The organism is Arthrobacter ruber (assembly GCF_002954225.1).
In the GTDB taxonomy this organism is placed as follows: Bacteria; Actinomycetota; Actinomycetes; order Actinomycetales; family Micrococcaceae; genus Arthrobacter_D; species Arthrobacter_D ruber.
In genome coordinates this window covers 513,693-627,824 of record NZ_PPTH01000018.1, presented here as the reverse complement: position 1 = coordinate 627,824, position 114,132 = coordinate 513,693, and the positions used below count along the sequence as shown (strand labels likewise).

Here is a 114,132-nt window from a genome sequence, read left to right as displayed (position 1 = left end):
GCGTCCGCCTCGGCCGCCACGCGGTCGCCCTCGGCGACGAGCTTGCGGCGCGCGAGGTCGACGCGCGCCTCGATCTCGCTGGCCTCCGAGGCGCGACGGCGCTCCTCGAGCTTCGCGTCGGCCTGCTGGATGAGGCGGTACTTCTCGGCGTCGGCAGGCTTGCGCACCTCGGTGTCGAGCTCGCGTTCGCGGAGCTCGGCACGGCGCTGGGCCACCTGCTGCTCGCGCATGATGACCTGCTCCTGCTGCTCGGCCTGGGCCAGCGGGCCGGAGGCGTCGGCGCGTGCCTGGCGGGCATCGGCCTCCTCCTTCAGCTCAGCGCGCCGGATGATCAGCTGCTGCTGCGCGAGGGCCACCTGCTCGTCGGACAGGGCACGGGCCTGCTCGGACTCCTGCATGGAGCGGGCCTCGGCGATCTTGGCGTTGCGTTCGGCGAGGGCGGCCTCGGGCCGGCCGAGGTTCTTCAGGTAGCCGGAGTCGTCGTCCACGGACTGGATCTGGAAGGTGTCGATCTCCAGGCCCTGGTTGTGCATGGAATGCTCCGCCTCCTCCTTCACGCTCTTGGCGAAGGTGGCACGGTCCCGGATGATCGACTCGACGGTCAGGGTGCCCACGATGGAGCGCAGCGACCCCGAGAGGGTCTCCTGCGTGTAGTGGTCGATGGCGTCCTGCTGGTTGAGGAAGCGCTGGGCCGCCTTGCGGACGGCGTCGGCGTCGCCGCCCACCTTCACCTGGGCCACGCCCGTCAGGTGGAGCTTGATGCCGTTCTTGGAGATGCCCTCGATGCGCAGGGAGACCTGGCGTGACGCCAGCGACAGCGGGTACGCCCGCTGCGAGAACGGGTTGATGAAGATCCGCCCGAACACGACGCGCTGGCTGTCCGGATCCGGCTGGCCCTTGCTGTCCTTGGACGAGATGATGAGCGCCTGGTCGGGGCTGGCGATGTGCAGCGCCATGCGGGCGAGCACGATGGCGGCGACGATGAGAACGAGGAGAACCACCGCGCCGATGATGAGCGGGATGAACGTGAGATCCACTGCGACCCTTTCAACGGTCTTCGAATTGCCCCCGGCGCACCCTGGGCGCCGGGGATGATCAAGCTACTGCCCTGTGCTGATCCGACCCCCATGTCGTCGAAGTGGACGGCCCGCCTGTCCGGCGGGCGCTGGCTGTCAGGCGGCGCCGGCGAGGAACGCCCGCATGAGGGGGCCGCCGGAGGTGGACCCGAGTTCGCCCTCCTCGACGAAGACGGCGACGGCGAGATCTCCCTGCAGGGCGACCACCCAGGCGTGGGTGCGCGGGGGCGTCTCGCTGCCGAACTCCGCCGTGCCCGTCTTGGCCAGGACGGGTGCGCCGGGGACGTCCCCGAGCAGCTGCGCGCCGCCCTGTGCGACGACGGCGGCCATGAGCGTCTTGAGCGTGGCGGATTCGCCGGCGGTGAAGGCGCTGGGAGCGGACTCCTCGGTCGGTTCGGCGGTCGACGTCGCACCGGTGGGTGCCGCGGTCGCCGCTGCGCTCTCCGATCCGGGATCCAGGTCGGTGGACTCGCCGGGCGCGAGCAGCGTCGGCGTGACGCGTTCGCCCGCGCCGACGGACGCGGCCATGGTGGCGAGCGCGAGGGGCGAGACGAGGACCTCCCCCTGGCCGATCATGGACGCGGCGTGCGCCGTGCCCTCGGCCTCCGGAGGCACGGACCCGAAGAACGCCGGCGTGCCGATGCGCGCTCCGACGCTGATCCCGAGGTCGGCCGCGGCGGCTGCGAGGTCGGCCTGCGTGATGCGGTCCCGCGCCGCGATGAACCCCGTGTTGCAGGACTGGGCGAAGGTCTCGAGGAGCGGGATGGTGCCGAGGAACTGGGCGGGATACGTGCCGGCGTTGTTGAACCTCCGGCCGTCCACCGTCACCTCCTCCGTGCACTCGGTCGGCGAGTCGGGGGTGAAGCCCTTCCGCAGGAGTGCGAGGCTCGTGGCCACCTTGAAGGTGGACCCGGGCGGGTACTGGCCGAGCAGCGCCGTCTGTAGCCCCTCGCTGCCCGGACCGTTGGCCGCCGCGAGGATCTCGCCCGTGCTGGGGCGGAGGGCCACGATGGACGACGCCGAGGGTTCGTCCGCCAGCACCTGCTCGCCGAGGCTCTGGAGGCGGGGATCGAGCGTGGTCGCGAGATCGGTGCCGTCCACGGCGGGCCTGGTGAACAGGCGCTGCGTGGGTGTCGCCGGGTCCTCTACCGACGCCGCGTTGACCTCGAGGCCGGGCGTCCCGGCGAGCTTGGCGTTGTGCTGCAGTTGCAGGCCTCCGAGGCCGGTGACGTCCCCGGCCCGGACGGCGCCGTCGGACTGCTCCACCAGTTCCTCGGTCGCTTCGCCCACACCGCCGAGCAGCTCCCGGGCGAAGGTGCGGGTCGGGGCCAGTTCGAGGGTGTCGGCCTGGCGGAGGGCGCCCGGGACGGCGTCGATCTGGGTGTCGGTCACGGTGCGGGTGGCGTCGTCGCGCAGGACGAGGGCGACGACGAAGGCCTCCGCGCCCGCACTCGTGACCTGCTGCTCGTAGTCGGCGGGGTCCAGCTCGAGCAACGCTGCGAGGGCCCGCGCGGAGGCGGCCTGCTGGTCCTCGGGCACGCGCGTCCTGTCGATGCCGACGCGGAGGACGGGCCGCTGGGTGACGATCACCTCGCCGTCCGCGCCGGTGATGTCCCCGCGGTCGCCGGGCAGGCTGGTGAGCGTCAGCTTCTCCTGCGGCAGCAGGTTCGGGACGAACACCGCCGGGTCCCAGGCGGCCTGCCAGACGTCCTCGACGCGCGTGAGGTCCGCCGTCGTGCTGTAGGTCCAGTCGGAGTCCGTGGCGTCGAGGTCCCACACGTAGTCCAGGGTCGCCCTCGCGGTGTCCTCTCCCGTCTCCTCCACACCGGCCACCGAGACCTTCGGCGCCCCGGGCGCGAAGCCCTCGGTGATCGCGGCGAGCTCCGCGGTGACCGCGGCGGGTTCGCCGGTGGTGAAGGAGGACCGGCCGACGTCGAGCTGCGCCAGGCCCTCGGCGAGAGTGCGGGCCGCGTCCTCGGCGGTCGGCCGGTTGTCCGTGCAGGCCGCGAGGCCGAGGGCGAGGGCGGCGGTGGTCAGGACGGCCGTGGCGCGGTGAAGTTTCCCCATACGGCTCATTATGTCCGAGGCGGCTGCCGCCGCCGGTGTATCACCCCCGTCGGGGCGTCGCGCTGGTGGCAGCCACGGGAATAGGCGGACTCCTGCCAAAGTTGAGTCGAGTACACTCAATGTGACCGCACCACCCGTGCCAGAACGGAAAGGAACCGCGCGTGGACACCAACTTCACCACCAAGAGCCGTGAGGTGCTCTCGGCCGCCTCCATGAACGCCTCCACGGCGGGCAATGCCCAGATCGAGACCCCGCACTTCCTCAAGGCCCTCCTCGACCAGCGCGAGGGCATCGCCGTCGCGCTCCTCCGGGCCGCGGGTGCGGACCCCGATTCCGTGAGCGTGCAGGCGAGCGCTGCGATCAAGGCGCTGCCGTCGTCGTCGGGCTCCTCGGTGGCGCAGCCGCAGTTCTCCCGCGGCGCCCTGCAGGCGGTCAACGCCGCGAAGGAGGAGGCCGAGACCCTGGGCGACCAGTTCGTCTCCACCGAGCACCTCCTGCTGGCACTCGCGGCCGACGGCGGGACGGCCGGCGGCATCCTGCGGTCCGCCGGGCTCACCCGTGAGGCGCTCGCCGCAGCGCTGCCCGGCGTGCGTGGGGACCGGCGCGTGACCACGCCCGACCCGGAGAACACCTTCCAGGCCCTGGAGAAGTTCGGCGTGGACCTCACCGAGGTGGCGCGCAGCGGCAAGCTCGATCCCGTGATCGGACGCGACGCCGAGATCCGCCGCGTGGTGCAGGTGCTCAGCCGCCGCACGAAGAACAACCCCGTGCTGATCGGCGAACCCGGTGTGGGCAAGACCGCCGTGGTCGAGGGCCTGGCCCAGCGCATGGTGGCCGGGGACGTCCCGGAGTCGCTCCGGGGGAAGTCCCTCATCAGCCTCGATCTCGGCTCCATGATCGCGGGCGCCAAGTACCGCGGCGAGTTCGAGGAGCGGCTGAAGGCCGTGCTCGAGGAGATCCGCTCCTCCAACGGCCAGGTGGTCACCTTCATCGACGAGCTCCACACCGTGGTGGGAGCGGGCGCGTCGGAGGGGTCGATGGACGCCGGCAACATGCTCAAGCCCATGCTGGCACGTGGTGAGCTGCGGCTCATCGGCGCGACGACGCTGGACGAGTACCGCGAGAACGTCGAGAAGGACCCTGCGCTGGAGCGCCGGTTCCAGCAGGTGTACGTGGGGGAGCCGTCCGTGACGGACACGATCGGCATCCTGCGCGGCCTCAAGCAGCGGTACGAGGCGCACCACAAGGTGTCCATCGCCGACTCCGCGCTCGTCGCCGCCGCCACGCTGTCCCACCGGTACATCCCGGGCCGGCAGCTCCCGGACAAGGCGATCGACCTCGTCGACGAGGCCGCCTCGCGCCTGCGCATGGAGATCGACTCCGCCCCGGTGGAGATCGACGAGCTGCGCCGGTCCCTCGAACGGATGAACATGGAGGAGATGGCGCTCTCCCGCGAGAAGGACGAGGCGTCCCTGGAACGGCTGCAGGCCCTGCGCGCGGAGATGGCCGACCGGCAGGAGGAGCTCGACGGGCTCAACGCCCGCTGGGAGGCTGAGAAGGCGGGCCTGAACCGCGTGGGTGACCTGAAGGCCTCCCTGGACGACCTGCGCTCCCATGCCGACCGCGCCCAGCGCGAGGGCGACCTCGAGACCGCGTCCCGCATCCTCTACGGAGAGATCCCCCAGGTGGAGCGGGAGCTGCGGGAGGCCCAGGCCGCCGAGGAGCAGACCGCCAGCGGGCCCGAGCTGATGGTGGCGGAGGAGGTCAGCGCGAACGACATCGCCGAGGTCATCTCGGCCTGGACAGGCATCCCCGCCGGGCGCATGCTCCAGGGCGAGAGCGAGAAGCTGCTCTCCATGGAGTCCGTCATCGGCGCGCGCCTGATCGGCCAGCAGGACGCGGTGTCCGCGGTGTCGGACGCCGTGCGCCGCGCCCGCGCCGGTGTCTCGGATCCCAACCGGCCCACGGGCTCCTTCCTGTTCCTCGGCCCCACGGGCGTGGGCAAGACGGAGCTCGCCAAGGCGCTCGCGGACTTCCTGTTCGACGACGAGCGCGCCATGGTGCGGATCGACATGTCCGAGTACTCGGAGAAGCACGCGGTGGCGCGCCTCGTCGGCGCTCCTCCGGGATACGTGGGCTACGAGGAGGGCGGGCAGCTCACCGAGGCGGTGCGGCGCCGCCCCTACAGCGTGGTGCTGTTCGACGAGGTGGAGAAGGCGCACCCCGAGGTCTTCGACCTGCTGCTGCAGGTGCTCGACGACGGGCGCCTCACCGACGGCCAGGGCCGCACGGTGGACTTCCGCAACGTGATCCTCGTGATGACCTCGAACCTCGGCTCGCAGTTCCTCGTGGACCCGTCCCTCGACGACGCCGCCAAGCGCGCGGCCGTGATGGCCGCCGTCAACGCGAACTTCCGGCCGGAGTTCCTGAACCGGCTCGACGACGTCGTGGTGTTCGATCCGCTGAGCCTGGACGAGCTCTCGCGGATCGTGGACCTGCAGGTCCGGGCGCTCGGGGACCGGCTGCACGACCGGCGGCTCGAGCTCGAGGTCAGCGAGGCCGCCAAGGAGTGGCTGGCCCTCACCGGGTTCGACCCGGCGTACGGCGCGCGCCCCCTCCGGCGGCTCGTGCAGCGCGAGATCGGCGACCGGCTGGCCCGGGGCATCCTCGCCGGCGAGATCGTGGACGGCGACACCGTCCTCGTCGACCGCCCGGAGCCGGACGCTCTCGGGAGCGGCGCGGACACGGAGGGCCTGCTGGTGCACGCGGCGAGGTAGCCCCGGCGTGCTCTCAGCGGTCGAGGAGGCTCCTGCTCACGGTGTCCTCGTCCTCCACGACGGCGAAGCAGTCCACCCGGCGGTCGCCGTCGGCCCACGTCTCCGTGGTGGGGGTGGCGCGCAGCAGGGTCACCTGGAGGTCCTCGGGGACGGCGGCCGGGTCGATGGCGGCCGACGCGGCGGCGCACGCTGCCTCGGCCCGGAGGCCCAACTGGTCGCGGCCGGGGAACGCGGCGTCGTCGGGGTAGTTCTCGCTCGCCACGAGCTGCGCGTTGTGGGGCTCGGCGCAGTCCACCAGGACGGCGTCCTCGGTGATGTCGGTGAACCCCGCGAGGCATTCGCCCGCCGCGAGAGACGACGGGTCGACGCGCTGCTCGTCGTCGGAGCCTCCGAAGAGCGAGAGGAGCAGCCAGGCGAGGAGGCCGAGGAGTACGACGGCGCCGGCGATCACCAGCAGGAGGGGCGCGGCGCTGCTCCGGGAGCGGGTCCGCTCCCGGAGGGCGGGGCCGTCCTCGGCGGCCGGATGCCCCTCGGGTGCCTCGGGGACCCAGGCCGGCCGTGCCGCGGTCGCGCCGACCGCCGTGCCCGCGGCGCTTCCTTCGCCACCGGCGGATCCTGTGTCCCCGGGGCCCGGCCCGCTGCCGGTGTCGCCCGTACCTGCGTCACCTCCGCGGTGTCCCGCGCCGTCGGTGCCGATGAAGGTCGGGTCTGTCCCCGGGTACAGGCCGGGGTGCCGCTCCGGATCACCGGCGGGGCCGCCCCGGGGAGGGGACGCGTGCGCGCCGCCGACCGGGCCCGCGGGGTGGGACCCGCCGCGTGCGGGTCCTGTGTCGGAGGAATCGCCTGCCACGCCGCCCGCGGGAGCAGTCCCCTCGGGGGCGGCCTCGGTGACCGGAGCGCCGACGGGCATCGGCCCGGCGACCAGCGTCCCGGTCTCCTCGGCCTCCGCGGCGACGGCACGTGCTTCGGCGGCGGCGTCGGCGAGGGACGCGGCCTCCGCGGTGTCGGTGCTGATCTGCGCCGGTGCGAGCGCCGGCTCCTCGAGATCGAGGGTGTCGGCCGAGACCGACAGGTGCGGCTCGAGGGTCCCTGCGGAGATGGCGGCGTCGTCGAGGACGACGTCGTCGGGGTCCACCACGTCCGGACCCTCGTGGTCACCGGGGAAGTCCGTGCCGGTCACGTCCTCCGACGCGTCGGGCGCGGGGTCGTACCCGGGACCACTCGGTGCGTGCTCCTCGTTGCTCATGGTGGGGCGCTGTCTCCTCGCTCACTGGTGCTCCACGACCGGTACGCTCCGGCGTGGCTTGAACTCTATCCAAGAACGCTGCGGGGAGGGCCACCTGCCGGCGCATACGTTCCGCGGGCCGGACCCGCCATCGCCCGGCTGCCCGCGGGCCGCCGACCGGAACCGGGCTCGGGTGCCGGGGAAAGCATGTAACCTATACTTACGACATTTTGACCAAATACTCCGGGGCCTCGCTGCAGCCTTGGGCCTCGTGCCCCAGTGACCACCTCCGGATCGACGCACAAAGGGGGTCACGCCATGGGGCGCGGCCGTCAAAAGGCAAAAGCTACCAAGCAGGCCCGGGACATGAAGTACTTCAGCCCGGCCACTGATTATTCGGCACTGCAGCGAGAGCTCACAGGCCCGGGTAGTCGTGCTTCCACCCGACGTACCGAACCCGTCGAGCCGGTTGAGCCGGACTACTCGGCGTACGAGGACAAGTACGCCGACGAGGTCGACGACGACGGCGAGGAGACCGGGTCCCGCCGCACCGGCTGACCTTCGATCCGCTGACCTTCAGTGCACTGCACGGCGCATCATCCAGCAGGGACGATGCGCCGTTCCGTGTGCCCGGAAACGGGCGGGAGCTCACGAGGGTGAGGCGAGCAGGGGTCTAAACGCCAGCTCCGCCGCGCCGACCAGCAGGAGCTCCGGACCGAGTGCCGCGCGGCGCACCTCCACGCCGCCCGCGAGCGACGCCGCGTTCACGGCGTCGCCGAGCTGATCGCCGCGGGAGCCGACGAGAGCTCCGAGGAAGCCGCCCAGGACGATCAGCCGCGGGTCGAAGACGTTGGTGAAATCGGTCAGGGCGACGGTCAGCAGGTCCAGCTGGCGTTCCGCCTCGGCCCGGACGGCGGCCCCCGGATCGTCGGACAGTACCCGCTCGAGGGCCTCGACGCCGCCCCCGTCCTCGCCCGCGGCGTCGAGCAGCCGTTCCAGGCGCACCTCGGCGTCGAGGCAGCCGGAGCGGCCGCAGTGGCACGGCGCCCCGCCGGGGCTGACCAGCGTGTGGCCCAGCTCCCCGCCATAGCCGCGGCTGCCCACGAGCTGCATCCCGCCGGTCACGATCCCGCCGCCGATGCCGCTCGCGCTGCCGTTCAGGTACAGGGCGTCGTCCACCCCGAGGGCTGCACCGAAGATGCTCTCCGCGAGGGACCCGAGCGAGGCGTCGTTGGCGGCGGCGCTAGGGAGCTCCAGCGCGCGGCTGAACGCACCGGTGAGGTCGGCGTCGCGCCAGCCGAGGTGGGGCGCCACCAGCACCCTGCCCGTTCCGGTGTTGACGAGACCGGGCAGGGCGATGCCGACGCCGAGCATCCGGTCGAGACCGGACAGGACGGGCTGGAGATCGGCCACGGCGTCACGGGTGAGTGCGACGGCGTCCTCGAGCGAGGGGATGCCGCCGGTCGTGCGGCGGACCCGATGCAGGACACGGCCGCCCAGCCCGACGACACCGACGGTCACCGCGTCGATGTCGGGGTTGACGGCGAGCACGGCCACGCCGGGGTTCGCCTGCACGATGGGACTCGGACGCCCCACCCGGCCCCCGACGGACGGTTCCGTCTCCTGCACGAGGTCCCTCTCCACGAGCACCTGCACGAGGGCGCCGACGGTGGAGCGGTTGAAGCCGCTGCGCCGGGTCAGCTCGGAGCGCGAGAGCGGCCCGTGGCGGTGCACCATGGTCAGGATCTGGGACAGGTTCTGCGCACGAAGGCCTTCGGTGCCGTTCGCGACGCCGGCTGATGACCGCACGGCCCGGGTCCTCCTTCGTGATGCAGGAGCCCTCTGTGCGCCTGGTCGGATTGCCATCGTATCGGGGACGCGGACGGCCTCGACTCAGGCCCGCTGCCCGATCGCGCTGTCGACCCGCGTGACGCCCGACGGTGCGGCGGTGCTCTGGCGCACCACGAGGCTCGTCGCCAGGTCGAGCCGCAGGTTGTCGGGGCGATCCCCGTCGCGCAGTCGCAGGACCATGCGCGTGGCCTCCTCCGCCATCTGGATGAGCGGCTGGTGGACGGTGGTCAGCGCGGGGCTCGACCACTGCGCCACGGGCAGGTCGTCGTAGCCCACGATGGAGAGTTCCTCGGGGACCCGGAGTCCGATCTGGCGGGCGGCGTCGAGCACGCCCAGCGCCTGCAGGTCGCTGCCGGCGAAGATCGCGGTAGGGGGATGGAGGCCGCGCAGCAGGGAGAAGGCGTGGTCGCGTCCGCCGTCCACGTGGAAGTCGCCGAACCTGATGAACGACGGGTCGATGGGCAGGGACGCCATGTTCATGGCCGAGCGGTAGCCGTCGATCCGCGCGAGGGAGCACATCATGTCCTCCGGTCCGCTGATCGCCGCGATGCGCGTGTGGCCGAGGTCGATCAGGTGCCGCGTGGCCATCATCCCGCCCGACCAGTTGGCGGAGCCCACCGAGGGTACGTCGGGGGACGGGTCGCCGGCCGGGTCGATGATCACGAACGGAATGGAACGGGCGTCCAGCTTGGCGCGGAAGTCCTGGGGCAGTTCCGAGAACACGAGGACCACGCCGGCGGGCCGCCGCGACATGACGCCCTCGATCCACGCCGGACCGGGTGCGTGCCGCGAGCCGGTCTCCGTGAGGACGACGCTCAGGCCGTGGTTGCGGGCCACGTTCTCCACCCCACGGATGAGCTCGAGCGCCCAGGCACTCTCCAGTTCGTGGAACACGAGTTCCACGAGTCCTGCCTTGGCGGTGGAGACCTTCCGCCGCCGGTAGCCGTGCTCCTCGAGGAGCTCCTCAACTTTCGCCCGGGTTTTCGGCGACACGTCGGTGCGACCGTTGAGAACCTTGGAGATGGTGGAGAGGGAGACCCCTGCCTTGGTGGCGAGCTGGGCGAGGGTGACGCGCGGTTCGTCCGCCGGAATCGACATGAGCCATAGCTTACCCCCGCGCATCGGCGGGGCACGGGACACCGTTCGTCGCAGAATGTGACCCGTTGCACAGCTGGCCTTGCACTTCCGGAGGAGCGCTACATACACTCGACGCATTACAACACTTTCGATCTTACGATCGAAACTTTCGAGAGGCGTTCAACGATGAACAACCGAACCTGGATGTCCCGCAGTCTCGCGGGCACCGCGGTCATGATGCTCGGCCTGACCCTCGCCGGATGCGGCGGAGGAGGCGGCGACGCATCGAGCCGACCCGAGAACGAACTGCACGTGGCCGTCTACGGTGACGCGAGCAACAAGGTCGAGGAGGCGATGGTCGCCAAGTTCAACGAGACGTCGGACGTGAAGGTCGTGCTCGACACGATCCCCGGTGCCGACTACCAGACCAAGCTGCAGACCATCATCGACACCGATTCCGCCCCCGACGTCTTCTTCAACTGGGGCGGTGGAAGCATCGCGAACTTCGTGAAGGCCGACCTGCTGCTGCCCCTCGACGACTTCATCGAGGAGGACCCGCAGCTCAAGGACGCCTTCCTGCCCTCGGTCTTCGAGACGGCGCAGATCGACGGCAAGAGCTACGGCGTCCCCATGCGCGGCACCCAGCCCGTGATGCTCTTCAACAACTCCGAGGTGCTGAAGCAGGCCGGCATCGACGCGCCTCCCGCCACCTGGGACGAACTGCTGGAGGATGTCGAGAAGCTGAAGGCGGCCGGTGTGACCCCGATCGCGCTCGGCGGCGCCGACCAGTGGCCCACCCAGATGTGGTTCCAGTACGTGTTCGACCGCGTGGCAGGGGAGAGTCTCTTCCAGGCCGCGCTCGACGGCGACACCGAGGTGTGGGATTCCGAGGAGAGCCGCGAGGCGCTCGGCAAGCTGCGCGAACTCATCGACGCCGGCGCCTTCGGCACCAACTTCGACTCCGTCAAGTTCACCGACGGCGGTTCGCCCACCCTGCTCTCCAGCGGCCGGGCGGGCTTCGAACTCATGGGTTCCTGGGCCTACGCGACCCACCTCGATGCCAACCCCGAGTTCGCGGAGAACGTGCTCAGCTACAGCGAGTTCCCGGAGATCGAGGGTGGCAAGGGCGACCCCCACAACCTCGCGGGCAACACGAACAACTTCTACTCGGTCCACAAGGACACCCGGTACCCCGAAGAGGCCGCCGAGTTCCTGAAGCTCATGTACTCCGACGAGTTCGTGCAGGAGCAGATCGCCATCGGCAACCTGCCCACCACCACCAACACGGAGGAGTTCCTCGATGAGGCCTCCAACCCCGAGTACGCGAAGTACCAGTTCGACCTCGTGAAGAACGCGCCCCACTTCCAGCTCTCCTGGGATCAGGCGTACCCCCCGGAGGCGACCGTCACCATCCACACGGCCGTGTCCCAGTTCTTCAGCGGCCAGATCGATGAAGACGGCTTCATCAAGGCCATGCAGAGCCTGTAGGACCACGTCATGACAACGCTTGCAACCCGCAGGCAGGCAGGGCCGGGCGGCTCCACCACGAGCCGCCCGGCCCGCCCGGGCACCTCCTCCGTGGGGCGCCCCGGCTTCGCCTGGGCCCTGCCCGCCACCATCTTCTTCGCGCTCTTCGCGCTCGTGCCGCTGGCCGCTGTCGCCGTCCTGTCCTTCACCTCGTGGAGCGGCCTCGGTGACCCGGAGTTCGTGGGGCTCGAGAACTGGGAGACGCTCATCGCCGACCCCGTGATGCTCAAGAGCCTCTGGCTCAGCCTGCTCTTCATCGTGCTCGGCGTGGTCACGCAGACACCGCTGAGCATCCTGCTCGGCGTCTGGGCTGCCGGCCACCAGCGCAACCGCGCCGTGCTCAGCGCCATCTACTTCATACCGCTGCTGCTGTCCTCGGCCGCCATCTCCGTGCTGTGGCGGGCCCTGCTCGATCCGAACTTCGGCCTCCCGGGGCAGCTGCCCTGGCTCTTCGGTGACGGCAACCTGCTCGGCACGCAGGCCGGGGCGATCGGCGTCCTCATCTTCGTCGGCATGTGGCAGTTCACGCCCTTCCACACCCTCATCTACCAGGGTGCCGCCAAGGGCATCCCGCCCGTGCTGTACCAGGCGGCGTCGATCGACGGCGCGGGCATGATGCGCCAGTTCTTCTCGATCACCCTGCCGCAGCTCCGCAACACCGCCATCACCTCGATCATCCTGATGGTGGTCGGTGGCCTGACGACCTTCGAGACCGTGCTCATCCTGACCAACGGCGGCCCCGGTACCGACACCACCATCACCGCCTTCTACATGTACCAGGAGGCGTTCCAGAGCTTCGACTTCGGCGTCGGCAGCGCGATCGCCCTCGTGCTCGTCGTCGTCGCGACCCTCATCTCCCTCGTGGTGGTCAAGGTGTCCGGCTACGACAAGATGAACAGCTCGCTGGAAGGCCTCTGATGAAGACACGCCCCAACTATTTCGCCGGTATCGGCTCGTTCATCTGGCTGCTGATCGTCGCCATCCCGCTGTACGTGATGCTCTCGGGCACCTTCCAGACACGTGAGGAGTTCGGGGACAACGGTCCGCTGTCCTTCCCGACGAGCTTCACGCTGCAGAACTACGCGGACGCGATCACGAGCGGCTTCGGCCGGTACTTCCTCAATACGGTCGTGGTGACCGTCGGCGTGGTCGCCATCGTCCTCCTGCTCGTGCCGCCGCTCAGCTACGCGATCGTGCGCAGCCGGAGCCGGGCGGCGTCCTTCGTGTTCCGCTTCTTCCTCCTGGGCCTCGCCATCCCCGCGCAGGCCGTGATCGTGCCGGTGTTCTACCTGATCAACGCCGTGGGTCTGTACGACAACCTGCTCGGCATCATCCTGCCCACCGCCGCGTTCGCGCTGCCGATCTGCACCCTGATCCTGAGCGGGACCATGCGCGACATCACCGGCGAGCTGTACGAGGCGATGGCCATGGACGGCGCGAGTCCGGCCCGGGCGTTCTTCCGGCTGGTGCTGCCCCTGTCCAAGGGCGGGATCTCCACGATCGCCGTCTTCTCCGCCCTGCAGGCGTGGAACGGGTTCCTGTTCCCCCTGATCCTCACCCAGTCCGAGAGCACCCGCGTGGTGACCCTCGGCCTGTTCAACTTCCAGACGCAGTACGGCATCAACATCCCGGGGCTGCTCGCCGCGGTGACGCTCTCGATGGTGCCCGTCCTGCTCGTCTACCTCTTCGCGCGACGCGCGCTTGTCCAGGGCCTCATGGGCGCTGGCGGAAAGTGATCATGACTGAGACAACACTGAACGACGCCCCCTGGCGGGACGGCGGGGCCGCACCCGAGGCACGCGTCAACGCGCTGATCGGGGCGATGACCCTCCGCGAGAAGGTCGCCCAGCTGGTCGGCGTGTGGGTGGGTGCCAACACCGAGGGCGGCGAGGTCGCCCCGCACCAGCACGAGATGAACGAGGCCGTCGACCTCGACGAACTCCTGCCCCACGGCCTCGGGCAGCTCACGCGACCCTTCGGCACGGCACCGGTCGATCCGCGGCTGGGCGCCCTGTCGCTGCAGCGTACGCAGGAGCGCATCGCGTCGGCCAACCGCTTCGGGATCCCGGCCCTCGTCCACGAGGAGTGCCTCGCCGGCTTCGCAGCCTGGAAGGCGACCGCATACCCGGTGCCCCTCGCATGGGGTGCCACGTTCAACCCCGACCTCGTGCGGACGATGGCGGGCGCCATCGGCGCGGATCTCCGCTCGGTCGGCGTCCATCAGGGTCTCGCCCCCGTGCTCGACGTCGTCCGCGACGCCCGCTGGGGCCGGGTCGAGGAGACCATCGGCGAGGACCCGTACCTGATCGGGACCGTCGCGACGGCGTACGTGCAGGGCCTCGAGCGGGCGGGGGTGGTCGCGACGCTGAAGCACTTCGTGGGGTACTCGGCCTCGAAGGCAGGGCGCAACCTCGCCCCCGTGTCGATCGGGGAGCGGGAGCGCGCCGACGTGCTCCTGCCGCCGTTCGAGATGGCTGTCCGTGAGTCCGGCGTCCGCTCCGTCATGCACGCCTACACCGACATCGACGGCGTGCCGACCGCGGCCGACGCCTCGCTCCTGACCTCGCTGCTGCGCGACACGTGGGGCTTCGACGGCACGGTCGTCGCGGACTACTTCGGCATCGCCTTCCTCAAGGAGCTCCACCGCGTCGCGGGGACCCTCGGCGAGGCTGCCGCCGCCGCGCTGACCGCCGGCGTCGACGTCGAACTGCCCACCGTGCACACCTTCGGGGACCACCTCGTCGCCGAGATCGAGGGCGGTACCCTCGACGAGGCGCTCGTCGACCGCGCCCTCCGCCGTGTCCTGCGGCAGAAGCTGGACCTCGGACTGCTCGACGCGGACTGGTCGCCCGTACCGTCGGCGCTCGCGGGTGAGGCACCCGTCGACCTCGATTCCGCGGGCAACCGGGACATCGCCCGGCAGCTGGCGGAGCAGTCGATCGTCCTGGTCCGCAACGCCGGAGTGCTCCCGCTGGCGCAGGCCCCGCGCATCGCCCTGATCGGGCCCAATGCCGATACCCACCGCGCCTTTTTGGGCTGCTACTCCTTCCCGGCCCACGTCGGCGAACAGCACCCCGACGTCGACCTGGGACTGAGCATCCCCACCGTCGCCGAGGCTCTCCGCGACGAGTTCCCGGGCAGCGAGATCACGACGGCGGCCGGCTGCACCATCGACGGCACCGCGACCACGGGCTTCGACGAGGCCCTCGCCGTCGCGCGCGGCTCCGACGTCGTCGTCGCCGTCCTCGGTGACCGTGCCGGACTCTTCGGCAGAGGGACCAGCGGTGAGGGCTGCGACGCCGAGTCGCTGGACCTGCCGGGCGTCCAGCAGCAGCTCCTCGAGCATCTGCTCGCCACGGGCAAGCCCGTCGTCGTCGTGCTGCTCACCGGGCGCCCGTATGCGCTCGGGTCCGCGGCGACCGACGCGGCGGCGATCGTCCAGGGTTTCTTCCCCGGCGAGGAGGGTGCGGGTGCCGTCGCCGGAGTGCTCAGCGGACGGCTCAACCCCGCGGGCCGCCTCCCGGTCAGCATCCCGGGGTCGCCGGGCGCACAGCCGTCCACCTACCTCGCGGCGCCCCTGGCGCAGTCCAGCGGGGTGTCGAACATCGACCCGACGGCCGCGTTCCCCTTCGGCCACGGCCTCGGCTACACCCACTTCACGTGGACCGGTGCGTCGTCGACGGCGGATGCCGCCACCACCGACGGCGAAGCCGGCATCGAGGTCATCGTGACGAACGCGGGGGAGCGCGACGGCGTCGAGGTTGTGCAGCTGTACGTGCACGATCCCGTGGCGTCCGTCGTGCGACCCGTGCAGCGGCTGATCGGCTACGCCCGGGTGCAGCTCGCGGCGGGGTCCTCGACGCGCGTGGCCTTCACCGTCCCTGCCGACGTCACGTCCTTCACCGGTCGGGACGGGGCGCGGATCGTCGAGCCCGGTGCGCTCGAGCTGCGACTCGGAGCGTCGAGCGGTGACATCCGGGCGGCGCTGCCGCTGACCCTGACCGGAAGCGTCCGGCGGGTCGACCACACGCGCCGGCTGCACTGCGACGTGCAAGTGGTCGCACTCTGAGGACTCTCTGACCACATCTGCCGGAGGCCCGCAGGGCCATGGCCCACTCCTTCGGGAGCGGGCCATGGCGCGTCCTGGGTGTGTCGGGCGCCGGATGCACGGCGAAGGGCGCGCCGTGTCCGGCGCGCCCTTCGGTCAAGCGGTGTCAGACGATTACCGGGTCAGCGGCTGGTGCCGTCGCCCTCGGTCTCGATGCGCTCCTCGCGTACCTGCTCGGTGACGGTCTGCTGCTCGGTGACCGTCTCCTTGTCCAGGCGCACGCGCTCCACGGGGACGGCCTCCTTCTCGACGACAGGGCGCTCCTCGGTCAGGATGACCTCGTGCTCCTCCTCGCTGATGGCCGGCCCGTCGTAGGCATCGCCGCGGTTCGCGTCCGTGATCGGCTCGCGCTCCACCCGGACCTCCTCGTGGCTCACGGGGACCGTCTGGCTGACGTTCTCCGTCACCACGTGCTTGCGCAGGCGCGCCCTGCCCGTCTCGTGCGTCTGGGTGCCGACGCGGAGCTCTTCCTTGGAGCGCGTCATCGCGTCGTCGGTCGTGGGTCCGGAGGTGTCGTGGCCCACGACTCCACGGCTCTCCGAGCGGTCCACCTTCTCGTCACCGGGCTGGAAGCCGGGAGCCTCACGCCCCTGGTCGGAGGTGGTCGTCGTGGTCGTCGTACCGGAACCCAGGCTGTAGTGCCGATAGAGGCGCTCCTCCTCCTCCGGGCTCAGGTGGCCGTCGCGCTCGACGGACGGGGCATCCTTCACGAGGCTCTTGGCATAGGGGACGCGCAGGTCGTTGCCGTCGGACGAGGCGTCCTGCAGCGGCACGAAGGTCTCCTTCGTGCCGAAGAGTCCGGTGTTGACGGTGACCCAGCTCGGCTGCCCGGTGCTGTCGTCGACGTACATCTCGCCGATCGAACCGAGCTTGTCGCCGTCGTTCGTGTAGACCGTGCCTTTGCCGGTGGTCAGGCGGTCGAGGTCCTTCGAGGTGATCATGTAGTGCTCCTAGCATGTGCAACCGTGATCATGCAGTGGGGGACTGCACTCCCGCCTCACTCTAGGCAAGCCACAAAAGGATAACAAGCCCCCTTACTATCTCTTTGCGGTCGATGTTCAGCCTTCAGGAAGGGTGTGGACCGCTCCAGACACGCATCGGAGCGGAGGGGCGTCGGGTTGTTGCACTGCGGGCAAAACAAAGGACTTGCGAGGAGGGGGGCGGTCGGTCACGGTAGTAAGCAGACTGATGATTCTCCGTCGGCAGCACCAGTGTGGCCACCGCGATCATCCCAACCGAGGAGCACCATCATGGCATCAGACAACACAGCGGGAGCGAGCACCCCGAGGAGCAGACGCAATGACGTCGTCGCTGCGCAGAAGGAACGCTTCGGCGGCATCAAGTTCGGGTCCGCGTTCTTCGGCTGGCTCACGGCCATCGGCCTGACCGTGATCCTCAGCGCCCTGGCGACGGCGATCGGTGCCGGCGTGGGAGCTGCGAACACCAGCGGCGCCTCCGACGCCGCGAACCAGGCGCAGGAGAACGCACAGACCATCGGTATCGTCAGCGGGATCGTCCTGGCGATCATCCTCTTCGTGGCCTACTACTGCGGCGGCTACGTCGCCGGCCGCATGGCCCGCTTCGACGGTGTGAAGCAGGGCGTGGCCGTGTGGCTGTGGGGCATTATCATCGCGATCGTCGTCGCGATCCTCGCCGCTCTCGCCGGTGACCGGTTCAACGTCCTGTCCAGCATCGGCGGCGCCCCGAGCATCCCCGTCGACGGCAGCCTGCTGACCGCCAGCGGTTTGATCGCCCTGGCGATCGCCGTCCTCGTCCCCCTGATCGGCGCGATCCTCGGCGGCAAGGCCGGCATGAGCTTCCACCGCAAGGTCGACCAGGTCGGCATCAACCACCAGGCCGGCATCTGACCGTCACGCTCCACCGAGAAGAGGCGCCACCCCATCGGGGTGGCGCCTCTTTCGTCGTCGGGCTCTGCGTGGTCGGCTCGGCGGCGTCCGAAGCAGTCCGAATGACGTCCCAGGGGCCTCGCCGACGGATGAGGCCCGTCGGGGGTTCGGTCTGTGGACCGGAGATCAGGGCTGTGTGATGACCACCTTGCCACTGCCCTCTTCGGCGAGGGTATGTGCTGTGACGATGTCCACCAGGGACAGCTCATGGTCGACGCGGGGCGTGTAGAGCCCTTCCTGCCCCAGCGCGGCTGCGTACCGCAGGAGGGTCGAATCGTTGCGGGCGTCGATCTTCCTGAGACCGAGGCGCGCAGCTCCCTGGTCGTCGATGACGGTGACGACCCGCGAGGGGTCGCCGACGATGCCCAGCAGGTCCGGCAGCGAGCTGGAGGGGGCGGAATGCAGGGCTGCATCCACACCGCGCGGCGCGAGGATGCCGACGCGCTCGGCCAGCCCCGGACCGTACACCGTGGGGAGAACACCGAGTGCCTCGAGGTACGGGTGATTGCTCTCGCGTCCTGTGCCGATGACGGTGGCTCCGGCGGCGAGGGCGAATGCTGCGGCGGCGCTGCCCACGGCGCCTGAAGCGCCTTCGATGAGGAGCGTCCGGCCGTCGAGGTCACCCAGTGCTTCAAGAGCACCCGCCGCGGTGGCGGACGCGAGCCCTGCTGCGGCAGCCTCGGCCGTCGACCAGCCCGGAGGGACGCTGCTCCAGGCGGTCAGCACTGCGAACTCTGCCGTGGTATCGCTGATCCCGCCCAGGCCGAACACGACGTCACCCACCTGTGTGTCCGTCACATCCGGGCCGACCTCGTCCACGATGCCGACAGCGTCCCGGCCCGGGATGGCGGGCAGGGGCAGCGGCAGGAACTGCACGAGATGGCCGGCGCGCAGGAGGACGTCGATCGGGTTCACGCTCGTGGCATGCACCCTGATCCGGACCGAACCCCCACCCGCATGAGGTTCGGGGGCGTCCTCGACGACGAGAACGTCGGGGGTACCGTACGAGTGGAAACGGACAGCGCGCATGGAGATTCTGCTTTCTGGAGGCACGATGCAGTCAGTACTTGCTGCGGAAAGTAACGCTAGCCCGAAGTCGTTTCCGCGGCAAGTACCAGTACGATGGGATCATGTCTGCAGCAGATCGCCTCCCACCGCAGCAGGACCGGACCTGGTCACTGCTGGTGGGCGTGATGATGTGGCTGCCCGCGGAGCTGGATGCCTACCTGGAGCGATCCGCGGACCTCAGCCACGCCGAGTACGGGGTGCTGCGCTGTCTGTCGCTCAGCGAGGCTCGTGAGATCCACATGAGTCGCCTTGCTGCCACCGCGAGCGTGACGCCGTCACACCTGTCGCGGATCGTCGGCCGGTTGGAGAAACGAGGCCTCCTGACCCGCAGCGCGGATCCCTCGGACGCGCGGAAGACCCTGGCCAGGCTGACGCAGGCGGGGGCGCTTCTTCTGGCCGAGGTGGAGCCCGGCTATGTAGCGGAAGTCCGCGCCCGGGTGTTCGGGCTTCTCGATGACAGGCAGCTCGAGCAGCTGGAGGACCTCGCCGAAGCGATTCTCACACCGCTCCGAGGTGAGTGCGTCAGCCTGCTGCCGCCTCGATCAACCCACTAGGAAGCCCCGGAACCCCCTGGCGGTCGCCGAGGTGGGTCGCGGAGATTCGGTTTTAGGGGTGACGTCGGGTCCGCAGCCCGAGCATGGTGCCCGCGGCGAGCATTCCCATGCCGAGCAGGCCGGCGCCCAGCATGGCTCCGGTGGTCGTGTCGCTGCGGCCGACATCCGAAACACCGGTATCGGCGCCACCGACCGGTAGCTGGGCTACCTGTGGGGTCTCGTAGATGCCGTCCTCCGGTGTCGGATTCACGCCGTAGGTCTGGACGAAGCCGATGTAGCAGGGGTAGCGGCCGTCAGGGAACACGATGCTGCCAGGGTCGTCCGTGCAGAGATCGGCCCCATCGGCGGTGATGACGCCGCCCGGGACGATCGTCACGGTCTTCGGATCGACGACGGTGGCCTGATCGAAAGGCACCAGGACGGGCGGATCGATCGGATAGCGGGAGCCGGGAATCCCGAAATTGGTGAAGCCGGCGAAACAGGGATACGTGCCATCGGGGTAAGCGATGCCATAGGGGTTGATGGCACACAGGTTGGTCCCGTCCGCCGTGAGCAGCCCTCCCTTCCCCGGAGTGACACTGGCGGGGTCCACGATGGTCGCCTGATCGAAGGGGACGAAGTCCGGATTGGGTGCAACCGGCGCCGCTACTGCAGCCGTTGCAGCACCTACGAGTACAGCTGCTGCCAGCGCGCACCCCTTCAGAGCAGATGTCATGTCCACGATCTATGTCCCCCTTCATGCGATCCCCTGCGGACAGCAATGCCCCAAGTCAACCAGATCACCGCCCAGCGGAGTGCGAGACCCTCGCCGGTCCCACCGAATTTGTGAAGTGCACTCAGACCGTCGAGATGCGTTCACCCCCGAGTCATCACATCCCGGGCATCATTCCCCCCGAGGTCGAGGCCTGGAACCGGAGCGATCCCACGGCCGTCCGGTACTGCTCGCGGATGACCGGTCGGTGGTCGACGGCGCGGTCCTCCACGGTCTCCACGGACCAGAGCGGCCTGGAGCCCGTCAGTGCCCAGGCGGCCTGGACGGCTGCACCCCGGGCCACGTACTCGCCGGGCGCTGGGATGCGCACCGGCAGGTCGAACACCTGCGCGGCGACGTCCTGCACCGCCGCGTTCTGCGCGGCACCGCCGATCAGCAGCAGGTGCCGCGGCAGGACTCCGGCCGCGCGCACCGCATCCAGGGCGTCGGCGAGCCCGCAGAGCATCCCCTCGATCGCCGCCCGCGCCAGGTTCTCGCGCGTGCCCGAGGCGATGCTGAGGTTGTGGAAGCTCGCCTTGGCCGTCGGCAGGTTCGGTGTGCGCTCACCCTCGAAGTACGGGACGAGGACGACGCCGCCCGCGCCGGGTGCGGCAGCCCGGGCCAGCTCCGCGAAGCCGTCGTGGTCCACCCCCAGCATGCCCGCCACAGAGGACAGGACACGCGCGGCGTTCAGCGTCGCCACGAGGGGGAGGAACAGTCCGCTCGCGTCGGCGAAGCCCGCCACGGTGCCCGACGCGTCGGCCACGGGGTCGGCGGCGACGGCGAAGACCGTGCCGCTGGTGCCCAGCGACACGACGACGTCGCCCTCCTCCGTGCCGAGGCCCAGTGCCGCCCCGGCGTTGTCGCCGGCGCCGGCGCCGAGGAGGATACGGTGATCCGACGCGAGGAAGGAGGCGTGCACGACGCCGGCGGTGGCGTCCGCCGGCAGCACGCGCGGGAGGACCACCGCCTCCGGATCTCCTCCGCTCACCCCCTGGCCACGCGCCTCCCGGGCTGGACGGCCGAGCATCCGCTCGAAGAGGTCGAGGTCGTACCCGTTACCCGCCGGGCTCCAGTACCCGGTGCCGCTCGCATCCGAGCGGTCGGTGACCAGTTCCTCGAGCACCGGGCCGAGGGGCGACTCGCCCTCGGGCCCGAAGCCGCGCAGCCGCCAGGTCAGCCAGTCGTGGGGGAGTGCGACGGCGGCGATGGCCGGGACGACGTCGGGCTCGGCGTCGCGCACCCATCGCACCTTCGTCCCCGTGAAGGACGCCACGGGGGCGGACCCGGTCCGGGTCACGAGATCGTCGACGCCGAGCTCGGCGATCAGGTCCTGTGCGGCGGCTGCGGACCGGGTGTCGTTCCACAGCAGTGCATCCCGCAGGACGCGGCCGTCGCGGCCCAGCAGCACCATGCCGTGCTGCTGGCCCGCGATCGAGAGGGCGTCGACGTCGTCCCCGAGGCCGTCGCCGGCTTCCAGGGCGCCGAGCAGGGCCTGCCACCACGCCTCCGGGTCCACCTCGGTACCGTTGGGGTGGGAGGCCCGGCCCGTACGCGCCGCGGCGCCGGTCCGGGTGTCGACGACGACGACCTTGCAGCTCTGCGTCGAGGAGTCGACGCCCGTGACCAGGGCCATGGGTCAGCGGGCCCCGAGCAGGTGCTCGATGAAGAGCTGCTGCAACTTCACGAACCCGAAGCCCTTGCCGTTGTAGTAGGCGTCGGCGTCGAAGTCCTCGTAGGAGGAGCGGTCCGCGCGAAGGGCCTCGTAGCCCTCGCCCTCGTTGAGCGTGGGCTCGTTGATCTCGGAGACGCGCGAGGCCTCGAGTGCGTTCTGCACCTCGGGGTCCGCACGGAAGGCGGCTGCGCGCTCCTTGAGCAGGAGGTAGGTCTGCATGTTGGCGGACGCCGAGTCCCATACGCCGTCCATGTCCTCCGTGCGGCTCGGCTTGTAGTCGAAGTGGCGGGGGCCGTCATAGGCCGGGCCTCCGGCCGGGCCGCCGTTCTCCAGGAGGTCGACGAGCGAGAAGGCGTTCTGCAGGTCACCGTGACCGAACACGAGGTCCTGGTCGAACTTGATGCTCCGCTGGCCGTTGAGGTCGATGTGGAACAGCTTGCCCTGGTAGAGGGCCTGCGCGATACCGTGCGTGAAGTTCAGTCCCGCCATCTGCTCGTGTCCGGTCTCCGGATTGATGCCGACCAGTTCGGGGCGCTCGAGCGTCTCGATGAAGGCCATCGCGTGTCCCAGCGTGGGCAGGAGGATGTCGCCGCGGGGCTCGTTGGGCTTCGGCTCGATGGCGAAGCGGATGTCGTAGCCCTTGTCGGTGACGTAGTCGCCGAGCAGGTTCACGGCTTCGCGGTACCGCTCGAGGGCGCCGCGGATGTCCTTGGCGGCGTCGTACTCGCTGCCTTCGCGCCCGCCCCACATGACGAAGGTCTGCGCGCCGAGTTCGGCGGCGAGATCGATGTTGTCCAGCACCTTGCGCAGGGCGAAGCGGCGGACGCCGCGGTCGTTGCTGGTGAAGCCGCCGTCCTTGAAGACGGGGTGGCTGAACAGGTTCGTGGTGACCATCGGGACGATCAGGCCGGTCGATTCGAGGGCGCCCTTCAGCCGGTCGATCTGCGCCTGCCGTTCCGCCGCGGAGCAGCCGAAGGGGAAGAGGTCGTCGTCGTGGAAGGTGAGGCCGTAGGCGCCGAGGTCGCTCAGGCGATTGACGGCCTCGACCACGTCGAGGGGCGCGCGGGTCGCGGAGCCGAACTGGTCCTGGGCCTCCCAGCCCACCGTCCAGAGTCCGAAGGAGAATTTGTCGTCACGGGTGGGCTCGATCGTCATTGAGTGCTCCAGAGGGTGTGTGATCAATATGTTGCCGTTACAAACATATTAGGTTTGCGGGCAGAGTCAAGCCGCAAAATAGTTCTTGCGCCCCCGATGGAAGGAGTGCGGGGAGATCCGCTCAGAGACCCAGGGCCCGGACGCTCGAGCGGGGGACGAGTTTCGTGGAGAGCTCGATGCGCGGACTCTCCACCGCCTCACCGCGCATCAGCCGCACGAGCGTGCGCGCCGCGAGCATCCCCATCTCGGACAGCGGCTGACGCACCGTCGTCAGGGGTGGGGAGGCCCAGGACGCCTCGGGCAGGTCGTCGAAGCCGATCACGCTGAGGTCGTCGGGGATGCGCATGCCCTGCTGGCGCGCCGCCTCGTAGACGCCGAGGGCCATCTGGTCGCTCGCCGCGAAGATCGCACTCGGGCGATCCTCCCGTTCCAGGAGCTGCACGCCCGCGGCGAAGCCGGAGGCGTAGTCGAAGTCGCCGGTGATCACGAGCGCGGGGTCGAAGGGGAGGCCGGCCGCGTCGAGGCCCGCTCGGTAGCCGTCGAGGCGTGCGCGACTGCACCAGAGGCCCGGCCGTCCGGCCACGAAGCCGATGCGCCGGTGGTTCTGCTGGATCAGGTGCTCGGTGGCGGTCACGGCGCCCGTCCAGTTCGTCGCCCCGATGGTGGGCACCTCGAGATCCGGGACGCCGGCGGGGTCGATCACGATCACCGGGAGATGAAGGCGCTGAAGCTCGGCGTGCAGGAAGGAGTCGAGGTCGGTGGTGACCAGGATGGCGCCGTCGCTCGCCCTGTCCGCCAGCGTGTCCAGCCACTTGCGCGTGGAATCGGTGCCACCGCGCCGGTGGATGGCGGACACCACCACGGACAGACCCTCCGCGTTGAGGGCCTCCTCGACCCCCCGGATGATCTCGACCGCCCAGGGGCTGTCGAGATCGTTGAACACGAGGTCCACGAGTCCCGACGGGGCGGGCGCCGCGGTGCCGCGGCGCCGGTAGCCGTACTCGCGCAGCAGCGCCTCCACCCGCTCGCGCGTCGCGGGTGCGACATCGGACCTGCCGTTGAGGACGCGGGACACGGTGGGGACGGACACGCCGGCCGCGGAGGCGATGGCGGAGATCGTCACTGCCGGCTGGGCGCTGTCCTGCACGTCGTCCTCCTCGGGGCACCGACGCTGCAGTACTGCATCCCCGGAGCGGAATTCGCCCCTTGACCTTCCGGGCGCGATGTTCCTAACCTACAGCAACGGCATTTCCGGAAACTTCCGGAAATCCCTGATCGGAGTTTCGGTCTCCGCACCTCAGGTACCTCAAAGGAGAGCTCATGCAGGTTCGTTCATCCCTCGCCGCCGCAGTCCTCGCAACCGCGATGATCCTTCCCGTGGCTGTTCCCGCCCACGCAGCGTCCCAACCGTCCCGCGCCCCGGGGATCGAGAAGGGGATCGACAGGAAGGACACCCTGCGCTGGGTGGCCCCGAGGGACCTCGAGATCGGCACGGCCGTCGCGGGCGGCGGCCATCACGAGACACAGCCCTACCCCGACCCCTTCACCTTCGACCAGGAATACCGGAAGCGTCTCGCTGCCGAGTTCAGCTCCGTCTCACCCGAGAACCAGCTCAAATGGGAATTCGTCCACCCGGAGCAGGGCACCTACCGCTTCGCGGAGATGGACGCGATCGTGGAGTTCGCACGGCAGAACAAGCAGGTGGTCCGCGGACACACCCTGTTCTGGCACAGCCAGAACCCGGCCTGGCTCGAGGAGGGCGACTTCACCAAGGGCGAGCTGCGCGCCATCCTCAAGGACCACATCCAGACCGTGGTGGGCCGCTACGCCGGCAGGATCCAGCAGTGGGACGTCGCCAACGAGATCTTCAACGACAACGGCACGCTGCGCACCACCGACAACATCTGGATCCGCGAACTCGGCCCCGACATCATCGCCGATGCGTTCCGCTGGGCACACGAGGCGGACCCGAAGGCCAAGCTGTTCTTCAACGACTACGGCGTGGAGAGCATCAACGCGAAGAGCAACGCCTACCTCGAACTGATCCCACGGCTGCAGGCCCAGGGAGTGCCGGTGGACGGCTTCGCCATCCAGGGCCACCTCAGCACCCGTTACGGGTTCCCGGGTGACCTGCAGGCCAACCTGCAGCGCTTCGACGACCTCGGTCTCGAGACGGCGATCACCGAGATCGACGTACGCATGGACGTGGCCGCGGGAACGTCGCCCACCGAAGCCCAGCTCGCGACGCAGGCGAGCTACTACCAGCGGGCCCTCGAGGCCTGCGTCGCTGTCGAGGAGTGCAACTCCTTCACCATCTGGGGCTTCACCGACAAGTACTCCTGGGTGCCCGTGTTCTTCAGCGGCGAGGGCGAGGCGACCGTCATGTGGAACGACTTCACCCGCAAGCCCGCCTACTACGCGCTCCAGGACACCCTGGAGCAGGCGTCCCCCGGGCGCGGAAACCGCTGACCCGACGATCGACGACAGAACAGGAAGAACCATGAGACGACGTTGTCTGATCGCGGGCGCCACGGCTTTCGGCCTGGTGGCCGGGGCCGGCGCCCTGGCGCTACCGGCGAACGCCGAGGAGCCAGCAGTGCTCCTCACCGAGGACTTCGAGGACGGCGCCTTCGGGCCGCTGGTCCAGAACGGAGGGGCCACCCTGTCGGTGATCGACGCCGACGGCGACAAGGCCCTGCTGGTGAAGGGCAGGACCAATGACTACGACGGCGTGAAGACGCCGGCCAACCTCCTGCAGGCGGGTGGCACCTATTCGTTCTCCGCGCAGGTGAAGCTGTCCGCCGCCGCCGGCACGACGACGTCGGCACGCTTCGTCGTCGAGCCCGCCTACAGCTGGGTGGGCAACACCACGGTCTCGGCCGACGCGTGGACCACGGTGAGCGGCACGTTCAATGCCCCTGCCGGTGCCGACCCGGCCACGCTGCGCGCCTACCTCGGGACAGGAGACCTCGGTGCCCCCTACGACTACCTCGTGGACGACGTCGTGATCACCGGTACCGCCGGGCCGGGCGACGGCGGGGCCTGGCAGCCCACCCCGGACCCGGCCTTCATCCCCGGCGGGGCCACCGACCCCACCACCACGCCCCTCGCCACGGCCCGCGGCACCGGGAACGTCGTCGCCCTCACCTTCGACGACGGCCCCAACCCCGGCGAGACCGCCGCGGTCCTCGACCTCCTGAAGTCCAGGGGCATCACGGCGACCTTCTGCGTCATCGGGCAGAACGTGCAGGCGGACGGCGGTGCGGACCTGCTCCGGCGCATCGTCGCCGAAGGGCACACGCTGTGCAACCACGGCACGTCCTACGCGGACATGGGCTCGTGGACGCAGGCGCAGGTCGAGGCGGACCTGAAGGAGAACCTCCGCATCATCCGTGCCGCCGCGGGCGATCCCATGCTGCAGGTGCCGTACTTCCGGGCGCCGAACGGCAGCTGGGGCATCACGGGTGAGGTGGCGGCGGCCCTCGGCATGCAGCCGCTGGGCCTCGGCAACGTCATCTTCGACTGGGACGGCAACGACCTCGGCGAGGCCACCCTGACGGAGAACCTCCGCACGGCGTTCACGCCCGGCGCGGTGGTGCTCGCGCACGACGGCGGCGGCGACCGAACCGCCACGGTCAGGGCCGTGACGACGGTGGTGACCGAGAAGCTGGCCGAGGGCTGGACCTTCACGCTCCCGAGCGGTGGTGCAGGCATCGGGCAGACGACCGGGATCACCAGCGGCTTCGAGACCGGCACCGACGGCTGGACGCCCCGGGGTGACGGCGTGCAGGTAGGCGCCGGCAGCGACGCCCGGACCGGGACCGGCAGCCTGCTCGTCACGGGCCGCACCCAGCCCTGGCACGGCGCGGCCCTCGACGTCACCGCCGGACTCCCCGTGGGGTCGGCGATGGAGGTGTCGGTCTGGGCGAAGCTCGCTCCGGGCCAGTCAGCCGCCTCCCTCAAGGTGTCCGTGCAGCGCGACAACGGCGGCGCGAGTGCGTACGAGGGCGTGGCCGGTGCCGCGGCATCCGTCACCGCCGACGGCTGGACGCAGCTGAAGGGCACCTACACCCTCGGGGCGGCGGCCGACAGGGTCCAGGTCTACGTCGAGGGCCCCGTGGGCGTCGACTTCCTCCTCGACGACTTCAGCCTCGCCCCGTTCGGCGAGAAGCCGATCCAGACCGATGTCCCCGGGCTCAAGGACGTCCTCGGGGCGGACGGGATCGAGCACGTCGGCGTTGCCATCGATGCCCGGGAGACGGTGGGCACGGCAGCGGACCTCGTCCGCAAGCACTACAACGCCTTCACCCCCGAGAACGCGGGCAAGCCCGAGAGCGTCCAGCCGGTCGAAGGCCAGTTCTCCTTCGCCCAGCTGGACCAGCTGCTCGACTTCGCCGACGCCAACGGCATCGAGGTGTACGGGCACGTCCTCGCGTGGCACTCGCAGACACCGGCGTGGTTCTTCAAGGACGGCACCCGCGACCTGACGAACAGCCCCGCCGACCAGGCACTGCTGAAGGCGCGCATGGAGGCCCACATCAAGGGCATCGCCGACCACATCGACGCACGCTACCCCGACGGGGACAGCCCCATCTGGGCGTGGGACGTGGTCAACGAGGTCATCGCCGACGGCGACACCGCCAATCCGCACGACATGCGGGACAGCCGGTGGTTCCAGGTGCTCGGCGAGGGATTCGTGGACGAGGCCTTCCGCCTGGCGGACCGCTACTTCCCGGACGCGGCCCTGTTCATCAACGACTACAACACGGAGATGCCGGAGAAGCGGACCGACTACCTCTCGCTGATCAGCGCGCTCGAGGCGCGGAACGTGCCGATCGACGGCGTGGGGCACCAGGCCCACGTCGACGTCGCCCGGCCGGTGGAGTGGCTCGAGGACTCCATCGTGGCGGTGGAGCGCCTGAACCCCGACCTCCTGCAGGCCATCACCGAACTCGACGTGAACGCCTCCACGGAGAACCAGGGCGCCGACGTCAGCGGTGCCCCGCAGGATCCGTACAGCCCTGCCTTCGAGGACGACGAGGACGCGGCGGCCGAGGTGGGCTACTACTACCGGGACCTGTTCGCGATGCTGCGTGAGCACAACGAGTCCGTCGACTCGGTGACGTTCTGGGGCATCAGCAATGCCCGCACCTGGCTGCGGACGTGGCCGATGGCCCGGCCCTGGGAGCAGCCGCTGCCCTTCGACGACGACCTGCAGGTCACCCCGGCCTACTGGGGCATCGTCGACCCGGCCCGGCTGCCCGCCCGGCCGGCCGATGTGCTGGCACCGCGGATCGCCGACCAGTCCGACGTCCGGACCGTCTCCAACGGTGCGAGCGGCGCGAAGGTGAAGTACACGCTGCCGTCGGCCATCGACACCCTCGACGGCGTGGTGCCGCTGACCTGCGACCCTGCACCGGGCTCGCGCTTCGTCATCGGTGTCACGACGGTCACCTGCACAGCGACGGACGAGGCGGGCAACACCCGCACCAGCTCGTTCGACGTCGTCGTGACGCGCAAGCAGCCCGGGAAGCCCTGACCGTTCCCCGGCACGCCGAAGCCCCTGTCCTCCTCGGAGGGCAGGGGCTTCGTCGTACCGGTCAGGCGTAGGCGCCGAGCAGCCGCACCGATCCGCCGTCCACGCCCTTGGCGCCCTGCACGTAGTCGGGTCCGTCGGTGGCCCCGGTGCCCGCGGCCTGTACGCTGCCCATCACCCAGGAGGGCACGCCCGCCGCGGTGAGGCGCGCGAGGGCGGCGTCGGCGCCGGAGGCACCGACGATCGCGACCATGCCCACTCCGAGGTTCAGTGTCCGCTCGAGATCCGGCAGCGGGACGTTCCCGAGCTGCGCCACGAGCGTGAAGACGGGCGGGAGTTCCCAGGTGGAGCGGTCCACGGTGGCCTCGAGCCCGCGGGGCAGCACGCGGGCGAGGTTCGCCGCGAGCCCGCCCCCGGTGACGTGGCTGAAGCCGTGCACCTGGGCGGCGTCGTCGCGGGTCAGCGCGAGGCAGTCCGCGGCGTAGATGCGTGTGGGCTCGAGGAGTTCCTCGCCGAGCGTGCGCCCGAGTTCGGACACCTGCCGGTCCAGCGCCCAGCCGGCCTGGTTGATGACGCGGCGCACCAGGGAGTAGCCGTTGGAGTGGAGGCCCGAGGACGCCATCGCGATCACGACGTCGCCCGCGCGGACGCGCTCGGGGCCGAGCACGCGGTCGGCCTCGACCACGCCCGTGGCGGCGCCGGCGACATCGTACTCGTGCTCGCCGAGCAGGCCCGGGTGCTCCGCCGTCTCCCCGCCCACGAGGGCCGTGCCGGCGGCCGAGCAGCCTGCCGCGATGCCGCGGACGATGTCCGCGATGCGCTCCGGGACCACCTTCCCGCACGCGATGTAGTCCGTCATGAACAGCGGCTCCGCGCCGACCACCACGATGTCGTCGACCACCATGCCCACGAGGTCGAAGCCGATGGTGTCGTGGATGTCCATGGCCTGCGCGATCGCCACCTTGGTGCCCACGCCGTCGGTCGACGTCGCCAGCAGCGGCCGCGTGTAGGTGAGCAGGCGTGAGACGTCGAAGAGCCCGGCGAAGCCGCCCACCCCGCCGATGACCTGCTCGCCGTGCGTCGCGCGCACGGCGTCCTTCATGAGCTCGACGGCGCGGTCACCCGCCTCGACGTCCACTCCTGCGCTGGCGTACGTGATGGGACCGGACACGCTCATACCCGCTCTTTCTTGTCTTCGGCAGTCAGGACGGCTTCGAACTCGGCATCGGGGCCGGGATCGCATCCTGTGGCTCCCGCCTTGTCCGCGGGGTCGAGCCGCTCGAGGAGGTTCTTGCCCAGACGGTCGGTGTCGGGCAGTTCGATGGGGTACTTCCCGGTGAAGCAGGCCGTGCACAGGCGCTCGCGGGGCTGCTGCGTCGCGTCGATCATGCCGTCCTCGGAGATGTACGCGAGGCTGTCGGCGCCGATGGACTTGCTGATCTCGTCGATCGCGGCACCGTTGGCGATCAGCTCCGCGCGGGACGCGAAGTCGATGCCGTAGAAGCAGGGCCAGCGCACCGGCGGCGAGGAGATCTTGACGTGCACCTCGGCGGCCCCGGCCTCACGCAGCATCCGCACGACGGCGCGCTGCGTGTTGCCGCGGACGATGGAGTCGTCGACCACGATGATGCGCTTGCCGCGGATCACTGACTCGAGGGCGTTGAGCTTGAGGCGGATGCCGAGCTGCCGCAGCGTCTGGCTGGGCTGGATGAACGTACGGCCCACGTACGCGTTCTTCACGAAGCCGTGGGCGAAGGGGATGCCGGACTCCTCCGCGAAGCCCACGGCGGCGGGGGTGCCGGACTCCGGGACCGGGATCACGATGTCCGCCGCGGCCGAATTCTCGCGGGCCAGCTGCCGTCCCATCTCCACGCGCGCCTCGTACACGGAGCGCCCGGCGATCGCGGCGTCGGGCCGGGCCAGGTACACGTACTCGAAGACGCAGCCTGCAGGGCTCGGCGGGGCGAAGCGGCTGCTGCGCACGCCGTCCTCGTCGATGGCGATGAACTCGCCGGGCTCGATCTCCCGGATGTAGCTCGCGCCGACCGTGGCGAGGGCCGCCTGCTCCGAGGCGACCACCCACCCGCGCTCGAGGCGGCCGAGGACGAGGGGGCGCACGCCGTAGGGGTCGCGTGCGGCGTAGAGCGTGCCCTCGTCCATGAAGACGAAGCAGAAGGCCCCGCGGATGCTCGGCAGCAGCTCCAGGGCCGTCTGCTCGAGCGAACGGTCGTCGTCACCGCCGAGGAGCGCGGTGACGAGGGCGGTGTCGGTGGTGTTGCCCTGCGCGAGCTCCCCGGCGCGGGGCTTGCCGTGGCGGGCGAGGACCATCTGGTAGAGCTCGGCGGAGTTGGTGAGATTGCCGTTGTGGGCGAGGGCCACGGTGCCGGCGGCGGTGGCGCCGAGCGTGGGCTGGGCGTTGGCCCAGTGCGAGGAGCCGGTGGTGGAGTACCGGCAGTGGCCGACGGCGATATGGCCGGCCAGCGTGTTCAGCGTGGACTCGTCGAAGACCTGGGACACCAGGCCCATGTCCTTGTAGACGTTGATGCGACGGCCGTCGCTCGTGGCGATGCCCGCCGATTCCTGGCCGCGGTGCTGCAGGGCGTACAGACCGTAGTACGCGAGTTTGGCCACCTCCTCGCCGGGCGCCCAGACGCCGAAGACACCGCAGGCATCCTGTGGTCCCTTCTCGCCGGGAAGAAGATCGTGGGAGAGTTGTCCGTCACCGCGCACCATGCGGCCATTCTCTCACGGTGTGCGGGCGCCGCCCGCGCCGGTCCGGAGCCCCGGCCGGGTTGCCATCGGTCAGGCGGACGGGGCGGGCGGGTTGCCTGCGAGCCGCCCGATCAGACGTTCCAGGCGCGCGATGCCCACGAAGCGGCCCGCGTTGTCGGTGACGAGCAGCGGGGCGAACCGGGTGCTCCTGTCCCGCGTGATCGATCGTTGCAGCGCCTCGTCCACGGGGGTGTCCACATTCACCACGAGTCCGGCGGTCACGACCCCCAGGCGTGCCTCCTCCTCGGACAGGACGGCCACGGGCCTGCGATTGTCGAGGAGCACGACGTCGGTGAGGAACGGCTTGGCCGCGAAGAGCGCCGCCGCGGCGCGCGGTGATGCCGCGGTGGCCACCGGTTCGACGACGCCGCGCACGGTGGAGGCCTGCGAGGTGGGGGAGCGGGTCGAGAGGCGCAGCGCGACATCGAGGTCGAGCGCCTGCCAGGGCGGCGCCGGGCGCCCCAGCAGGTAGCCCTGGACGAGCGGGACCCCCAGGGCGGCGAGGGTGTCGAGTTCCTCGACCCTCTCGATGCCCTCCGCGAGGATCCAGGCGTCCACCCTGCTCGCGAACAGCCCGAGCATCTCGATCAGGGCGCGTCTGGCCTCGTCGACGTCGACATCGCGGACCAGCTCACGGTCCAGCTTGATCACGGAGGGCCGCAGCGTGAGCAGGTGCTGCAGGCCGGCGTACCCGGATCCGGCGTCGTCGACCGCGATCAATGCCCCCGCGGCGCGCAGGGCGTGGAGGAACGGCTCCAGTTCGAGGTACGAGTCGATCGGCGTCTGCTCGGTCAGTTCCACGATCACCCCGCCCAGGTGCCCCTGGTCGGCCCAGACGGCCTGCACGACGGGCGACGGAAGCAGGTGGGGGGACACGTTGACGGTGAGGAAGCAGTTCGCGGGCAGGGTCCCGCGGTGGGCGAACGCGCTGCGCAGGGCGGCAGCCTCGAGGTCGGCGGCACGCCCGGCATGCTGCGCGGCCGCGAACCACACCTCCGGGTTCTTCTCCGTGTAGCCGGGGAACCGCGCGAGCGCCTCGTAGCCCACCACGGTGCCGCGTGCCGTGTCGATGATCGGCTGGTACCAGGAGGCCATGCCCTCGCCCGTACAGGCACGGGCCAGCTCCGCGGCCCCGGGTAGGCCGTGGTCCTGGTGCTGGTGCGTGGCCGGCACGGCGGGAGGATGCAGCAGGATCAAGCAGCGACGATGCTGCCGCGGACCGCGCCGACGAGTTCGGGCGTTATGTCGGTCAGTCCGTGGGCGGATGCGGCATGTGCGCCAACGGCGGCGAGGATCTCGTCATCGGTGCTGCAGACCCAGCGGGCGTCGCAGCCCGGCACGACGTCTCCGCAGGCGAATGCCTTCATGGTGTGTCCCTCTTCCCTGGCCGAACGGTCTGCTGTCCTGTCGGACACCGCTGCCTACTATCGCCCGGCGGGGACACACCGTTAGCGTTCCTGGCGACGCGTCTCCCGGCGGGAGGCCGGGAGCTGATCAGGCGCCGTCGTCGTACGTCCGCTCGGCGCGGGCGCGCTCGGCGCGCCTGATGCTGCGCCGGTCGATGACGAGCACCAGCAGGGCGGCGAGCAGAAGGCCGGGCAGGGCGAACGCGACGGTGAAGAAACCGAGGATCGACTCGCGCGTGAGGGTGGGATCCTCCGGCCCCGTGTAGGCGACCACGAGCGCCACGAGGAAGCCGGCGAGCGCCCCCAGCAGCATGAAGGGGACGAACTTCGGCGCCCGGCGGATGGTCACCTCACGGGAGGCGGACGCGGGGGGAGCTGCGTCACGGACGGGCTCGATCCTGTCCGCGGGGGTGGGCTGCCCGTCCGCCGGTACTGCGCCGCGGGTGTCGGGGGTGCTGTTCGGCTGCTCGGGGGTGCTGCTGGACGGCTCGGAGGTCATGGTTTAAGGCTACCGGGCGTCAGCGTCGCTGCTCGACGAGCTGGTAGCCCGCCTCGCTGAACACGAGCGTGTAGTCGGTCCCCGGATAGTGCTGCTCGGCGTGGGCCTCGGCGTCGACCGGACGGGTGGCGCCCCAGCTCCAGTCGTCGGCGTCGACGATCAGGTACTCGGGCGCCGGGTTCGTGTTGCCGAGCCAGTACACGCGTGCCTCGGGGACGAGGTAGGCCATGAGCACCACGCCGCTCTCCACGGTGGCACCGGCGGGGATGAGGTCCATCATGCGGTGGGCGGCGTCCCAGCGCTCGGACTGCCGGTAGGTCTCCGGTTCGGCGAGGACGGCGAACTTCTGGGCCGGCAGCAGCACGAGGCACGCGACGACGGCGGCGGCGACACCTGCCGGCGCGGTGCCGCGGAGCCAGGCGCGGGGGCTCCTCCTGAGGTGCTGCACGCCGTCGATCAGGGCGAGGAAGAGCACGGGCATGAGGACCGCGCTGTAGTGCCAGTCGGGACCCCAGTACCACTCCTCGCTCGAGGCGAACCGCCACAGGAGGGTGGGCAGCAGGACGAGGCCGAGCGGGGAGCGGAGGAACAGGAGGCCGCCGGCGAGCAGCAGCAACAGCAGCGTCTGGTACTTCGCCGTGCCGGCGAGGAGGCCGGCGACGGCGCCCGCGGGGTCGCCGAGCATCGCACCGACGTCGATCCGGTCGGAGTAGTCGTACTGGCCCGCGGCGTTGAGCGCGGGCAGGATCAGGCGGACCGAGAGGATCAGCCACAGCGCGCCCCATGCGGCCAACCACAGCCCGACGACCGTGCGCAGCCGCCAGGCGATCACCAGTCCGAGGGCCAGGACGGTCAGCCCGAGGTCCTCCTTGACGAAGACGAGCAGCCCGCCCCACACGACGGCGGGCACCACACGCCGCCGCAGCACGGCCTCGAGGCTGAGGGCCAGGAGGGGGACGGCGAAGGCGATCTCGTGGAACTGGGCGGCGACCGCCGACTGCAGTCCCCAGGAGAGGGCGTAGGCGGTCCCGACGGCGATGCCCGCGACCGTCCCGATCAGCCGCGTCCCCGCCCGGGTGACCACGGCCACCGAGAGGCCGAAGAGGAGGTTCTGCACGATCAGCAGGGTCAGACCCGACGGCGCGATGGCGTAGGCGGGCGCGAGCAGCACCAGTAACGGGTGGAAGTGGTCGCCGAGCAGGTTGAAGCCCTCGCCCTTGATGGGCACGATCGGGGCGCCGAGACCGGCATACGCCTTCGCGAGCTGCGTGAAGATCCCGAGGTCCCAGGACGGCGAGCCGAGCTGGTTCCACTGGGTGACGGAGAAGACCGTGTAGAGGGCGGCCGCAGCGAGCCCGGTCAGCCACGCGGCGGCGGGCTGGCGGCGGACTGCTGCGAGGGCGCGACGGGGCAGGGACTGCCCGCGGGAGGAGTCGGTCCCGTGGGCGGGCTCGGTCGTCGGTGGCGCGGTCGGGCGCGGGGCCGGTGCTTCCGTCGGTGGCGGCGCGGGTACTGCCGTCGGTGCCGCGGTCGATCCCGTTCCGGGGCCGCCCGTTCGTCTCGAGCCCAGGGACCGGTCGGTGGTCACGCGGTACGCCCGAACAGGGGGAGCCAGGCGCTGAGGTCCGCGCGCTGGCCCGACGCCGCGACCCTGCCCGCCGCGACCGCCGCGGGCCAGTCCGTCGTGCCCGCGATCAGGGCGAGCCAGGTGGCGGCATCCGTCTCGACGACGTTCGGGGGAGTACCTCGCGTGTGGCGCGGGCCCTCGACGCACTGGGTCACGCCGAAGGGCGGCACCCGCACCTCCACGCTGTTGCCGGGGGCCAGCTCGGCGAGCTCCTCGAGGGTGAAGCGGACGGCGGTCGCGAGGTCCGCGCGGACGGCCGAGCCGTCGGCCACCCGATGCAGTGCCCGGTGCCCGTCCTCGGGGGTGATGCGTCGTCGTGCCATGGTGCCGCCGGTCCTAGTCGAGCAGCGCCATGACGGGCGCGGCGAGCCGCAGGCTGCCGACGGGACGTCCGCCGCCGAGGATCGGTGGGACGACCTTCTCGAGGACCGCGCTCACCTTCTCCGCGTCGATCGCGCCGGAGGCTGCGAAGAGGGTCAGGCCCACGAGGGTCGCCGCCCGGGAATTGCCGTCCAGGACCTTCAGGGCCAGGGATGCCCCGGTGGGCGCGCCCAGGACGAGGACACCCTCCGCGCCGCTCTTGGCGAGGATCCCGAGGTCCTCCATGACCACCGAGTTCTCCATGCCGTTGCCGTGCACCGCCCACGGGTAGTCGAGCATCGCGGTGGCGATCGTCGCGGCGCGGGCGTCGGCGTGCTTGTCCGACGGCGCCTTGGCGATCCTGCCGATGCCGCGCGCGAGGCCTGTCAGCGAGACGGCGGCCACGGGGGCGCCGCAGCCGTCCACGCCCCAGGCCGCCACCGATTCCTCCGTGTACTCCTCGATGACCGATGCCACCGAGCGCTGCAACGGATGCGTGGGCTCGAGGTACGTGGCGGTGTCCCAGCCGTTCTCCGTGCAGGCCCACAGGAAGGCGGCGTGCTTGCCCGAGCAGTTGAACGCGATGCGCTGCTTGCCCTTTCCGCTGCGCACGAGCCCGTTGCGGGCCTCCTCGTCCTGCGGCCAGTCCTCGGGGCACTGGAGGTGCTCCTCGGTGACGCCGGCGGCGTCGAGCATCGTGCGCACCACGTCCATGTGCTCGATGCCGGCCACGTGGCTGGCGGCGGCCAGAGCCACCTGGGGGCCGCGCAGGGGCACGCCGGCCTTCATGCTGGCGAGCGCCTGGAACGGCTTGAGGGTGGAGCGCGGGAAGACCGGGCTGGTGATGTCGCCGAGTTCGGTCACGACGGAGCCGTCGGCGGCGAGCACGACGGCGGCACCCACGTGGCGGGACTCGATGAAGCCGTTGCGTTCCAGGACCGCGAAGTCCACGGCGTCGGCCGTAGTGAAGGTGGAGGGCATGCGTCCAGTATTCCCTACTCGGGGTGCCGCCTTCGGGCGCAGCACGGGTCCGGCCGGCCCCTCGCCGGAGGGACCGTCCCGCCCGGGCGGTGAGCCGGCGCAACTGCGCCCACCGGAGGGAACGGACATCCGGTGGGCGCAGACCTGGGGGAGCGTCGTCACTCCCGGCTCGGGACGCGCTATTTCACGCTGAACTGCACGGTCTGCCAGCCGGAGGCCCCGTCCGGGACGGTATCCGCACGCTCATCGGTCTGCAGGCCGTCGACGCCGTCGGTCGCCCGCGCGCGGAGGGTGTGAGGTCCGGGTTCGAGGGTCAGCTGGTGCGACCACTGGCGCCAGGTGTCCACGGACGCCTCGGCGGCGAGCGTGACGGACTCCCAGTCACCGCCGTCGACGGAGACCTCGACCTCGGTGATGCCCCGCTGCTGGGACCAGGCGACGCCGCCGATCCCGACCGTGCCGGCGTCGAGCGTCGCGAAGGGCTTCGGGACCTCGACGCGGGCCATCGTCTTGATGGGGCCCTGCTCGGCCCAGCCGCGGTCCGTCCAGTACGCCGTCCGATCCGCGAAGCGGGTCACCTCGAGGTCCACCACCCACTTGGTGGCGGACACGTAGCCGTAGAGCCCGGGCACCACCATGCGGACGGGGAACCCGTGTTCCACGGGCAGCGGTTCCCCGTTCATGGCGATGGCGAGGATGGCGTCGCGGTCGTCCTGCAGCACGGGCAGGGGGGTGGAGGCGCTGAAGCCGTCCGAGCTCGTGGACAGCACCATGTCCGCCCCGTCGAGGGGCCTGGCCCGGGCGAGGACCTCGCGCAGCGGATAGCCGAGCCACTTCGCGTTGCCGGCGAGGTCCCCGCCCACCGGGTTGGAGACGCACGTGAGGGTGACATGGCGTTCGATCAGGTCCGCGTCGAGGAGGTCCTGGTACGAGAGCTCGAACTCCTCCTCCACCATGCCGTGCACGCGCAGGACCCAGTCCTCGGTGCTGAGCTGCGGGACGCTGAGCGCGGTGTCGATGCGGTAGAAGTCCGCGTTCGGGGTGACGAAGGGTGTCACGCCCGCGACGGGGGACTGCACGCCGGCAGGAAGGGCCGGCGCAGGGCTGGCCGGAGCGGGGAACTGCAGGCCGCTGCGCACCGCGGCCACGTTGTTACGGGCACCGGCGAGGAGGCGCCCGCCACCCGCGGCCGCCGCGGCGACGACGGCGGTCACGCCCGCGGCCGCGAAGAACCCGCGACGCGAGGGGGTGTGCGGCCGGCTCTCGACGAGTGCCGGCTCGGCGCCGGGATCGGCGACGGCGGACCGCAGGCGCCTGGTGAGCCAGCGGAGTGCGAACAGGCCCGCAGCGGTGCCGGCGACGGTCGGCAGCGCATCCGCCACGGAGGCACCGGCGCGGGTCAGGACGCAGGCCAGGATGATGGCACCCATGAGCAGGACGCCGGCCGCGCCGAGGACCCACCTCCGGAAGGCCACGACGCCGAGGACGGCGGCCAGGAGCGCGATGGTGACGGCCATGCCGACCAGCAGGGCCAGCTTGTCGTTGGTGCCGAACGTGTCGATCGCGAAATCCTTCATCCACGGCGGGGTGAAGTCGATGAAGGTGGAGCCCATCGCGACCACCGGGGTGGCACTGGCGCGGAAGAAGGCACCGGCGAGTTCGGCGATCCCGAGCACCACGCCGGCCGCGACGATCCCGGCCAGGGCGGCGAGGAGGGACGTACCGCGGCGGGGCTGGGTGGAGTTGCTCATGGCAAGTATTCGGAGAGGCACGGAGGGGGTATGGGTAGCGGGCGCCAGGACCGGATGCCGGCCGGGTGTTCCTGCGGCGCCGACGGGTCCTTCATGTGACATCGAACGGACGCAGGAATCTGGGTCGGCACCGCCCCCTCCAGTACGCTGTCCTACTGTGAAGGTTCTTGTGCTGGGCCCCGGGGGCCGCGAACACGCCATCGTCCGGGCCCTGCTGGCCGACCCCTTCGTCCGGGAGGTGCACGCCGCTCCCGGCAACGCGGGCATCGCCGAGGACGTCCCCGTGCACGACGTCGACGCCAACGATCCCGCCGTCGTCACCGACCTCGCCCGCACACTCGGCTCCGATCTCGTGGTCGTCGGCCCCGAGGCCCCGCTCGCGGCCGGCGTCGCCGATGCGCTGCTCGACGCCGGCATCCCCGTCTTCGGCCCCACGAAGGCCGCCGCCCAGCTCGAGGCGTCGAAGGCCTTCGCCAAGCAGGTCATGGCGGCCGCCGGCGTGCCCACCGCGATGGCACGCGTCGCCGCCACCGATGAGGAGGCGAACGAGGCGCTGTGCACCTTCGGCGCCCCCTACGTGGTGAAGGACGACGGGCTCGCCGCGGGCAAGGGGGTGGTGGTCACCGACGACCTCGACGCCGCCCGTGCCCACGCCTCCGCGTGCTTCGAGGCCGGCGGCACCGTGGTGATCGAGGAATTCCTCGACGGCCCCGAGGTCTCGCTGTTCGTCCTCTCCGACGGGCACACCGTGGTGCCGCTCGCACCTGCCCAGGACTTCAAGCGCATCCACGACGGCGACCAGGGGCCGAACACCGGCGGCATGGGCGCCTACTCGCCGCTGGAATGGGTACCGGCGACGCTCGTCGAGGAGGTCCTCACCCGCGTGGCACAGCCCGTCGTCGACGAGATGGCCCACCGCGGGACACCCTTCGCCGGGGTCCTCTACGTGGGGCTCGCCCTCACCTCGCGCGGGATGCGCGTCATCGAGTTCAACGCACGGTTCGGCGACCCCGAGACCCAGGCCGTCCTCGCCCGGCTGGTGACGCCGCTCGGAGGCGTGCTGCTCGCGGCCGCCAAGGGCACCCTCGACCAGATCGACCCGCTCGTGTGGTCGCCGCAGGCGGCCGTCGCCGTCGTCCTCGCGTCCGAGAACTATCCCGATGCCCCCGCGACCGGACGACGCGTCCGGGGCCTGAAGAAGGCCGCGAGGGTGGACGGCGCGCACGTACTGCATGCCGGTACTGCGCTGCGGGACGGCAAGGTGGTCAGCTCCGGCGGGCGGGTCCTCGCCGTGGTCGGCCTCGGGGACTCCCTCGGGGACGCGCGGTCCACGGCCTACGAGGGCCTGTCCCTGATCGAGCTCGAGGGCGGGCAGTCCCGCTCGGACATCGCCCTCCGGGCCTCCCGCGCCGAGGTCGCCGTCACCGGTCCGGCGGCGTCGGTATGAGCGGCTTCGCGCCGGCGCACCCGGAGCTGCCGGGCTGGCGGCACGTCTACTCGGGCAAGGTCCGTGACCTGTACGAGCGGGAGGACGGGTCCGACGACGTCGTGCTCGTGGTCGCCAGCGACCGCATCAGCGCCTACGACCACGTCCTGGCCACCGCCATCCCCGACAAGGGGCGCGTGCTGACGCAGCTCAGCCTGTGGTGGTTCGAGCGTCTGTCCGGCATCCCGAACCACGTCATCGCCTCCGATGTGGCGGGCGGCGTACCCGCCGAGGTGGAGGGGCGGGCGATGATCTGCCGGAACCTCGTCATGTACCCGATCGAGTGCATCGCCCGCGGCTACCTCACCGGCAGCGGGCTGCTCGAGTACCGGGCGTCCCGGACGGTCTGCTCGCTGCCGCTGCCCGAGGGGCTCGTGGACGGATCCCGCCTGGAGCCCGCGCTCTTCACGCCCTCGGCCAAGGCGGAGGTGGGCGAGCACGACGAGAACATCACCTACGACGCCGTCGTCATGACCGTGGGCGACGACGCCGCGGCCCAGCTCCGCGCGCTCACCCTGGACATCTACGCGCGTGCCGAGGCCATCGCCCGGGAGCGCGGGATCATCCTCGCGGACACCAAGGTGGAGTTCGGCCTCGACCCCGCGACGGGCCGGATCACGCTGGGCGACGAGGTCCTGACGCCGGACTCCTCGCGCTTCTGGGACGCCGCGCTCTACGCGCCCGGGCAGGCACAGCCCTCGTTCGACAAGCAGTTCGTGCGCGACTGGCTCACCTCCGACGCCGCGGGCTGGGACCGGCGGTCGGAGCCGCCGGCGCTGCCCGACGACGTCGTCGAGCGCACGCGCGCCCGCTACATCGAGGCGTACGAGCGGCTGACCGGCCGCACCTTCGCCTGACGCGTCCTCGGCTGCCTCGGCGCTCGCCGTCGTTCCCGGTTCATCCGGCGCGGCGGCCGTTCGTGCGCCGTCACGCGCTCCACACCTCTCCGTGCGGCAGGAACCACGAACGACGGCGGGCGACAGGCCGCTGCGGTGGTCCGGGGGACGATGACCGCGGACGGATCGTTATCGTTTCGGCCCGGCTCCAACCGGTGCCGGGCCGGAGGCGGCCGACGTTCACGATGATCACGTCTCCCGGCCCAGCTCGATCCGACACAGCTTGATCCGACACTGCGCCGTGCGGACCCTCAGGGCGACGACCGGCGTCGAACCTTCGAGGAGCACAGTGAATCCCATCCAGCACACCCGCCGATCATCCCGTACCCCTACCCGGACCCGCGCAGTCGTCGCCGTCGTCGCCGCGGGCGCCCTCCTGCTGCCGGCGGCCGGCGCGGTCGCCGCACCGCCGTCGCCCCAGACCCCGGTGTCCGCCTCGCGGCACCAGGGCACCAGCATCCCGCTTCCGGGCGCCTCGTCGGCCGAGGGCGTCGCCGAGGGGAGGGGCTCCACGTTCTACGCCGGCGATCTCGGCCGCGGTGACATCTTCCGCGGTGACATCCGGAAGGGCACCGCAGCCCTGTTCATCGACGCACCCGAGGGCAGGGCCGCCGTCGGCCTCAAGGCCGACATCCGCAACGACCTCCTCTTCGTCTCGGGCGGAGCGACGGGCCACGCGTACGTCTACGACACCCGCACCGGCGCCGAGGTGGCGGACTTCCGACTGGCCACCGGGGACGCCTTCATCAACGACGTCACGCTCACCCCGGACGGCGCCTACTTCACCAACTCACGCAGCGCGGAGCTCTACTTCATCCCGGTGGGGCGGAAGGGAGTGCTCGGCGCACCGACCACGATCGCCCTGTCGGGACCTGCAGCAGCGGTGACGCCGGGATTCAACCTCAACGGCATCACCTCGGTGGATCGCGGCAGGACGCTGATCGTGGCCCACTCGGCCAACCAGGCCCTCTACACCGTGGACCCCACGACGGGCCGGAGCGCGGACATCGCCACGGGCGCGCTGCCCAACGTCGACGGCATCCTTGCCAAGGGGGACACCCTGTATGCGGTGCAGAACAGGATCAACCAGGTCAGCAGGATCGACCTGTCGAAGGACCTCACCAGCGGCGAGGTGGAGGACGTCATCACCAGTCCGCTCTTCGACGTCCCCACCACGGTGGCGCTGTTCGGCAACACCCTGGCGCTCGCCAACGCGAAGTTCGGGGCAGTCGATCCGGACGGGTACGAGGTGGTGACGGTTCCCGCACGCTGACGGCAGCCGGGACATGGAAGAGGCCCGCCGGCTGCTGCCGGCGGGCCTCTTCCAGATGGTCGGGGTGACAGGATTTGAACCTGCGACCTCGTCGTCCCGAACGACGCGCGCTACCAAGCTGCGCCACACCCCGATGCTGCACCCGGAAGGCCGAACCACCCGAACCGCAACTGTCCAAGGATAGCCGAGGATCAGCGGCGAGGAAAACCGGGCCCGGAGCTCACACCAGGGAGTCCTTCCACGCCGCATGAAGGGTCGCGAAACGGCCCGTCCCGCCGATCAGCTCGGCAGGCGTGCCGTCCTCCACCACCTCGCCGCCGTGCACCACGAGCACGCGGTCCGCGATCGCCACGGTGGAGAGCCGGTGCGCGATGATCAGGGCCGTCCGGTTGCCGAGGAGCTTCTGGAGGCCCTCCTGCACCAGGCGCTCGCTCGGGATGTCGAGCGACGACGTCGCCTCGTCGAGGATCAGGACCGCCGGGTCGGCGAGGAACGCGCGGGCGAAGCTGATGAGCTGCCGCTGCCCGGCCGAGACACGGCCGCCGCGCTTGTTCACGTCCGTGTCGAAGCCCTCCGGCAGGTCGAGGATGAATTTCTCGGCTCCGACGGCCCGCGCAGCCGCGACGATCTCCTCACGGCTCGCCTCGGGCTTGCCGAGGGCGATGTTGTCCGCCACGGATCCGCTGAAGAGGAACGCCTCCTGTGTCACCATGACGACGGCGCGCCGCAGGTCCTTCGGGGCGAGGTCCCGCAGGTCCACGCCGTCGAGCGTCAGGCTGCCCTCGGACACGTCGTAGAAACGCGCGATCAGCTTGGCCAGCGTGGACTTGCCGGCACCCGTCTGGCCCACGAGGGCGACGGTCTGTCCGGCACCGATGGCCAGGTCCATGATGGGCAGCACCACCGGGCCGTTCCCGTACCGGAACGAGACGTCGTGGAACTCGACGGCACCGCGAGGGTGCGGCAGGGACACCGGGTGCTTCGGGGGCCGGACGGTGGGGACCTCCTCGAGCAGGCCCGAGACCTTCTCGAGTGCCGCGGCGGCCGACTGGAACGAGTTGTAGAACATGGCCATCTGGTCCACGGGCTGGAAGAAGCGCTTGCTGTAGAGCAGCAGGGCCAGGAGGGCACCCACCTCGAGCGTGCCGCCGAGCACCCGGAAACCGCCGGACACCAGCACGACGGCGACGGTCACGTTGCCGATCAGCACGAGGCCGGGCTGGAAGACGCCGTTGAGGTTGATGGAGCGGACGGTGACCCTGCGGTAGTCCTCCGCGAGGTCGTCGTAGCGCCGGGCGTTGACCGCCTCGCGACGGAAGGCCTTGACGGCGCGGATGCCGGTCATCGTCTCGATGAAGTGGACGATCAGCTTCGCCGACACCACCCGGGACTCGCGGTACGCGATCTGGGAGTGCTTCTGGTACCAGCGTGCCAGGAGGAACATGGGCACGGCGGCGGCGAGGATGAGGAAGCCGGTCCGCCAGTCCAGGGCGAAGATCGTGGCCGCCGTGAAGAGCATGAAGATGGCGCCCGAGGCCAGGGAGCTGACGCCCGAGTCCAGCAGTTCGCGCAGGGCCTCGAGGTCCGAGGTCTGGCGGGAGATGATGCGCCCCGAGGTGTACTTCTCGTGGAACTCGAGGCTCAGCCGCTGGGTATGACGGAACACCCGCAGGCGCAGGTCCAGCAGCATGGCCTGGCTGAGCTGCGCCGTCGCGCGGACATAGCCCGCGGTCAGCACGGAGGCGAGCACGGCGGCGAGGAAGTACGTCCCGCCGGCCACCCACAGCAGGAGCGGATCGCCCGCGATCAGGGCGGGCAGGGCGCGGTCGATGCCGAGCGCGATGATCGCCGGTCCGGCCACACGGGCCGCCTGCGAGATCACGACCAGCAGGACGGTCCAGACGAACTGCCGGCGGTTGGGCCGGATGAGGGAACCCAGGAGCCGGAAGGACCGCGAGCGGACCGACCTGCTCTGCGCCCGGTCGAGCAGGACGTCGTCCTCGTTGAGCACGCCGGCGGAGGTGGTGCCGGCTCCGTCCTTCGGCGCCCCGCCCGTTGCTGCCGTGGTGCGGCTCATGCCAGCGCCTCCTCGTCGTCGTGCGCGGGTTGCTGCAGGGGCGGGACGGTGCGTCCCAGCTGCGCGATCTCCTCGTCGTCGAGGCTCGCGATGACGTAGCGGTAGTGGTCGTTGCGGGCGAGCAGTTCGGAGTGCGTCCCGACATCGGCCACCCGCCCGTCCTGCAGCAGCGCCACCCGGTCCGCCAGGGCCACCGTGGAGGGCCGGTGTGCGACGATGAGCGTCGTGGTGGTGGTGAGCACCGCGCGCAGCCCCTCCGAGACGCGTTCCTCCGTGGCGACATCGAGCGCCGAGAGCGGGTCGTCGAGGACGAGCACCGTGGGCTGGGCGGCGATCGCGCGTGCGAGGGCGATGCGCTGGCGCTGGCCGCCGGAGAGGCTGAGCCCCTCCTCGCCGATGAGGGTGTCGAGCCCGTCGGGCAGCTCGTGGGCGAACTGGGCCTGCGCCACATCGAGCGCCTCGGCGAGGATCCTCTCGGCGTCCGCGCCGGTGGCGTCGGAGCCCATGAGCACGTTGTCGCGCACGGAGTTCGAGAACAGCGTGGTGTCCTCGAACGCGACGGCGACGAGCGTGCGCAGCTCCCCGAGCGTGAGGGCGCGCAGGTCCACGCCGTCGATGCTGATGCTGCCTGACGTGACGTCGTACAGGCGCGGGACGAGCTGGAGCAGGGTGCTCTTGCCGCAGCCCGTGACGCCGACGAGCGCCATGGTCTCGCCGGCCCGCAGCCGCAGGTCGATGCCGTCGAGGACGTCGCCGGCGTCGTCCTGTGCGTCGGGGTAGCGGAAGTGGACGGCGTCGAACACCAGGTCGCCCCGGGGTGCCCGGAGGTGCACGGGCGACGCCGGATCGGTGATGGTGTTCTCCGACTCCATGACCTCGTAGTGCCGGTCGATGGCCGTCTTCGCCGTGAACGTCATGGCCAGCAGAGGGCCGATGAACTCCACGGGACCCGCCACCGCTGCCGCCGTGGCGAAGAAGGCCACGAGCGCGCCGATGGAGACGTCACCGCTCGCCGCGAGGGTGATCCCGACGACGAGGGACGCACCGAGCGCGAGCTCCGGCAGCAGGGTGACGATCATGGAGAAGTTCGCGAGGGACCGCGCCTTGAAGATCTCGGTCCGGCGCAGTTCCTCGGCCTGCTCCTCGAAGTCCTCCAGGGCCTCGCCGCTGCGACCGAACGCCTTCAGCACGCGGATGCCGTGCACCGACTCCTCGACCGTCGTCGCGAGGTCGCCGGCCTGGTCCTGGCTCTTGCGGGAGACACGGCTGTAGGACGTACGGAAACGGTAGCCGTAGACCATGAGCGGCACGGCGGCCGCGACGAAGATCAGGGCCAAGACCCAGCTCATGAAGAACATGACGACGACGCCCATCACCACGGTCAGCGAGGTCACCACGAGCATGATGAGGCCGAAGGCCATCCAGCGCCGCATCAGGTTGAGGTCGCTCATGGCGCGGGAGAGGAGCTGGCCGCTGCCCCAGCGGTCGTGGAACTCGACCGTCAGGTCCTGCAGGTGCCGGTAGAACGAGGTGCGCATGTTCGTCTCCACAGCCGTCGCCGGTGTGATGACGAACTGGCGGCGCAGCGCCACGAAGGCGGCCTCGAGGACCCCCAGGAGCAGCACGACGCCGGACGCGATCCAGACGGTGCGGGCGGAGCCGCCCTCGGCCAGCGCGTCGTTGATGAGGATGCGCAGCACCTGGGGGATGGCGAGGGCCATGACGCTCGCGCCGAGGGCGCAGAGCAGGCCGAGGAGGAGTCGCGGAAGGATGGGGCGGACGTGCGGATAGAGCCGCCCGAGCGATTCCCGCAGTGTGTTCTGGTGCTTCATGCCATCTCTTCGGTGATCGATGGTGGTTGGTGTCCCTCAGCAACCATCCTAGGCCAGCAGGGCTGTAACGCCGATCACGTTACGGGAATCCGAAGAAGCAGGAAGCAGTGGCTAACGCGCGCTCCGGGGGGTAAGCGTCAGGAGCACGGCTTCCGGCCGGCAGGCGAACCGGATCGGCGCGAAACGCGATGTCCCGATGCCGGCCGAGACGTTGAGCGGCACGGAGCGGCCGTCGTGCTCCCACTGCGTGAGCCCGCGAGCCCGCCAGGTGGGCAGGTCGCAGTTGCTGACCAGGGCACCGTAGCCGGGCACGCACACCTGGCCGCCGTGCGTGTGGCCGGCGAGGATCAGGTCCGCTCCGCCGTCGGTGAAGTAGTCCAGCACGCGCTGGTAGGGGGCGTGTGCCACGGCCACCCGGATGTGGGGCGCCTCGGCGGAGGTGCTGCTGCCCGCGGGGTAGGGCACATAGCGGTCACGGCCCAGGTGCGGATCGTCCACACCGGTGAAGTCGATGCGGAGGCCTCCGAAGCCGACGGACTGCGCCCGGTTGGTCAGGTCCACCCAGCCGGCAGCACCGAAGGCGCTGAACATGTCCGCCCACGGGAGGTCCTGGGGCTCCGACGCCTTCGGCGCGATGGACGGGCCGGCGAAGTACCGCAGCGGGTTCTTGAACACGGGGGCGTAGTAGTCGTTGGACCCGGGAACGAAGACGCCCGGCACCCCCAGGAGGGGTTCCAGCGCCTCGAGCAGCGGTCCCAGGGCTTTCCTGGAGCTCAGGTTGTCACCCGTGTTGACCACGAGGTCGGGCTTCAGGCTCGCGAGGCTGGAGAGCCAGTTCGCCTTCGACTTCTGCCCGGGGACCATGTGGATGTCGGACAGGTGCAGCACGCGTAGGGGAGAGGAGCCCTGCGGGAGGATGGGGAGGGTCTCCTCCCGCACCTGGTACAGCGTGCGCTCGACGGTCGAGGCGTAGGCGAGGGTTGCGGCCGCCGTGGTCAGGGTGAGGCCTGCCGCCCAGCCGAGCGGTGCCCCGCTCCGGGATGTAGAAGTCGATTTCACGCTAGCCGTTGCCTCCGTTGCCGTTGTTGCCGGCAGCGCCGCCGGTTCCTCCAGTGGTACCACCGGTGGTACCGCCGGTGCCAGTTCCACCGGTGTTCGTCCCGGCGCCCGGGGTGGCGGGTGTGGTGGGGCGGGTGGGGTTGGTCCCGCGCTGGGTGCCGTTGATCATGGCAGCCGGAGGGTTGGCGAAGGGCGTGCCGACGTACAGGCCGGGGATCTGCTGCATGAAGCGTGCCCATGACGGGGCGGCGATCAGCGAACCGTCGATCTCCGGGTAGGTGCGCCCGCCGATCTGCAGGCCGCTCAGGGAGGTGTTGCCCTCCTTCCAGTTGCCGATCCAGCTCGCGGTGACCATGCCCGAGTTGTAGCCCATGAACCAGGTCTGCGAGCGCTGGTCGTTGGTGCCGGTCTTGCCGGCCATGGGGATGTCCCCGAACTCGAGGAGCTGGCCCGAACCGCTCTTGATGACCTCCTGGGTGGCGTAGTTGACGCCCTGGGCGGTCTCCTTGGAGATCGCCTGCTTGCAGGTCACGGGGGCTACCGGGTAGCTGGTGCCGTCCGCGGCGGTCACCTCGGTGATGGCCCGCGGCTGGCAGACACTGCCCTCGGCCGCGAATCCTCCGTACGCCGTCGCCATGGAGAGCGGTGCGACGTCCTGCACGCCGCCGATGAGTCCTGGCGCGAGGACGTCGAGGCTCTCCTCCTCGCCGCTGGCACTCTTGCCGTTGTGGATGCCCATGTCGTTCGCCATGCTGAAGATCTTGCACATGTCGAGCTGGCGGGCGGTCTCCATCGTGATGGTGTTGTAGGACTGGGCCAGTCCTCGCAGGACGGTGAAAGTGCCGTAGTTCGTGTCCCCGTAGTTCTGCGGGGAGTAGCCCTTGCCGTCGTCACTGAGGACGGTGTAGGAGCCGCCGGGGAGGCAGCTCGCAGGCCACTTGTCGCCCTCGGGGTAGACGCGCTTGCGGCCGTCGATGGCCGTGTTCAGGGAGCGGCCGGAATCCACCCACGCGGCGACCGTGAAGGGCTTGAAGGTCGACCCGGGCTGGAATCCGCCGACGCCGCCGAGGCTCTTCGCGGGATCGCCGCCCTGGTACTGGTCCACGTTGAAGTTGAGGACCGAGTCGCCGGGTGCCTCTCCGGGCATGTAGCGCGTGTTCTGGCCCATCGACAGGATGTTCCCCGTCTTGGGGTCGAGGCTCACCATGGAGTGGCCCACCGCGCCGTCGGTGCTGTCGGGGTTCGCGGTCTCGTTGATCGCGGTCTGTGCGGCCGCCTGGACGCGGGAGTCGAGCGTGGTTTTGATGGTGAGGCCGGACCGGTTCAGCACCTTCCTGCGCTGCTCCACCGTCTCGCCGTAGGCGGGGTCGTTGAGGATGAGGTGCGTGACGTAGTCGCAGAAGTACGGGGCCTGGGCGGCGCCGACGCAACCGCTCAGCGTCGGGGTGACATTGAGGCCGAGATCCGTGGCGACGGCGGCGTCGTACTCCTCCTGCGTGATCTTGCCGTGCACGAGCATGGCGTTGAGCACGAGGTTGCGCCGCTCGAGGGACCGTTCGGGGTTCTCCGTGGGGCTGTAGTAGCTCGGGCCGTTGACGAGGCCCGCCAGCAGGGCGCTCTGCGGGATGGACAGATCCTTGGCGTCCACGCTGAAGAAGTACTTTGACGCGGCCTGCACACCGTAGCTCGTGCCGCTGAACTGCACGATGTTGAGGTAGCCCTCGAGGATCTCGTCCTTGCTGAGCTCCTTCTCGACGGCGATGGCCAGCTTCATCTCGCGGAGCTTGTCGCCGACGGACTTGCCGCCGCCGTTGAGCGTGACCTCCCCGCCGTTCTGGCGGGCCGAGTCGTTCAGGGTGTTCGTGACGAACTGCTGCGTGAGGGTCGATGCCCCGCGCTGGGTGCCGCTCGACACGTTGCTGGCGATCGCGCCGAGGATGCCCTCGAGATCCACGCCGCCGTGGTCGTAGTAGCGGTAGTCCTCGATCGCGATCAGGGCGTCCTTCATGTACGGGGACACCTGATCGAGGGTGACGGGCTGGCGGTTCTCCTCGTAGAGGGTCGCGATGAGCGATCCGTCCGCGGCCAGGATGTTGGTCGGCTGGGCGAGTGCCTCGCGCTCCAGCTCGGCCGGCAGTTCCTCGAAGAACTGGAGGGAGGCGGAGGCGCCCGTACCCGCGGCGGCAGCCACGGGCACGAGGAGGCCCGCGGCGAGCACACCCGCGAGCCCACTGATCCCGAGGAATGCAATGATCTTGCCGAGGGTGGTTGCCGTGTCGAAGAGGGGTGATTTGCGCGCAGCCATTATTCCAGTTTACAAGCACGCGCTAGGCTTTCCTCATGACGAAATGGGAGTACTCCACGATTCCGCTCATCATCCATGCGACGAAGCAGATCCTCGACCAGTGGGGCGAGGACGGGTGGGAGCTCGTGCAGGTGGTCCCCGGACCGGACGGGAACGGCCTCGTGGCGTACCTCAAGAGGGAGAAGAGCTAGCAGTGCCTGCTGGAGATACGGCGGTTTCCGCCGTCGAGGCACGCCTCTCGGACCTCGGCATCGCCCTTCCCGACGTGGTCCCCCCGGTGGCCTCCTACGTCCCGGCCGTCGTCACCGGCAGCCACGTGTACACCTCGGGCCAGCTGCCCTTCATTGGGGGCAAACTCACAGCCACGGGCAAGGTCGGGGCCGACGTCGACGCCGCAGCGGCGGCGTCCCTCGCAGCCGCCTGCGCCGTGAACGCCCTCGCCGCGATCAAGAGCCAGATCGGGGACCTCGACCGCATCACGCGGATCGTGAAGGTCGTCGGATACGTGGCATCCGATCCCTCGTTCACCGGTCAGCCCGCCGTGATCAACGGAGCGTCCGAGCTGCTCGGCGCCGTCCTCGGTGATGCCGGGGTGCATGCCCGGTCCGCCGTCGGCGTGGCCGTCCTCCCCCTCGACTCGCCCGTCGAGGTCGAGGTCATCGCGGAGTTCGTCTAGGCCGTGGACCGTCTCAGCACCCGGTTCTTCCCTGTGGCCCCGGACCAGCGCACGGCGGCGCAGAGCTGGATCGAACACGGGGAGCGCACACCGCTGAAGGCCCGGCCGGCGTCGTCCGTGGTCCTCCTGCGCGACAGCGCGATCGGCACGGAGACCTACCTGTCCTACCGGCGCGGGCAGTCGCCCCTGGGCGTCCTCGGGTTCCCGGGCGGGAGCATCGAGGAGTCCGACGACGACGAGCTGCGCTGGTTCGGGCCCACGCCGTCGATGTGGGCGAAGACCCTCGGCGTCGAGGACCACCGCGTGGCCCGCCGGCACGTGCTGTGCGCCATCCGGGAGCTGTTCGAGGAGACCGGCGTCCTGCTCGCCGGTCCCGATGCGTCGTCCCTCGTCGAGGGCACGCAGGTGAAGGAGTGGATGAAGGCGCGCGAGGCCATCAACGAGGGCGAGTGCCGCTTCGCGGACATCCTCGGCCGTCGCGGCCTCGGCGTCCGGACCGACCTCATCAAGCCGATCTCGCACTGGGTCACCCCCGACTTCGCGCACCGCCGCTTCGACACCCACTACTTCGCCGCGGCGCAGCCCGTGAACCAGGAGCCGAGCATCCTCGCGAGCAAGGGCGTCTGGGGACAGTGGCGCTGGGCGGCCCAGGAGATCGCCGACCGCGACACCACCCGGCTCGGCGACGAGGTGGGCCAGCCGAACACGGTGGGCCGCACCCTGAGCGAGCTGGCGGTGCCGGCGGTCGAGATCATCCTGGAGAAGATCGGCTCCTCGCGCGGCTGTATCGCCTATCTCTCCCACAAGCGCCCGGTGAAGCTGTACCACCCGCAGCTCGAGGAGCACGACGGCGATCTCGTGCTCCAGGTCGAGTGCCCCAAGCTCACCGAGGGCGGATCGGTGCAGCGGGGGCGCTGACGCGCCCACCCGGATGGCGGCGTCAGGCCACCCAGCTGACACCCCCACCCGGATGGCGGAAGGCACCCGCCGGCGGCGGGTGCCTTCCGCCATCCGGACCTCAGCGGCTGCGCTGGCGCAGGCGCTGGATGTCGAGGATGACGACGGCGCGCGCCTCGAGGCGGAGCCAGCCGCGCTGGACGAACTCGGCGAGGGCCTTGTTGACCGTCTCGCGGGACGCCCCGACGAGCTGCGCGAGCTCCTCCTGCGTGAGTTCGTGCGCCACGAGGATGCCGTCGGTGGCCGGCCGGCCGAAGCGGTCCGCCAGATCCAGCAGGGCCTTCGCCACGCGCCCGGGGACGTCGGAGAAGACCAGGTCGGCGAGCGACTCGTTGGTGCGGCGGAGGCGGCGGGCAAGGGCCTGCAGCAGCTGGGCCGACACCTCGGGGCGTGTCTCGAGCAGGGCCCGGAGGTCCTCGTTCTTCAGCCCGGCGAGGCGCGTCTCGGACACGGCGGTCGCGGTCGCGGTGCGGGGACTCGGATCGAACAATGCCATCTCGCCGAACAGCTCACCCGGGCCCAGGATCGCGAGGAGGTTCTCGCGCCCGTCCTGGGCGGTGCGTCCGAGCTTGATCTTGCCGGAGACGATGAAGTACAGCTGGTCGCCCTGGTCCCCCTCACGGAAGACCGACGAACCGCGGGGGAGATCCACCTCGATGAGCTCGTCCGTCAGCGCCGCGAAGACGTCGTCTCCCAGTGATGCGAAGAGGGGTGCCCGGCGCAGTACCTCGATGTCCATGAATTCTCCTGATGCGTGGTGTCGTTCCGCGGCTGTCCCCGCTGTCTTCTCCTGTCCATCTTGCCGTACCGGAGCGGATGTGACGACTGATACACACTTCGATCACTGCCGGGAGGCCCGCATCCAGCGGCTCGGGACCGTACTCCCACGCTCTTCCCATGACGCGCCGCTAGAATCGCTCGCAGTGTCGGGATGCACGCCGTTCTCCCGCCGTCCAGAGCCAGGGAGAACGTTCGTGCCGGAATTCAGCCTCGCGGGGTTCACGCTCCTCGACCTCGTCCTGGTCGTGGTCCTCCTCGGCTACCTCGTGACAGGGCTCCGCAACGGCTTCCTCGTCACCCTCGGCGGCATCGCGGGCTTCGTCGCCGGGGCCGTCGCCGCGTTCTTCGCCATCCCCCTCGTCAGCGCGTGGGTCCCCGACAACCCGTGGCGCCTGATCGCCGTGATCGGCACGGTGGTGGTGCTCATCATCGTCGGTCAGGCCGTCGGATCGGCGCTCGGGGCGTCCATCCGCCGGTGGTCCGACGTCCCGCCGCTGCGCATCATCGACCGCATCCTCGGCGGCGTCGTGAACGTCGTCGTCGCGGCGCTCGTCCTGTCGATGCTCGCCTTCGGCGTCGGGACCCTCGGCGTCCCCTTCCTGTCCCAGCAGATCGCGTCCTCGCAGGTGATCCGGGCGATCGACACGGCCACACCCGGTCCCGTACGCACCTGGATGGCGCAACTGCGCACCATCGCGGTCGACGACGGCATCCCCACCATCCTCGAGAGCGTGGGACCCGCGACGCCGGCCGCTGTGCCCGACGCCTCTGTGGACACCCCGGAACTCGCCGCCGCCGCCGCGTCGGTGGTCCGCATCACCGGGACGGCCTTCCAGTGCGGCCAGAACCAGACCGGCTCCGGATTCGTCGTCGCACCGGGACGGGTGATCACCAACGCGCACGTCGTCGCCGGTGTGGACGAGCCCGTCGTGGAGGTCCCCGGCGGCGGTGCGCTGCCCGGTCGGGTGGTGCAGCTCGACACGGCCCGCGACATCGCCGTGATCGCCGTCGACGACCTGCGGGCCGCTCCGTTGCCGCTCGGCCAGGAACTGGACAACGGGACGACGGCGGCGTTCGCCGGCTACCCCGCGGGCGGCCCCTACCGGATCCAGCCCGCGAGCGTCCAGGGCCTGTCACCCGTGCTCGTCAACAACATCTACGGCGCCGAGCCGCAGCCGCTCCAGGTCTACAGCCTCGCCGCGAACGTCCAGCAGGGGAACTCCGGCGGACCCCTGCTGGATCTGCAGGGCCGCGTGGCCGGCGTCGTCTTCGCGAAGTCCACGGCCGATGCGCCCGTCGGGTACGCATTGTCCCTCGAGGAACTGCGCCCCATCGCCGAGAGCGCGCCCGATCTGGCCGAGGCCGTCTCGGCCGGGCAGTGCGCCCGAGGCTAGGGCAGACCCCGCTGCTACGCTTTCACCGCACGGCTCGCTCTCGGATCAGGGGGAACTGCGTTGTCCCAGGAATCAACCGCACGCACGGGGCGGACACGACTGGCCACGCCGCCGGTGTTCATGTACCACTCGATCAGCCCGTCCCGCCTGCCGGATCCGCACCGGTTGCGGGTCCACCCGGACCGGCTGGACCGGCACCTGGGACTGCTGCGGCGACTGGGGTTACGCGGGGTGTCGCTGTCCGAGTTGCTGCGCGCGGGCGAACGCGGGGAGGCACGCCGCCTCGTCGGCCTCACGTTCGACGATGGCTACACCGACTACCTCGAGCACGCCCTCCCGGCCCTGCAGCGCCACGGCATGAGCAGCACGCTCTATGTGGTGGCCGGTGGGCTCGGCGGCACCAACGAGTGGGACGACGGCCCCCGGCTCGGTCTTCTCGACGCCGATCAGGTGCGTGCCGTCGCCGCTGCGGGGCAGGAGGTCGGCAGCCACACCATGACCCATCCCCACCTGCGCGGTGTCGGTGCCGACTCCCTGGTCGAGGAGATCAGTGGAAGCCGGGAGGTCCTGCAGGACGTCCTGCAGACCGGAGTCGCGAGCTTCTGCTACCCGTACGGCGAGTTCGACGAGGCCGCCACCGGTGCCGTCCGTGCGTCCGGGTACGACCACGGGTGCGTGATCGGGGACTACGACCCGGGCGACCGGTTCACCCTGCCGCGCTGCTACATCAGCCCCCGGGACACCCCGGCGCACCTGGTGGCCCGCATGGTGCGGCACTCACTGCGCCTGGGACTGCGCGGGCGTCGCTGATCCCGCACCGTCATCGGAGCGCGTCGGCCGGGCCGCCTTCCGCGCACGCCGTGCCTCCACCGCCAGCAGCACGCGCTTCGCGGCACGCCGCGCAGCGAGGAGACCGTCGGCGGAGACCATCGCCGCGCGGCCCCGCATCGTCCGGGGCACCCGTAACTGATGGAGCGGCACGGACCGCGCGGCGAAGTCGGACTTGTACGGTTCGTCACCCACCGTGAGGTCGAAGTAGGACTTGCCCCGGCGGATGGCGTCCTGCACCAGGCCGTCGACGATCAGGAGCCCGAGCGAGTAGTTCCGGAGACGTTCGACGTCGTAGCCCACGAGCAGGAACAGTTCCCGGTCGGGCTCCACCAGATCGAGGGCGATCGCGACCGGCTCGGCTCCGACGTCCAGCACGACGAGCCGTCCCGGGCCTCCGAGGCGCACGCTGTCCTCGGCGACGGCCTGGTAGAAGGCAAAGGTGGCATCGTCCTGCACGAGGTCCACGCCGCGCCGTTCGGCGAAACGGGCCGACCGGAAGGCGCGCATCCTCCGCATCAGGGGCTCGACCTCGGCGGCGGCCGTCACCACGCGCAGGACCCGCTCGCCCTTGGGGCGCAGACGCTTGTACTTGCGCTCGAGGTGCCGCACGAACGCCGCGTCCAGGGTCCCGCGCCACGCTTCCGGGGTGCCCTCCAGGGTCATCAGGTGGGTGTCGTAGTGGTGGCGGCGCACGAGCGCACCGCCCAGCAGCGCGGCCATCGCGTCGGGGGAGCCCACGACGCGGTCCACGCGGAGCAGGTCGAAGCCCCCGAGCGTGCGACGGATCCCGGCGACGACCTCCGGACGACGCGAGAGTTCCACCAGCACCGGTTGCGGGACGACGGCGGCGTTGTAGTCCGCCACTCCGAGGTCGGCGAAGGTGAGCGTACGGACGGCCCTGCCGACGCGGACCAGCGGCAGCACCAGCACCAGCCCCCGGTCGGTCTCCCGCCGAACGGTCACCACGACCGGTCGGGCGCCCCGGGCCGGAGCCAGCGTGGTGTAGAGGCGGTGCAGCCAGACGCCGTGCTGGAACGACGTAGCCCCGGAGTCGGCGTGCAGGGCGGCGTACTCGGCGGACAGGAAGTCGAAATCGTCCTCACGCCCGATGATGTAGCTCATCGCGGTCCTCGCCTCCGGGGTCGTCGTCGCACCACTCAGGACACGGCCGAGCCCACGACGATCTCGGGCCGACCGGATCCGGCGGGACGGCCCGGTATCGGCGATTCGCGGCCGGGTGGGGTCAGAGTACCAGCAGCCTCCTCCGGGAGCACCGGTCCGTCGGGCAGCGCCTGCGCCCGCGGCGCGGACCGGGAAGTCCCGGCCCGGTGCGGCCGGCGCTTCAGAGCCATTCGATCGATTGCCCGTGCGGCCCGGTGCGCGCGACCGACCGACCGTTGTGCTGCAGCACGAACCTGCCGTCCTCCTCACCCGCCACCCTCTCCAGGGCGCCGGGCACCCCGTCGAGCGTGCCGGCGCCCTCGTGCGACAGCCAGTGCAGGGGGCGGTCCCGGTCCGCTGCGAGCCGCAGCATTGTGTCGCGGAACCGCTGCCGGCCCTCGGCGTCGAGGTACGCGAGGACGGCACTGTGGAACACGACGACGACGGCGTCGGACGGTGCGCGCCCGATGAGGGGCAGGAGCTGCTCGTTGAGGTCGCCACGCACGAGCAGCGGCGGGTCCTCCCGCACCACACCCAGCGCGGCCCTGAGGCGCTCGGCGCGGAAGCCGTGCTCGGGCCAGACGAGGGCCTCGAGCCACCGCACGTCATCCGCATCCCCCGCGTCGAGCGGGTTCAGGTCGATACCCGCGCGCCAGGTGACGGCGGGAAGCGCCGACGGGAGCGGGACGGCCCCGGTCACCGAGCACGCGAGGGGCGGGACCGGGGAGCCCGCAGCGGGCGTGAGGGTCGGGCCGGGGGAGTAGGCGTACGCATACCGGTCGGGGAAGAGGCACGCGCCCGCCGACGCGCCGACCTCGATGAGTGCCAGCGGCCTGCCCTCCCCGGTGCTGATCGCGGCGAGACTCGGCAGCAGGACGGCGCAGCGCCCCGCCTCGTTCGTCTGGGTGGTTCGCGTCTCCATGACGTGGCGTATCTCCTCCCAGTGCCCGACGACGAACGAGCGGAAGGCGCGGTAGCCCCCGAGGGGCACCCCGGCGAAGCGGGCCGCGCCGAGGAACAGGACCGGCTGGCGGCGCGCCGGCGGAAGGGAGTCGAGCAGGGCGAGGACCTCGTCGTCGTCGCTCACACCCGTGCACCACTCGTCGTACAGGGGTGAGTACCCACGGGCGTCGGTCTCCGCGAAGCGCCGGTAGCGCGCGGATGTCGTCATTTCTGTCCCGCTCATCGATCCTCCCGTTTCGCAGGTATTTCCCCGGTGTAACCCGCAACCGCCGGGCTGCGCATGATGCCAAATCGTAACCACTCCGGCCCCCGAAATACTGTTACGGGCCCTCCCGGAAGTTAGGCTCGTCACACGGATCAGCGCGCTCGCCGCCGTGGTCCCACGGCTGCCGGTAGATCCGGTAGGAATCACTCGTCCACCAGGAGCACTTATGTCTAACCGAGGCACATCCGTGCGCGGCGCAGGTTTCGCGAGGAAACGCGCGGCGCTCACAGCAGGATTCTCCATCGCAGCACTCCTCCTCACCGGCTGCGTGCAGAGCCAGCGCGAGGAGAACACGGGCGCCGAGGGTGAGGGCGACACCGCCGTCGACTCCACCTTCGTCTTCGCAGCATCCGCCGACCCGAAGTCCCTCGACCCGGCCTTCGCCAGCGACGGCGAGTCCTTCCGTGTCAGCCGCCAGATCTTCGAGGGGCTTGTCGGCGTCAAGGAAGGCACCGCCGACCCCGAGCCCCTGCTCGCCGAGTCGTGGGAGACCTCCGAGGACGGCCTGTCGACGGCCTTCACCCTGAGGGAAGGCGTCAAGTTCCACGACGGAACCGATTTCAACGCCGACGCGGTCTGCTTCAACTTCGACCGGTGGTACAACTGGACGGGCCTCCAGCAGGCCGAGACCGTGTCCTACTACTACAACAACCTGTTCCGCGGCTTCGCCGACAAGCCCGAGAATGCCATCTACGAGTCCTGCGAGGTCGACGGCGACAACGAGGCCACCGTCACGCTCGCCAAGCCCTTCGCCGGGTTCATTCCCGCACTGTCCCTCCCGGCCTTCGCCATGCAGAGCCCCACGGCCCTCGAGCAGTACAAGGCCGACGAGATCGGCGGCTCCGCTGAGGCGCCGCAGCAGAGCGAGTACGCAACGGGCCACCCCGTCGGCACCGGCCCCTTCAAGTTCGATTCCTGGAACGTCGGACAGCAGGTCGAACTCTCGATCTTCGAGGACTACTGGGGAGAGAAGGGACAGATTACCGAAACGATCTTCCGGATCATCGACGACCCGCAGGCCCGCCGGCAGGCCCTCGAGGCTGGAACCATCGACGGCTACGACCTCGTCGCACCCGCCGACACCCAGTCGCTGAAGGACGCCGGCTACAACGTCGTCGCCCGCGACCCGTTCACCATCCTGTACCTGGGCTTCAACCACAAGGTCGAGCAGCTCGCCGACCCCAAGGTTCGCGAAGCCATCGCCTACGCCATCGACAAGGAAGCACTGGTCAGCCAGACCCTTCCCGAAGGCACCAAGGTCGCAACCCAGTTCATCCCCGATGTCGTCGACGGCTACAACGAAGAGGTCGAGACGTACGACTTCGATCCGGAGAAGGCCAAGGAGCTCCTCGCCGAAGCAGGCTATCCCGACGGGTTCGAGATCCAGTTCAACTACCCGACGAACGTCTCGCGCCCCTACATGCCCACCCCGGAACAGGTCTTCACCAACCTCCAGGCCCAGCTGGCCGATGTCGGGATCACCGTCACCCCATCACCCGCCGCCTGGTCCCCCGACTACCTCGACCAGGTCCAGGGAACCGAGGACCACGGCCTGCACCTGCTCGGCTGGACCGGCGACTACAACGACACCGACAACTTCATCGGCGTGTTCTTCGGCCGGGAGAAGCCGGAATTCGGCTTCAGCAACCCCGAGCTGTTCTCCGCACTTGATGAGGCACGCGGCATGAGCGACCGCGACGAGCAGACGAAGGCGTACGAGGAGATCAACCAGCAGATCTCCGAGTTCATCCCGGCCATCCCGCTGGCGCACCCGGCTCCTTCGCTGGCGTTCAACGAGCGCGTCACCTCCTACCCGGCGAGCCCCGTCAATGACGAGGTCTTCAGCAACATCGAGCTGAGCGAGTAGCAGCAGTACCCGTGTGGAGCCGGTCCCGGTCCCGGGACCGGCTCCACCCTGCTGTACTACCCCTGTCCGGCCCGCGCCGGTCGACCCGGAAGGATCCCCAGTGTTACGCGTCATCGGTAAGCGGCTAGCGCTGCTCATACCCACCCTGTTCGGCCTGTCCGTCCTGCTGTTCCTCTGGGTACGCAGTCTCCCCGGCGGTCCGGCGACCGCACTGCTCGGCGAGAAGGCCACGCCCGATGCCATCGCCCGGGTCAACGAGCTGTACGGGTTCGACCGCCCGCTCCTTGTCCAGTACTTCACATATATGGGCAAGCTGCTGCAGGGCGATTTCGGGGTGTCGATCAATACGGGACGGCCCGTCCTGGAAGAATTCGCCACCCGGTTCCCCGCGACGATCGAACTCACCATCGTCGCCCTCATCTTCGCCATCGGCGTCGGCGTCCCGCTCGGCTACCTCGCCGCGCGGCACTACGGGCGTTTCCTCGATCACAGTTCCGTGGTGCTGAGCCTCATCGGCATCACCGTCCCGGTGTTCTTCCTGGCGTTCATCCTCAAGTACCTCTTCGCCATCCAGTGGTCCATCCTGCCCCCCGACGGTCGGCAGAATCCGCGCATCGACGCCACCCACTTCACCGACTTCTATGTACTCGACGGGATACTCACGGGGGAGTGGGATGCCGCCTGGGACGCCGTCCTGCACCTGATCCTCCCCGGGCTGGCGCTGGGCACCATCCCGCTCGCGATCATCGTCCGCATCACGCGGGCCTCGGTCCTCGAGGTACAGAACGCGGACTACGTCCGCACGGCCCGTGCGAAGGGCCTCATGGAGCGCTCCATCAGGGGCAGCTTCATCCTGCGGAACGCCATGCTCCCGGTCGTCACGACCATCGGCCTGCAGCTGGGCCTGCTGATCTCGGGAGCGGTCCTGACCGAGACGGTCTTCGCGTTCAACGGGATCGGCCGGTTCCTGCGCGACGCGATCTTCGGCCTGGACTACCCCGTGCTCCAGGGTTTCATCATCTTCATCGCGATCCTGTACGCCCTGATCAACCTGATCGTGGACCTGTCCTACTCCGTCATCGACCCGAGGGTGCGTGTGCAATGAGTACCATCCTGCCTCCCGCCGCCGACGGCTCCGCGGCACCCACCGATCCCGCGATCGACGCCGGGCGCGGCACCGGCCTCTGGAAGGACGCCTTCCTCGGGCTGCGCAGGAACCCGCAGGCCATCGTGGGCGCCGTCATCATCGGGCTCTTCCTGCTCGTGGCGATCCTCGCTCCGATCCTCGCGCCGTACGGCGGGGACGACCTCCCCGGGCGGACGTCGATCACCCCCACCACCATCCCCAGACCCGGGGAGATCGACGGCTTCCCGCTGGGCCTGGACCGCTTCGGCGGGGACGTGCTGAGCAAGCTGATCTGGGGCGCCCAGGCATCCCTGCTCATCGGCGTGGTCTCGACGGCGCTCGGGCTCGCGGGCGGCATGCTGCTCGGTGTCCTGGCGGGCGGTCTCGGCGGCTGGGTGGACAACGTCATCATGCGCTTCGTGGACATCCTGCTCTCCGTGCCGAACCTGCTGCTCGCCGTGAGCATCGCCGCAGTGCTGGGCCAGAGCTCCTACGCGATCATGATCGCCATCGGCGTCTCCCAGATCCCGATCTTCGCGCGTCTCCTGCGCTCCTCGATGCTCTCGCAGCGGGGCGCCGACTACATCCTGGCGGCGCAGACCCTCGGGCTCAGCCGCCGGACGATCACCATGAGCCACCTGCTGCCCAACAGCATGGGGCCGCTGATCGTGCAGGCCACCCTGACGCTGGCGACCGCCGTCATCGATGCGGCCGCGCTGTCCTTCCTCGGCCTCGGCGGCGGACTGCCCCAGGCCGCGGAGTGGGGGCGCATGCTGACCTACGCACAGGCCGAGCTCTCGGTCGCGCCGCAGCTCGCCTTCCTCCCCGGCGCCTGCATCGCCATCACGGCGCTCGGGTTCACCCTGCTGGGTGAGTCCCTGCGCGAGGCCCTCGACCCGAAGACCCGCAGGAAGTAGTCCACCCCACGCGAGCGGCCATCGACCTCCGGATCGGTGGCCGCTTCCGTATGCCCCTGGAACTAGCGTGCGTGGACGTCCAGCCTGTGCGGATCGACGAGGAGATCGGGGTCCCAGCCGCCTGTGGTCGCGGCGGCGCCGTACGTGGCACGCAGGAAGGCGAGCAGCGTGGCGTCGGGGTCCGGGGCGGTGCGGACGGCCTCGTAGGGCAGCAGGAACTGGCGGTACTCCGCACTGTAGAACGCGCCCTCGACGTCGATGACGGCGTCGCGGTAGCCCTCCGGCTCGGGATACGCGTAGGAGTAGAACGCACCCTCCTCGCCGCCGCCGGGCCAGAACCCGCAGCTGGACAGTTCGTGCGAGTAGCCCTCCTGCATGACCCAGTCCGCGCAGTTCGGGGCGCCGCCGGGGTGGAGCGGCGCGGGCCTGCCGGAGAAGCGCGTGCAGGCGAGATCCATGGCGCCCCAGAAGAAGTGCACGGGACTGACCTTGCCGAGGAACTCCGCCCGGAAGAGCGTGAGAACGCGTTCGGCCTGCATCAATTGTCGCCAGAAGGCTGTGACGGCGGCCCCGTCGTAGGACGCGTGCTGATGGTCCTCGGCGAACGGGACGGCTGGATCCACCTCGGTGGGGACCGGCCGGATGGGCGCCTCGATCCCGAGTTCCGTCAGTGCCGCCATCGTCTGTTCATGGAATGCGGCGACGGACTGCGGCTCGAGGGGCACCGTGCGGTCCTCCCCGGAGCTGCTCCGGACGAGCAACCGGTGGGCCACGACGTCGAACTCGATATCGAACATCCCGGCACGGTAGGGGATGGAGGACGTCCCGAGGCCCCTCGGGGTGACGTACAGCGGCACCTGCCACCAGTGGTTGACCAGCGGCGCATGTGCCATCCGGATCTTTCCCACCACCTGGAGCCACATATGGAGCGTCGCCTGCGTGTCCTGCCAGTCCGCCACTCGCAGCTCCGACCACCCCTCCGCCATCGTGGTTACTCCGCCTATGGTGCGCTGCTCGCTCATCCTGTCCTCCGCCGTCGTGGTGTCCCGCCAATCTAGGCGGGCATCCCGTTCCGGTACAGGGTGTGACCGTTTATGGCGGCCCGGAGCCGCAGCGACGCGGCCGGCCCGATCTCCGGGCGCTTCGCGTAGGTCTCAACGATCAACCCGCGGCGCGGTCGAAAGCTCCGTGGGGCCTTCGACCGCAGGTGGCGACGATCAGGACGCGAGTTCCTTACCGATGTTGAGCTCGTTGCCAGGGATGGAGGCGAGCAATCGGCGCGTGTACGGGTGGCGGGGGTTCTGGAAGACCTCCTCGGAGCTCGCTGCCTCCACCAGCTCGCCGTCCTTCATCACGCAGACGTAGTCCGAGATGAGGCGCACCACGGCGAGGTCGTGCGAGATGAACAGGTAGCTCAAACCGAGTTCGGACTGGAGGTCGCCGAGGAGTTTCAGGATCTGTGCCTGCACCAGGACGTCGAGGGCGGAGACCGGTTCGTCGCACACGATCAGCTCGGGCTGCAGTGCAAGGGCCCTCGCGATTGCTACGCGCTGCCGCTGGCCGCCGGAGAGCTCCGCCGGGTACCGCCGTAGGGCGTTCTGCGGCAAGGAGACCTGGTCCATCAGTTCGCGGACCCGCGCCGAGCGTTCCTTCTTGGAGCCGCGCTTGTACGCGTTGAGCGGCTCCTCCACGATGCGTTCGATCGTGAACATCGGGTTCAGCGAGGAGTACGGGTCCTGGAAGATCGGCTGCACGCGCTGGCGGAAGTCGTTGAGCTGCGCCTTGTCGAGCGTGGCCACGTCCATGCCGTCGAAGGTCATGGTGCCCGACGTCGGTTCGATCAGTTTCAGCAGCATCCGCGCGGTCGTGGTCTTGCCGGACCCCGATTCCCCGACGATCGCCACCGTCTGCCCTCGGGGAACGTCGAGCGTGACGTTCTTCGCCGCGTAGAAGTCGTCCTTGCTGCCACGGCGCTTGTAGATCTTCGTGAGGTCGCGGATCTCCACGATGTTCGGGGGAGCGGCAGGAGTCGCAGGAGCGGCGGCACCGGAGGGCTCCAGCGGTCGGTCGGACGACGTCGTCGCCGCGTGCGCGCCGGCGGTGGCGCGGGGAGCACCTGCTGAGACGCCCTTATCGGCGGGATTGGGAACGGGAGCGTCGGTCGGTACCGGGCCGTCGTGCCCGGCTTCGTGTTCGGCGAAGACCGCTTCGGCGAGCTTCAGGCGCGACGCCGCATCCGCCGTGAACGCGCCGGGACGCAGGCGGACCGCGGCGACGCTGGGCGCCGCGCGGACGAGCGACTGCGTGTAGGGGTGCTGCGGGTCGTTGAGCAGCTGCTCCGCGGGTCCTGTCTCGACCACGCGTCCACGGTGCATCACCACGAGCTGCGAGGCGCGTTCGGCGGCGAGCCCGAGGTCGTGCGTGATGAGCAGGACCGACGTGCCGAGCTGCTCCGTCATCATCTCGATCTGGTCGAGGATGGTGCGCTGCACGGTGACGTCGAGCGCGGACGTCGGTTCGTCCGCGATGAGGAGCCGCGGCTGGCAGGCGAGGCCGATCGCGATCAGCGCCCGCTGCCGCATGCCGCCGGAGAACTCGTGCGGGTACTGCTTCGCGCGCTCCCCGGCGTCGGGCAGCCCGGCGGCGGTGAGGACCTCGATGACGCGCTGCTTGACGTTCTTCCTGGTGGCCATCCCGTGCACCAGGAGGGTCTCGGCGACCTGCGTGCCGATCTTCGTCACGGGGTTCAGGTTGGACATCGGGTCCTGCGGGACGAGGCCGATCGCCCGGCCGCGGATGGAGCGCATCTTCGCTTCCGGCAGCGTGGTGAGGTCCTCGCCCTCGAACAGGATGCTGCCGGAGGTCACGCGGCCGTTGCCGGGCAGCAGGCCGATGCAGGCCATCGCCGTCGTCGACTTGCCCGAGCCCGACTCCCCGACGATAGCCAGAGCACTGCCGCGCCGGAGGGTGAAGCTCGCGTCCTCGACGGCATGGACCTCCCCGTGCGTCGTGCGGAAGCTCACCGCCAGGTTCCGCACCTCGAGCAGGGGTGCGTCGGGGTTCTCGGGCTGGGCGGTAGCGCGCGCGTCAGGAGTGATGTCCGTCATAGCACCATCGTGCCCTATGGGGAGGTGCGGAGCGGCGCTCGCAGCAGCGGCAGCGCTAACTTTTCGGGAACGATGCCGCGTCCGATCCGGCGGCGGCCAGGCGGGCGGCCAGGTGGTCCACCGCCAGGCGGTAGCCGTCGATGCCGGCGCCGACGATCACGGCGTCGGCGACGCCGGAGATGTAGGAGGAGTGCCTGAACTCCTCACGCCGGTGCACGTTGCTGATGTGCACCTCCACCACGGGCAGTCCGACGGCGGCGAGCGCGTCGCGGATGGCGATCGAGGTGTGCGTGAACGCTCCGGCGTTGATGACGATCCCGTCCGCCGTGGACCGCGCCGCGTGGATCGCGTCGATGATCTCGCCCTCGTGGTTGGACTGCAGCGCGGATGCGGTGCAGCCGCGCCCGCGTGCCGTGTCCGCGGCGAGGCGGACGACGTCGTCGAGCGTCGCCGTCCCGTACACGTCGGGCTCCCTGGTACCGAGCAGGTTCAGGTTGGGTCCGTTGATCACGAGGATGCTCGGGGTGCGCGGGGTCATGCCCCCACTATGCCGTACGCGCGCCGGCATCCATCTGCTGCGCATTCCGCAGATGCACCGCTCCGATCGCACCCGCGGCCGTCACGAGGCTCATCACCGCGAGGACGACGCCGGGATGCCACCAGGCACCCTCCGTCGCGATGCCGAAGCGCTGCGTGATGGAGGGCGCGAAGCCCGCGATGATCGCGGCGATGCTGTAGGCGAAGGAGAGCGCGGTGAACGCCGTCTCCGGCCGGAAGAGATCCGCCATGAGCCCGCCGAGTGCCGCCCAGCTCGCGGTCGGCAGGATGCCGCCGAGGATGATCGCGGCGATGTACATCGGCTCCGTGGCGATGCTGATGACCCAGTACAGGGGGAAGGCGATCAGGGCGGTGCCGAGGGCGCCGCCCGCCACCACCTTCGCCGATCCGATGCGCATCGCGAGGTAGCCGAACGCGGGGATGGTGATCAGCTGCAGGACGGAGCCCACGAGGGCCGCATTCAGCACGGTCTCCTGCGACAGCCCGAGGGTCCCCGTGCCGTAGGCCTGCGTGTAGGTGACCATCAGGAAGTAGGATCCGATCCCCAGCACGGCGGCGGCGATCGCGACCAGGATGGCGACCGGCTGCGACTTCAGGACCTCGAGGAGGGGGACGCGGGGGAGTGCGTGCCTCCGGCTGGCCTCCTGGAAGACGGGCGTCTCGTCGATGGCGAGCCGCAGGTAGATGGCGATCGCGAGGAAGGGGAAGGCGAGCAGGAACGGGATGCGCCAGCCCCAGGTGGTCATGATGTCGGGGGCCGCGACGGCGAGCACCAGGAAGATGGCCGAGATCAGCATGGTGCCCACGGGGGATCCGAGCTGGGGGATGGATGCGTACAGCGCCCGCTTGCGGGGCTCGGCGTGCTCGGTCGCGATGAGGATGGAGCCGCCCCACTCGCCACCCAGGGAGAGTCCCTGCAGGAAGCGCAGCGCCGTGAGGATGATGGGCGCCCAGATGCCGATGGTGTTGTAGTCGGGCAGCAGGCCCACGGTCCCCGTCGCGAGGCCCATGAGGGTGATGGTCCAGATCAGGGTTCGCTTGCGGCCGATCCGGTCCCCGAGGTGGCCGAAGAGGATGGCGCCGAGCGGGCGGGCGACGAACCCCATGGCGAACACCAGGAAGGCCGAGAGGGTCCCGGCCAGGGGATCCTGCTCGGTGAAGAAGACGACGTTGAACACGAGTGCGGCGGCGGTGCCGAAGACGTAGAAGTCGTAGGACTCGAGGGCCGTTCCGACGAAGGAGGCGCCGGCGACGCGGCGGGCCATGCGTGGATTCGTGACGGGGGGCTGCTGGACGGTTGTGGACACGCTGAAATCATCCTCTCGTGGCCGCCCGGGAGCCATGTTTCAGGACGAACATCACACCGGTGGCACACGGCGCCCACCTGTGCGGGAGGGGCCGGTGGTGTCAGGCGGACAGTGGCGCGTCGAGGTGGGCGGCGACGATGGCCCGCCCGGCCGTGACGAGGGAGTCCGTGACGGCGCTCGGGTCCCCCATGAAGCCGTACACCATGGCGCCGTCGCGCAGCATGATGAGCTGGTCCGCCACGGCGTCGGGCCGGCCCACACCCAGCTCGGCCAGCAGTTCGGCGACGACCCCGTGCAACCAGGCCCGGTAGCGCCCGACGGCGGTCCGGACCATGCCGTCCGCCGGGTACTCGGCGGCGGCGTTGATGAAGGTGCACCCCCGGAAGCCAGGGCGGCACGCGGCGTCCCCGTTGGCCGCGGCCAGGTGGAGCAGGACGGTGCACGCATCGAGCCCGTCCGCGCGTTCCCTCCCGATGGCGGCCTGCAGCCGCGCGAGCTGGTCCTCCAGGTAGGCGACCACGAGGTGGTCCTTGGTCGGGAAGTGCCGGTAGAACGTCACCTTGGTGGTCCCGGCATCGGCGATGACCTTGTCTGCGCTCACCGAACGGATGCTCGTGGCGTCGAACAACGTGGTCGCCGAGGCGAGGATCCGATCCCGCACGGGGGGCTGGGCGCTCATCATGCTCCATTCTCTGTCAAGCCGGTTCCATCGTTTGATCCCACTAGAGTTACTAGTTAGTCTACTAAGTCGGAGGGGAGCTGCCAGGCGCCCCGCGACGGAAGGACGGACACAGGTATGGGTGCTCTCTACACGGCGGTGGCCACCGCGACCGGCGACGGACGCAACGGCAAGGCGCACACGGACGACGGGCAGCTCGTCGTCGATCTCGCGGTCCCGAAGGAGATGGGCGGTGCCGGCGGCGCGACGAACCCCGAGCAGCTCTTCGCCCTCGGCTACGCCGCCTGCTTCCACAGCGCCCTCAAGCTCGTCGCGAGCCGCAGCAAGGCGACGATCAGCGACACCGCCGTCACCGCCGAGGTGAGCATCAACCCGGTCGACGGCGGGGCGTTCCAGCTCGCGGTCGCCCTGCACGCCGAGATCGGCGGAGTGGACCAGGAGACGGCCGACGCGCTCGTCGAGCGGGCCCACCAGGTGTGCCCGTACTCCAACGCCACGCGCGGCAACATCGAGGTCACGGTCGACGCCACGATCGGCTGAGTGCCCCGGACATGCCAGAGGCCCCCGCACTCGCGGGGGCCTCTGGTATGTCCGGCTACTTCCGCAGCGAGACGGCGATCTGCTGCATGATCGTCGGATCGGACAGCGTGGTGGCGTCGCCGACCTCCCGGCCCTCCGCGACGTCCTTGAGCAGGCGGCGCATGATCTTGCCGCTGCGCGTCTTCGGCAGCTCGGGGACCACCAGGATGTTCCGCGGCTTCGCGATGGGCCCGATCTCCTTGCCCACGTGGTTGCGCAGCGTGGTGACGATGTCGTCGTCGTCCTTCGCCGAGCCGCGCAGGATCACGAACGCGACCACTGCCTCCCCGGTGGTCTCGTCGCTCGCCCCGACGACGGCGGCCTCCGCCACCGACGGGTGGCTCACGAGCGCCGACTCGATCTCGGTGGTCGAGAGGCGGTGGCCGGAGATGTTCATGACGTCGTCCACCCTGCCCAGGAGCCAGATGTCACCGTCGCTGTCCTTCTTGGCGCCGTCGCCGGCGAAGTACATGGCGTCGAAGCGCGACCAGTACGTGTCCCTGAAGCGCTGGGGATCACCCCAGATACCGCGCAGCATCGACGGCCACGGTTCGCGGATGACCAGGTACCCGCCGGAGCCGTTCGGTACCGGGACGCCCATCTCGTCGACGACGTCGATGGCGATCCCGGGCACGGCCACCTGGGCGGAGCCCGGCTTCGTCGCGGTCACACCGGGCATCGGCGTGATCATCTGCGCGCCGGTCTCGGTCTGCCACCAGGTGTCCACGATCGGGACGTTGCCGCCGCCGATGACCTCGCGGTACCACATCCACGCCTCGGGGTTGATGGGTTCCCCGACGGAGCCGAGGACGCGGATCGAGGAGAGGTCGTACTTCTTGGGGATGTCGCGGCCCCACTTCATGAACGTGCGGATGGCCGTGGGTGCCGTGTAGAGGATGGACACCTTGTACTTCTCGATCAGTTCCCACCAGCGTCCCTGGTGCGGCGTGTCCGGCGTCCCCTCGTACATGAGCTGCGTGGCGCCGTTCACCAGCGGCGCGTACGCGACGTAGCTGTGCCCCGTGACCCAGCCGATGTCCGCGGTGCACCAGAAGACGTCGGTCTCCGGGCGCAGGTCGAAGGTGTTCCGGTGGGTGAACGCGGTCTGCGTGAGGTACCCGCCCGTGGTGTGCAGGATGCCCTTCGGCTTCCCGGTGGTCCCGGAGGTGTAGAGGATGAACAGGGGATGCTCCGCGTCGTGGGCCACGGCGGTGTGTTCGTCCGGGGCGGTGTCGACGACGTCGTGCCACCACAGGTCGCGGCCCTCGGTCCACTCGACCGGCTCGTTGTTGCGGCGGACCACCACCACGTTGGAGACGCTGTGGCCCTCGCGCTCGAGGGCGCCGTCGACGGCGGGCTTGAGGGCGCTCGGCTTGCCACGGCGGTACGTGCCGTCGGAGGTGACGACGAGCTTGGCCTCGGCGTCGTCGATACGGCTGCGGAGGGCGTCGGCCGAGAACCCGCCGAAGACCACGGAGTGCACGGCACCGATCCTCGCGCAGGCGAGCATCGTGATGACGGCCTCCGGGATCATGGGCAGGTACACCGCCACGCGGTCGCCCTTCTGCACGCCCAGGGACTCGAACGCGTTGGCCGCCTTCTTCACCTCACGGGTGAGGTCCGCGTAGGTGATGGTGCGGGTGTCGCCGGGTTCACCCTCGAAGTGGATCGCGACCCGCTCGCCGCGGCCGGCCTCCACATGGCGGTCGAGCGCGTTGTAGGCCGCGTTCACGGTGCCGCCCACGAACCACTTGGCGAACGGTGCGTCCGACCAGTCGAGGGTCTGCGTGAAGTCCTGGTCCCAGGTGAGGAGCTCGCGCGCCTGCTTCGCCCAGAACTCCGTGCCCTGCTCGCGCGCCTCGTCGTAGAGGGACGGCTGCGCGACGGCGTTCGCGGCGAACTCCGCGCTGGGCGGGAAGCGGCGTTCCTCGTGCAGCAGGTTCTCGAAGGCGTCGCCCTGGCGTTCGGCGGTCATGGTCTACCCCTTTGTGACGTGGTCGGTGACAGGTCCAAGGGAACACTATCGAGTTCTCCCCGTCCTGTGTGCCCCGGGTCACAGGGCCTAGCCGAGGTGGGGTGATTGTGCGGTGAGCGGCGCCCGGCGCCGGAGCTCCTCGGTGCTGTCCTCGGTGGCGTCCTCGGTGGTGTCCTCGGCGGTGTGGTCGGTGGAGAAGGTAGGAGGCGGTGGCTAGGGTGGAAGCAGGTATCCAACACCGGCGGCCGACGGCCGCGGGCGACCATCGCTACATACGGGAGCACACCATGACCGAAGCATCCGATGGCCGGGGCGCCACCGGCGTCACATCGGCCGGATTCCGACCGGATCCCGCCCGGGGCGACGGCGTCCCGTCGGACGGCTCGGGCACCGGTACGTCGGTGACCGGCACCTCCGCGCCCGGGACACCGCAGGGCGCGCCTCCGGGGCCGAGCAAGGCCCTGGCAGGACCGTTCACCCTGCGGGAAGTGGTCTTCGGTGCAGGCGCCGCGCTCGTCTTCATCGGTACCCTGCTGCCCTTCATCGGCGGCAGGATCCTCTACACCAACTTCTGGAGCAGTGCCTCCCTCTTCTTCATCGGTATCGGCATCCTGCTGCCCGTGATCGCCCTGGCGCTGCTCGCAGGCCGCCGCCTGGGGAGCGCCGGACTCCGCGTCGGCTCGCTGTCCGTGGACCAGTTCGCATCGGTCGCGGCGGTGCTCGCATCGACCTACTTCTTCCTGCAGACCGTCACCGCGTTCCACGTGGGACCCCTCGTGGCCCTGATCGGTTCGCTGGGCATGCTGGCCGCGACCGTCGTCGGGCCGTTCCTGCCCGGGATCAAGAACGACTTCGCCGACAGGCCGGAGGTGCCCGCCCGCACCGCGGCCCGTCCGATCACCGCTGCACAGCCCCGCCCGCCGAAGCCGCCCAAGCCCGCGAGGACGGCCGGGGATGCACCCGGGACGGGCTCCGATCCCGTGGTCTCCCGCCCGGTCCAGGGCGGCCAGGCGGGCATCAACCCTGCCGCCGCGGCGGTCCGCCAGAACGGCGCGGGTCTGTACGGTGCGGGCGGGGCCGGTGCCGTGGGTGCCGGTGCTGCTGCGTCGGGCCAGTCCGGCATGGAGCGGGACTCCTCGACGTTGCGGGCCCCGCAGGCCGATGAGGCTCCGGCGCCCATCCGCTCGGGACAGGACTCCGGGCTGTCGACGCATACCGCGCAGGAGCAGGCCGGCGGCGCCCACGCCGTCGGCCAGGCACCGGACGACCACGGGGCGGACGCACACCGGAGCTCCGCCGACTCCACCTCCGGCCAGGCCGAGGTCGTACCGGCCGAGGAGACGCGGGTCCACGACGTCGTTCGGGACGACTCGACGCGGACGTACGAGTCCGCCGACTCCTCGGCTGATTCCTCGGGCGAATCCGCTGCCGACTACTCCACCGACGAGCGGGGCCGGCAGGAGCCCATCACGGCGACCCGTTCGGCCGATGAGGAGCCCGTGGTCGAGGCCTTCTGGTTCGCCGTCGGTTCCCCCCGTCCGGTGTACGACGAGCAGACCGGCCGGGAGGTCTTCCGGCTGCAGCCCGGCGACTGGGAGGTGGGCATCGAGGACCGCGGTGGTGAGTTCCTGGTCCAGGACAAGCGCACCGGTGCCGTCGGCATCCTGCGGGACCTGCGCAACATCGAGCGCGCACCCCGCGACTGACATCCCGCCCCGCCACAGCCCGGCGGAGTCCGTTCCGTCCCGTCGAGAGGAGACCCGCACGTGGCAGGCAGGAAGACGAAGGTGGACGAGGAGTCGCCCGTCGCCCTCAAACGCAGGGCACGGAAGATCAACAGGATCCTGGGGGACACCTACCCGTACGCAGTCGCCGAGCTCGACTTCCGCAACCCGTTCGAGCTGCTCGTGGCGACCGTGCTGTCCGCGCAGACCACCGACGTGCGGGTCAACCTCACCACGCCCGTCCTGTTCGAGCGCTATCCCGACGCCCAGGCCCTGTCGGAGGCCGACGAACCGGAACTGCAGGAGATCCTCCGGCCCACCGGCTTCTACCGGGCCAAGGCCAACAGTCTCCTCGCATTGTCGCGCCGCCTCGTGGACGAGTTCGACGGCGAGGTGCCGGACCGGCTCGAGGACCTCGTCACGCTGCCCGGCGTGGGCCGCAAGACGGCCAATGTGGTCCTCGGGAACGCCTTCGGTGCCCCGGGAATCACCGTCGATACTCACTTCGGGCGGCTCGCCCGCCGGTTCCGCTGGACCACGTCCGAGGACCCGGTGAAGGTGGAGATGGACGTCGCCGCCCTCTTCGAGCGCAGCGACTGGACCTCGTTGTCCAACCGCGTGGTGTTCCACGGCCGGCGGATCTGCCATGCCAGGAAGCCGGCCTGCGGCGTCTGTCCCGTTGCCGCCCTGTGCCCGTCCTTCGGTGAGGGGGAGACGGATCCGATGAAGGCCGCGAAGCTCCTCAAGTACGAACTCGCGCCGGGCCGGGAGGAGCTGCTGAAGCTCATGCGTGCCGGTCGGTCCCGTGCCGAGCTCCGTGAGGCCGGGCACGGTCTGGGTGCCTAGGCCTCCTGCCGCGACCGCCTACGACGAACTGGCGGCATGGGTGCGGTCGAAGGCTGCTCCTGGTTCGACCTTCGTCCGGCCCGGTGGCTGGCAGTTCGCCACCCTCGATCCCGCGAAGAGCCGCCGTGCGGCGGTGCTGGTCCTGGTGGGCCCACGCGACGGCGTCGCGTCCGGTGCGGATCCGGGGAGCGTCGAGCGCGACGATCTCGACATCCTGTTCGTCATGCGGTCGAGCACCCTGTCCAACCACCCCGGCCAGGTGGCATTCCCCGGCGGTGCCATCGACCCGCAGGACCCGGATGAGAGTGCCGCGGCCCTCCGCGAGGCGCAGGAGGAGACCGGGCTGGACCCTGCCGGCGTCGAGATCGTGGGGACGCTGCCGGAGGTCGGGCTCCCCGTCAGCAACTTCGTGGTCACGCCCGTCGTCGCCTGGTGGGCCGAGCAGTCCCCGGTCCACGCGGTGGACCGGGCGGAATCGGAGGCGGTCTTCCGGTCCCCGGTGGGCCTGCTGCTCGATCCGGCGCACCGGAGGACGGCGGTGGTGCGGCGGGACGGGTTCGTCAGCCGCACGCCGGCCTTCCTCACCCCGGACGCCGTGATCTGGGGGTTCACGGCCCTGCTGCTGGACACGATGTTCGACGGGCTCGGCTGGACGAGGCCGTGGGACCCGTCGCGGGAGATCCCTGCGCCCCTGTGAGCCGCTTCCTCACTTCGCGTCGGCGTAGGACGCGACGGTGACCGTGGAGATCGAGAACTCGATGGGGATGGGCCCGAACATCAGGCCCGTCGCCGCGCGCGCCGCGTCCTCCAGGATGGCTGCTGCCTCCGCCGTCCGGTCCGCCGGGACGTGCAGCACCACCTCGTCGTGGAGGAAGAAGGCCATACGGCTCCTCGGTGCCGGGATGCCGCTGCCCGCCAGGCGTCGGCGGATCTCCGCGAGCCAGCACAGGGCCCATTCCGCCGCGGAGGCCTGCACCACGAAGTTCCGGGTGAAACGGCCCCGGGCGCGTGCGGCACCGTCCGCCCGGCGCTGTTCCTCCGCCGTCGTCGTGCGCTGCCTCGCCCGCCACTCCTCCGACGCGGGAGGACACCCGCGGCCGAGGTGGCTCGCGACGCCGTCGCCCGCCTCCCCGGCCCGTGCGGCGGCCTCCACGACGCCGATGGCGCGGGGGTAGGCGCGGGTCAGCTGGGGCATCAGCCTGCCGGACTCCCCGCTCGTCGCTCCGTACATCGCGCCGAGCATCGCGAGCTTCGCCTTCGAGCGGTCGCCGCCGAACCCCTGGTCGGCGATCCCCTGGTACAGGTCCCTGCCGCGCGCCGCTGCCGCGAGCGACGAATCCCGCCCGAGGGCCGCCAGTACCCGGGGTTCCAGTTGCGCCGCATCGGCGACGAGGAAGGCGTGGCCCTCGTCGGGTCGGACGGCGTCGCGCACCTGCCGGGGGATCTGGAGGGCGCCCCCGCCGCGGGACGCCCAGCGGCCCGACACGACGCCGCCCACCACGTACTCGGGGCGGAAGCGGCCGTCGTGCACCCAGGTGTCGAGCCAGTTCCAGCCGTTGGCGGTCGCGAGCCGGGACAGCTTCTTGTACTCGAGGAGCGGTCCGATGGCTGGGTGCTGCTGTCGCTCCAGCTCCCAGGAGCGCGTCGTCCTCACCTCGATCCCGGCCCGGTGCAGGGCCCGCAGGAGCTCCTGCGGCGAGTCCGGGTTGAGCGTCGGGTTCCCCAGCGCGGCCCGCAGCTCTCCCGCGAGCCGCTCCAGTTCCGCGGGCCGCACACCCTCCGCGGGCCGCGGTCCCAGGCTCCTCTCGAGCAGTTCCTCGTGGATGTCCCTGCGCCAGGGGAGACCCCAGTGCTCCATCTCGGCGGCGATGAGCGCACCCGCCGATTCGGCTGCGACGAGCAGGTTCAGGCGCGCGGGCTGCGACGCGGCCGCTACGGCGGCGAGCTGGTGGCCGAACTGCTCGACGACGTCGTCCAGGAACGGACCCGTGGGCGCCTGCGGTTCGTCGAACAGGGAGTGCTGGTTGGGGGCCGGCGGCAGGGGCGGCAGCGAGAGCCGGGGTGGTTCCGTGCCGTCGTCCGTCTGGGCCGTCGCCCGCAGGGAATCGATGTAGGGGGAAGGCCGGCACGACGGCGAGTTGGCGAGCAAGGCGCGCGTCAGCGCGAGGTCCCAGCACCGGTCCACGTCGACGCCCGCAGCCAGCAGGTCGAGGTACCAGGACCGCGTGCTGTTCCACACCCAGCGGGGGCGCCCGCGCTCGGCCTCGGCGACGGCCGGGGCGAGACCGCTCCGGTCGACGACCAGCGGGGAGCCCATCGGTGCTCCGTCGGATCCGAGGCGCTGCAGCGCAAGCGTCGCGCTGCCGTCGCGGTCGCCGCCGTGGTCCGGCGGGAGGGGCGCGACAGCGATGTACATGTCCATATTGTCGGCGGTGGCGGTGTCATTCCTGCAATCAGCGGATTGTCCACATAGCGGCGATCCGGTCGCGCGCTCCGGACCCACGCGGCGAGGGTTGGGGCATGAGGCAGCAGACCTGGATCCCCACCGCAGGCCGGCGGCCCGTGGTCCTCGCGGGCGGCTCGCAGGACGTGCGGGACCAGGTGGCGCGCGTCGGCGCCGCAGCGGGCGTCTCCCCGCTCTTCGTCGAGAGCCTCGCAGCCGCTCTCCCCCTGGATCCGGCCGTGCTGCTCGTCGGTCCGGAACAGGCCGAGGCGGGGGTGGCAGGGCATCGGGAGGTCATCGTGGTGGGGGCTGCGGACCACGAATCGGCGGCGTGGGGGACCGCCGCCCGCCTGGCATCCTCCCGCGTCGTCATCCTGCCCCAGGGCACGGCGTGGCTCGCCGAACACATCGGCCGGCGCGTGAACCCGGCTGCCACCGGGGCGGTGGTGGGCTTCGTCGGCACGGCCGGAGGATGCGGCGTCAGTACCCTCGCCTTCTGGTGCGCGCGCACCCTGGCCCGCCGGGGCAACTCCACCCTGCTCGTCGACGGTCAGCCGCTGGCCGGCGGACTGGATCTCGCCCTGGGCATGGAGGAACGCCCCGGCGTGCGGTGGAATGACCTGCAGGACCTCCGGGGGACGCTCAACCCGGACCAGCTGGTGTCCGCGCTGCCCGCCGAGGGGAAGCTCGCGGTACTGTCCCACTCCGGTGGTGCCGGGAACGGCGCGGAGCACGGCATGGAATCCGCTGCCGCCACCCTGGAGGCCGCCCGCAGCGCGTTCGACGTCAGCGTCGTGGACCTCGGCAGCCTGCCCGCGTCCTCCGCCCTGACGTCCCTGTGCGATCAGCTCGTGGTCCTCGTGCCGTCCCGACCACGCAGCCTCACGGCCCTGGGAGGTGTCCTGTCGGCGCACGGTTCCCTGCCCACGACCGTGGTGCTGCGCGGGCCCGTGCTCGAGGGACTCGACGCGTGGCATCTGGCGGAGGTCATCGGGCGACCGGGGCCCCTGCCGTACCTGCCGTTCGTGCGTGGAGCCTCCGGGGCCGAAGCCGGTGGCAGGATGCTGGGGTTCCCCCTGCCGCGGAAGGCACGGACGCTCGTCGCCTCCGTCTGTACCGGCCTCGAGCGTGCAGGATGAGCGGTGACGGCGGACAGGACGCACCCACGAGGCGTCAGCTGCGCTCCACCCCCGGGCACGCGCCGGCCCGCTCCGGCACACGCGGTTCGACGGACACCGGGGCGTCGTCGGCCGGTGATCCCGGGGCAGCATCGATGGTGGACTCGGTCCGCAGGGCGGTCCTGGCCGGTGATGTCCGGGCGACCGGCGCGGCGTTCGCCGACGCGGTGGGTTCGAGCGGGAGGCTGCTCGGCTCGGAGGGCACCCTGTCGGCGCTGGACAGGGTGCGGGCCGAACTCAAGGGACTCGGGCCGCTCGAGCACCTCCTCGCCGAGGAGTCCATCACGGACATCCTCGTCAACGGCCCCGACGACGTGTGGGTCGACGGCGACGCCGGGCTCCGGCGGGTCGGCCGCGTCTTCTCCACGGACGGTGAGGTCCGGGCCCTGGCCGTCCGCCTCGTGGCGGCCGGAGGGCGGCGCCTCGACGACGGGTGTCCCGCCGTGGACGTCCGCCTCGACGGGCTCAGGGTCCACGCCGTCCTGCCTCCCATCTCGACGGCGGGCACCCTGCTGTCCATCCGCGTCAGGCGCCCGCGGGTCTTCTCCCTGACCGAGCTCACCGCCAACGGGACCGTGGCGCCTGCGATGGCCGACGCCCTCGCCCTGATGATGCGGAGCCGCCTGAACTTCCTCGTCAGCGGAGCGACGGGGACGGGCAAGACCACGCTCCTGTCCGCGCTCCTCGGGCTGGCGGATCCTACCGAACGCGTCGTGCTGGTCGAGGACGCCGCCGAGCTGAATCCCGCGCACCCGCACACCGTGGGGCTCCAGTCCCGCCACGGCAATCTCGAGGGTGCAGGAGTGCTGGACCTCACCGAGCTCGTCCGGCAGGCCCTGCGGATGCGGCCCGACCGGCTCGTGGTCGGCGAGTGCAGGGGCGCTGAGGTCCGTGAACTGCTGGCGGCGATGAATACCGGACACGACGGCGGAGGGGCGACCATCCACGCGAACTCCGCCGAGGCGGTACCGGCGCGGTTGAGCGCGCTCGCGGCTCTCGCCGGCCTGACGCAGGACGCGCTCGCGCTGCAGGCGGCCAGCGCGGTCGACGTCGTGGTCCATATCGTGCGCGACCGGCAGGGCCGTCGTGTGGAGAGCCTCAGTCTGCTGGAGCGCGGCGGATCGCCGGGTCTGATGGTCCGGCCCGTCCTCGTCGACTCAGGAGCGGGCTGCCGCCGTGCCGCGGGCTGGGACGACTTCGCCCACCGCGTGGGCTGGCCCGGACCGGTGCCCGCGTCCGAGCCCGGGCGGCCGTGTGCAGGCCGTGGCGTGCCGTGACAGGGCTGATGGTGGCGCTCCTCCTGGCGGGCTCCGGCGTGATCCTCTCACTGTCCCGGGCCGCACCGACCGGGAGCAGACCGGCGGGGCGGGCCTGCGCACCGGCCGGCGAGGGCCTGCGCGGTCCCCTGTCATCGAGGATGCCCGGTCATGGCGGGACCAGGGCCCGATACGGCGGGCGACGCACCGCCGTCGACCCCCACGAGCTTCCGCTGTTCGTCCACCAACTGGCCGGGCTCCTTCGGGCGGGACGCCCGCCCCACACCCTGTGGGCGGACATGGAGAGCGTGTACGCCGACCGCCGGAGCACATTCGCGGTGGAGGCCCTGCCGGTGATCGGGACGGCGCGTCGAGCCGCCGAACTCGGTCTGGGCATTCCCGATGCGCTGCGCCAGGCCACCGGGGGCACCGGCCTCGCCGGTGCGGGGAGGACGCGGGCGCAGACCGACCGGCTGTGGGTGGACCTGGTCGGATGCCTGGTCGTCGCCGAGCGGAGCGGGGCGCCCCTGGCCGGGATCCTCGAACGATACGCGGCGCAGCTCGACGCCGATCTCGAGGGCCTCTCGGCGCGGGAGACAGCCCTGGCCGGTCCTCGGGCGACCGTCGTCCTGCTCGCCTGGCTGCCGGCCGTCGGGTTGTTCCTCGGGTTCGCCCTCGGCCTGAATTCGCTGGAGGTACTGCTGGGGTCGTTCCTCGGGCGGCTGGCCCTTGCCGCGGGCCTCCTGCTCATGATCGTGTCGCGGATCTGGTCCGGCGCCCTCGTGCGACGGGCCGGAGGTGATCCGTGACGGCGGGGCTGACCGTATCCGTCCTGCTCGCCGCCGGTGCCTTCGTCCTGGCTCTCCCGTCGGGCCGCTCCGGGTCGCGTCCCCGACCGGCGGCGGAACAGCGGGAGGGGCGGGGCATCCGGGACGCGCCGCTCATGCTCGATCTGCTGGCGGTGCTGCTGTCATCCGGGGCATCGGTCGAGAGCGCCCTCTCGGTCATCGCCGGCGCCTGCGAGCCCGAGGTGGGTTCGCCCCTGGGCCGCGTCCATGCTGCGCGACTCCTGGGCGCGTCGTGGGAGGCGGCCTGGGACGTCGGCGAAGGAGGTGCGGGCACACCCGCGGCAGGACGCCCGGTGCTCCGCCGGCGAGAGCGCGGCGGTCCCTATCCGCGGCGGTGCGTCGCGGAGGTCCGCGAAGGCCTTCGCTTCGCCACCTCCACGGGGGCCCCGTCGGCGGCACTCCTGCATGCCCACGCCGCCCAGCTACGACGCCGGCACAACCGCGAGATCGACAGGAAGGCTGCCGCCCTGGGCGTGCAGCTCGTCCTGCCGCTCGGTCTGTGCTCCCTGCCGGCCTTCATCTGCCTGGGCGTGGTACCCGTCGTGCTGGGTCTCCTGCCGGCGCTCTGACGGTGCTGTCCGGGTGGCGGATGGTTATCCACTTAGCCCGGTACCTCGTCCGGTACCAGGTGTGGCACCGCCAGAGTTGGTCCTGCGACGACCGTCGCTTCCGCCACGTGGACCGCATTCCACGTCGATGAAAAGGAGACGTCATGGCACAGCGATTGCACCAGAGGGAGACCGGGGATCCGGCACTGCAGGACCCCGACGCCGGCATCAGGGGCGCCGTCCGCCTCCCGACCGGCCCGGTTCCGGAGGGCGTCACGAGCCGCACGGCGGATCCCGGGCGCGGGTCGGCTCGGCCGGCGCACGAAGAGGCTGCAGGGGCAGGCGGGCAGGTCACCGACAGCCCGGCCGCGTGCCCCGTGCCGCAGCCCCGCTCGGTCCTTCTGCCCGCGCAGCCCGTCAGCACCGGAGACCGTTCCTGGGGGAGCGGTTCCGGGTCGTCTGCCGCCGGTGCATCCGGCGGCACCCGGTCCGCCCGCCGCGAGGAGGCGCGACGGCGGAGGTCGAACGAGCAGGTGATCCGCCGGAGCAGGAACGCGCCGGTGGACCGGGAAGCCGGGATGGCGACTGCCGAATACGCGATCGCCACGCTCGCCGCGGTGGGGTTCGCCGCCCTCCTCGTCGCGGTCCTGTCCAGCGGTGAGGTCAGGGGACTCCTGATGTCCCTGATCACCTCGGCGCTCAGCTTCGGCTGATGAGCGGTGGCCGGGGCGGGTCGGCCGTCAGCGACGGCGTCCAGCGAGTCCCCTGTCGGACGTCGGCGCACCGCTCGTCGGCGTGCGGGGCGGGCACATGCGGATCGCGGGTCCGCGGATCGGACCGGGCGCAGCAGGGGTCGATCACCGCCGAGGTCGCCGTAGTGTTGCCCGCCCTGGTCCTCCTGCTCGCTCTCCTCCTGGGTACGGCCCACGTCGGCACCGTGCAGCTGCGGCTGGAGGAAGCGGCACGTGCAGGCGCCCGTGAGGTCATGCGGGGCGAGAGCAACGCATCCGTGGAACAGACGGTGCAGCGCCTCGCCGGACGCGGAGCGTCGGCGCGGGTCGTCTCCGGATCGGGCTGGGCGACCGTCGAGGTACGGTCACGGGTCGAGGGTCCGTTCGTCGAGCTGATGGGCATCGAGCTGCATGCCTCGGCATCGGGCAGGGAGGAACATCATGGGTAGGCCACCGGTATCACGGAGCGGGCAGCAGGGCCTGGACGCCGAGAACGGAGCCGGGACGCTGCTGATGGCAGGACTCGCAGTGTTGGCGCTCCTTCTCATCGCATCGGCGGCCCTCCTGCTGCAGGCCACGACGGCGGCCTCGAAGGCGGCGACAGCCGCCGACCTGGCCGCCCTGGCGGCCGCCGACGCCGCCCGGGGCCTCACCGCAGACGACCCCTGCTCGGCCGCGGAGGCGGTCGCGCGACGCCAGGGTGCCGCGGTGCGGGAGTGTTCCGTCGGTGGGACCGGCCCGGGGACGGTCGTGGTCCGCGTGTCGGTCAGCAGCACCGGCTTGCTGCCCGACGCCGTCGGTGCGGCGAGGGCGGGACCGCCGCCGTGAGCGGGTGCACCGCGGCCTGTCGCGGCGCGGGGGCGGTGGGAGGGAACCGTCAGGAGCGCAGTTGCGAGGCTGCGACCCCGTCGGCGGACGCCCCGGCCGCCTGGTTGAGGATGAGGGACAGCACCGCCACGGCTCCGCCCTTGCTCAGCGGGTTGTTCCGGTTGCCGCACTTGGGGGACTGCACACAGGAGGGGCAGCCGGACTCGCACTCGCACGCCTCGATGGCGTCGCGGGTCGCCGCCAGCCAGGTGCGGGCGGCCTCGAACCCGCGCTCGGCGAACCCCGCCCCGCCGGGATGCCCGTCGTACACGAAGATGGTCGGCAGGCCTGTGTCGGCGTGCAGCGCCGTCGACACGCCGCCGATGTCCCACCGGTCGCTCGAGGCCACGAGTGGCAGCAGCCCGATCGCTGCGTGCTCGGCGGCGTGGAGCGCACCGGGCAGCTCCTCCGCGAGGATTCCCTCCGCCTCGAGGAGCTCCGGGCTGATCTCGAACCACACGCTCTTCGTGAACAGGTCCCGGGCCCCGAGCTCCAAAGGCTCCTCACCCAGGATCTCGTTGGAGGAGAACGCCTTGCGCTGGAAGGAGACCACCTGGGTGGTGACCTTCACGTCCCCGAAGTTCGCGAGCACCCCGCCCCACAGCGCGCTGACGTCCCGTCCGATCACCTCGATCTGCGTGACGTCCCGCGCCTGGGTGTAGTAGTCGGGATGCGCCCGGGCCACCACGGCGCAGTGGTCCTGCTCGTTGAGTTCCTGCACCACGTACGTGCGCCCCTGGTGGACGTACACCGCCCCGGGATGCGCCTGGTAGTGGCTCTGCGGCGAATCCATCGTGCCGAGCAGAGCACCGGAATCCGCCTCCACGATGTTGATCGGCCCGCCTCCGTCCGCCCTGAGGTTCACCATGGCCGCAGCGCTCTGGGGGTGGGTCCAGAACCAGCCCGCGGGCCGGCGCCGGAGGAACCCCTGCTCGCACAGGGTCCCGAGCAGGTCCTCCGACGTCGCCCCGAAGAGACCGAGGTCCGCCTCCGTCAGCGGCAGTTCGGCTGCCGCGGAGCACAGGTGCGGGCCGAGCACGTACGGATTGGAGGGGTCGAACACGGTGGCCTCGACGGCGAGGTCGAACACTGCCTCCGGATGGTGCACGAGATAGGTGTCGAGGGGATCGTCGCTGGCGACGAATGCGGCGATGGCGTCCTGGCCCGACCGCCCGGCCCTGCCGATCTGCTGCATGAGCGAGGCACGGGTGCCCGGCCAGCCGGCCACGAGGACGGCGTCGAGGCCCGAGATGTCGATCCCCAGCTCCAGCGCCGAGGTACTGGCCACGCCCAGCAGCTCCCCGCTGCGCAGCGACGCCTCGAGGGCCCGCCGCTCCTCCGGTAGGTAACCCGAGCGGTACGCGGCGATGCGGTGCGGCAGGCTCGGGTGCACGTCCTCGAGCATCCGCCGGGAGGTCTGCGCGATGCTCTCCGCGCCGCGCCTCGACTTGATGAACGCGATGGTCCTCACCTGCGAGGACACGAGATTGGCGAGGAGGTCGGACGTCTCCGCGATGACCGTCCGTCGGGAGGGGGCACCGTTCTCGCCCTTCATCCCGGTGAGCTGCGGTTCCCAGAAGGCCACGGTGGTGGAGCCGTGCGGGGAGCTGTCCTGGTCGACCGCCTGCACGGGGGCGCCGATCAGCCGGCCGAAGGAGGCGGCCGGTGAGGCCGAGGTGGCGGACGCCCCGATGAACACGGGGTGCGCCCCGTAGCTCGCGCAGATCCGCCGCAGGCGCCGCAGGAGGTTCGCGACGTGGGACCCGAACACGCCCCGGTAGCTGTGCGCCTCGTCGATGACCACGTACTTGAGCCGACGGAAGAACCGCGCCCACCACGTGTGGTTGGGCAGGATGCCGTAGTGCAGCATGTCGGGGTTCGCGAGGACCAGGTTGGCGTGATCGCGGATCCAGCGCCGTGCGCCCGATTCCGTGTCGCCGTCGTACGTCTCGGCGCGCACGGTGGGCAGCTTCAGCGCGTTGATCGCCGAGAGCTGGTCGGCGGCGAGCGCCTTCGTGGGCGCGAGGTAGAGAGCCACCGACCCGTTCGGGGCGAGCGTCGCGCGGCTCGCCAGTTCACTGCGGTGGATCTCGTCGAGCACCGGCAGCTGGTAGCACAGCGATTTCCCGGACGCGGTGCCCGTGGCGATGATGGTGTGCGATCCCTCATGGGCGGAGGTGGCGCCTTCCACCTGGTGGCGCCAGGGCTCGCGGACGCCGCGCAGGGTGAAGGCGGAGACGACGTCGGGGTGGGCCCACTCCGGCCAGGGCGCATGCTCGGCGTCCCGGGCAGGGATCTCCCGGACATGCAGCAGCTGCTCGGGTTCTGGTCCGCCCCCGAGCAGGGGGATGAGGGAGTCGTGCGCAGCCACGCCGCAATTGTCCCATCGGCGCCCGGCCGGGGACCCCGGGAACGGCGCTTATCCTCTGATGACGAACACGTCGGCCAGGTGCTGCCAGCCGAGGAATTCGTAGAGCGCCCGTCCGTCGGCGGAGGCCATGAGCAGCCCGGAGGTGACATCGTCCTCCATGACCGCGGCGGTGAGATCCCGCATGACGTAACTGGCCAGCCCGCGGCGCCGGAAGCGTTCCTCGGTGACGATGCGGTCGTAGACCGCGTACTCGTCCACCACGGAGACGGACCCCCGGGCCGCCAGGACCCCGTCGGCATGGACCGTGACGCGGCGGCAGGATCCCTCGCGGGTGCGTTCCAGGGCGAAGCCGTCACCGGGAGGCCGCGGGTCCTCGACGTCCTGCCCGTCCATGTCGACGCGCATCAGGGACTGCCGGCGGTCGGTCACGCGCGTGCCGAGCGGCGCGGTGGCGTCGATCAGGGCCTGCATCCGGTTGGTGACGACGGTCAGCACGCGCAGGGGATCCTGCCGGAGCTCCGATGCCACGTCGAGCAGCAGCTCGTCGGTGGGCTCGAAGAGGAAATGCTCCGTCCGGTTCTGCTGGTCCGTCAGGAGCACGGACGTCGTGCGGCCGTCGTCGTGCGGTTCGTAGCCCCTGCATGCGGACCACCCGGTGATCCAGGTCCGGAGGAGTTCCCTGTCTGCTTCTGCGCCCATGTGCTGCACCCTAGTTCTCGGCGGGGACGATGCACATAGGCGGCCGCGAGGGTTACGGTTTTGAGACGCGAAGTAGGCTTTAAGCCGTGTCGATGAACCGTATTGCGCTCTATTACGCCTTTGCCCCGCTGCCCGATCCCGAGGCCATCCGGCTGTGGCAGCGCGCCCTCTGCGAGAAGTGGGGGCTACGCGGGAGGATCCTCATCTCCAAGGACGGCATCAACGGCACCGTCGGTGGCGAGATCGGCGCCGTCAAGCAATACGTGAAGACCACGCGTGAGTACCCGGCGTTCAAGGGCATGGAGATCAAATGGTCCGACGGCGGAGCCGATGACTTCCCGCGGCTGAGCGTCAAGGTCCGCGACGAGATCGTCTCCTTCGGCGCCCCCGGCGAACTGGAGGTCGACGAGAACGGTGTGGTGGGCGGTGGCACGCATCTGGCGCCCGAGGAACTGCACGCCCTGGTCGACGCGAAGCGCGCAGCGGGGGAGGAGGTGGTCTTCTTCGACGGCCGGAACGCTTTCGAGGCGCAGATCGGGCGGTTCAAGGGCGCCGTGGTGCCCGACGTGCGGACCACCCATGACTTCGTCCGCGAGCTCGACTCGGGCAAGTACGACGACCTCAAGGACAAGCCCGTGGTCACCTACTGCACCGGCGGGATCCGCTGCGAGGTGCTCTCCAGCCTCATGGTCAACCGCGGTTTCCAGGAGGTCTACCAGCTCGACGGCGGGATCGTCCGCTACGGCGAGAAGTACCGCGACGGCGGGCTCTGGGAGGGGTCCCTCTACGTGTTCGACAAGCGCATGCACCTCGAGTTCAGCGATGACGCCGTGACCCTCGGACGATGCGTCAGGTGTGGGGCCCCCACGAACACCTTCGAGAACTGCTCGGATCCCGCGTGCCGCAACCTGACCCTGTACTGCGCCGGATGTGCCGCCGATCCGGTGACGCTGCGCTGCCCGCAGGGGTGCGAGTCGGACGAGGCCGAGGCGACGGCAGCGGGCGCCGCCTGATGCCGGTCACCGCCGCGTACGGGGAGTTCGACGACGACGTCCCCTCCGCGCCCTCCAGCGACGACCCGGCCGCGCTCGAGGCGCTCGCCGGGGATCTGACGGTGCTCGACTACACGGTCGACGGCGTCGAAGCGCTTCTCGGCAGCGCCGCGTACACGGCGCTGGGCCGCGGGCAGCTGGCACCCGCGCTGCTGGAGGGTCGGCGTCTCCTCAGCGAGGACGGGCACGACGACGAGGCCGGCAACGACGAGACCTACGGCGAGGCCGGCAACGACGAGACCGGCAGCGAGGGCGGCAACGGCGGGACCGGACGCGGAGCCGGAGCACGTGCCGTCCCCGTGCTGCTGTGGCTCCTCGGCGAGACCGTGGCGACGGACGATCTGCAGGCGGCCTTCCCGGGCATCGGCGTCGCCGGACTCGAGAAGCTCCGGCTCATCGAGCGGGTGCCGGGCGATCCCGCCGCGGCGCCGTCCGACGCGCCCGGTGACGCTCCCCGGGAATCCCCGGCAGGCGGGCGGAACCACGGCGGAACCCCGGACCCCTGGCGCGCCACCGTCGAACTGCGCCCCTACGGCTCGGACGTCGGAGGCAACCTCTGGGTGGCCAGCGACCTCGGGTCCGAACAGCGGCCGGGTCCGCTGCGCCACGACCACGTCCTCGGGATCGGAGGCGCGTCCCTGACGCTGGCGCAGACCGTGATGAGGGCGCCGGTGGACCGGGCCCTGGACCTCGGCACCGGCAGCGGCATCCAGGCCTTCCACCTCCTGTCGCACGCCCGCCACGTCACCCTGACCGACGTCTCCGACCGCGCGCTGGCCTTCGCCCGCTTCAACCTCCTGCTGAACGCGCCGGCCCTGGATCTCGACCCGCTGCACCTCGGCGAGCGGGTCAGCCTCCGCCTCGGGAGCCTGCTCGAGCCGGTGGCGGGGGAGCGGTTCGGGCTCGTGGTGTCCAATCCGCCGTTCGTGATCACCCCGCGCACGGGCGACCCGACGGAGTCGTACACCTACCGCGACGGCGGCCTCGCCGGCGACGCCGTCGTGTCGACCCTGATCCGGGACCTCCCAGGGATCCTCGCGCCGGGCGGCGTGGCGCAGCTGCTCGGCAACTGGGAGATCACCGAGGGCACCGCGTGGGAGCGCCGCATCCGCGGCTTCGTGCCTCCCGGCGTCGACGCCTGGATCATCCAGCGCGAGCAGCTGACACCCGTGCAGTACGCCGAGACGTGGCTGCGGGATGCCGCCGAGAACCGGGACCGGGATGCCTACCTGGAGAGCTTCGCCGCCTATCTCGCGGACTTCGCCGCGCGCGACGTCGAGGGCATCGGTTTCGGCTCGGTGTGGCTGCGGCGCCCGCGGGACCGGCGCGACGTCGTGCGGGTGACGCTCGAGGAGATCACGCACGAGATCGAACAGCCCGTGGGTCCGCACCTGGCGGCCGCCGTTGGGCGCGGGGACTGGCTCGCCGCCCACACGGAGCAGGCGGCATCGGGCACCGGTATCGCGGACGCGTTCCTGCTCGTCGCCGACGACGTCACCGAGGAACGGCACCAGCGGCCCGGCGCGGAGCACCCGGGCGTGATCCTGCTGCGGCAGGGCGCCGGCCTCCGGCGCACAACGCTGCTCAGCACCGAGCTCGCCGGATTCGTGTCCGCGTGCGACGGCGACCTCACCGCCGGTCAGATCGCAGGCGCCCTCGCGATGCTCCTGGAGCGGCCCGATGCGGCGTTCACGGCGGGACTGCTGGTCGATGTCGAGCAGCTCATCCGCGAGGGCTTCCTGATTCCGGTCCCCTGAAACCAGCGGCTACCCTTGTGCAGGTACTCATGACGCATACTGTGAGTTGAGGCCCAGCAGAGGGATCCCGACCGGATGCCCACCACCCTGCCGCGGCATCGCCCCGTATATATAGGAGAGAAGTGCCGACCAAGGCCACGGACAAGAAGCACGGCAAGAAGCTCGTCATCGTTGAGTCCCCCAGCAAGATCAAGAGCATCTCGGGCTATCTCGGCGAGGGTTTCCAGGTCGCGGCGTCCATGGGGCACATCCGCGACCTCCCGCAGCCCTCCGATCTCCCCGCCGAGCTAAAGAAGTCCTCCGTGGGCAAGTTCGCGGTGGATCTGGACAAGGATTTCGAGCCGTACTACGTCGTTTCCCCGGAGAAGCGGAAGACCGTCGCGGAACTCAAGGCGGCCCTGAAGGACGCCGACGAGCTCTACCTCGCCACCGACGCCGACCGCGAGGGCGAAGCCATCGCGTGGCACCTGCTGCAGGTCCTGAAGCCGAAGGTCCCCGTGTACCGCCTGACCTTCGGCGAGATCACCAAGGAGGCCGTCACCCGCGCCCTCGGGGAGCTGCGCGAGGTCGACATCCCCATGGTCGACGCCCAGGAGACCCGGCGTATCCTCGACCGCCTCTACGGCTACGAGATCTCGCCCGTGCTCTGGCGCAAGGTGGCCCGCGGTCTGTCCGCCGGCCGCGTGCAGTCGGTGGCCACGCGCCTGGTCGTCGAGCGCGAACGCGAGCGCATGGCGTTCCGCGCGGCGTCGTACTGGGACCTCACCGGCACCTTCACGCCCGAGGACACCTCCAAGGGCAGCGCCTTCCCGGCCAAGCTCGTCGCCGTCGACGGCCGCCGCATCGCCTCCGGCAAGGACTTCTCCGACCGTGGCGAGCTGAAGGCTGCCAACGTGGTCCGGCTCGACGGCGACGCCGCGCGCTCGCTCGCCACCGGCCTGGAGAGCGCCGCGTTCGAGGTCCGGTCCCTCGAGACCAAGCCCTACACGCGCCGTCCCGCCGCCCCGTTCACCACCTCGACGCTGCAGCAGGAGGCGGCCCGCAAGCTGCGCTTCAGCTCCAAGGTCACCATGCAGGTGGCGCAGCGCCTGTACGAGAACGGCTACATCACCTACATGCGTACCGACTCCTCGGCGCTCTCGGACCAGGCCATCAACGCCGCGCGCCGCCAGGCGTCGGAGCTGTACGGTCCCGAGTACGTCCCGGAGTCCCGCCGCGTCTACAAGGGCAAGGCCAAGAACGCGCAGGAGGCCCACGAGGCCATCCGTCCCGCGGGTGACTCCTTCCGCACCCCCGCCCAGGTGGCGCAGTCGCTGCGCGGCGACGAGTTCCGCCTGTACGAACTGATCTGGAAGCGCACCGTCGCCTCCCAGATGGCGGATGCGAAGGGTTCGACGGCGTCGCTGCGCCTGGGCGCCCGGAGCGCCGACGGCCGCGATGCCGAGTTCGCCGCCTCCGGCACGGTCATCACCTTCCGCGGCTTCCTCGCCGCCTACGAGGAGGGCCGTGACGCCGACCGCACCGAGGACGGGACGGACGACGACGCCCAGGGCACGCGCCTGCCCAACGTCGCCAAGGGCGACGCGCTGGGCGCGACGGCGATCGAGGCCGTGGGCCACGAGACCTCGCCGCCCCCGCGCTACACCGAGGCGTCGCTCGTGAAGGTGCTCGACGAGCGCGGCATCGGGCGCCCCTCCACCTACGCCGCGACGATGTCCACGATCATGGACCGCGGCTACGTCAGCTCCCGGGGTCAGGCGCTCGTGCCGAGCTGGATCGCGTTCTCGGTGGTGCGCCTGCTCGAGGAGCACTTCAACGACTACGTCGACTACGACTTCACGGCGGAGCTCGAGGAGGACCTCGACCGCATCTCCCGTGGCGAGGCGGGTCGGGTGGAGTGGCTCAACCACTTCTACTACGGCGACCGCAAGGACACCGGCCTGCACACGATCGTCGCCGAGCTCGGCGAGATCGACGCGCGGAGCATCAACTCCGTGGAGATCGCGGAGGGCATTACCCTGCGCGTCGGCAAGTTCGGCCCGTACCTCGAGAAGCCGCTGCCGGCGGATGCCCCCGAGGGTACCGAACCGCAGCGTGCCAACGTCCCCGAGGACCTCGCGCCGGACGAGCTGACGGTCGAGAAGGCCCTCGAGCTGATGGAGGCGCCCACCTCGCAGGAGCGCGTGCTCGGGACCGACCCGGAGACCGGGCGTACCATCGTGGCCCGCGACGGCCGCTACGGGCCGTACGTGATCGAGCTGATCCCGGAGCCCACCGCGGAGGATCTCGCCAACCAGCCGGTCGAGTACTACAAGAACGGCAAGCCCAAGCCGCCGAAGAAGCCCGCGAAGGTCAAGCCGCGCACGGGCTCGCTCTTCAAGTCCATGTCGGTGGACACCGTCACGCTCGAGGACGCCCTGAGGCTCATGAACCTCCCGCGCGTGCTCGGCACGGACGAGGACGGCAAGGAGATCACGGTGCAGAACGGCCGCTTCGGGCCCTACCTGAAGAAGGGCAGCGACTCGCGCTCCATCGGCTCGGAGGAGGAGATCTTCACGATCACCCTCGAGCAGGCCCTGGAGATCTACGCGCAGCCCAAGCAGCGCGCCGGACGGACGGTCACGCCGCCGCTTGCCGAGTTCGGCGAGGACCCGGTGAGCGAGAAGCCCATCGTGGTGAAGGACGGCCGTTTCGGGCCCTACATCACGGACGGTGTCACCAACATCACGGTGCCCGGCTCGATGGCCATCGAGGAGCTGACGCGCGAGCAGGCGATCGACATGCTCGCCGAGAAGCGGGCCAAGGGTCCGGCGCCGAAGAAGACCACCCGGCGGGCACCCGCGAAGCGCAAGGTCGCTGCAGGGAAGTAGCCCGTTGCGCGGTATGAACAGACACACACAAGCGGGGGATGAGCTGGAAGCGCGGGAGCAATGCGGTTAGGTGTACTGGACATCGGGTCGAACACGGTCCATCTGCTGCTGGTGGATGCCCACCCGGGTGGCCGCCCGGTGCCGTTCGCGTCCCATAAGAAGCCCCTGCAGCTGGTGGCCTATCTCGACGAGGACGGCAGCATCTCACGGGAGGGACAGGACGAGCTCGTCGGTTTCGTCCGGGAGGCCCGTGCGTTCGCCGCGGGGCACGACGCCGAGGACTTCCTCGCTTTCTGCACCTCCGCGATCCGCGAGGCCGGCAACGGCCGTGAGGTCCTCACCCGTGTGCGGGAGGAGACCGGCGTGGACCTCCAGGAGCTCTCGGGCGACCAGGAGGCGGCGGTGACCTTCCAGGCCGTCCGCCGCTGGTACGGCTGGGGTGCGGAGTCCATCCTGAACCTGGACATCGGGGGCGGCTCCTTCGAGATGGCGATGGGGACCGACGAACTGCCGGAGGTGGCGCTGTCCGTGCCGCTGGGTGCCGGCAGGCTCACGCGTGACTGGCTGACCAAGGACCCGCCGTCGGCGAAGAGCGTGAAGGAGCTGCGCCGCTACATCAGGGCGACGCTCCGCGAGGCAGTGCCCCGGTTCGCGCACCTGGGGGAGCCGCATCTGGTCGCGGGCACCTCGAAGACGTTCCGGTCCCTGGCGCGCATCGCCGGGGCGGCACCATCGGCCGCCGGGCCGTTCGTGCGACGTGAGCTGCGCCTCGAGGACCTCTCCCTGTGGACCAAGCGGCTGGCCGCGATGAGCTCCGCGGACCGCATGAACCTCGACGGCGTCTCCGAGCTGCGGGCGCCGCAGGTCCTCGCCGGTGCTCTCGTGGCCGAGTGCGCACTCGAACTGTTCAACGTGCCCTCCATGGACATCTGCCCCTGGGCGCTGCGCGAGGGTCTGCTGCTGCGGCGCTTCGACGCCAAGATGTTCGACGCGGACGAGCCGCTGCAGGGCGCCGGGGTGGGGCATGCCCAGCTCGACTCGCTGCGGCGCACCTCCCTGCCCCAGGGAGCCTGACGTGGCCGAGTCCGACGGCGCTCCGCGCGCCATCCCCGTGGCCCTGTCCAGCGCCTCCGTCTACCCGCTGGCGGTGCACGACGCCTTCGCCTTGGCGCAGGACCTCGGCTACGACGGCGTGGAGGTCATGGTCACCAACAACTCGGTGAGCCAGGACCCCGACCAGCTCGCCGTCCTCAGTGAGCGGTACGGCATGCCGATCTTCGCGATCCACGCGCCGACCCTGCTCCTGACGCAGCAGGTGTGGGGCAAGGCCTGGACGAAGATCGAGCTGTCCGCGGCGATGGCCGCCGAAGTGGGCGCCCGGACCGTGGTCACCCACCCGCCCTTCCGCTGGCAGACCGGCTACGCCGAGGAGTTCCCCGAGGGGATCGCGCGCGTCGCGGCGGAGTACGGCGTGGAGATCGCCGTCGAGAACATGTACCCCTGGAAGGTCAGGGGTCGTGAGGCGAAGGCCTACCTGCCGCACTGGAACCCCATCCCGGAGCCCTACGAGCGCATCACCTGGGACTTCTCCCACGCGGCGATCGCCGGCATGGACTCCTACGAGGAGATCCGCGCCCTCGGGGGAAGGCTCGCCCACGTGCACCTCACGGACGGGACGCCCAACGGCAAGGACGAGCACCTGCTGCCGGGGCAGGGGCAGCAGCGGTGCGCCGAGGCCCTCGGCCACCTCGCCGGGGCGGGGTGGGACGGCGTCGTCGCGGTGGAGGTCAGCACACGGCGCGCCCGCGCCGCAGGGGAGCGCGAGGAATGGCTCGCACAGACGCTGCGGTTCGCGCGGGAGCACCTGGGCCACTGAGGCGTGGGAGGCGCGGATCCCGGACGGTATCCCGAGCAGCGCACCAGGGGCCGACTCCCGGGACCACCCTCAGACAGGGATGGCGCCGGTGGACGGTCCAGATGTTGGGGGGATCATCTGGTGCCACCGGCGCCGGACCGGATCAGGAATTCCGGCCTCACTCGCACCCTTATGAGGTGTTCTCAACCCTAGGGCTCCTGCTTGTGCGGCAACACCGAGGATGCTGGGAGAAGGCTGGAAGTGCCCGTGGCAGGATGAAGCCATGACCCTCCACGCCACACAGCGCATCGCCTTCCTCGGGTGCGGATCCATGAACGAATCCATCCTCGCCGGGCTGCTGACCGCCGGTCTCGACCCTGCGCAGGTCACCGCCACCGTGCGCCGGAGCGAACGGGCCGCCGAACTGAGGGAGCGGTACGGGGTGGACGCACGCGCCACGTCCGACGACGACGCCGCGAACACCTCGGCGGTGCGGGAGGCAGACGTCGTCGTGCTGGGCGTGAAGCCCGTGGGCATCGTCCCGCTCGCCCGGGAGATCGCGCCGGGCCTGCAGCCGTCCGCCGTCGTCGTGAGCGTCGCCGCCGCCGTGTCCATCGCCATGATCGAGGCCGCGCTGCCCGCGGGCCAGCCCGTCATCCGCTCGATGCCCAACACGCCCTCGAGGCTGGGCAGGGGCGTGCTGTCCATCTCGGCCGGATCCGCCGCCGGCCCGGAGCTCATGGCGCAGGCCCGTGACCTCCTGCGGCCCGCAGGCACGGTCGTCGAGATCCCCGAGGACCAGGTGGACGCCCTCTCGGCCGTCAGCGGTTCCGGCCCTGCGTACGCGTTCTACCTGGCCGAGGCCATGGCCGCCGCCGGCGTCGAGCTGGGCCTCGATGCCGATCTCTCCACGCTCATCGCCCGGGAGACCGTCGCGGGAGCGGGCTTCATGCTCGCCGAGGACGGCGCCGACGCCGCAGGCCTCCGACGGGCCGTCACGAGCCCCAACGGCACCACCCAGGCGGCCATCGAGACCTTCGAGGCGCGAGGCCTGACGCGTGTCGTCGCCGACGGCGCACGGGCCGCGACGGCGAGGGCCGCCGCGATCACGCGCGAGCTCGCGGAACCGTCGCAGTCCTGACGGGCTGTGCGGACCGGACCGGCAGGGCCCAGACCGTCAGCAGCGCGACCGGCAGGACCACGCCGAGACCCGTGAACAGCCGCAGCGGCAGCGGACCCTCGCCCGAGACCGTGCCCGTGAGCGTCAGGGTGACGGTGATCGAGGAGAACATCATCACGGGGACGAGGGCACCGAGCAGCGCCCGGCTCAGGGCGCGGCGGGGTCCCCTCCGGGATCGGGCGAAGACGTGGCCGACCGGGAAGAGGAGGGCGATCCACACCCAGTGGTGGAACCACGAGATGGGCGAGATCGCGAGCATCACGACGGCGTTGGCCGTGACGGCACGCAGGGAGTCGCCCTCGCGGTCCGCGCGGCGGATGGCGAGGTAGCCCACGGCCACGACGCCCAGGGACGCGAGCAGCCAGGCGGGCCCCTGGAGGGTCTCGGGCAGCCCGGACTGGGCGACGATCGAGTTCAGCGACACGTTGTAGAGGTCCGCCGTCGCTCCTACCCGGGAGGCGTCGAACAGGGCATCCAGCCAGAAGACCACCGACTCGCGGGGCGCTAGGAGCCACCCGAGGGCGACCGTCGAGGCGAACGACGCCGCCATCCACGCGAGCGAGCGCCAGTCGCGCCGCGCGAGGAACACGAGGCCGAAGGCGAGCGGCGTGAGCTTGATGCCCGCGGCGACGCCGATCAGGACTCCAGAGGGCAGGCGGGTGGAGCGGAGCAGGTCGGCGAGGATCAGCACCATCAGCAGCGCATTGACCTGGCCGAAGCCGAGGCCCTCCCGCCACGGCCCGCTGATGCCGATCAGCAGCATCGCCGCCAGGACCGCGACAGGCATGCCCCAGGCACTGCGTGGAGCGGTGTTCCCCTGTGCGCCGGGGCCGGCGGACCGCAGGTACCGCACGACGACGACGGCCACCCCGACGAGGCAGGCGCACGAGAGCGCCGTGACGATCCCGAGGGCTACCGCCTCCGGGAGCAGCGCGAGCGGCACGAAGAGGATCGCGGCGAACGGCGGGTACGTGAACGGCAGCCCGCGGGTGTCCGTCTGCACGAGCGCGTCGTCGTACAGCTCCTTGTCCCCGGCCAGCCCGAGCAGCGCCAGCGCGCCCTCGCGGTACACCGCGAGGTCGAGCCCGTGGATCTGCGCCGCGAGGACGACGACGGCGAGCACGAGGGCACCGCCCACCGCTGCCATCGCGCCGAGGGGTCCGCGACGGCGCTGCGCCGTCGTCGGCGCGCCTCCGAGGGATACGCGTCGGCGCATCCCCCCGGACGTGCTCGTCCCCGTCGCCCGCCGGAGGTCCGCACCGGGCACGTCAGGGCCGGCCGGCAAAGCGCTCGAGCAGGTCCACGTGTCCGGAGACGATCAGCATGTCGCGGCCGGACACCTTGGTGTCGGGACGCGCGTAGGTGAAGTCCTCGCCCGGCGACTTCACGCCGACCACCGTGACGCCGTACTTGGAACGCACGGAGGACTCCGCGAGGGTGAAGCCCTGGGTCTCCTTGGGCGGGTACATCTTCACGATCGCGAAGCCGTCGTCGAACTCGATGAAGTCCAGCATCCGGCCGCCCACGAGGTGAGCGGCGCGCTGCCCGGCGTCGGCCTCGGGGTAGATCACGTGGTTGGCGCCGATGCGCTTGAGGATCTTGCCGTGGGAGGGCGTGATGGCCTTGACCCAGAGGTGGTCGATGCCGAGGTCCACGAGGTTTGCCGTGATCAGCACACTGGACTCGATCGAGGTGCCCACTCCCACGACGGCGGCCGAGAACTCCTGGGCGCCGAGCTGGCGGAGCGAGTCGAGGTTCGTCGCATCGGCCTCGACCACGTGGGTGAGGATGCCTGCGAATTTCTGCACGAGCTGCGGGTCCCGCTCGATGGCGAGCACTTCGCGGCCCTGCCGCACGAGCTGTTCGGCGGTGGCCGCGCCGAAGCGGCCGAGGCCGATCACGAGGACGGGTGCGTTGTGGGCGGGTCTTTCAGCCAATGATCGGCCTCTCGTCTGGGTAGCGGTAGAGCGTGCTGCGTTGCCTCAGCGCGAGGGCCGAGGCGAGGGTGATGGTGCCCATGCGCCCTGCGAACATCAGGGCGGACAGGACGTACTTGCCCTCCGGCGGCAGTTCCGCGCTGAGGTTGGTACTGAGGCCGCAGGTCGCGAAGGCGGAGATGACCTCGAACACCACCTTGTCGAGCGGCTCGTCCGTCATGCGCAGCAGCAGGCCGCTGCCGATCAGGACGAGCGTGGCGCCCATGAAGATGACCGAGATGGCCACGCGCATCACCCCGGAGGGGATGGTCCGGCCCCACGCGCGGACGTCCGCGTCGCCGCGGGCCTCGGCCACGATGGCGAGGAACATGACGGCGATGGTGGTCACCTTGATCCCGCCGGCGGTGGAGGCGGAACCCCCGCCTGCGAACATGAGGGCGTCCGTCAGGAGCATCGTCGTCGTCGTCATGTCGTTCTGGTCCACGAGGTTGAACCCGCCGGAGCGGGTCATGACCGAGGCGAAGAGGGCATGGATGGACTTGTCGACGACGCCGAGGTTCGCGATGGTGCGGTCGTTCTCCCACTCGAGGAAGCCCCAGGCGAAGGTCCCGGCCACCAGGAGGATCAGCGACACCGACACCGTGAGCTTGGCGTGCAGCGTCCACTTGCTGAAGCGGTGGCGCACCTGGACGAGGACCATGATCACCGGGAAGCCGAGGCTGCCCAGGAACACCCCGGCCATGAGCGGGGTCAGGATCCACAGGTCCGTCTCGTAGGGCACCAGGCCATCGCTGTGGGGGGTGAAACCGGCGTTGTTGAAGGCGGAGATGGAGTAGAAGATGCCGTGCCAGAGCGCCTGCCACCAGGGTTCCCCGAGGATCATGAACCGGGGTATCAGGACGACGGCGAGGACGATCTCGATCAGCACCGACGTGGTGATGACGATCCGCAGGAGCGTGCCGATCTCGCCGAGGCGGCTGGCGTTGTTCAGCGCTTCCTGGGCCAGCAGTTTGCCGCGCACGCCGAGCCGCTTGCTCACGATCAGCGCGAGGAGGGAGGCGAGGGTCAGGGTGCCCAGTCCGCCGATGAAGATGCCGAGCAGGATCACCAGCTGGCCGAAGAAGGACCAGTGCGTGGCGGTGGACACGACGGTGAGGCCCGTGACGCACACCGCCGACACCGCGGTGAAGAAGGCGTCGTGCAGGGGTGTGACCTGCCGGTCGCTGGACGCCACGGGCAGGCTCAGCAGCACCGTGAAGACGAGGATGACGGCGGTGAAGATGAGGAGGGCGAGGCGTGCGGGTGAGCTGTTCGCGAAGGAGTCGATGAAGTCCCGGATCGAGGCCAGCAGCCTGACGTATCCGTTCCGATCGTCCTTCAGCCACCGTGGCTGTTGACTTAGCATTGACGCCCGCTCTGCCCCGTTTGCTGGTCCTTCCGCCGAAGCGGGCCGAAAAAAATACTTCCTGCAGTAGTAAAGCACTCTCCCGGTGCGCGACACCGGAATATCGCCCATCGCGTAGCCTTGCTGCAATGTCTACGCACTCCGGGTCCGCGGTTCCCCTCCAGGTCGTCTGGGACGAATCCATGCTGTCCTACGACTTCGGCGGCCAGCACCCCATGAACCCGGAGAGACTGCATCTCACGGCCCGGCTCATGCGCGAGTGCGGCCTGCTCGATCTCCGGCAGGTGGCGGTCGCCCCTCCGTTCGTCGCCTCCGACGAGGAGCTGGCGACGGTCCACAGCGCGGACTACATCAGCGCGGTGCGGCACGTGAGCAGCAACCCGGACGCCTCCGATGCAGCCAAGGGTCTCGGCACCGAGGACAACCCGGCGTTCGCCGGCATGCACGAGGCCAGTGCCCGCCTCGCGGGCGGCTCGCTCGCCGCTGCCGAGGCGCTGCTGCAGGGCACGGCCGTGCGGGCGGTCAACTTCGGCGGGGGGATGCACCATGCCGCCCGGTCGCGGGCCAGTGGGTTCTGCATCTACAACGACACGGCGGCCTCGATCCAGCGTCTGCTCGACCGCGGTGCGCAGCGGGTCCTCTACGTCGACGTCGACGCCCATCACGGAGACGGTACGCAGAGCATCTTCTGGGACGACCGCCGCGTCCTCACCATCTCCCTGCACGAGACGGGCATGAGTCTCTTCCCCGGGACGGGGTTCGCCAACGAGACCGGGGGGCCCGGCGCCGAGGGGTATGCGGTGAATGTCGCCCTGCCCACGCTGTCCGGGGATGCGGCGGTCCTGAGGGCGTTCCACGCCGTCGTGCCGCAGCTGGCGGAGGCCTTCGCGCCGGACGTCATCGTGAGCCAGCACGGGTGCGACTCCCACCGCGAGGATCCCCTCACCAACCTGCGGGTCAGCGTCGACGCCCAGCACGCGATGATGCTGGGCGTGCGGGAGCTCGCGGACCGCCTCTGCGGAGGACGATGGATCGCCACCGGCGGCGGCGGGTACGCCCTCACCAGCGTGGTGCCGCGCTCCTGGGCCCTGCTCGTGGCTGTCGCGGCCGAAGCGGCGACCGGACCGAGGACCCCGGTCCCCGCCGCCTGGCGGGAGTACGTGCTCGAGCGGCACGGCGTGGACACCCCGGGCCTCATGGGTGACGGGGCGGACACCTGGTGGCGTTCCTGGGAGGTCGGCTACGACCCGAACGACGACCTGGACCGCACCGTGATGGCCACGCGGAAAGCGGTCTTCCCGCTGCACGGCCTCGACCCCTGGTTCGACTGACCCGCCTTCCGACGCATGATGCCGTCGGGCGTATATATCGCTAGGGTGGGCGGATGGGAATCGATGATGTATTCGCCGTCATCGCCGAAGGCACGCGCAGGCAGATCCTCAGGACCCTGCGTGACGGCGACAGGGCGGTGGGGGAGCTCGTGATCGAGCTGCAGGTGAGCCAGCCGACGGTGTCCAAGCACCTCAAGGTCCTGCGTGAGGCGGGACTGGTGACGATGAGGGCCCAGGGCCAGAAGCGCTACTACTCGCTGGACACCGCACCCCTCGGCCACGTGCGCGAGTGGCTCGCCGGATTCGACGCGGAGGGTTCATCCGGTCCCGCCCCGGGAGTTCCCGACACAGGGCAGCAGGACCGGGCCGGATCGGCGCTGGAGACGGTGTCCGAGGCGATCGCGGCGGCGGATCCGGACGCGGCGGAAGCCGAGGTGCTGGCCACCGAGATCCTCGTGGCACCGGAACCCGCCGGGGTCGACGCCCCGAGGCCCCCCATCGGCAGGACCATGGGCCGGGCGGCCGAGCGGGCCGCGGACCTGCTCTCGCAGTTGCGGCGCCGTCGCGACCCCTCCTCGTAGCAGTCCTGATGCGGAGATGCACGGGCTGCCCGTCTCTTTCACTTGGATAACATCAGCCACTACAGTGGATCCTTAGGCGGATCATCCCCGTGCCACAAGGCGACACGCCGAGCGGTCGCTCGAGGGGTACGCTCCTCGATGCCGGTCGGGTGAAGCGCTGGCCCCCATGTGAAGGAAAAGTGGTGTGATGGCGGACGGGAACAACTTCTCGGATGTGCAGTTCCTGACGGTCGCGGAAGTGGCCGATCTCCTGCGCGTGTCGAAGATGACCGTGTACCGGCTCGTCCACGCCGGGGACCTGCCGGCCGTTCAGTTCGGCCGCTCCTACCGCGTCCCGGGATCCGCCGTGGGCGAGTTCCTCCGCAACGCCCAGGTGGACGGCCAGACGGAGAGCGCTTGAGCCGCTGGTGGCCGTCCGGTCCGTTCTCCAAACGGATGTACCCTGTTAAGGAGCGTTTTGGGCGGGCTTCTCGCCCGCTCGACTTATTGCATCATCCGGGCAACTGCCAGCAGGCACACGCCATTCGCCACCAGTGCGGGTCTCCGGCTTCCGGCCGTGGTCCGTGCTGGCACCACGACAGTCTGTGAGGACTCTATGGGTTCAGTTATCAAGAAGCGCCGCAAGCGTATGGCCAAGAAGAAGCACCGCAAGCTGCTTCGCAAGACGCGCCACCAGCGCCGCAACAAGAAGTAGCCAGCATCCGGCGTCACGCCGGAGCCGACCGGCCCGGATCTCCGCCCTCGTGGCAGGGGAGCCGGGCCGTCGTCGTTCCCGGGGTGGGCGGCTGCCGGCCCGTCAGCGGCTCCTGAACCGTGAGAAGCCGCGCCACAGCCCGTAGATGGAGCCGGCGACGGTGGCCGCGCGCAGCCCGAACGTCGCCGCGCGGCGGCCGCTGCGGAAGTCGTAGACCGGCCAGTTGTTGGCCCGCGCGTGGCGTCGGAGCCTGTTGTCGGGGTTGATGGCCACGGGGTGGCCGACGACGGTCAGCAGGGGGATGTCGTTGTAGGAGTCGCTGTAGCCCCAGCAGCGTGCGAGGTCGAGGTCCTCGCGTTCCGCGAGTTCCAGCACGGCGGCGGCCTTGGCGGGCCCGTGCAGGAATTCGCCCACCAGCTTGCCCGTGTAGAGGCCCTCCGCGACCTCGCCCACCGTGCCGAGGGCGCCGGTCAGCCCGAGGCGGCTGGAGATGACGCCCGCCACCTCCACCGGCGTTCCCGTCACGAGCCAGACCTGGCGGCCGGAGGAGAGGTGCTGCTCGGCCAGGGCGCGGGCGCCGGGCCAGATCTTCGACGCGATCATCTCGTCGTAGACCTCCTCACCGAGCGCCAGGATGTCCTCGTGGGCGATGCCGATCGCGAAGGCGAGCGCCGCGTCCCGCACCGAGTTGACGTCCGTCATGGTCTCGCCGCGCATGATGAACCGCAGCTGCTTCCACGCGAGGCCGGCGGCGAACCGCAGGGTGAACGCCCTCCGCTGGTACATCTTGCGGGCCACGTGGAACAGGCTCGCGCCACGCATCAGTGTGTTGTCGACGTCGAAGAACGCCGCTTCGCCCTGTGACGGTACCGGCGGCTCTGGGAGGGGCTGCGTGCCCCGGGCGGCGTCCGGCATGTTCCGAGTGTAGTTGTTCGCCCCCGGGCCCCCGCTGCGGCGCGGCAGTACGGTGGGAGCATGGAATCACCCGCCGAGATGCCGGGTCCGGGCGTCGTGCTCCTGACCCGCCCCGAGTGCCACCTCTGCGAGGACGCACGGATCGTCGTCGCGCGTGTGACAGCCGATGTCGGGGTGGGCTGGCAGGAGCTGTCGGTCACCCAGGCGCCCGCGCTGGGGGTGCGGTTCGCCGAGGAGTTGCCCGTCCTGTTCATCGACGGCGTGCAGCGCGATTTCTGGTCCATCGACGAGGCCAGGCTGCGTCGGCTCCTGTCGCGGCCGCCGGGCGGCTGAGCCCTGGGCGGGCGCCGCTTCACCGGCTTGGTGGCCCCGCGCCGTCGGCATACAGTGGTGATACTCCCGCCCCGACGACGAGGTCCGGAGTATCCGCCCGTCCATCGCGGACGGTGGCGCTAGCGACGGAGCCGATGACAGTGACAACGCCGGACATGCCAGGCCTACGCCCCGTGGGTGACGGGGCACGCCACATCCCGCCCGCGTCGGTGGCCCGCCTCACCATCTACCTGAGGGCACTCAACTCCCTCCTTGCCGAGGGGACCGAACGCGTGTCCTCCGAGGAGCTGGCGGACGCCGCCGGCGTGAACTCGCCGATGCTGCGGAAGGACCTCTCCTACCTCGGGTCCTACGGCACGCGCGGAGTCGGCTACGACGTCCAGGTCCTCAACCGGCAGATCTCGATCGCGCTCGGACTGACCCTCGACTGGCGCGTGGCCATCATCGGTGCGGGCAACCTCGGCCGCGCGCTCGCAGGGTACTCGGGGTTCGTGTCGCGGGGATTCGAGATCGTGGCGCTCTTCGACGCGGACCAGCTGGTCGTCGGCACCGAGGTCGGGTACCTGCGGGTCAGTGCGATCAGCGAGCTGGAAGCGGTGCTGGAGCGGACGCGGACCAATATGGCGGTCCTCTCGGTGCCCGGGTCCGTGGCGCAGGAACTGTGCGACAGGCTCGTGGCCGCCGGCATCTCGAGCATCCTCAGCTTCGCGCCCGTGGTGCTGCAGGTACCGCCGCACGTCCAGCTGCGCAAGGTGGACATGTCCACGGAGCTGCAGATCCTCGCCTACCACGCGCAGAGGGCGCAGGAGCCGGACCTCGGTCCGATCTCCCGCGCCCAGTAGGAAGCGCGGCCGCCCGGCTCAGTACCCGAGCCTCTGCGGCGCGAAGTAGGGCCGCGCGGGCTTGAGGTAGGTCATCACGACGCCGGCGGCCCCGACCAGCATCACGAGCACGCTGAGCGCCATCGACAGCGCCGGTGTCTCGGGCATCGTCTGTCCGCCGGCCGCGGCCGCCTGACTCGCGAGCGGCAGCAGGAGCAGGGTGCCGAGCGTGATCACCACGTTCAGCGCGGCGAGCACGGTCGCGGTGATGCGCGCCCAGTTCTGGCCCTTGCGGATGAAGATCGCGAGGACCACGTAGACGGCAGCGAAGAGGACGGCGAAGACCACCGTCAGCCCCAGGCCGAACGACCCGCCGGCCACGTCGGGCACCTCGGTGGTCAGGGCGGAGATGAGCGAGGACAGCAGGTAGAGCACGCCCGCAGCCAGGATCAGGTAGTAGGCCCTCATGACCTCCTTGGGTGCCGGCCCCTTCTCCACGGGTCCGGCAGCGCCGGCCGACGTGGGATAGGCATAGCCCGAGGGCTGAGCCGCCTGGTAGCCGTAGGGGCTCTGCTGGCTGTACGGGCTCGGCTGGCTGCTCCCGTCCGCGCCGGGCGGGTTCCATCCCCGGCCGTCGTTCTGTCCGGTTCCCGGGTTGTCCTGTGGCGTGCTCATCGCGGCGTCCTCCGTTGCGCTCTCATTCGGTCATCCTTCCGCCGGTGCCCCCATGGACGCGCCCAGCGTGGATGGGGTCGCTGCAAGACTAAGTTCGTCGGCCACCGGAGACAACAGGGCTCGACGCAGACGGCCGGCGCCGTCGGGAGGACGGCGCCGGCCAGGGCGTGGAACGGGCGGCGCGGGGCCGCCTCATGTCGGTGTGGGACGGATCAGGCAGCGACGGCGGCAGGTGCCACGAATGCCGCGTCGATCGTGATGGTCACCTTGTCGCCCACGAGGACGCCGCCGGCTTCGAGGGCTGCGTTCCAGGTGAGGCCGAAGTCCTTGCGGGAGATGCTCGTCGAGGCGGAGACGCCGGCGCGGGTGGCGCCGAAGGGGTCCACTGCCACGCCGTTGAACTCGGCGTCGAGGACCACGGGGCGGGTGATGCCGCGGATGGTGAGGTCACCGTTGATCCGGTAGGTCTCGCCCGAGCCCTCGTGCGAGGTGGACACGAACGTCATCTCGGGGAACTCCTCGACGTCGAAGAAGTCCGCGCCCTTGACGTGGGCGTCGCGGTTCTCGTCGCCGGAGGTGAAGGATGCGGTCCGGATGGTCGCCGAGATGCTGGAATCCTCGAGGGAGGACCCTACGGTGAGGGAGGCGTCGACGTCGCGGAAGGCGCCGCGCACCTTGCTGATGCCGGCGTGGCGGACGCTGAACCCGACCTCGCTGTGTGCGGGATCGAAGGACCAGGTGCCGGTGGTGAGGCTTGAGGGAACGGTCATGATGAACTCCTGTGAGGCTGGGCGGTCGGTACGGGATAGATAAGCATGCGTATGCATGTTTTATTCCACACTTTCCTCAAAGGTTCAACTGAACGCCCTCAGCGGAAGGAATCCGGGCGATTCGCCCTCGCGGACGCGCATGCGGGAAACTGGGAGGATGCAGCGATCAACCGTCCACCTGGTGCGCCACGGTGAGGTCCACAACCCCGACGGCGTCCTCTACGGACGGCTTCCCGAGTTCCATCTCTCCGAGCTGGGGCGCCGCATGGCCGCCCAGATGGCCGACCACTTCGAACGGCGGCGGGACGACGGCGCCAATATCGTGCACCTCGTGGCGTCCCCGCTCACCCGTGCCCAGGAGACCGCGCAGCCCGTCGCGGACGCGCTCGGTCTCGGCATCATCACCGACGAGCGCATCATCGAGGCGGAGAACCGCTTCGAGGGCATGTCGCGGATCCGGAGCAGGCTCCGCCAGCCCCGCTACTGGCCTCTCCTCGTCAACCCATTCCGGCCCTCGTGGGGAGAGCCCTACACCCGGCAGGCCGAGCGCGTCCTCGCAGGAGTGCAGGATGCACGCCGGCAGGCCATCGAGCTGGCCGGGGATGCCCCGGACCGGCCCGCGGAAGCCATCCTCGTCAGTCACCAGCTCCCGATCTGGGTCACGCGGCTCGCCGCGGAGAACAGGCGCCTGTGGCACGACCCCCGTCAGCGCGAATGCACCCTCACCTCCATCACGTCGCTCGAGTTCGTGGGCGACACGATCCAGCGTGTGAGCTACGTCGAGCCGTGTGCCGATCTGCTGCCCGGTGCGGCGAATGTCCCCGGGGCGTAATAGAATTACTACACGACGTAGAAATCAACGGAAGAAGCCGTGACACCAAGCAACCGTCCCCCGAAGCGCCGGTTCCTGCTCAAGCTGGGCATGGCGCTGGCCTTCACCGTGCCGGTCTCCCTCGGAGTCACGTCCTGCGCCGCCGAGGACCCCCTCGCGCAGCAGGCCGCCGCGGGCGACGGCAAGAACTACATCGCGGGCGACGGATCAGTCACCGAGTACGCCGAGAGGGGAGAGCCGGTCGAGGTCTCCGGTGCGCTGTTCGACGGCACGTCCGTCTCCAGCGCCGACTGGAAGGGCCAGGTCACCGTCCTCAACTTCTGGTACGCCTCCTGTGCCCCGTGCCGTGAGGAGGCGCCCGACCTCGTCTCGCTCCATGACGAGTACGAGCCGCAGGGCGCCGCCTTCTACGGCGTGAACATCCGGGACGAGCGTGCGACCGCCGAGGCGTTCGAGCGCAGCTTCGACATCCCCTACGCCAGCTTCGACGACAAGGACGGCCGGGTGCTGCTCGACATGACGCAGTACGTGCCACCGCAGGCGGTCCCCACGACGATCGTCCTCGACCGCGAGGGACGGGTCTCCGCGCGGATCCTCGGGCTCGCGGACCGCGGCACACTCAAGGCCCTGATCAGCGATGCCCTCGCCGAGTAGCGCGTCGGCCGCGCCCCGCCCATGAGCCTCCTGGCCGCCCCGCAGGCAGGATCGCTCATCGCATCCGTGCCACTCGCCGCCGGGAACGGCTTCGCCGACACCGTCCTCAACGGCTCGATGCTCCTCGCCCTGCCGGTCGCCCTGCTGGCCGGCCTGGTGTCCTTCGCCTCGCCCTGCGTCCTGCCACTGGTGCCCGGCTACCTCGGGTACGTCACCGGGCTGACCGGCGTGGACCTCGAGAAGCAGAGGAGGGGGCGCATGGTGGCCGGCATCGGCCTGTTCGTCCTCGGGTTCTCGGCGGTGTTCATGGCCTACGGCACGCTGTTCGGGCAGCTCGGATCCTTCCTGCGCGTCTCGCAGGGATGGCTCATCCAGGTGTTCGGCGTCGTCGTGATCCTGCTGGGCGTCGTCTTCATGGGCGGCCTCTCCTGGTTCCAGCGGGAGAGCCGGGTGCACGCCAGGGTTCCGGCAGGACTCCTGGGCGCCCCACTGCTCGGCGTCACCTTCGGCCTCGGCTGGGCGCCCTGCATCGGCCCGACGCTCGGCGCGGTCCAGCTGCTGGCGATCTCCGGTGACGACGCGACGGCGCTCAAGGGCGCCGTGCTGACCTTCGTCTACTGCCTGGGCCTCGGCCTGCCGTTCCTGCTGATCGCGCTCGGCGTGCGCCGCGGGATGGGGGCGCTCGCCTTCTTCCGACGGCACCGGCTCCTGCTGCAGCGGGCAGGAGGCGGCATGCTGGTGCTCGTCGGCGTGCTCATGGTGAGCGGCGTCTGGAACCTGCTGATCACGCAGCTGCAGGATCTGCTGATCGGCACCGTGGTGCTGCCGATATGACACGCACCATGGCATGCGGGGCCGCATCACGCCACGACGGATCGTCATCGAGGGGAAGGGCACAGTGAAGCAGGACGTCTCGCAGGACACGAGGGACAGGGCGGGCGCCGCGGGTGCCGCGTCCGACGTCGTCCTGCCCTCGCTCGGGTTCTTCGGCACGCTGCGCTGGGCCTGGACGCAGCTGACGAGCATGCGGACAGCGCTGTTCCTGCTCCTGCTGCTCGCCGTCGCGGCTGTTCCGGGCTCGCTGTTCCCGCAGCGGCCCGCGAACCCCGCCGTCGTCACGCAGTACCTCCAGGACAACCCGGACACCGGGCCCGTGCTCGACTGGTTCCAGCTCTTCGACGTCTACTCGTCGGTGTGGTTCTCGGCCATCTACCTCCTGCTCTTCGTCTCGCTGATCGGCTGCGTGGTTCCCCGCGCGATCGCGCACTTCAGGGCGGTCCGCTCGAAGCCGCCGCGCACGCCCAGGCGGCTCTCCCGCCTGCCCGTCTACGGCACGCTCGAGGTGCCCGCGGATCGCGCGCGGGAGGCCGGACTGACGCCGTCGTCCGCCGCCGAGCAGGCCGCGGTGCTGCTGAAGAAGCGCGGCTACCGCGTCGACGTGCGCGACGCCGGGACCGACCGCCCGTCGGTCGGCGCCGAGCGCGGCCTCGCCAAGGAGCTCGGGAACCTCGTCTTCCACACCTCACTGATCGGGGTGCTCGTCTCGGTGGCCGTCGGCGGGCTGTTCGGCTACAACGGTCAGAAGGTCGTCGTGGAGGGCGACAGCTTCGTCAACACCCTCATCGGTTACGACAGCTTCAGTCCGGGGTCCAACTTCTCCGACGACCGGCTCGAGCCCTACTCCCTCCGCCTCGACTCCTTCGACGTCCGCTTCGACCGCGAGCAGGAGAGCCACTACGGCCAGCCGCTGGACTTCACCGCCGAGCTCACCACGCAGGACGGCCCGGGCCGGGACGAGGAGCAGCAGGTCCTCAAGGTCAACGAGCCGCTCAGCATCGGCGGGACCAACGTTTACCTCGTCGGCAACGGGTACGCGCCCGTCGTGACGGTGCGCGATGGCGAGGGCAATGTCGCGTCGCAGGGGCCTGTGGTGTCGGTCCCGTCCGACGGCCTCTACACGTCCCTGATCGTCATCAAGGCGCCCGACGCCCGGCCGGAGCAGCTCGGCTTCGTGGGGTTCTTCCTCCCCACGGCCTTCGTCGACGAGGACGGTGTGTCCTTCTCGCGGGACCCGGACCCGTTCAACCCGCAGCTCAACCTCAACTCCTACTACGGGGACCTCGGTCTGGACGACGGCACCCCGGAGAACGTCTACGTCCTCGACACGGAGAACCTGACCGAGCTGAACAGCCGGAACAACGACGCCGGCGGGATCGTGCTCGGCGTCGGCCAGACCTACGACCTGCCCGAGGGCAAGGGTTCGATCACCTTCGACGGGCTCAAGCGCTACGTCGCCCTCGACATCCACCACGACCCGGGCGAAGTGGGAGCCCTCGTGTTCTCCACGCTCGCGCTCCTCGGCCTCACCGCGTCCCTGTTCATCGGGCGCCGCAGGCTGTGGGTGCGGACCGGTGAGCACCCCGACGGGCGCATCATGCTGGAGTACGGCCTGCTGGCACGCGGCGAGGACCACCGGCTCGCCGCCGAGGGCCAGGCCGTCGGGAAACTGCTGGCGGACCACTGGTTGGTCGCGTCCGGCACCACGGGGGACCATAGGGAGCAGGAGGCCGCGTCGTCGGCAGCCGGCTCGGGGCAGTCGCACCACAACGCAAAGGACAACTGATGCCAGTACCAGTCAACGCCGAGCTCGGGCAGGCCAGTGAGCTGTTCATGCTGCTGGCCTCCATCGCCTACATGGTGGCCCTCGTGTTCTTCGTCCTCGACCTCGTGAAGTCGAGCACGACCATCAGCACGCTCGAGACGCGCCTCGCCCGGGCCGATGCGCCCGCGCGCACTCTCGCGGGCGTCGGGGCGCGCGGAACAGGGTCGACGTCGGCCGCCACCGTGCCCGCCACGGCCGACGACTCCATGGACTACGGGGCAGGGCCCCGCCGCGGACGGGCGCGGATCGCCGTCGCGCTGACGGTCCTGGCAGCGCTGATCCACGGCACCGCCGTGGTCACCCGCGGCGTCGCCGCCCACCGCGTGCCGTGGGGCAACATGTACGAGTTCTGCACCACGGGCGCCTTCCTCGTCGCCGTCATCTTCCTCGTCACGCTCACCCGCAAGGACCTGCGCTTCGTCGGGTCCTTCGTGGTGGGACTCGTGGTCATCATGCTCTGTGCCGCGACCGTCGGTTTCCCGACGCCCGTCGCCAACCTGATCCCGGCCCTGCAGAGCTACTGGCTGGTGGTCCACGTCTCCATCGCCGTCGCGTCCTCGGCGATGTTCACCATCACGTTCGCGATGTCGGTGCTGCAGCTCCTGCAGACCTCCCGCGAGGCCAAGCTCCTGGCGGGCAAGGCCGACACCGCCAAGTTCCTCCGCCTGGTGCCGTCCGCCCTCAGCCTCGAGAACCTGTCCTACCGCCTGAACGCCATCGCCTTCGTGGGCTGGACCTTCACCCTCATGGCGGGTGCGATCTGGGCCGAGCAGGCCTGGGGCCGCTACTGGGGCTGGGACACCAAGGAGGTATGGACCTTCGTCATCTGGACCGTCTACGCCGGCTACCTCCACGCCCGCGCCACCCGCGGCTGGACGGGGACGCGCGCAGCGTGGCTGTCGATCGTCGGCTACCTCTGCATCGTCTTCAACTTCACGATCGTGAACATCTACTTCTCGGGACTGCACAGCTACGCAGGCTGAGTCCTCCCGACCGGACGGAAGAGCCCCGCGGCAGCCGCCGCGGGGCTCTTCGATGTCCGGGGGAATGCACCGGCACGCGTGGGCCCGGCGCAGGCCGGTCCCGAGCCGTCAGGGGTGGTGGGCGCCCGTGGGTCCGGGGCCGGCGTCGTCTCCCTCGCCGTCGTGCTTGTCGTCCCGCACAGGAGGGTTCTTGCCGGTCTCGCGGGCCTTCGCCTCGCGTTCCTTCTGCTCCTGCTCGCGCCGACGCCGCTCCTCCTCGCGGGCCCTCTGCCAGCGCTGGGCCTCGAGATTCTGCAGAAAGGCGGGATCGTCGTCGGGCGCGGTGGGCTTCCGGGGTGCGGGCCGCCGCGGGCCCGACGGTCCCTGCTTGCGCGGACGGCCGAACAGGAACCACATTCCCGCACCGATGAGCGGCAGGACGAGGATGGTGACGAACCACGCGGTCTTGGAGATGCTCCGTACTTCGTGTTTTCGGCTCATGACGCAATCGATCAACGCGTAGATGACGACGGCGACCCCCAGGATCGCGGCTATGAGCAGGAGGCGGGGCATGCGCCAATTGTAGGCGAGTAAACTTGGAGAGTGGCCTTCCTCAAATTCACTGCCCTGCGCCTGCTGCTGATCATCGTCTTCTACGTTGCATGCGTGCTGCTGGGCCTCGGACTCTTCCTGTCCGCGGTGGTCGCTGCGATTCTCGCATGGTGCGTGACGTACCTCTTCGCCCGGGACCTCCGCGATGCCGCCGCGACGACCCTGCAGCGCCGCCTCACGCCGGGCGCTCCACCCGTCCGCACCGCTGTGGAGCTCGACGACGCCGCCGCCGAGGACGCTTTGGACCCCAATACACCGGTGAACGCCGACCGCAAGCCGCGCCGCGACGCGGCCTGAGCGGACCCTGAGGTCCTCGTTCAGGCCCGGAGTGTCGTCACCACGATTCCCGCCGTGAACAGGACGCTAAACGCCAGACTGATCAGACCCGTCTGCTTCAGCACCGGGATCAGGCTCCTGCGCTGTGTGCCCTGGAGCATCAGCCGGCTCGGCATGATGCACGCCGGGACGAGCAGCAGGACGAGCAGCATCCAGGGGTAGTCGTAGCTCAGGAACAGCGGCAGCAGGATGGCCGCGGCGAGCATCATGACGTAGCTGATCCGCGCGGGGGTGTCGCCGAGCCGTACCGCGAGGGTCCGCTTGCCCACCGCGGAGTCCGTGGGGATGTCGCGCACGTTGTTGGCTATCAGCAGCGCCGTGGCGATCAGGCCCGTACTGATCGCGCCGATCCAGGCGGCTCCACTGAGCCGGTCCGCCTGCGTGAAGGTGGTTCCCAGCGTGGCGACGAGCCCGAAGAACACGAACACGAACAGGTCGCCGAGTCCGAGATACCCGTAGGGGTTCTTGCCTCCGGTGTATCCCCACGCGGCGGCGATGCAGCCCACGCCCACCAGCAGCAGCACCCAGGCCTGCGACAGCACGATCAGCGCCAGGCCGGCGAGCACGGCGAGGCCGAAGCAGGCGAACGCCGCGTTCTTCACCTGCTGCGGCCGGGCCGCCCCGGACCCCGTCAGGCGCAGCGGACCCACACGCTCGTTGTCCGTGCCGCGGATGCCGTCCGAGTAGTCGTTCGCGTAATTCACGCCGACCTGCAGCAGCACCGAGACGGTCCCCGCGAGCACCGCGTTGAGCGGCCGGAACGAGCCGAGCCCGAAGGCGGCCGCACTGCCGATGATCACGGGGGCGAAGGCCATGGGCAGCGTGCGGGGGCGGGCTCCTTCGAGCCACTGGGCGGCAGTCGCCACTGAGGGGTCCTTTTCGTCGGGTCGGGCGGAGATCGAACGGGACGCCTAGGCGCGTTCGAGCAGCGTGGAGATGGTGAGGCGGTCGGGCTTGCCGCCCGGCAGGAGGGGGAGGGCGTCGAGGGTCACGATGGCCTTCGGGACGGCGTGCGCGCCCAGTTCCACATGGACGGCCTGCCGGACGACCTCGGCGTCGACGTCACCCACGACGGCCGCGGCCACGGCGGAGCCCCACTCCGGGCTCGGGATACCGAGCACGAGGGCCTGCTCCACGCCCGGCAGCGCTTCGATGACATCGGACACACGCCGCGCCGAGACCTTCAGGGCACCGGTGACGATGACGTCGTCGAGCCGTCCGTGGACGGTGACCGACCCGTCGGAGGCGACGTCGCCGGCGTCGTCGGTGACGAACCAGCGCTCACCCGAATTGAAGACGAACTTCTCCTCGGTGAGCCCCGGGGCGTCGAAGTAGCCGTCGGCCAGCACCGCCCCGCCGATGCGCAGCCGTCCGTCCACCGAGCGGAGTTCGACGCCGTCCAGCGGAGTGCCGTCGTAGACGCATCCGCCGCAGGTCTCGCTCATGCCGTAGGTCTCGACGACCTTCAGGTCCTGGCTGCGCGCGAGGGCCCGCAGGGTGGCGCCGGCCGGTGCACCTCCGAGGAGGATCGCGTCGAAGCGGCGCAGCACCCGGAGGGTCTCCGGCACCGGATCGGCCAGCAGCCGGTGGAGCTGCGTGGGGACCAGGGAGGTGAGGCGCACCCGGTCCGTCAGTTCCGCCGCGGCCTCGGTGAAGGCGGCGGGCGTGAAACCCCCGGTGGTGTCCATGACCCAGGGCTGCGTCCCGGCGAACAGGGACCGCACGAGCACCTGGAATCCGGCGACGTAGTGCACGGGGAGCGTCAGGAGCCACTGGCCCTCGGCCTTGAGCGCGAACGCGGTTCCCATGGCGGACGCGGCGAGGGCGTCGACGCTGAGCATCGTCTGCTTCGGGACCCCCGTGGAACCGGAGGTGCTGATCACGGCGGCGATCTCGTCGTTGGGCAGCGCGCCGTCGAAGGACTGGTCCGGCAGCACGTGGGGTGCGACGGCGGGGCCTTCACCCGCGAGGGCTGCGGCGAGGGGCTTCAGCAGTCCGAGCGGGTCGAAGCCGTCGGGCGTATGGACGGGCAGGAGTTCCACGCCGCTCCTAGAAGTAGTAGGGGAACGAGGACCAGTCGGGGGCGCGCTTCTCGAGGAACGCCTCCTTGCCCTCCACCGCCTCGTCCGTCATGTAGGCCAGGCGTGTCGCCTCGCCCGCGAAAACCTGCTGTCCGGCCAGGCCGTCGTCAGCGAGGTTGAAGGCGAACTTCAGCATGCGGATCGCCTGGGGGCTCTGGCGGGCGATATCCGCCGCGTAGGCGAGCGCCGTCTCCTCCAGCGCTGCATGGTCCACGGCCTCGTTCACCGCGCCCATCTCCACCATGTCCTGCGCGGAGTACTCGCGTGCCAGGAAGAAGATCTCCCGTGCCTTCTTCTGCCCGATCTGACGGGCCAGCAGCGCCGAGCCGTACCCGGCGTCGAAGCTGCCCACCGTGGCGTCGGTCTGCTTGAACCGGCCGTGCTGCGCGGAGGCGATGGTCAGGTCCGCGACGACGTGCAGGCTGTGTCCGCCGCCGGCGGCCCAGCCGTTGACGACGGCGATGACCACCTTGGGCATGGTGCGGATGAGCCGCTGGACCTCGAGGATGTGCAGGCGCCCGGCCCGCGCCGGGTCGATGGTCTCCCGGGTCTCACCCTCGGCGTACCGGTAGCCGTCCCGGCCGCGGATGCGCTGGTCGCCGCCGGAGCAGAAGGAATGGCCGCCGTCACGGGGGCTGGGGCCGTTGCCGGTGAGGAGGACCGTGGCGACGTCGGGGCTCATGCGGGCGTGGTCGAGGGCCCGGTAGAGTTCGTCGACCGTGCCGGGGCGGAACGCGTTGCGTACCTCGGGACGGTCGAAGGCGATGCGTACCGTGGGGAGGTCGCGCACCACGGTGCCGTCGGCGTCGCGGTCCACCTGGCGGTGGTACGTCAGGTCCGTGAAGTCCTCGAAGCCCGTGACGATGCGCCAGCGGCTGGGATCGAAGATGTCGGATACCTTGGCGGGGAGCTCTGAAGTCACCCGTCGAGTCTAGCCGCGCGGCCAGGACCGGGCGGCTCGCGTCGCGTCGGCCGGGCCTAGTGGTCGAGCCTGGAGAGGGCGACGGCGCTGCGGACCGCGGGGTAGTACCCGGAGCGGTAGCCCCTGGCTGTGGGGTGCAGGTTGTCGGCGGCGCCGGGCTGGAAGGTGATCCACGGGCGGGGCGAGCCGAGGCCGTGTGCGTCGAAGGCCGGCACCACGTCCACGAACACGAAGCCGTATGCCTCGGCGCGGGTTCGGATGAGGGTGTTGAGGGCGTCCGTACCGACATTGAACGCCACCTGCGAGGCCAGGGGGAAGACCACGTCCCCGGAATCGGGAGAGGAGAAGATGACCTCGTTCCCGAACTCGGGCGAGAACAGGTGCGGGTAGCCGGTGACGACGACGGTGGCGTCCGGTGCCTCGGCGCGGATCTGCCCGTAGAGGATGTCGAGGTTCCCGGCCAGGGCGGGCAGCGTCGTGGTGTTCGTCGCCGCGATCGCCTGTGCGCAGACCTCCGGGAGCTGGGTGGCGCACACCGCCGCCAGTTCGGCGAAGCCGGCATCGTTGCCGCCTGCCGAGATGGTGACCAGATCGGTATCCGAGGACAGCAGATCGTCGACCTGACCGACCTGCTCCGGCAGGTCGACGGCGCCGCCGGCCTCCGTCGCCACCTTGGCGCCGGCGCAGGTGGCGTTGGCGACCAGCTCCACCTTCCGCTTGGCGTCGAGGAGGCCGGGCAGGCCGAGGGGCGACTGCCCGCAGGCGTTCTGGTAGGAGCCCGCACCGAATCCGGAGGCATAGGAGTCGCCGAGCGCGACGTAGGAGACGGGATCCTTGGGGTGGGCTGCTACCGGTCCGGCTGCACCGCCGAGCAGTGCGGCGACGGTCGCGGCGACGGCGGCAAGACGGGCGCCGTTCCTCATGCTGGAGTGCTTCATCGGACTCATGGCTAAACGGTACGCCGATGAGCCTGTTTGTCGAGGAGCAGGTTGGTGATGCGCAGGGTGCACAGCCGCTGCCCGGCCTCGTCGGTGAGGAGCACCTCGTGGGTGGTGAGGGTGCGGCCCAGGTGGATGGGGGTCGCCGTGATGGTGACCGTCCCCTCCCGGGCGCCCTTGTGGTGGGTCGCCGAGACGTCCACCCCCACCGCCGTCTTCCCGAGCGTCGAGGCATGGATCACGGCGGCCCACGAACCGACGGCCTCGCCCACCGCGAGGGAGGCGCCACCGTGCAGGAGCCCGAAGGACTGGCGGTTGCCGGCCACCGGCATGGTCGCGACCACCCGCTCGACCGACTGCTCCAGGATGGTCACGCCCATCTTCTCGTCCAGCTCTCCGAGCGTGATGGTCCACGGGGTAGATGGCTCGTGCGTCATCGTGCGGGTACTCCTGGCTGGGGACGAGGGTGTCGTCCGCCACTCTAGCGGTGCACCGGGCGCCCCGCTGACCTGGCGCGGCATAACAATCGGATCACGCGCGGTCTCCGGATGGCCGCCTGACCTGCGGAAACGCCCGAAGGCACAGGATGGGCGCGCCTGTGGAAGCGCTCTCACTTGACAGTGCGCCATGTCACAATCAGGATGGACCGACAGCGTGAGAGCGCTCCCACCGGAAGTGATCCGCCGGTGGGAATCCGGCCTCGGGCTGTGACCACCTCCTATCGGCGGTGGGCCCGGGGTGCTTCCCGGGTCCATCGACGCCACTCCGATCCTGGAACCGACCCCGTCGAGGGCCCGGCCCGCGTCCCGTCCGGACACAGTGCTCCAGGAAGTACCACCCAGAACCCGCTGCACACGGCGGCGGGATCCAACCTGACAAAGGAGTCACCCGTGCACAGCAGAGCACGTATCACCGCACTTTCCGCCGCGGCGGCATGCCTCGCCCTGGCTCTCACCGCCTGCGGCTCCGGCGGTTCGGACAACGCCGGCGTCGAAGGCGAGACCGGCACCGAGGACGTCACCCTGTCGGTCGGCACGTTCAACGAATTCGGCTACGAGGAGCTCTTCAAGGAATACGAGGAGCTCAACCCCAACGTCACGATCGAGCACAAGAAGGCCGCGACCTCCAACGAGGCCCGTGACAACCTCACCACGAGGCTCGCCGCCGGCTCCGGTCTCTCGGACATCGAGGGCATCGAAATGGACTGGCTGCCGGAGCTGCTCCAGTACTCCGACCAGTTCGCGGACCTCAGCGATCCCGCCGTGGAGGGGCGCTGGCTCGACTGGAAGACCGAGGCCGCCACCACCGAGGACGGTCAGCTGATCGGCTACGGTACCGATGCCGGACCGCAGGCCGTGTGCTACCGCGCCGACCTGTTCGAGAAGGCCGGGCTCCCGAGCGACCGCGAGTCCGTCGCCGACATGCTCGACGGCTCCTGGCAGGACTACTTCGACGCCGGCAAGAAGTTCGTCGCGGCGAGTGGCGGCACGGCATGGTTCGACTCCGCCGGAGCCACCTACCAGGGCATGATCAACCAGGTCGAGAACGCGTACGAGGACAACGAGGGCACGGTCATCGCCACGGAGAACTCCGAGGTCAAGGACATCTACGAGCAGGTCCTGCAAGCCTCCGTCACCGACGGCCTCTCCGCGCACCTGACGCAGTGGGAGGACGACTGGGTGGCCAGCTTCCAGTCGGACGCCTTCGCGACGAAGCTCTGCCCGGGCTGGATGCTCGGCATCATCGAGGGCAACGCCGAGGGCGTCGAGGGCTGGGACATCGCCGATGTCTTCCCCGGCGGCGGCGGCAACTGGGGCGGCTCCTACCTGACCGTCCCCGCTCAGGGCGCCAACCAGGCCGAGGCCAAGAAGCTCGCCGAGTGGCTCACCGCCCCGGAGCAGCAGATCAAGGCCTTCGAGTCGAAGGGGACGTTCCCCAGCCAGGTCGACGCACTCGAGAGCGAAACGCTGCTGGGCCAGACCAATGCGTTCTTCAACGACGCCCCGACCGGTGAGATTCTCGCCAATCGCGCCAACGCGATCGACATCCGGCCGTTCAAGGGTCCCAAGTACTTCCCCATCAACGACGCCATGCAGCAGGCGCTGACCCGCGTCGACGTCGACAAGACCGACGACCCCGCCTCCTCCTGGGAGAAGTTCGTCACCGCTGTAGGCGCTCTGTAGCCAATGGCAGTCACGGACCGGGTCCAATCCCCACCCCCCAACTCGCACCAGCGGGCCTCGCGCGACAGGAGCGTGAAGCGGCTGGCCTTCTCCCAGAAGGTGTCGAAATGGGACGTCAAGCTGTCTCCGTATCTCTACATCTCGCCGTTCTTCCTCCTCTTCGCGATCACGGGCCTGTTCCCCCTGCTGTACACGGCATGGGTCTCGCTCCACACCTGGAACCTCATCGGGGGACAGGGCAAGTTCACGGGGCTGGAGAACTACGAGTTCGTGCTCGCGCAGCCGTTCTTCTGGAACGCGGTGGGCAATACGTTCAGCATCTTCCTCCTCTCGTCCGTCCCGCAGGTCGTCCTCGCCATCGCCATCGCGGCGGTGCTCGACGCGAACCTCCGGGCCAAGACGTTCTGGAGGATGGGCGTCCTCGTCCCCTTCGTGGTGGCCCCCGTGGCCGTCGGGTTGATCTTCAACAACCTCTTCGCTGACCAGGCCGGCCTGTTCAACGAACTGTTGACGGGGGTAGGGCTGGACCCGGTCCGCTGGCACTCCGACTCGCTCGCGAGTCACGCGGCGATCGCCACCATGGTGAATTTCCGCTGGACGGGCTACAACGCCCTGATCTTCCTCGCCGCCATGCAGGCCATCCCCCGGGACGTCTACGAGGCGGCGACGATCGACGGCGCCGGACGGCTCCGCCAGTTCTTCTCCGTCACCGTCCCGATGCTCCGGCCGACCATCATCTTCGTGGTCATCACCGCGACCATCGGCGGCCTCCAGATCTTCGACGAGGCACGCGTGTTCGACCAGGCGGGCCTCGGCGGCGCGGACCGCCAGTGGCAGACGCTCACCATGTACATCTGGGAGCTCGGCTGGGGGCAGCGCAACTTCGGCAGGGCTTCCGCCGTGGCGTGGCTGCTGTTCCTGATCATCGTCCTCATCGCGATGGCCAACTTCCTCATCACCCGCCGTATCGCCAGCCAGGGAGGCCGACGATGAGCTCCATCCCCATGATCGAACAGACCGCGGGCAAGGGGGCCGCACGCGCAGCCCAGCGGGGCGTCGGCTCCCGGCGCCGCGGGGCGCCGGGCGGCACCATGCGCCGGCCGGGTTTCCTGACCTACGGCTTCCTGGGGGCCGTGATCCTCGGTTCGCTGTTCCCGCTCTGGTGGTCCTTCCTGGTGGGAAGCCATGACAGCTCGGTCATCAGCAAGGGCGTCCCCCTGGTGCCGGGCGGCAACTTCCTCGCCAACGCGGCCAGTGTCCTCGACACCATCCCGTTCTGGAAGGCGCTCGGCAACAGCATCATCGTCTCCACCGTCACGGCGCTGTCCGTGGTGCTGTTCTCGACCCTCGCCGGGTTCGCCTTCGCCAAGCTCCGCTTCCGCGGGAGCAAGGGCCTCCTGGTCTTCGTGATCGCCACCATGGCGGTGCCCACCCAGCTCGGCGTGGTGCCGCTGTTCATCGTCATGGCTAAGCTGGGCTGGACCGGTTCGCTCTGGGCCGTGATCGTACCCGGCGTCGTCACCGCCTTCGGCGTCTTCTGGATGACGCAGTACCTGCGGGACGCACTGCCGGACGAGCTCATCGAGGCCGTCCGGATCGACGGCGCGTCCATGATCCAGGCGTTCTGGTACGTCGGCCTCCCGGCCGCCCGGCCGGCCGCCGCGATGCTCGCGCTCTTCACGTTCGTCGCGACGTGGACCAACTTCTTCTGGCCCTTCATCGTGCTGGACCCGTCCAACCCGACCCTCCCGGTGGCACTGCAGCTGCTCCAGGCAGCGCACTTCGTCGACTACTCGATCGTGCTCGCCGGAGCCGTGCTCTCCACCATCCCCCTGCTGCTGCTCTTCGCGGTGGCGGGTCGTCAACTCGTATCAGGAATCATGCAAGGAGCAGTCAAAGGATGAGCAGCACCGACATCACCTTCCCCGAGGGCTTCCTCTGGGGCGCGGCGACCGCCGCGTACCAGATCGAGGGCGCCGCCCAGGAGGGCGGCCGGGGGCCGTCCATCTGGGACACGTTCTCCCGCGTCCCCGGGGCGGTGGCCGACGCACACAACGGCGACGTGGCGTGCGACCACTACCACCGGTCGGCCGACGACGTGGCGCTCATGAAGAGCCTCAACCTGCAGGCGTACCGCTTCTCGACGTCGTGGTCCCGCTGCATGGCGGACGGGGTCACGCCGAACACGGAGGGCATCCGTTTCTACTCGGACCTCGTGGACCGGCTGCTCGAGGCGGGTATCAAGCCCTGGCTCACCCTGTACCACTGGGACCTGCCCCAGGCCCTCGAGGACGAGGGCGGCTGGACCAACCGCGACACCGCCTACCGGTTCGCCGAGTACGCCGCGGTGATGCACGAGGCCCTGGGGGACCGGGTGCGGATCTGGACCACCCTGAACGAGCCCTGGTGCGCGGCGTTCCTCGGCTACGCGGCCGGCGTGCAC

At 70.4% G+C, this 114,132-nt stretch carries 102 protein-coding genes and 1 tRNA gene (2 of these 103 running past the window's edge); 54 read left to right on the top strand and 49 right to left on the bottom strand.

All coding sequences use genetic code 11. The annotated features are described in order from the left end of the window. Both CI785_RS16805 and CI785_RS16800 read right to left on the bottom strand, forming a co-directional pair. Positions 1-1,037, bottom strand: the 5' portion of a protein-coding gene (locus tag CI785_RS16805; RefSeq protein WP_105033198.1) for a flotillin family protein. Its footprint begins 451 nt before the window's first position; 1,037 of the gene's 1,488 nt are visible here — the first part of the coding sequence; the start codon lies at positions 1,035-1,037; its stop codon lies off the left edge, out of view. Positions 1,038-1,172: 135 nt separating this feature from the next. Next, positions 1,173-3,143, bottom strand: a complete 1,971-nt coding sequence (locus CI785_RS16800) for a penicillin-binding transpeptidase domain-containing protein (protein WP_240615264.1) — start codon at positions 3,141-3,143, stop codon at positions 1,173-1,175. A gap of 161 nt (positions 3,144-3,304) precedes the next feature. On the opposite strand from CI785_RS16800, the gene clpB reads away from it, so the two are divergent. Then, positions 3,305-5,920 carry an ATP-dependent chaperone ClpB gene (gene clpB / locus CI785_RS16795; protein WP_105033196.1) on the top strand — a complete coding sequence of 872 codons (2,616 nt, stop codon included), beginning with the start codon at positions 3,305-3,307 and terminating at the stop codon, positions 5,918-5,920. A gap of 13 nt (positions 5,921-5,933) precedes the next feature. Here clpB and CI785_RS16790 read toward each other — a convergent pair whose 3' ends face one another. Then, positions 5,934-7,166, bottom strand: a complete 1,233-nt coding sequence (locus CI785_RS16790; RefSeq protein ID WP_105033195.1) for a septum formation family protein — start codon at positions 7,164-7,166, stop codon at positions 5,934-5,936. Between the two features lie 297 nt (positions 7,167-7,463). Here CI785_RS16790 and CI785_RS16785 point away from each other — a divergent pair, with 297 nt between their 5' ends. Then, on the top strand, positions 7,464-7,703 hold the full coding sequence (locus tag CI785_RS16785) for a DUF3073 domain-containing protein (RefSeq protein ID WP_105033194.1): 240 nt from the start codon (positions 7,464-7,466) through the stop codon (positions 7,701-7,703). 90 nt (positions 7,704-7,793) lie between these two features. Here CI785_RS16785 and CI785_RS16780 read toward each other — a convergent pair whose 3' ends face one another. Continuing rightward, positions 7,794-8,954, bottom strand: a complete 1,161-nt coding sequence (locus CI785_RS16780) for an ROK family transcriptional regulator (RefSeq protein ID WP_240615263.1) — start codon at positions 8,952-8,954, stop codon at positions 7,794-7,796. Positions 8,955-9,038: 84 nt separating this feature from the next. Then, positions 9,039-10,094, bottom strand: coding sequence for a LacI family DNA-binding transcriptional regulator (locus tag CI785_RS16775; protein WP_170068252.1), 1,056 nt, complete (start codon positions 10,092-10,094; stop codon positions 9,039-9,041). Positions 10,095-10,259: 165 nt separating this feature from the next. On the opposite strand from CI785_RS16775, the gene CI785_RS16770 reads away from it, so the two are divergent. From CI785_RS16770 to CI785_RS16755, 4 genes are read left to right on the top strand one after another with little or no spacing between them, the layout of a single operon-like run. Next, positions 10,260-11,561, top strand: a complete 1,302-nt coding sequence (locus CI785_RS16770; protein WP_105033191.1) for an extracellular solute-binding protein — start codon at positions 10,260-10,262, stop codon at positions 11,559-11,561. 9 nt (positions 11,562-11,570) lie between these two features. Further along, positions 11,571-12,518 carry a carbohydrate ABC transporter permease gene (locus tag CI785_RS16765; protein WP_105033190.1) on the top strand — a complete coding sequence of 316 codons (948 nt, stop codon included), beginning with the start codon at positions 11,571-11,573 and terminating at the stop codon, positions 12,516-12,518. Next, positions 12,518-13,336 (top strand): carbohydrate ABC transporter permease, encoded by an 819-nt coding sequence (locus CI785_RS16760; RefSeq protein ID WP_105033189.1) that lies wholly within the window; start codon positions 12,518-12,520, stop codon positions 13,334-13,336. The genes CI785_RS16765 and CI785_RS16760 overlap by 1 nt, the downstream gene beginning before the upstream one ends. 2 nt (positions 13,337-13,338) lie before the next feature. Further along, positions 13,339-15,669, top strand: coding sequence for a beta-xylosidase/alpha-l-arabinosidase (locus CI785_RS16755; RefSeq protein ID WP_105033188.1), 2,331 nt, complete (start codon positions 13,339-13,341; stop codon positions 15,667-15,669). 161 nt (positions 15,670-15,830) lie between these two features. Here the strand turns inward: CI785_RS16755 and CI785_RS16750 are convergent, their stop codons facing one another. After that, entirely contained in the window at positions 15,831-16,649 is an 819-nt protein-coding gene (locus tag CI785_RS16750; RefSeq protein WP_105033187.1) for a DUF2382 domain-containing protein, read from the bottom strand. Between the two features lie 309 nt (positions 16,650-16,958). Here CI785_RS16750 and CI785_RS16745 point away from each other — a divergent pair, with 309 nt between their 5' ends. Further along, a complete protein-coding gene (locus tag CI785_RS16745) occupies positions 16,959-17,576 on the top strand; it encodes a hypothetical protein (protein WP_105033186.1) in 618 nt (205 codons plus the stop codon). Between the two features lie 165 nt (positions 17,577-17,741). Here the strand turns inward: CI785_RS16745 and CI785_RS16740 are convergent, their stop codons facing one another. Beyond that, positions 17,742-18,644 carry an alcohol dehydrogenase catalytic domain-containing protein gene (locus CI785_RS16740; protein WP_105033185.1) on the bottom strand — a complete coding sequence of 301 codons (903 nt, stop codon included), beginning with the start codon at positions 18,642-18,644 and terminating at the stop codon, positions 17,742-17,744. 101 nt (positions 18,645-18,745) lie between these two features. Here CI785_RS16740 and CI785_RS16735 point away from each other — a divergent pair, with 101 nt between their 5' ends. Continuing rightward, positions 18,746-19,237, top strand: a complete 492-nt coding sequence (locus CI785_RS16735) for a MarR family winged helix-turn-helix transcriptional regulator (RefSeq protein WP_105033184.1) — start codon at positions 18,746-18,748, stop codon at positions 19,235-19,237. 52 nt (positions 19,238-19,289) lie between these two features. On the opposite strand, the gene CI785_RS16730 is transcribed toward CI785_RS16735, so the two are convergent. The 4 genes from CI785_RS16730 to CI785_RS16715 form a co-directional block, all read right to left on the bottom strand. Next, entirely contained in the window at positions 19,290-19,952 is a 663-nt protein-coding gene (locus CI785_RS16730) for a hypothetical protein (protein ID WP_157940307.1), read from the bottom strand. Between the two features lie 154 nt (positions 19,953-20,106). Next, a complete protein-coding gene (locus tag CI785_RS16725; protein WP_105033182.1) occupies positions 20,107-21,624 on the bottom strand; it encodes an FGGY family carbohydrate kinase in 1,518 nt (505 codons plus the stop codon). 3 nt (positions 21,625-21,627) lie between these two features. Beyond that, positions 21,628-22,818: a xylose isomerase gene (gene xylA, locus CI785_RS16720; protein ID WP_105033181.1), complete on the bottom strand. Its 1,191-nt coding sequence runs from the start codon at positions 22,816-22,818 to the stop codon at positions 21,628-21,630. Between the two features lie 121 nt (positions 22,819-22,939). After that, complete coding sequence (locus tag CI785_RS16715; RefSeq protein WP_105033180.1) at positions 22,940-23,965, bottom strand: LacI family DNA-binding transcriptional regulator; 1,026 nt, start codon at positions 23,963-23,965, stop codon at positions 22,940-22,942. 173 nt (positions 23,966-24,138) lie between these two features. Between CI785_RS16715 and CI785_RS16710 the strand changes: the two genes are divergently transcribed. Together CI785_RS16710 and CI785_RS16705 are read left to right on the top strand one after the other, a co-directional pair. Beyond that, positions 24,139-25,287, top strand: coding sequence for an endo-1,4-beta-xylanase (locus tag CI785_RS16710; protein ID WP_105033179.1), 1,149 nt, complete (start codon positions 24,139-24,141; stop codon positions 25,285-25,287). A 31-nt stretch (positions 25,288-25,318) separates the two neighbouring features. Then, complete coding sequence (locus CI785_RS16705) at positions 25,319-28,357, top strand: endo-1,4-beta-xylanase (RefSeq protein WP_105033178.1); 3,039 nt, start codon at positions 25,319-25,321, stop codon at positions 28,355-28,357. Between the two features lie 61 nt (positions 28,358-28,418). Here CI785_RS16705 and purM read toward each other — a convergent pair whose 3' ends face one another. From purM to CI785_RS16660, 9 genes are all read right to left on the bottom strand, one after another. Beyond that, on the bottom strand, positions 28,419-29,531 hold the full coding sequence (gene purM / locus CI785_RS16700; protein WP_105033177.1) for a phosphoribosylformylglycinamidine cyclo-ligase: 1,113 nt from the start codon (positions 29,529-29,531) through the stop codon (positions 28,419-28,421). Then, positions 29,528-31,087, bottom strand: a complete 1,560-nt coding sequence (gene purF, locus CI785_RS16695; protein WP_105033176.1) for an amidophosphoribosyltransferase — start codon at positions 31,085-31,087, stop codon at positions 29,528-29,530. The genes purM and purF overlap by 4 nt, the downstream gene beginning before the upstream one ends. A 69-nt stretch (positions 31,088-31,156) precedes the next feature. Then, positions 31,157-32,299: an EAL domain-containing protein gene (locus tag CI785_RS16690; RefSeq protein WP_240615262.1), complete on the bottom strand. Its 1,143-nt coding sequence runs from the start codon at positions 32,297-32,299 to the stop codon at positions 31,157-31,159. Positions 32,300-32,319: 20 nt separating this feature from the next. Further along, positions 32,320-32,493: a DUF1059 domain-containing protein gene (locus CI785_RS16685; RefSeq protein WP_105033175.1), complete on the bottom strand. Its 174-nt coding sequence runs from the start codon at positions 32,491-32,493 to the stop codon at positions 32,320-32,322. A 127-nt stretch (positions 32,494-32,620) separates the two neighbouring features. Next, positions 32,621-33,031, bottom strand: coding sequence for a hypothetical protein (locus CI785_RS16680; protein WP_240615261.1), 411 nt, complete (start codon positions 33,029-33,031; stop codon positions 32,621-32,623). Positions 33,032-33,050: 19 nt separating this feature from the next. Next, positions 33,051-34,619, bottom strand: coding sequence for a DUF2079 domain-containing protein (locus CI785_RS16675; RefSeq protein WP_105033174.1), 1,569 nt, complete (start codon positions 34,617-34,619; stop codon positions 33,051-33,053). Further along, positions 34,616-34,981: a sterol carrier family protein gene (locus tag CI785_RS16670; protein ID WP_105033173.1), complete on the bottom strand. Its 366-nt coding sequence runs from the start codon at positions 34,979-34,981 to the stop codon at positions 34,616-34,618. Before CI785_RS16670 ends, CI785_RS16675 begins: the two co-directional genes overlap by 4 nt. 13 nt (positions 34,982-34,994) lie before the next feature. Next, a complete protein-coding gene (locus CI785_RS16665; protein WP_105033172.1) occupies positions 34,995-35,999 on the bottom strand; it encodes an asparaginase in 1,005 nt (334 codons plus the stop codon). Between the two features lie 179 nt (positions 36,000-36,178). Continuing rightward, the gene (locus CI785_RS16660; protein ID WP_105033171.1) at positions 36,179-37,750 is read right to left on the bottom strand and encodes a molybdopterin-dependent oxidoreductase; all 1,572 of its coding nucleotides are present in this window, start codon (positions 37,748-37,750) and stop codon (positions 36,179-36,181) included. Between the two features lie 157 nt (positions 37,751-37,907). Between CI785_RS16660 and purD the strand changes: the two genes are divergently transcribed. From purD to CI785_RS16645, 3 genes are all read left to right on the top strand, one after another. Beyond that, on the top strand, positions 37,908-39,197 hold the full coding sequence (gene purD, locus CI785_RS16655; RefSeq protein WP_105033170.1) for a phosphoribosylamine--glycine ligase: 1,290 nt from the start codon (positions 37,908-37,910) through the stop codon (positions 39,195-39,197). Further along, positions 39,194-40,093: a phosphoribosylaminoimidazolesuccinocarboxamide synthase gene (locus tag CI785_RS16650; protein ID WP_105033169.1), complete on the top strand. Its 900-nt coding sequence runs from the start codon at positions 39,194-39,196 to the stop codon at positions 40,091-40,093. Before purD ends, CI785_RS16650 begins: the two co-directional genes overlap by 4 nt. 328 nt (positions 40,094-40,421) lie before the next feature. Beyond that, positions 40,422-41,405 (top strand): NHL repeat-containing protein, encoded by a 984-nt coding sequence (locus CI785_RS16645; protein ID WP_240615260.1) that lies wholly within the window; start codon positions 40,422-40,424, stop codon positions 41,403-41,405. Positions 41,406-41,461: 56 nt separating this feature from the next. On the opposite strand, the gene CI785_RS16640 is transcribed toward CI785_RS16645, so the two are convergent. The 5 genes from CI785_RS16640 to CI785_RS16620 form a co-directional block, all read right to left on the bottom strand. Then, positions 41,462-41,538: transfer RNA gene (locus tag CI785_RS16640), tRNA-Pro, on the bottom strand. Positions 41,539-41,625: 87 nt separating this feature from the next. Beyond that, positions 41,626-43,482 carry an ABC transporter ATP-binding protein gene (locus CI785_RS16635; RefSeq protein WP_105033168.1) on the bottom strand — a complete coding sequence of 619 codons (1,857 nt, stop codon included), beginning with the start codon at positions 43,480-43,482 and terminating at the stop codon, positions 41,626-41,628. Then, a complete protein-coding gene (locus CI785_RS16630) occupies positions 43,479-45,314 on the bottom strand; it encodes an ABC transporter ATP-binding protein (protein WP_105033167.1) in 1,836 nt (611 codons plus the stop codon). The genes CI785_RS16635 and CI785_RS16630 overlap by 4 nt, the downstream gene beginning before the upstream one ends. Positions 45,315-45,425: 111 nt before the next feature. Then, on the bottom strand, positions 45,426-46,373 hold the full coding sequence (locus CI785_RS16625; protein WP_105033166.1) for a metallophosphoesterase: 948 nt from the start codon (positions 46,371-46,373) through the stop codon (positions 45,426-45,428). Position 46,374: 1 nt separating this feature from the next. Then, a complete protein-coding gene (locus CI785_RS16620; RefSeq protein ID WP_105033165.1) occupies positions 46,375-48,678 on the bottom strand; it encodes a transglycosylase domain-containing protein in 2,304 nt (767 codons plus the stop codon). A 35-nt stretch (positions 48,679-48,713) separates the two neighbouring features. Between CI785_RS16620 and CI785_RS16870 the strand changes: the two genes are divergently transcribed. From CI785_RS16870 to CI785_RS16610, 3 genes are read left to right on the top strand one after another with little or no spacing between them, the layout of a single operon-like run. Next, entirely contained in the window at positions 48,714-48,869 is a 156-nt protein-coding gene (locus CI785_RS16870) for a Sp36 family protein (protein WP_108724255.1), read from the top strand. A 2-nt stretch (positions 48,870-48,871) separates the two neighbouring features. Next, positions 48,872-49,354, top strand: a complete 483-nt coding sequence (locus tag CI785_RS16615; protein ID WP_105033164.1) for a RidA family protein — start codon at positions 48,872-48,874, stop codon at positions 49,352-49,354. 3 nt (positions 49,355-49,357) lie between these two features. Next, positions 49,358-50,272, top strand: coding sequence for an NUDIX hydrolase (locus CI785_RS16610; protein ID WP_105033163.1), 915 nt, complete (start codon positions 49,358-49,360; stop codon positions 50,270-50,272). A 100-nt stretch (positions 50,273-50,372) separates the two neighbouring features. Here CI785_RS16610 and CI785_RS16605 read toward each other — a convergent pair whose 3' ends face one another. Next, positions 50,373-51,050, bottom strand: coding sequence for a Crp/Fnr family transcriptional regulator (locus CI785_RS16605; protein WP_105033162.1), 678 nt, complete (start codon positions 51,048-51,050; stop codon positions 50,373-50,375). A 235-nt stretch (positions 51,051-51,285) separates the two neighbouring features. Between CI785_RS16605 and CI785_RS16600 the strand changes: the two genes are divergently transcribed. Together CI785_RS16600 and CI785_RS16595 are read left to right on the top strand one after the other, a co-directional pair. Further along, positions 51,286-52,485: a MarP family serine protease gene (locus CI785_RS16600; RefSeq protein WP_240615259.1), complete on the top strand. Its 1,200-nt coding sequence runs from the start codon at positions 51,286-51,288 to the stop codon at positions 52,483-52,485. Between the two features lie 60 nt (positions 52,486-52,545). Then, the gene (locus CI785_RS16595) at positions 52,546-53,295 is read left to right on the top strand and encodes a polysaccharide deacetylase family protein (RefSeq protein WP_205753656.1); all 750 of its coding nucleotides are present in this window, start codon (positions 52,546-52,548) and stop codon (positions 53,293-53,295) included. On the opposite strand, the gene CI785_RS16590 is transcribed toward CI785_RS16595, so the two are convergent. Together CI785_RS16590 and CI785_RS16585 are read right to left on the bottom strand one after the other, a co-directional pair. Beyond that, positions 53,263-54,438, bottom strand: a complete 1,176-nt coding sequence (locus tag CI785_RS16590; RefSeq protein WP_105033160.1) for a GNAT family N-acetyltransferase — start codon at positions 54,436-54,438, stop codon at positions 53,263-53,265. The genes CI785_RS16595 and CI785_RS16590 overlap by 33 nt on opposite strands. A 220-nt stretch (positions 54,439-54,658) precedes the next feature. Then, positions 54,659-55,663: a DUF2332 domain-containing protein gene (locus tag CI785_RS16585; protein ID WP_240615258.1), complete on the bottom strand. Its 1,005-nt coding sequence runs from the start codon at positions 55,661-55,663 to the stop codon at positions 54,659-54,661. A 208-nt stretch (positions 55,664-55,871) separates the two neighbouring features. Here CI785_RS16585 and CI785_RS16580 point away from each other — a divergent pair, with 208 nt between their 5' ends. From CI785_RS16580 to CI785_RS16570, 3 genes are all read left to right on the top strand, one after another. Then, positions 55,872-57,572 (top strand): ABC transporter substrate-binding protein, encoded by a 1,701-nt coding sequence (locus CI785_RS16580; RefSeq protein WP_105033158.1) that lies wholly within the window; start codon positions 55,872-55,874, stop codon positions 57,570-57,572. Positions 57,573-57,672: 100 nt separating this feature from the next. Continuing rightward, positions 57,673-58,677, top strand: coding sequence for an ABC transporter permease (locus CI785_RS16575; RefSeq protein ID WP_105033157.1), 1,005 nt, complete (start codon positions 57,673-57,675; stop codon positions 58,675-58,677). Continuing rightward, a complete protein-coding gene (locus CI785_RS16570) occupies positions 58,674-59,615 on the top strand; it encodes an ABC transporter permease (RefSeq protein WP_105033156.1) in 942 nt (313 codons plus the stop codon). The genes CI785_RS16575 and CI785_RS16570 overlap by 4 nt, the downstream gene beginning before the upstream one ends. A 62-nt stretch (positions 59,616-59,677) precedes the next feature. On the opposite strand, the gene CI785_RS16565 is transcribed toward CI785_RS16570, so the two are convergent. The 5 genes from CI785_RS16565 to CI785_RS16545 form a co-directional block, all read right to left on the bottom strand. Beyond that, positions 59,678-60,637 (bottom strand): DUF5996 family protein, encoded by a 960-nt coding sequence (locus CI785_RS16565; RefSeq protein ID WP_240615257.1) that lies wholly within the window; start codon positions 60,635-60,637, stop codon positions 59,678-59,680. A gap of 195 nt (positions 60,638-60,832) precedes the next feature. Further along, complete coding sequence (locus CI785_RS16560; protein WP_105033154.1) at positions 60,833-62,722, bottom strand: dipeptide ABC transporter ATP-binding protein; 1,890 nt, start codon at positions 62,720-62,722, stop codon at positions 60,833-60,835. 55 nt (positions 62,723-62,777) lie between these two features. Further along, positions 62,778-63,260 (bottom strand): type II 3-dehydroquinate dehydratase, encoded by a 483-nt coding sequence (gene aroQ / locus CI785_RS16555; protein WP_105033153.1) that lies wholly within the window; start codon positions 63,258-63,260, stop codon positions 62,778-62,780. A 7-nt stretch (positions 63,261-63,267) separates the two neighbouring features. Next, entirely contained in the window at positions 63,268-64,587 is a 1,320-nt protein-coding gene (locus CI785_RS16550; protein ID WP_240615256.1) for an MFS transporter, read from the bottom strand. A 100-nt stretch (positions 64,588-64,687) separates the two neighbouring features. Continuing rightward, the gene (locus tag CI785_RS16545; protein WP_240615255.1) at positions 64,688-65,266 is read right to left on the bottom strand and encodes a TetR/AcrR family transcriptional regulator; all 579 of its coding nucleotides are present in this window, start codon (positions 65,264-65,266) and stop codon (positions 64,688-64,690) included. Positions 65,267-65,383: 117 nt separating this feature from the next. On the opposite strand from CI785_RS16545, the gene CI785_RS16540 reads away from it, so the two are divergent. Beyond that, entirely contained in the window at positions 65,384-65,806 is a 423-nt protein-coding gene (locus tag CI785_RS16540; RefSeq protein ID WP_105033150.1) for an organic hydroperoxide resistance protein, read from the top strand. Positions 65,807-65,861: 55 nt separating this feature from the next. Here CI785_RS16540 and acs read toward each other — a convergent pair whose 3' ends face one another. Next, positions 65,862-67,820 carry an acetate--CoA ligase gene (gene acs, locus CI785_RS16535; RefSeq protein WP_105033149.1) on the bottom strand — a complete coding sequence of 653 codons (1,959 nt, stop codon included), beginning with the start codon at positions 67,818-67,820 and terminating at the stop codon, positions 65,862-65,864. Between the two features lie 287 nt (positions 67,821-68,107). Here acs and CI785_RS16530 point away from each other — a divergent pair, with 287 nt between their 5' ends. From CI785_RS16530 to CI785_RS16520, 3 genes are read left to right on the top strand one after another with little or no spacing between them, the layout of a single operon-like run. Beyond that, positions 68,108-69,526, top strand: coding sequence for a DUF4118 domain-containing protein (locus CI785_RS16530; protein WP_105033148.1), 1,419 nt, complete (start codon positions 68,108-68,110; stop codon positions 69,524-69,526). A 60-nt stretch (positions 69,527-69,586) separates the two neighbouring features. Further along, entirely contained in the window at positions 69,587-70,390 is an 804-nt protein-coding gene (gene nth, locus CI785_RS16525; protein ID WP_205753655.1) for an endonuclease III, read from the top strand. Continuing rightward, a complete protein-coding gene (locus tag CI785_RS16520; protein ID WP_170068251.1) occupies positions 70,383-71,087 on the top strand; it encodes an NUDIX hydrolase in 705 nt (234 codons plus the stop codon). The genes nth and CI785_RS16520 overlap by 8 nt, the downstream gene beginning before the upstream one ends. A 9-nt stretch (positions 71,088-71,096) precedes the next feature. Here the strand turns inward: CI785_RS16520 and CI785_RS16515 are convergent, their stop codons facing one another. Beyond that, positions 71,097-72,806: a bifunctional 3'-5' exonuclease/DNA polymerase gene (locus CI785_RS16515; protein ID WP_105033253.1), complete on the bottom strand. Its 1,710-nt coding sequence runs from the start codon at positions 72,804-72,806 to the stop codon at positions 71,097-71,099. Positions 72,807-72,910: 104 nt separating this feature from the next. Between CI785_RS16515 and ssd the strand changes: the two genes are divergently transcribed. From ssd to CI785_RS16480, 7 genes are all read left to right on the top strand, one after another. Next, on the top strand, positions 72,911-73,972 hold the full coding sequence (gene ssd, locus CI785_RS16510; protein ID WP_105033147.1) for a septum site-determining protein Ssd: 1,062 nt from the start codon (positions 72,911-72,913) through the stop codon (positions 73,970-73,972). Next, positions 73,969-75,288, top strand: coding sequence for a TadA family conjugal transfer-associated ATPase (locus tag CI785_RS16505; RefSeq protein ID WP_420808260.1), 1,320 nt, complete (start codon positions 73,969-73,971; stop codon positions 75,286-75,288). Before ssd ends, CI785_RS16505 begins: the two co-directional genes overlap by 4 nt. Before the next feature lie 8 nt (positions 75,289-75,296). Continuing rightward, positions 75,297-76,076, top strand: coding sequence for a type II secretion system F family protein (locus tag CI785_RS16500; RefSeq protein WP_105033146.1), 780 nt, complete (start codon positions 75,297-75,299; stop codon positions 76,074-76,076). Then, positions 76,073-76,684: a type II secretion system F family protein gene (locus tag CI785_RS16495; protein WP_105033145.1), complete on the top strand. Its 612-nt coding sequence runs from the start codon at positions 76,073-76,075 to the stop codon at positions 76,682-76,684. Before CI785_RS16500 ends, CI785_RS16495 begins: the two co-directional genes overlap by 4 nt. Positions 76,685-76,827: 143 nt before the next feature. After that, complete coding sequence (locus CI785_RS17615) at positions 76,828-77,376, top strand: DUF4244 domain-containing protein (protein ID WP_240615254.1); 549 nt, start codon at positions 76,828-76,830, stop codon at positions 77,374-77,376. 143 nt (positions 77,377-77,519) lie between these two features. Beyond that, positions 77,520-77,843, top strand: a complete 324-nt coding sequence (locus tag CI785_RS17680; protein ID WP_420808266.1) for a TadE family type IV pilus minor pilin — start codon at positions 77,520-77,522, stop codon at positions 77,841-77,843. Continuing rightward, positions 77,836-78,222: an Rv3654c family TadE-like protein gene (locus CI785_RS16480; protein ID WP_105033143.1), complete on the top strand. Its 387-nt coding sequence runs from the start codon at positions 77,836-77,838 to the stop codon at positions 78,220-78,222. Before CI785_RS17680 ends, CI785_RS16480 begins: the two co-directional genes overlap by 8 nt. A 49-nt stretch (positions 78,223-78,271) precedes the next feature. Here the strand turns inward: CI785_RS16480 and CI785_RS16475 are convergent, their stop codons facing one another. Beyond that, positions 78,272-80,632: a DEAD/DEAH box helicase gene (locus CI785_RS16475; RefSeq protein ID WP_105033142.1), complete on the bottom strand. Its 2,361-nt coding sequence runs from the start codon at positions 80,630-80,632 to the stop codon at positions 78,272-78,274. A 48-nt stretch (positions 80,633-80,680) separates the two neighbouring features. Then, positions 80,681-81,331 carry a GNAT family N-acetyltransferase gene (locus CI785_RS16470; RefSeq protein WP_105033141.1) on the bottom strand — a complete coding sequence of 217 codons (651 nt, stop codon included), beginning with the start codon at positions 81,329-81,331 and terminating at the stop codon, positions 80,681-80,683. 86 nt (positions 81,332-81,417) lie between these two features. Between CI785_RS16470 and trhO the strand changes: the two genes are divergently transcribed. The 6 genes from trhO (at position 81,418) to proC (ending at position 90,006) form a co-directional block, all read left to right on the top strand. Next, complete coding sequence (gene trhO, locus CI785_RS16465) at positions 81,418-82,344, top strand: oxygen-dependent tRNA uridine(34) hydroxylase TrhO (protein WP_105033140.1); 927 nt, start codon at positions 81,418-81,420, stop codon at positions 82,342-82,344. Continuing rightward, the gene (locus CI785_RS16460) at positions 82,344-84,140 is read left to right on the top strand and encodes a DUF7059 domain-containing protein (protein ID WP_105033139.1); all 1,797 of its coding nucleotides are present in this window, start codon (positions 82,344-82,346) and stop codon (positions 84,138-84,140) included. The genes trhO and CI785_RS16460 overlap by 1 nt, the downstream gene beginning before the upstream one ends. A 122-nt stretch (positions 84,141-84,262) precedes the next feature. After that, complete coding sequence (gene topA / locus CI785_RS16455; RefSeq protein ID WP_105033138.1) at positions 84,263-87,010, top strand: type I DNA topoisomerase; 2,748 nt, start codon at positions 84,263-84,265, stop codon at positions 87,008-87,010. Positions 87,011-87,070: 60 nt separating this feature from the next. Further along, positions 87,071-88,084, top strand: a complete 1,014-nt coding sequence (locus CI785_RS16450) for a Ppx/GppA phosphatase family protein (RefSeq protein WP_105033137.1) — start codon at positions 87,071-87,073, stop codon at positions 88,082-88,084. Then, positions 88,035-88,886 (top strand): sugar phosphate isomerase/epimerase family protein, encoded by an 852-nt coding sequence (locus tag CI785_RS16445; RefSeq protein WP_105033136.1) that lies wholly within the window; start codon positions 88,035-88,037, stop codon positions 88,884-88,886. The genes CI785_RS16450 and CI785_RS16445 overlap by 50 nt, the downstream gene beginning before the upstream one ends. A gap of 262 nt (positions 88,887-89,148) precedes the next feature. Next, positions 89,149-90,006, top strand: coding sequence for a pyrroline-5-carboxylate reductase (proC, locus tag CI785_RS16440; protein WP_105033135.1), 858 nt, complete (start codon positions 89,149-89,151; stop codon positions 90,004-90,006). On the opposite strand, the gene CI785_RS16435 is transcribed toward proC, so the two are convergent. The 3 genes from CI785_RS16435 to CI785_RS16425 are packed head-to-tail and all read right to left on the bottom strand — an operon-like array spanning position 89,972 to position 93,387. Further along, on the bottom strand, positions 89,972-91,261 hold the full coding sequence (locus CI785_RS16435; protein WP_157940306.1) for a glycosyltransferase 87 family protein: 1,290 nt from the start codon (positions 91,259-91,261) through the stop codon (positions 89,972-89,974). The genes proC and CI785_RS16435 overlap by 35 nt on opposite strands. A 52-nt stretch (positions 91,262-91,313) precedes the next feature. Next, the gene (locus CI785_RS16430; RefSeq protein ID WP_105033133.1) at positions 91,314-91,982 is read right to left on the bottom strand and encodes a potassium channel family protein; all 669 of its coding nucleotides are present in this window, start codon (positions 91,980-91,982) and stop codon (positions 91,314-91,316) included. Continuing rightward, positions 91,975-93,387 carry a TrkH family potassium uptake protein gene (locus tag CI785_RS16425; protein ID WP_105033132.1) on the bottom strand — a complete coding sequence of 471 codons (1,413 nt, stop codon included), beginning with the start codon at positions 93,385-93,387 and terminating at the stop codon, positions 91,975-91,977. Before CI785_RS16425 ends, CI785_RS16430 begins: the two co-directional genes overlap by 8 nt. Positions 93,388-93,515: 128 nt before the next feature. Here CI785_RS16425 and CI785_RS16420 point away from each other — a divergent pair, with 128 nt between their 5' ends. The 4 genes from CI785_RS16420 to CI785_RS16405 all read left to right on the top strand — a co-directional run bounded on the left by CI785_RS16420 (position 93,516) and on the right by CI785_RS16405 (position 95,993). Beyond that, positions 93,516-94,718 carry an acetoin utilization protein AcuC gene (locus CI785_RS16420; protein ID WP_240615251.1) on the top strand — a complete coding sequence of 401 codons (1,203 nt, stop codon included), beginning with the start codon at positions 93,516-93,518 and terminating at the stop codon, positions 94,716-94,718. 53 nt (positions 94,719-94,771) lie between these two features. Next, complete coding sequence (locus tag CI785_RS16415; protein ID WP_105033131.1) at positions 94,772-95,299, top strand: ArsR/SmtB family transcription factor; 528 nt, start codon at positions 94,772-94,774, stop codon at positions 95,297-95,299. Between the two features lie 187 nt (positions 95,300-95,486). Continuing rightward, positions 95,487-95,699 (top strand): helix-turn-helix domain-containing protein, encoded by a 213-nt coding sequence (locus tag CI785_RS16410; RefSeq protein WP_105033130.1) that lies wholly within the window; start codon positions 95,487-95,489, stop codon positions 95,697-95,699. Positions 95,700-95,894: 195 nt separating this feature from the next. Beyond that, positions 95,895-95,993 carry a 30S ribosomal protein bS22 gene (locus CI785_RS16405; RefSeq protein WP_003792170.1) on the top strand — a complete coding sequence of 33 codons (99 nt, stop codon included), beginning with the start codon at positions 95,895-95,897 and terminating at the stop codon, positions 95,991-95,993. 102 nt (positions 95,994-96,095) lie between these two features. On the opposite strand, the gene CI785_RS16400 is transcribed toward CI785_RS16405, so the two are convergent. Next, positions 96,096-96,908 carry an HAD family hydrolase gene (locus CI785_RS16400; RefSeq protein ID WP_105033129.1) on the bottom strand — a complete coding sequence of 271 codons (813 nt, stop codon included), beginning with the start codon at positions 96,906-96,908 and terminating at the stop codon, positions 96,096-96,098. A 60-nt stretch (positions 96,909-96,968) separates the two neighbouring features. Between CI785_RS16400 and CI785_RS16395 the strand changes: the two genes are divergently transcribed. Both CI785_RS16395 and CI785_RS16390 read left to right on the top strand, forming a co-directional pair. Further along, complete coding sequence (locus CI785_RS16395; protein ID WP_420808259.1) at positions 96,969-97,241, top strand: glutaredoxin family protein; 273 nt, start codon at positions 96,969-96,971, stop codon at positions 97,239-97,241. Positions 97,242-97,396: 155 nt separating this feature from the next. Continuing rightward, positions 97,397-98,083, top strand: coding sequence for a redox-sensing transcriptional repressor Rex (locus tag CI785_RS16390; RefSeq protein WP_240615250.1), 687 nt, complete (start codon positions 97,397-97,399; stop codon positions 98,081-98,083). A gap of 18 nt (positions 98,084-98,101) precedes the next feature. On the opposite strand, the gene CI785_RS16385 is transcribed toward CI785_RS16390, so the two are convergent. Then, positions 98,102-98,737, bottom strand: a complete 636-nt coding sequence (locus tag CI785_RS16385) for a hypothetical protein (protein WP_105033126.1) — start codon at positions 98,735-98,737, stop codon at positions 98,102-98,104. Between the two features lie 212 nt (positions 98,738-98,949). Then, complete coding sequence (locus tag CI785_RS16380; protein WP_105033125.1) at positions 98,950-99,507, bottom strand: YceI family protein; 558 nt, start codon at positions 99,505-99,507, stop codon at positions 98,950-98,952. Positions 99,508-99,664: 157 nt separating this feature from the next. Here CI785_RS16380 and CI785_RS16375 point away from each other — a divergent pair, with 157 nt between their 5' ends. The 5 genes from CI785_RS16375 to ccsB all read left to right on the top strand — a co-directional run bounded on the left by CI785_RS16375 (position 99,665) and on the right by ccsB (position 104,638). Further along, positions 99,665-100,339, top strand: coding sequence for a histidine phosphatase family protein (locus tag CI785_RS16375; RefSeq protein ID WP_105033124.1), 675 nt, complete (start codon positions 99,665-99,667; stop codon positions 100,337-100,339). Positions 100,340-100,429: 90 nt separating this feature from the next. Next, positions 100,430-100,993 (top strand): TlpA family protein disulfide reductase, encoded by a 564-nt coding sequence (locus CI785_RS16370; protein ID WP_105033249.1) that lies wholly within the window; start codon positions 100,430-100,432, stop codon positions 100,991-100,993. Positions 100,994-101,110: 117 nt separating this feature from the next. Then, the gene (locus CI785_RS16365; protein ID WP_240615276.1) at positions 101,111-101,827 is read left to right on the top strand and encodes a cytochrome c biogenesis CcdA family protein; all 717 of its coding nucleotides are present in this window, start codon (positions 101,111-101,113) and stop codon (positions 101,825-101,827) included. 13 nt (positions 101,828-101,840) lie between these two features. After that, the gene (gene resB, locus CI785_RS16360) at positions 101,841-103,616 is read left to right on the top strand and encodes a cytochrome c biogenesis protein ResB (protein WP_105033122.1); all 1,776 of its coding nucleotides are present in this window, start codon (positions 101,841-101,843) and stop codon (positions 103,614-103,616) included. Beyond that, positions 103,616-104,638 (top strand): c-type cytochrome biogenesis protein CcsB, encoded by a 1,023-nt coding sequence (gene ccsB, locus CI785_RS16355; protein ID WP_105033121.1) that lies wholly within the window; start codon positions 103,616-103,618, stop codon positions 104,636-104,638. Before resB ends, ccsB begins: the two co-directional genes overlap by 1 nt. A gap of 108 nt (positions 104,639-104,746) precedes the next feature. Here the strand turns inward: ccsB and CI785_RS16350 are convergent, their stop codons facing one another. Then, the gene (locus CI785_RS16350) at positions 104,747-105,190 is read right to left on the bottom strand and encodes a PLD nuclease N-terminal domain-containing protein (protein ID WP_105033120.1); all 444 of its coding nucleotides are present in this window, start codon (positions 105,188-105,190) and stop codon (positions 104,747-104,749) included. Positions 105,191-105,220: 30 nt separating this feature from the next. Between CI785_RS16350 and CI785_RS16345 the strand changes: the two genes are divergently transcribed. Beyond that, complete coding sequence (locus tag CI785_RS16345; protein WP_105033119.1) at positions 105,221-105,526, top strand: DUF4229 domain-containing protein; 306 nt, start codon at positions 105,221-105,223, stop codon at positions 105,524-105,526. 20 nt (positions 105,527-105,546) lie between these two features. Here the strand turns inward: CI785_RS16345 and CI785_RS16340 are convergent, their stop codons facing one another. The 5 genes from CI785_RS16340 to CI785_RS16320 are packed head-to-tail and all read right to left on the bottom strand — an operon-like array spanning position 105,547 to position 109,943. Continuing rightward, positions 105,547-106,431: a 1,4-dihydroxy-2-naphthoate polyprenyltransferase gene (locus tag CI785_RS16340; RefSeq protein ID WP_105033118.1), complete on the bottom strand. Its 885-nt coding sequence runs from the start codon at positions 106,429-106,431 to the stop codon at positions 105,547-105,549. A 45-nt stretch (positions 106,432-106,476) separates the two neighbouring features. Further along, positions 106,477-107,607, bottom strand: coding sequence for an AMP-binding protein (locus tag CI785_RS16335; RefSeq protein WP_105033117.1), 1,131 nt, complete (start codon positions 107,605-107,607; stop codon positions 106,477-106,479). A 7-nt stretch (positions 107,608-107,614) separates the two neighbouring features. After that, on the bottom strand, positions 107,615-108,568 hold the full coding sequence (locus CI785_RS16330; protein WP_105033116.1) for a 1,4-dihydroxy-2-naphthoyl-CoA synthase: 954 nt from the start codon (positions 108,566-108,568) through the stop codon (positions 107,615-107,617). Between the two features lie 56 nt (positions 108,569-108,624). After that, on the bottom strand, positions 108,625-109,515 hold the full coding sequence (locus tag CI785_RS16325; RefSeq protein ID WP_105033115.1) for an SGNH/GDSL hydrolase family protein: 891 nt from the start codon (positions 109,513-109,515) through the stop codon (positions 108,625-108,627). Positions 109,516-109,517: 2 nt separating this feature from the next. Next, positions 109,518-109,943 (bottom strand): PaaI family thioesterase, encoded by a 426-nt coding sequence (locus tag CI785_RS16320; RefSeq protein ID WP_105033114.1) that lies wholly within the window; start codon positions 109,941-109,943, stop codon positions 109,518-109,520. Positions 109,944-110,396: 453 nt separating this feature from the next. On the opposite strand from CI785_RS16320, the gene CI785_RS16315 reads away from it, so the two are divergent. The 4 genes in view from CI785_RS16315 to CI785_RS16300 are tightly spaced (at most 3 nt apart) and all read left to right on the top strand, a layout consistent with a single transcriptional unit that may run on beyond the window. Then, positions 110,397-111,689 (top strand): ABC transporter substrate-binding protein, encoded by a 1,293-nt coding sequence (locus CI785_RS16315; protein WP_105033113.1) that lies wholly within the window; start codon positions 110,397-110,399, stop codon positions 111,687-111,689. A 3-nt stretch (positions 111,690-111,692) separates the two neighbouring features. After that, on the top strand, positions 111,693-112,682 hold the full coding sequence (locus CI785_RS16310; RefSeq protein ID WP_105033112.1) for a carbohydrate ABC transporter permease: 990 nt from the start codon (positions 111,693-111,695) through the stop codon (positions 112,680-112,682). Continuing rightward, positions 112,679-113,593 carry a carbohydrate ABC transporter permease gene (locus tag CI785_RS16305; protein WP_105033111.1) on the top strand — a complete coding sequence of 305 codons (915 nt, stop codon included), beginning with the start codon at positions 112,679-112,681 and terminating at the stop codon, positions 113,591-113,593. The genes CI785_RS16310 and CI785_RS16305 overlap by 4 nt, the downstream gene beginning before the upstream one ends. Then, positions 113,590-114,132 carry the beginning of a GH1 family beta-glucosidase gene (locus tag CI785_RS16300; RefSeq protein WP_105033110.1) on the top strand. The gene runs 924 nt beyond the window's last position, so 543 of the gene's 1,467 nt are visible here — the first part of the coding sequence; the start codon lies at positions 113,590-113,592; the stop codon falls past the right edge of the window. Before CI785_RS16305 ends, CI785_RS16300 begins: the two co-directional genes overlap by 4 nt.

Excerpts from the sequence above, each read along its gene's own strand:
- CI785_RS16665 (WP_105033172.1), bottom strand. The coding sequence starts at position 35,999 with ATGCCCTCCACCTTCACTACGGCCGACGCCGTGGACTTCGCGGTCCTG.
- CI785_RS16635 (WP_105033168.1), bottom strand. The coding sequence starts at position 43,482 with ATGAGCCGCACCACGGCAGCAACGGGCGGGGCGCCGAAGGACGGAGCC.
- CI785_RS16505 (WP_420808260.1), top strand. The coding sequence starts at position 73,969 with ATGAGCGGTGACGGCGGACAGGACGCACCCACGAGGCGTCAGCTGCGC.
- CI785_RS16350 (WP_105033120.1), bottom strand. The coding sequence starts at position 105,190 with ATGCCCCGCCTCCTGCTCATAGCCGCGATCCTGGGGGTCGCCGTCGTC.
- purF (WP_105033176.1), bottom strand. The coding sequence starts at position 31,087 with ATGGTGCGCGGTGACGGACAACTCTCCCACGATCTTCTTCCCGGCGAG.
- CI785_RS16785 (WP_105033194.1), top strand. The coding sequence starts at position 7,464 with ATGGGGCGCGGCCGTCAAAAGGCAAAAGCTACCAAGCAGGCCCGGGAC.
- CI785_RS16325 (WP_105033115.1), bottom strand. The coding sequence starts at position 109,515 with ATGAGTCCGATGAAGCACTCCAGCATGAGGAACGGCGCCCGTCTTGCC.
- xylA (WP_105033181.1), bottom strand. The coding sequence starts at position 22,818 with ATGACGATCGAGCCCACCCGTGACGACAAATTCTCCTTCGGACTCTGG.
- CI785_RS16670 (WP_105033173.1), bottom strand. The coding sequence starts at position 34,981 with ATGGCACGACGACGCATCACCCCCGAGGACGGGCACCGGGCACTGCAT.
- CI785_RS16660 (WP_105033171.1), bottom strand. The coding sequence starts at position 37,750 with ATGAGCAACTCCACCCAGCCCCGCCGCGGTACGTCCCTCCTCGCCGCC.
- CI785_RS16435 (WP_157940306.1), bottom strand. The coding sequence starts at position 91,261 with ATGCGCCGACGCGTATCCCTCGGAGGCGCGCCGACGACGGCGCAGCGC.
- CI785_RS16740 (WP_105033185.1), bottom strand. The coding sequence starts at position 18,644 with ATGCGCGCTGTCCGTTTCCACTCGTACGGTACCCCCGACGTTCTCGTC.
- CI785_RS16790 (WP_105033195.1), bottom strand. The coding sequence starts at position 7,166 with ATGAGCAACGAGGAGCACGCACCGAGTGGTCCCGGGTACGACCCCGCG.
- CI785_RS16775 (WP_170068252.1), bottom strand. The coding sequence starts at position 10,094 with ATGTCGATTCCGGCGGACGAACCGCGCGTCACCCTCGCCCAGCTCGCC.
- aroQ (WP_105033153.1), bottom strand. The coding sequence starts at position 63,260 with ATGACCCCGCGCACCCCGAGCATCCTCGTGATCAACGGACCCAACCTG.
- CI785_RS16390 (WP_240615250.1), top strand. The coding sequence starts at position 97,397 with ATGCCAGGCCTACGCCCCGTGGGTGACGGGGCACGCCACATCCCGCCC.
- CI785_RS16565 (WP_240615257.1), bottom strand. The coding sequence starts at position 60,637 with ATGAGCGAGCAGCGCACCATAGGCGGAGTAACCACGATGGCGGAGGGG.
- CI785_RS16320 (WP_105033114.1), bottom strand. The coding sequence starts at position 109,943 with ATGACGCACGAGCCATCTACCCCGTGGACCATCACGCTCGGAGAGCTG.
- CI785_RS16705 (WP_105033178.1), top strand. The coding sequence starts at position 25,319 with ATGAGACGACGTTGTCTGATCGCGGGCGCCACGGCTTTCGGCCTGGTG.
- CI785_RS16410 (WP_105033130.1), top strand. The coding sequence starts at position 95,487 with ATGGCGGACGGGAACAACTTCTCGGATGTGCAGTTCCTGACGGTCGCG.
- ccsB (WP_105033121.1), top strand. The coding sequence starts at position 103,616 with ATGCCAGTACCAGTCAACGCCGAGCTCGGGCAGGCCAGTGAGCTGTTC.
- CI785_RS16800 (WP_240615264.1), bottom strand. The coding sequence starts at position 3,143 with ATGGGGAAACTTCACCGCGCCACGGCCGTCCTGACCACCGCCGCCCTC.
- CI785_RS16585 (WP_240615258.1), bottom strand. The coding sequence starts at position 55,663 with ATGAGCGGGACAGAAATGACGACATCCGCGCGCTACCGGCGCTTCGCG.
- CI785_RS16395 (WP_420808259.1), top strand. The coding sequence starts at position 96,969 with ATGGAATCACCCGCCGAGATGCCGGGTCCGGGCGTCGTGCTCCTGACC.
- CI785_RS16755 (WP_105033188.1), top strand. The coding sequence starts at position 13,339 with ATGACTGAGACAACACTGAACGACGCCCCCTGGCGGGACGGCGGGGCC.
- CI785_RS16385 (WP_105033126.1), bottom strand. The coding sequence starts at position 98,737 with ATGAGCACGCCACAGGACAACCCGGGAACCGGACAGAACGACGGCCGG.
- CI785_RS16415 (WP_105033131.1), top strand. The coding sequence starts at position 94,772 with ATGGGAATCGATGATGTATTCGCCGTCATCGCCGAAGGCACGCGCAGG.
- CI785_RS16735 (WP_105033184.1), top strand. The coding sequence starts at position 18,746 with ATGTCTGCAGCAGATCGCCTCCCACCGCAGCAGGACCGGACCTGGTCA.
- CI785_RS16400 (WP_105033129.1), bottom strand. The coding sequence starts at position 96,908 with ATGCCGGACGCCGCCCGGGGCACGCAGCCCCTCCCAGAGCCGCCGGTA.
- CI785_RS16405 (WP_003792170.1), top strand. The coding sequence starts at position 95,895 with ATGGGTTCAGTTATCAAGAAGCGCCGCAAGCGTATGGCCAAGAAGAAG.
- CI785_RS16310 (WP_105033112.1), top strand. The coding sequence starts at position 111,693 with ATGGCAGTCACGGACCGGGTCCAATCCCCACCCCCCAACTCGCACCAG.
- resB (WP_105033122.1), top strand. The coding sequence starts at position 101,841 with ATGCGGGGCCGCATCACGCCACGACGGATCGTCATCGAGGGGAAGGGC.
- CI785_RS16730 (WP_157940307.1), bottom strand. The coding sequence starts at position 19,952 with ATGACATCTGCTCTGAAGGGGTGCGCGCTGGCAGCAGCTGTACTCGTA.
- CI785_RS17615 (WP_240615254.1), top strand. The coding sequence starts at position 76,828 with ATGGCACAGCGATTGCACCAGAGGGAGACCGGGGATCCGGCACTGCAG.
- CI785_RS16685 (WP_105033175.1), bottom strand. The coding sequence starts at position 32,493 with ATGAAGGCATTCGCCTGCGGAGACGTCGTGCCGGGCTGCGACGCCCGC.
- CI785_RS16480 (WP_105033143.1), top strand. The coding sequence starts at position 77,836 with ATGGGTAGGCCACCGGTATCACGGAGCGGGCAGCAGGGCCTGGACGCC.
- proC (WP_105033135.1), top strand. The coding sequence starts at position 89,149 with ATGACCCTCCACGCCACACAGCGCATCGCCTTCCTCGGGTGCGGATCC.
- CI785_RS16540 (WP_105033150.1), top strand. The coding sequence starts at position 65,384 with ATGGGTGCTCTCTACACGGCGGTGGCCACCGCGACCGGCGACGGACGC.
- CI785_RS16515 (WP_105033253.1), bottom strand. The coding sequence starts at position 72,806 with ATGTACATCGCTGTCGCGCCCCTCCCGCCGGACCACGGCGGCGACCGC.
- CI785_RS16470 (WP_105033141.1), bottom strand. The coding sequence starts at position 81,331 with ATGGGCGCAGAAGCAGACAGGGAACTCCTCCGGACCTGGATCACCGGG.
- CI785_RS16380 (WP_105033125.1), bottom strand. The coding sequence starts at position 99,507 with ATGACCGTTCCCTCAAGCCTCACCACCGGCACCTGGTCCTTCGATCCC.
- purM (WP_105033177.1), bottom strand. The coding sequence starts at position 29,531 with ATGAGCGTGTCCGGTCCCATCACGTACGCCAGCGCAGGAGTGGACGTC.
- CI785_RS16425 (WP_105033132.1), bottom strand. The coding sequence starts at position 93,387 with ATGCTAAGTCAACAGCCACGGTGGCTGAAGGACGATCGGAACGGATAC.
- CI785_RS16305 (WP_105033111.1), top strand. The coding sequence starts at position 112,679 with ATGAGCTCCATCCCCATGATCGAACAGACCGCGGGCAAGGGGGCCGCA.
- CI785_RS16620 (WP_105033165.1), bottom strand. The coding sequence starts at position 48,678 with ATGGCTGCGCGCAAATCACCCCTCTTCGACACGGCAACCACCCTCGGC.
- CI785_RS16680 (WP_240615261.1), bottom strand. The coding sequence starts at position 33,031 with ATGACCTCCGAGCCGTCCAGCAGCACCCCCGAGCAGCCGAACAGCACC.
- acs (WP_105033149.1), bottom strand. The coding sequence starts at position 67,820 with ATGACCGCCGAACGCCAGGGCGACGCCTTCGAGAACCTGCTGCACGAG.
- CI785_RS16605 (WP_105033162.1), bottom strand. The coding sequence starts at position 51,050 with ATGGACATCGAGGTACTGCGCCGGGCACCCCTCTTCGCATCACTGGGA.
- CI785_RS16590 (WP_105033160.1), bottom strand. The coding sequence starts at position 54,438 with ATGAGCTACATCATCGGGCGTGAGGACGATTTCGACTTCCTGTCCGCC.
- CI785_RS16450 (WP_105033137.1), top strand. The coding sequence starts at position 87,071 with ATGCGGTTAGGTGTACTGGACATCGGGTCGAACACGGTCCATCTGCTG.
- CI785_RS16725 (WP_105033182.1), bottom strand. The coding sequence starts at position 21,624 with ATGGCCCTGGTCACGGGCGTCGACTCCTCGACGCAGAGCTGCAAGGTC.
- CI785_RS16710 (WP_105033179.1), top strand. The coding sequence starts at position 24,139 with ATGCAGGTTCGTTCATCCCTCGCCGCCGCAGTCCTCGCAACCGCGATG.
- CI785_RS16530 (WP_105033148.1), top strand. The coding sequence starts at position 68,108 with ATGACCGAAGCATCCGATGGCCGGGGCGCCACCGGCGTCACATCGGCC.
- CI785_RS16765 (WP_105033190.1), top strand. The coding sequence starts at position 11,571 with ATGACAACGCTTGCAACCCGCAGGCAGGCAGGGCCGGGCGGCTCCACC.
- CI785_RS16580 (WP_105033158.1), top strand. The coding sequence starts at position 55,872 with ATGTCTAACCGAGGCACATCCGTGCGCGGCGCAGGTTTCGCGAGGAAA.
- CI785_RS16750 (WP_105033187.1), bottom strand. The coding sequence starts at position 16,649 with ATGATCACCTCGAAGGACCTCGACCGCCTGACCACCGGCAAAGGCACG.
- CI785_RS16870 (WP_108724255.1), top strand. The coding sequence starts at position 48,714 with ATGACGAAATGGGAGTACTCCACGATTCCGCTCATCATCCATGCGACG.
- CI785_RS16420 (WP_240615251.1), top strand. The coding sequence starts at position 93,516 with ATGTCTACGCACTCCGGGTCCGCGGTTCCCCTCCAGGTCGTCTGGGAC.
- CI785_RS16375 (WP_105033124.1), top strand. The coding sequence starts at position 99,665 with ATGCAGCGATCAACCGTCCACCTGGTGCGCCACGGTGAGGTCCACAAC.
- CI785_RS16650 (WP_105033169.1), top strand. The coding sequence starts at position 39,194 with ATGAGCGGCTTCGCGCCGGCGCACCCGGAGCTGCCGGGCTGGCGGCAC.
- CI785_RS16460 (WP_105033139.1), top strand. The coding sequence starts at position 82,344 with ATGCCGGTCACCGCCGCGTACGGGGAGTTCGACGACGACGTCCCCTCC.
- CI785_RS16545 (WP_240615255.1), bottom strand. The coding sequence starts at position 65,266 with ATGAGCGCCCAGCCCCCCGTGCGGGATCGGATCCTCGCCTCGGCGACC.
- CI785_RS16445 (WP_105033136.1), top strand. The coding sequence starts at position 88,035 with ATGCCCAGCTCGACTCGCTGCGGCGCACCTCCCTGCCCCAGGGAGCCT.
- CI785_RS16760 (WP_105033189.1), top strand. The coding sequence starts at position 12,518 with ATGAAGACACGCCCCAACTATTTCGCCGGTATCGGCTCGTTCATCTGG.
- CI785_RS16745 (WP_105033186.1), top strand. The coding sequence starts at position 16,959 with ATGGCATCAGACAACACAGCGGGAGCGAGCACCCCGAGGAGCAGACGC.
- ssd (WP_105033147.1), top strand. The coding sequence starts at position 72,911 with ATGAGGCAGCAGACCTGGATCCCCACCGCAGGCCGGCGGCCCGTGGTC.
- CI785_RS16560 (WP_105033154.1), bottom strand. The coding sequence starts at position 62,722 with ATGACGGACATCACTCCTGACGCGCGCGCTACCGCCCAGCCCGAGAAC.
- CI785_RS16630 (WP_105033167.1), bottom strand. The coding sequence starts at position 45,314 with ATGAAGCACCAGAACACACTGCGGGAATCGCTCGGGCGGCTCTATCCG.
- CI785_RS16365 (WP_240615276.1), top strand. The coding sequence starts at position 101,111 with ATGCTCCTCGCCCTGCCGGTCGCCCTGCTGGCCGGCCTGGTGTCCTTC.
- CI785_RS16770 (WP_105033191.1), top strand. The coding sequence starts at position 10,260 with ATGAACAACCGAACCTGGATGTCCCGCAGTCTCGCGGGCACCGCGGTC.
- CI785_RS16570 (WP_105033156.1), top strand. The coding sequence starts at position 58,674 with ATGAGTACCATCCTGCCTCCCGCCGCCGACGGCTCCGCGGCACCCACC.
- CI785_RS16370 (WP_105033249.1), top strand. The coding sequence starts at position 100,430 with ATGGCGCTGGCCTTCACCGTGCCGGTCTCCCTCGGAGTCACGTCCTGC.
- CI785_RS16500 (WP_105033146.1), top strand. The coding sequence starts at position 75,297 with ATGGTGGCGCTCCTCCTGGCGGGCTCCGGCGTGATCCTCTCACTGTCC.